This is a genomic window from Kribbella sp. NPDC051770 (genome assembly GCF_040681455.1).
In the GTDB taxonomy this organism is placed as follows: domain Bacteria; phylum Actinomycetota; class Actinomycetes; order Propionibacteriales; family Kribbellaceae; genus Kribbella.
In genome coordinates, this window is the sequence record NZ_JBFAYT010000003.1 from 113,328 (window position 1) to 227,187 (window position 113,860).

The 113,860-nt window shown below is 69.1% G+C and carries 104 protein-coding genes and 1 pseudogene (2 of these 105 only partly in view); 66 read left to right on the top strand and 39 right to left on the bottom strand.

The window, feature by feature from the left end; genetic code table 11:
- The 3 genes from AB0M01_RS11930 to AB0M01_RS11940 form a co-directional block, all read left to right on the top strand.
- Window positions 1-146, top strand: partial view of a hypothetical protein gene (locus tag AB0M01_RS11930; protein ID WP_363668329.1) — the 3' end only. Its footprint begins 256 nt before the window's first position; the window shows 146 of its 402 coding nt (coding positions 257-402); its start codon lies off the left edge, out of view; the stop codon is at window positions 144-146.
- Window positions 147-228: 82 nt separating this feature from the next.
- A complete protein-coding gene (locus AB0M01_RS11935; protein WP_363668331.1) occupies window positions 229-1,347 on the top strand; it encodes a GNAT family N-acetyltransferase in 1,119 nt (372 codons plus the stop codon).
- Window positions 1,235-2,269: a potassium channel family protein gene (locus AB0M01_RS11940; protein WP_363669448.1), complete on the top strand. Its 1,035-nt coding sequence runs from the start codon at window positions 1,235-1,237 to the stop codon at window positions 2,267-2,269. Before AB0M01_RS11935 ends, AB0M01_RS11940 begins: the two co-directional genes overlap by 113 nt.
- Here the strand turns inward: AB0M01_RS11940 and AB0M01_RS11945 are convergent.
- Window positions 2,266-3,624 carry a serine hydrolase gene (locus AB0M01_RS11945; RefSeq protein ID WP_363668333.1) on the bottom strand — a complete coding sequence of 453 codons (1,359 nt, stop codon included), beginning with the start codon at window positions 3,622-3,624 and terminating at the stop codon, window positions 2,266-2,268. The two genes, AB0M01_RS11940 and AB0M01_RS11945, sit on opposite strands and share 4 nt — an antisense overlap.
- Window positions 3,625-4,096: 472 nt before the next feature.
- Between AB0M01_RS11945 and AB0M01_RS11950 the strand changes: the two genes are divergently transcribed.
- The 11 genes from AB0M01_RS11950 to AB0M01_RS12000 all read left to right on the top strand — a co-directional run bounded on the left by AB0M01_RS11950 (window position 4,097) and on the right by AB0M01_RS12000 (window position 18,484).
- Window positions 4,097-5,323, top strand: a complete 1,227-nt coding sequence (locus tag AB0M01_RS11950; RefSeq protein ID WP_363668335.1) for a LacI family DNA-binding transcriptional regulator — start codon at window positions 4,097-4,099, stop codon at window positions 5,321-5,323.
- Window positions 5,320-6,258, top strand: coding sequence for a sugar ABC transporter permease (locus AB0M01_RS11955; protein ID WP_363668337.1), 939 nt, complete (start codon window positions 5,320-5,322; stop codon window positions 6,256-6,258). The genes AB0M01_RS11950 and AB0M01_RS11955 overlap by 4 nt, the downstream gene beginning before the upstream one ends.
- Window positions 6,255-7,088, top strand: a complete 834-nt coding sequence (locus tag AB0M01_RS11960) for a carbohydrate ABC transporter permease (protein WP_363668339.1) — start codon at window positions 6,255-6,257, stop codon at window positions 7,086-7,088. The genes AB0M01_RS11955 and AB0M01_RS11960 overlap by 4 nt, the downstream gene beginning before the upstream one ends.
- A gap of 26 nt (window positions 7,089-7,114) precedes the next feature.
- The gene (locus AB0M01_RS11965; RefSeq protein ID WP_363668341.1) at window positions 7,115-8,395 is read left to right on the top strand and encodes an extracellular solute-binding protein; all 1,281 of its coding nucleotides are present in this window, start codon (window positions 7,115-7,117) and stop codon (window positions 8,393-8,395) included.
- Window positions 8,395-9,543 carry an ADP-ribosylglycohydrolase family protein gene (locus AB0M01_RS11970; protein ID WP_363668343.1) on the top strand — a complete coding sequence of 383 codons (1,149 nt, stop codon included), beginning with the start codon at window positions 8,395-8,397 and terminating at the stop codon, window positions 9,541-9,543. The genes AB0M01_RS11965 and AB0M01_RS11970 overlap by 1 nt, the downstream gene beginning before the upstream one ends.
- 11 nt (window positions 9,544-9,554) lie before the next feature.
- Entirely contained in the window at window positions 9,555-10,871 is a 1,317-nt protein-coding gene (locus tag AB0M01_RS11975) for an ADP-ribosylglycohydrolase family protein (RefSeq protein ID WP_363668345.1), read from the top strand.
- A complete protein-coding gene (locus AB0M01_RS11980; RefSeq protein ID WP_363668347.1) occupies window positions 10,864-11,742 on the top strand; it encodes a ribokinase in 879 nt (292 codons plus the stop codon). The genes AB0M01_RS11975 and AB0M01_RS11980 overlap by 8 nt, the downstream gene beginning before the upstream one ends.
- Complete coding sequence (locus AB0M01_RS11985; RefSeq protein ID WP_363668348.1) at window positions 11,739-13,730, top strand: SUMF1/EgtB/PvdO family nonheme iron enzyme; 1,992 nt, start codon at window positions 11,739-11,741, stop codon at window positions 13,728-13,730. The genes AB0M01_RS11980 and AB0M01_RS11985 overlap by 4 nt, the downstream gene beginning before the upstream one ends.
- 164 nt (window positions 13,731-13,894) lie before the next feature.
- A complete protein-coding gene (locus tag AB0M01_RS11990; protein WP_363668350.1) occupies window positions 13,895-15,058 on the top strand; it encodes a CoA transferase in 1,164 nt (387 codons plus the stop codon).
- 70 nt (window positions 15,059-15,128) lie between these two features.
- Window positions 15,129-15,956 (top strand): CoA ester lyase, encoded by an 828-nt coding sequence (locus AB0M01_RS11995; RefSeq protein ID WP_363668352.1) that lies wholly within the window; start codon window positions 15,129-15,131, stop codon window positions 15,954-15,956.
- Window positions 15,957-16,897: 941 nt separating this feature from the next.
- Window positions 16,898-18,484, top strand: coding sequence for an NAD(P)/FAD-dependent oxidoreductase (locus AB0M01_RS12000; RefSeq protein ID WP_363668354.1), 1,587 nt, complete (start codon window positions 16,898-16,900; stop codon window positions 18,482-18,484).
- A gap of 477 nt (window positions 18,485-18,961) precedes the next feature.
- Here AB0M01_RS12000 and AB0M01_RS12005 read toward each other — a convergent pair whose 3' ends face one another.
- On the bottom strand, window positions 18,962-20,707 hold the full coding sequence (locus AB0M01_RS12005) for an ABC transporter ATP-binding protein (protein ID WP_363668356.1): 1,746 nt from the start codon (window positions 20,705-20,707) through the stop codon (window positions 18,962-18,964).
- A gap of 101 nt (window positions 20,708-20,808) precedes the next feature.
- Here AB0M01_RS12005 and AB0M01_RS12010 point away from each other — a divergent pair, with 101 nt between their 5' ends.
- Both AB0M01_RS12010 and AB0M01_RS12015 read left to right on the top strand, forming a co-directional pair.
- Window positions 20,809-21,408: a helix-turn-helix domain-containing protein gene (locus AB0M01_RS12010; protein ID WP_363668358.1), complete on the top strand. Its 600-nt coding sequence runs from the start codon at window positions 20,809-20,811 to the stop codon at window positions 21,406-21,408.
- Complete coding sequence (locus AB0M01_RS12015; protein ID WP_363668360.1) at window positions 21,405-22,679, top strand: sigma-70 family RNA polymerase sigma factor; 1,275 nt, start codon at window positions 21,405-21,407, stop codon at window positions 22,677-22,679. Before AB0M01_RS12010 ends, AB0M01_RS12015 begins: the two co-directional genes overlap by 4 nt.
- Here the strand turns inward: AB0M01_RS12015 and AB0M01_RS12020 are convergent.
- Together AB0M01_RS12020 and AB0M01_RS12025 are read right to left on the bottom strand one after the other, a co-directional pair.
- Window positions 22,630-24,174, bottom strand: coding sequence for an MFS transporter (locus tag AB0M01_RS12020; protein WP_363668362.1), 1,545 nt, complete (start codon window positions 24,172-24,174; stop codon window positions 22,630-22,632). The genes AB0M01_RS12015 and AB0M01_RS12020 overlap by 50 nt on opposite strands.
- Window positions 24,167-24,604, bottom strand: a complete 438-nt coding sequence (locus tag AB0M01_RS12025; protein WP_363668364.1) for a hypothetical protein — start codon at window positions 24,602-24,604, stop codon at window positions 24,167-24,169. The genes AB0M01_RS12020 and AB0M01_RS12025 overlap by 8 nt, the downstream gene beginning before the upstream one ends.
- Before the next feature lie 121 nt (window positions 24,605-24,725).
- Here AB0M01_RS12025 and AB0M01_RS12030 point away from each other — a divergent pair, with 121 nt between their 5' ends.
- The 3 genes from AB0M01_RS12030 to AB0M01_RS12040 are packed head-to-tail and all read left to right on the top strand — an operon-like array spanning window position 24,726 to window position 28,480.
- On the top strand, window positions 24,726-25,937 hold the full coding sequence (locus AB0M01_RS12030; RefSeq protein ID WP_363668366.1) for an alpha/beta hydrolase fold domain-containing protein: 1,212 nt from the start codon (window positions 24,726-24,728) through the stop codon (window positions 25,935-25,937).
- A gap of 27 nt (window positions 25,938-25,964) precedes the next feature.
- Complete coding sequence (locus tag AB0M01_RS12035) at window positions 25,965-27,269, top strand: acyl-CoA dehydrogenase family protein (RefSeq protein WP_363668368.1); 1,305 nt, start codon at window positions 25,965-25,967, stop codon at window positions 27,267-27,269.
- The gene (locus AB0M01_RS12040) at window positions 27,269-28,480 is read left to right on the top strand and encodes an acyl-CoA dehydrogenase family protein (RefSeq protein WP_363668370.1); all 1,212 of its coding nucleotides are present in this window, start codon (window positions 27,269-27,271) and stop codon (window positions 28,478-28,480) included. The genes AB0M01_RS12035 and AB0M01_RS12040 overlap by 1 nt, the downstream gene beginning before the upstream one ends.
- A gap of 39 nt (window positions 28,481-28,519) precedes the next feature.
- On the opposite strand, the gene AB0M01_RS12045 is transcribed toward AB0M01_RS12040, so the two are convergent.
- Entirely contained in the window at window positions 28,520-29,833 is a 1,314-nt protein-coding gene (locus AB0M01_RS12045) for a site-specific integrase (RefSeq protein WP_363668372.1), read from the bottom strand.
- Window positions 29,834-31,462: 1,629 nt separating this feature from the next.
- On the opposite strand from AB0M01_RS12045, the gene AB0M01_RS12050 reads away from it, so the two are divergent.
- Window positions 31,463-33,097, top strand: a complete 1,635-nt coding sequence (locus AB0M01_RS12050; protein WP_363668374.1) for an SIR2 family protein — start codon at window positions 31,463-31,465, stop codon at window positions 33,095-33,097.
- Between the two features lie 191 nt (window positions 33,098-33,288).
- Here the strand turns inward: AB0M01_RS12050 and AB0M01_RS12055 are convergent.
- The 3 genes and pseudogenes from AB0M01_RS12055 to AB0M01_RS12065 all read right to left on the bottom strand — a co-directional run.
- A pseudogene (locus AB0M01_RS12055) lies at window positions 33,289-33,867 on the bottom strand (DUF5677 domain-containing protein); the annotation flags it as partial.
- Window positions 33,867-34,874 (bottom strand): DUF4238 domain-containing protein, encoded by a 1,008-nt coding sequence (locus AB0M01_RS12060; RefSeq protein ID WP_363668376.1) that lies wholly within the window; start codon window positions 34,872-34,874, stop codon window positions 33,867-33,869. The gene AB0M01_RS12060 and the pseudogene AB0M01_RS12055, both read right to left, overlap by 1 nt.
- Window positions 34,875-34,932: 58 nt before the next feature.
- Entirely contained in the window at window positions 34,933-35,706 is a 774-nt protein-coding gene (locus AB0M01_RS12065) for a PIG-L family deacetylase (protein ID WP_363668378.1), read from the bottom strand.
- 19 nt (window positions 35,707-35,725) lie between these two features.
- Between AB0M01_RS12065 and AB0M01_RS12070 the strand changes: the two genes are divergently transcribed.
- The 5 genes from AB0M01_RS12070 to AB0M01_RS12090 all read left to right on the top strand — a co-directional run bounded on the left by AB0M01_RS12070 (window position 35,726) and on the right by AB0M01_RS12090 (window position 42,541).
- Window positions 35,726-36,763: an iron-siderophore ABC transporter substrate-binding protein gene (locus AB0M01_RS12070; RefSeq protein WP_363668380.1), complete on the top strand. Its 1,038-nt coding sequence runs from the start codon at window positions 35,726-35,728 to the stop codon at window positions 36,761-36,763.
- A 574-nt stretch (window positions 36,764-37,337) separates the two neighbouring features.
- Window positions 37,338-38,366 carry a hypothetical protein gene (locus AB0M01_RS12075; RefSeq protein ID WP_363668382.1) on the top strand — a complete coding sequence of 343 codons (1,029 nt, stop codon included), beginning with the start codon at window positions 37,338-37,340 and terminating at the stop codon, window positions 38,364-38,366.
- Window positions 38,367-38,587: 221 nt separating this feature from the next.
- Window positions 38,588-40,324 (top strand): hypothetical protein, encoded by a 1,737-nt coding sequence (locus tag AB0M01_RS12080; protein ID WP_363668384.1) that lies wholly within the window; start codon window positions 38,588-38,590, stop codon window positions 40,322-40,324.
- A 171-nt stretch (window positions 40,325-40,495) separates the two neighbouring features.
- Complete coding sequence (locus AB0M01_RS12085; RefSeq protein WP_363668386.1) at window positions 40,496-41,638, top strand: DUF4062 domain-containing protein; 1,143 nt, start codon at window positions 40,496-40,498, stop codon at window positions 41,636-41,638.
- A 405-nt stretch (window positions 41,639-42,043) separates the two neighbouring features.
- The gene (locus AB0M01_RS12090) at window positions 42,044-42,541 is read left to right on the top strand and encodes a hypothetical protein (protein WP_363668388.1); all 498 of its coding nucleotides are present in this window, start codon (window positions 42,044-42,046) and stop codon (window positions 42,539-42,541) included.
- 382 nt (window positions 42,542-42,923) lie between these two features.
- Here AB0M01_RS12090 and AB0M01_RS12095 read toward each other — a convergent pair whose 3' ends face one another.
- Genes AB0M01_RS12095 through AB0M01_RS12105 form a run of 3 tightly spaced genes read right to left on the bottom strand, consistent with a single transcriptional unit; the run spans window position 42,924 to window position 45,580 of the window.
- The gene (locus tag AB0M01_RS12095) at window positions 42,924-43,244 is read right to left on the bottom strand and encodes a hypothetical protein (RefSeq protein WP_363668390.1); all 321 of its coding nucleotides are present in this window, start codon (window positions 43,242-43,244) and stop codon (window positions 42,924-42,926) included.
- Window positions 43,244-43,783, bottom strand: a complete 540-nt coding sequence (locus AB0M01_RS12100) for a hypothetical protein (protein WP_363668392.1) — start codon at window positions 43,781-43,783, stop codon at window positions 43,244-43,246. The genes AB0M01_RS12095 and AB0M01_RS12100 overlap by 1 nt, the downstream gene beginning before the upstream one ends.
- 3 nt (window positions 43,784-43,786) lie before the next feature.
- Window positions 43,787-45,580, bottom strand: coding sequence for a hypothetical protein (locus AB0M01_RS12105; protein WP_363668395.1), 1,794 nt, complete (start codon window positions 45,578-45,580; stop codon window positions 43,787-43,789).
- Between the two features lie 712 nt (window positions 45,581-46,292).
- On the opposite strand from AB0M01_RS12105, the gene AB0M01_RS12110 reads away from it, so the two are divergent.
- The 3 genes from AB0M01_RS12110 to AB0M01_RS12120 all read left to right on the top strand — a co-directional run bounded on the left by AB0M01_RS12110 (window position 46,293) and on the right by AB0M01_RS12120 (window position 50,723).
- Window positions 46,293-49,286 carry a DEAD/DEAH box helicase family protein gene (locus AB0M01_RS12110; protein ID WP_363668397.1) on the top strand — a complete coding sequence of 998 codons (2,994 nt, stop codon included), beginning with the start codon at window positions 46,293-46,295 and terminating at the stop codon, window positions 49,284-49,286.
- Between the two features lie 82 nt (window positions 49,287-49,368).
- Window positions 49,369-49,767, top strand: coding sequence for a hypothetical protein (locus tag AB0M01_RS12115; protein ID WP_363668399.1), 399 nt, complete (start codon window positions 49,369-49,371; stop codon window positions 49,765-49,767).
- A gap of 599 nt (window positions 49,768-50,366) precedes the next feature.
- Entirely contained in the window at window positions 50,367-50,723 is a 357-nt protein-coding gene (locus AB0M01_RS12120; RefSeq protein WP_363668401.1) for a hypothetical protein, read from the top strand.
- A 4-nt stretch (window positions 50,724-50,727) separates the two neighbouring features.
- Here the strand turns inward: AB0M01_RS12120 and AB0M01_RS12125 are convergent, their stop codons facing one another.
- From AB0M01_RS12125 to AB0M01_RS12145, 5 genes are all read right to left on the bottom strand, one after another.
- A complete protein-coding gene (locus tag AB0M01_RS12125) occupies window positions 50,728-52,527 on the bottom strand; it encodes a hypothetical protein (RefSeq protein WP_363668403.1) in 1,800 nt (599 codons plus the stop codon).
- 3 nt (window positions 52,528-52,530) lie between these two features.
- The gene (locus tag AB0M01_RS12130; protein ID WP_363668405.1) at window positions 52,531-52,869 is read right to left on the bottom strand and encodes a hypothetical protein; all 339 of its coding nucleotides are present in this window, start codon (window positions 52,867-52,869) and stop codon (window positions 52,531-52,533) included.
- Window positions 52,870-53,700: 831 nt separating this feature from the next.
- A complete protein-coding gene (locus AB0M01_RS12135) occupies window positions 53,701-53,940 on the bottom strand; it encodes a hypothetical protein (RefSeq protein ID WP_363668407.1) in 240 nt (79 codons plus the stop codon).
- 161 nt (window positions 53,941-54,101) lie between these two features.
- Window positions 54,102-55,940, bottom strand: a complete 1,839-nt coding sequence (locus tag AB0M01_RS12140; RefSeq protein ID WP_363668409.1) for a DNA/RNA non-specific endonuclease — start codon at window positions 55,938-55,940, stop codon at window positions 54,102-54,104.
- A 92-nt stretch (window positions 55,941-56,032) separates the two neighbouring features.
- On the bottom strand, window positions 56,033-56,971 hold the full coding sequence (locus tag AB0M01_RS12145; protein WP_363668411.1) for a helix-turn-helix domain-containing protein: 939 nt from the start codon (window positions 56,969-56,971) through the stop codon (window positions 56,033-56,035).
- A 113-nt stretch (window positions 56,972-57,084) separates the two neighbouring features.
- On the opposite strand from AB0M01_RS12145, the gene AB0M01_RS12150 reads away from it, so the two are divergent.
- The 3 genes from AB0M01_RS12150 to AB0M01_RS12160 all read left to right on the top strand — a co-directional run bounded on the left by AB0M01_RS12150 (window position 57,085) and on the right by AB0M01_RS12160 (window position 58,512).
- Complete coding sequence (locus tag AB0M01_RS12150; protein ID WP_363668413.1) at window positions 57,085-57,888, top strand: alpha/beta hydrolase; 804 nt, start codon at window positions 57,085-57,087, stop codon at window positions 57,886-57,888.
- Window positions 57,885-58,142 carry a hypothetical protein gene (locus tag AB0M01_RS12155; protein ID WP_363668415.1) on the top strand — a complete coding sequence of 86 codons (258 nt, stop codon included), beginning with the start codon at window positions 57,885-57,887 and terminating at the stop codon, window positions 58,140-58,142. The genes AB0M01_RS12150 and AB0M01_RS12155 overlap by 4 nt, the downstream gene beginning before the upstream one ends.
- 67 nt (window positions 58,143-58,209) lie before the next feature.
- The gene (locus AB0M01_RS12160; protein WP_363668418.1) at window positions 58,210-58,512 is read left to right on the top strand and encodes a hypothetical protein; all 303 of its coding nucleotides are present in this window, start codon (window positions 58,210-58,212) and stop codon (window positions 58,510-58,512) included.
- On the opposite strand, the gene AB0M01_RS12165 is transcribed toward AB0M01_RS12160, so the two are convergent.
- On the bottom strand, window positions 58,509-59,441 hold the full coding sequence (locus AB0M01_RS12165) for a GNAT family N-acetyltransferase (RefSeq protein ID WP_363668420.1): 933 nt from the start codon (window positions 59,439-59,441) through the stop codon (window positions 58,509-58,511). The genes AB0M01_RS12160 and AB0M01_RS12165 overlap by 4 nt on opposite strands.
- Before the next feature lie 127 nt (window positions 59,442-59,568).
- On the opposite strand from AB0M01_RS12165, the gene AB0M01_RS12170 reads away from it, so the two are divergent.
- The 3 genes from AB0M01_RS12170 to AB0M01_RS12180 are packed head-to-tail and all read left to right on the top strand — an operon-like array spanning window position 59,569 to window position 63,356.
- Window positions 59,569-61,785 carry a penicillin acylase family protein gene (locus AB0M01_RS12170; protein ID WP_363668422.1) on the top strand — a complete coding sequence of 739 codons (2,217 nt, stop codon included), beginning with the start codon at window positions 59,569-59,571 and terminating at the stop codon, window positions 61,783-61,785.
- 40 nt (window positions 61,786-61,825) lie between these two features.
- Window positions 61,826-62,734 (top strand): helix-turn-helix domain-containing protein, encoded by a 909-nt coding sequence (locus AB0M01_RS12175; protein ID WP_363668424.1) that lies wholly within the window; start codon window positions 61,826-61,828, stop codon window positions 62,732-62,734.
- Window positions 62,735-62,786: 52 nt separating this feature from the next.
- Entirely contained in the window at window positions 62,787-63,356 is a 570-nt protein-coding gene (locus AB0M01_RS12180; RefSeq protein ID WP_363668426.1) for a flavoprotein, read from the top strand.
- On the opposite strand, the gene AB0M01_RS12185 is transcribed toward AB0M01_RS12180, so the two are convergent.
- Complete coding sequence (locus AB0M01_RS12185; protein WP_363668428.1) at window positions 63,353-63,805, bottom strand: CGNR zinc finger domain-containing protein; 453 nt, start codon at window positions 63,803-63,805, stop codon at window positions 63,353-63,355. The two genes, AB0M01_RS12180 and AB0M01_RS12185, sit on opposite strands and share 4 nt — an antisense overlap.
- Window positions 63,806-63,888: 83 nt before the next feature.
- On the opposite strand from AB0M01_RS12185, the gene AB0M01_RS12190 reads away from it, so the two are divergent.
- Complete coding sequence (locus AB0M01_RS12190; RefSeq protein WP_363668430.1) at window positions 63,889-64,758, top strand: alpha/beta hydrolase; 870 nt, start codon at window positions 63,889-63,891, stop codon at window positions 64,756-64,758.
- Here AB0M01_RS12190 and AB0M01_RS12195 read toward each other — a convergent pair.
- The 3 genes from AB0M01_RS12195 to AB0M01_RS12205 form a co-directional block, all read right to left on the bottom strand.
- A complete protein-coding gene (locus tag AB0M01_RS12195) occupies window positions 64,724-65,263 on the bottom strand; it encodes a cytochrome b/b6 domain-containing protein (protein WP_363668432.1) in 540 nt (179 codons plus the stop codon). The genes AB0M01_RS12190 and AB0M01_RS12195 overlap by 35 nt on opposite strands.
- Window positions 65,256-65,975, bottom strand: a complete 720-nt coding sequence (locus tag AB0M01_RS12200) for a molybdopterin-dependent oxidoreductase (protein ID WP_363668434.1) — start codon at window positions 65,973-65,975, stop codon at window positions 65,256-65,258. The genes AB0M01_RS12195 and AB0M01_RS12200 overlap by 8 nt, the downstream gene beginning before the upstream one ends.
- A 112-nt stretch (window positions 65,976-66,087) precedes the next feature.
- Entirely contained in the window at window positions 66,088-66,525 is a 438-nt protein-coding gene (locus AB0M01_RS12205) for a cupin (RefSeq protein ID WP_363668436.1), read from the bottom strand.
- A 173-nt stretch (window positions 66,526-66,698) separates the two neighbouring features.
- On the opposite strand from AB0M01_RS12205, the gene AB0M01_RS12210 reads away from it, so the two are divergent.
- Window positions 66,699-67,709 carry an alpha/beta hydrolase gene (locus AB0M01_RS12210; protein ID WP_363668438.1) on the top strand — a complete coding sequence of 337 codons (1,011 nt, stop codon included), beginning with the start codon at window positions 66,699-66,701 and terminating at the stop codon, window positions 67,707-67,709.
- On the opposite strand, the gene AB0M01_RS12215 is transcribed toward AB0M01_RS12210, so the two are convergent.
- The 4 genes from AB0M01_RS12215 to AB0M01_RS12230 all read right to left on the bottom strand — a co-directional run bounded on the left by AB0M01_RS12215 (window position 67,706) and on the right by AB0M01_RS12230 (window position 70,461).
- A complete protein-coding gene (locus AB0M01_RS12215; protein WP_363668440.1) occupies window positions 67,706-68,515 on the bottom strand; it encodes an amidase in 810 nt (269 codons plus the stop codon). The two genes, AB0M01_RS12210 and AB0M01_RS12215, sit on opposite strands and share 4 nt — an antisense overlap.
- Window positions 68,515-68,673 carry a hypothetical protein gene (locus tag AB0M01_RS12220; RefSeq protein WP_363668442.1) on the bottom strand — a complete coding sequence of 53 codons (159 nt, stop codon included), beginning with the start codon at window positions 68,671-68,673 and terminating at the stop codon, window positions 68,515-68,517. Before AB0M01_RS12220 ends, AB0M01_RS12215 begins: the two co-directional genes overlap by 1 nt.
- A 163-nt stretch (window positions 68,674-68,836) precedes the next feature.
- Window positions 68,837-69,496 carry a snapalysin gene (gene snpA / locus AB0M01_RS12225; RefSeq protein WP_363668444.1) on the bottom strand — a complete coding sequence of 220 codons (660 nt, stop codon included), beginning with the start codon at window positions 69,494-69,496 and terminating at the stop codon, window positions 68,837-68,839.
- Between the two features lie 155 nt (window positions 69,497-69,651).
- Entirely contained in the window at window positions 69,652-70,461 is an 810-nt protein-coding gene (locus AB0M01_RS12230; protein WP_363668446.1) for a glycoside hydrolase family 16 protein, read from the bottom strand.
- A gap of 135 nt (window positions 70,462-70,596) precedes the next feature.
- Here AB0M01_RS12230 and AB0M01_RS12235 point away from each other — a divergent pair, with 135 nt between their 5' ends.
- Genes AB0M01_RS12235 through AB0M01_RS12245 form a run of 3 tightly spaced genes read left to right on the top strand, consistent with a single transcriptional unit; the run spans window position 70,597 to window position 74,043 of the window.
- Entirely contained in the window at window positions 70,597-72,033 is a 1,437-nt protein-coding gene (locus tag AB0M01_RS12235; protein WP_363668448.1) for a GuaB1 family IMP dehydrogenase-related protein, read from the top strand.
- Window positions 72,034-72,077: 44 nt separating this feature from the next.
- Complete coding sequence (locus AB0M01_RS12240; RefSeq protein ID WP_363668450.1) at window positions 72,078-73,043, top strand: iron-siderophore ABC transporter substrate-binding protein; 966 nt, start codon at window positions 72,078-72,080, stop codon at window positions 73,041-73,043.
- A gap of 4 nt (window positions 73,044-73,047) precedes the next feature.
- Window positions 73,048-74,043: a methyltransferase gene (locus AB0M01_RS12245; protein ID WP_363668452.1), complete on the top strand. Its 996-nt coding sequence runs from the start codon at window positions 73,048-73,050 to the stop codon at window positions 74,041-74,043.
- On the opposite strand, the gene AB0M01_RS12250 is transcribed toward AB0M01_RS12245, so the two are convergent.
- Window positions 73,995-75,341: a TIGR01777 family oxidoreductase gene (locus tag AB0M01_RS12250; RefSeq protein WP_363668454.1), complete on the bottom strand. Its 1,347-nt coding sequence runs from the start codon at window positions 75,339-75,341 to the stop codon at window positions 73,995-73,997. The two genes, AB0M01_RS12245 and AB0M01_RS12250, sit on opposite strands and share 49 nt — an antisense overlap.
- 140 nt (window positions 75,342-75,481) lie before the next feature.
- Between AB0M01_RS12250 and AB0M01_RS12255 the strand changes: the two genes are divergently transcribed.
- The 4 genes from AB0M01_RS12255 (at window position 75,482) to AB0M01_RS12270 (ending at window position 78,173) form a co-directional block, all read left to right on the top strand.
- A complete protein-coding gene (locus AB0M01_RS12255) occupies window positions 75,482-76,303 on the top strand; it encodes a DUF4397 domain-containing protein (RefSeq protein WP_363668456.1) in 822 nt (273 codons plus the stop codon).
- A gap of 86 nt (window positions 76,304-76,389) precedes the next feature.
- Window positions 76,390-76,905 carry a class F sortase gene (locus AB0M01_RS12260; RefSeq protein WP_363668458.1) on the top strand — a complete coding sequence of 172 codons (516 nt, stop codon included), beginning with the start codon at window positions 76,390-76,392 and terminating at the stop codon, window positions 76,903-76,905.
- 55 nt (window positions 76,906-76,960) lie between these two features.
- Window positions 76,961-77,530: a sigma-70 family RNA polymerase sigma factor gene (locus tag AB0M01_RS12265; protein WP_363668460.1), complete on the top strand. Its 570-nt coding sequence runs from the start codon at window positions 76,961-76,963 to the stop codon at window positions 77,528-77,530.
- On the top strand, window positions 77,514-78,173 hold the full coding sequence (locus AB0M01_RS12270) for an anti-sigma factor (protein ID WP_363668462.1): 660 nt from the start codon (window positions 77,514-77,516) through the stop codon (window positions 78,171-78,173). The genes AB0M01_RS12265 and AB0M01_RS12270 overlap by 17 nt, the downstream gene beginning before the upstream one ends.
- Here the strand turns inward: AB0M01_RS12270 and AB0M01_RS12275 are convergent.
- A complete protein-coding gene (locus AB0M01_RS12275; protein ID WP_363668464.1) occupies window positions 78,170-78,646 on the bottom strand; it encodes a MarR family winged helix-turn-helix transcriptional regulator in 477 nt (158 codons plus the stop codon). The genes AB0M01_RS12270 and AB0M01_RS12275 overlap by 4 nt on opposite strands.
- 73 nt (window positions 78,647-78,719) lie before the next feature.
- On the opposite strand from AB0M01_RS12275, the gene AB0M01_RS12280 reads away from it, so the two are divergent.
- From AB0M01_RS12280 to AB0M01_RS12295, 4 genes are all read left to right on the top strand, one after another.
- Window positions 78,720-80,720 (top strand): MMPL family transporter, encoded by a 2,001-nt coding sequence (locus AB0M01_RS12280; protein ID WP_363668466.1) that lies wholly within the window; start codon window positions 78,720-78,722, stop codon window positions 80,718-80,720.
- A gap of 240 nt (window positions 80,721-80,960) precedes the next feature.
- Window positions 80,961-81,518 (top strand): hypothetical protein, encoded by a 558-nt coding sequence (locus AB0M01_RS12285; RefSeq protein WP_363668468.1) that lies wholly within the window; start codon window positions 80,961-80,963, stop codon window positions 81,516-81,518.
- 60 nt (window positions 81,519-81,578) lie between these two features.
- Window positions 81,579-82,187: a hypothetical protein gene (locus AB0M01_RS12290; RefSeq protein ID WP_363668470.1), complete on the top strand. Its 609-nt coding sequence runs from the start codon at window positions 81,579-81,581 to the stop codon at window positions 82,185-82,187.
- Between the two features lie 317 nt (window positions 82,188-82,504).
- Complete coding sequence (locus AB0M01_RS12295) at window positions 82,505-83,143, top strand: hypothetical protein (protein WP_363668472.1); 639 nt, start codon at window positions 82,505-82,507, stop codon at window positions 83,141-83,143.
- Between the two features lie 7 nt (window positions 83,144-83,150).
- Here the strand turns inward: AB0M01_RS12295 and AB0M01_RS12300 are convergent, their stop codons facing one another.
- Window positions 83,151-83,492 (bottom strand): hypothetical protein, encoded by a 342-nt coding sequence (locus tag AB0M01_RS12300; RefSeq protein ID WP_363668474.1) that lies wholly within the window; start codon window positions 83,490-83,492, stop codon window positions 83,151-83,153.
- A 71-nt stretch (window positions 83,493-83,563) separates the two neighbouring features.
- Complete coding sequence (locus AB0M01_RS12305) at window positions 83,564-84,442, bottom strand: serine/threonine-protein kinase (RefSeq protein WP_363668476.1); 879 nt, start codon at window positions 84,440-84,442, stop codon at window positions 83,564-83,566.
- A gap of 278 nt (window positions 84,443-84,720) precedes the next feature.
- Between AB0M01_RS12305 and ykgO the strand changes: the two genes are divergently transcribed.
- The 7 genes from ykgO (at window position 84,721) to AB0M01_RS12340 (ending at window position 91,604) form a co-directional block, all read left to right on the top strand.
- Window positions 84,721-84,843: a type B 50S ribosomal protein L36 gene (gene ykgO / locus AB0M01_RS12310; RefSeq protein WP_363668478.1), complete on the top strand. Its 123-nt coding sequence runs from the start codon at window positions 84,721-84,723 to the stop codon at window positions 84,841-84,843.
- Between the two features lie 57 nt (window positions 84,844-84,900).
- Window positions 84,901-85,554, top strand: coding sequence for an HAD family hydrolase (locus AB0M01_RS12315; protein WP_363669450.1), 654 nt, complete (start codon window positions 84,901-84,903; stop codon window positions 85,552-85,554).
- 113 nt (window positions 85,555-85,667) lie between these two features.
- Window positions 85,668-87,314, top strand: a complete 1,647-nt coding sequence (locus tag AB0M01_RS12320) for a sugar ABC transporter substrate-binding protein (protein ID WP_363668480.1) — start codon at window positions 85,668-85,670, stop codon at window positions 87,312-87,314.
- A complete protein-coding gene (locus tag AB0M01_RS12325) occupies window positions 87,314-88,249 on the top strand; it encodes an ABC transporter permease subunit (protein WP_363668482.1) in 936 nt (311 codons plus the stop codon). The genes AB0M01_RS12320 and AB0M01_RS12325 overlap by 1 nt, the downstream gene beginning before the upstream one ends.
- Complete coding sequence (locus AB0M01_RS12330; protein WP_363668484.1) at window positions 88,246-89,127, top strand: carbohydrate ABC transporter permease; 882 nt, start codon at window positions 88,246-88,248, stop codon at window positions 89,125-89,127. The genes AB0M01_RS12325 and AB0M01_RS12330 overlap by 4 nt, the downstream gene beginning before the upstream one ends.
- Window positions 89,128-89,142: 15 nt before the next feature.
- Window positions 89,143-90,126: a LacI family DNA-binding transcriptional regulator gene (locus tag AB0M01_RS12335; RefSeq protein WP_363668486.1), complete on the top strand. Its 984-nt coding sequence runs from the start codon at window positions 89,143-89,145 to the stop codon at window positions 90,124-90,126.
- Entirely contained in the window at window positions 90,123-91,604 is a 1,482-nt protein-coding gene (locus AB0M01_RS12340) for an arylsulfatase (RefSeq protein ID WP_363668488.1), read from the top strand. Before AB0M01_RS12335 ends, AB0M01_RS12340 begins: the two co-directional genes overlap by 4 nt.
- On the opposite strand, the gene AB0M01_RS12345 is transcribed toward AB0M01_RS12340, so the two are convergent.
- Both AB0M01_RS12345 and AB0M01_RS12350 read right to left on the bottom strand, forming a co-directional pair.
- Complete coding sequence (locus AB0M01_RS12345) at window positions 91,573-92,259, bottom strand: hypothetical protein (RefSeq protein ID WP_363668490.1); 687 nt, start codon at window positions 92,257-92,259, stop codon at window positions 91,573-91,575. The two genes, AB0M01_RS12340 and AB0M01_RS12345, sit on opposite strands and share 32 nt — an antisense overlap.
- Window positions 92,259-92,762: a SigE family RNA polymerase sigma factor gene (locus AB0M01_RS12350; RefSeq protein ID WP_363668492.1), complete on the bottom strand. Its 504-nt coding sequence runs from the start codon at window positions 92,760-92,762 to the stop codon at window positions 92,259-92,261. Before AB0M01_RS12350 ends, AB0M01_RS12345 begins: the two co-directional genes overlap by 1 nt.
- A gap of 151 nt (window positions 92,763-92,913) precedes the next feature.
- Between AB0M01_RS12350 and AB0M01_RS12355 the strand changes: the two genes are divergently transcribed.
- Entirely contained in the window at window positions 92,914-94,371 is a 1,458-nt protein-coding gene (locus tag AB0M01_RS12355; RefSeq protein ID WP_363668494.1) for a glycosyltransferase 87 family protein, read from the top strand.
- Window positions 94,372-94,378: 7 nt separating this feature from the next.
- On the opposite strand, the gene AB0M01_RS12360 is transcribed toward AB0M01_RS12355, so the two are convergent.
- From AB0M01_RS12360 to AB0M01_RS12375, 4 genes are all read right to left on the bottom strand, one after another.
- Window positions 94,379-95,236 carry a hypothetical protein gene (locus tag AB0M01_RS12360; RefSeq protein ID WP_363668496.1) on the bottom strand — a complete coding sequence of 286 codons (858 nt, stop codon included), beginning with the start codon at window positions 95,234-95,236 and terminating at the stop codon, window positions 94,379-94,381.
- 38 nt (window positions 95,237-95,274) lie between these two features.
- Complete coding sequence (locus AB0M01_RS12365; protein WP_363668498.1) at window positions 95,275-96,549, bottom strand: glycosyltransferase 87 family protein; 1,275 nt, start codon at window positions 96,547-96,549, stop codon at window positions 95,275-95,277.
- Window positions 96,550-96,659: 110 nt separating this feature from the next.
- Window positions 96,660-97,904, bottom strand: coding sequence for a DUF2064 domain-containing protein (locus tag AB0M01_RS12370; protein WP_363668500.1), 1,245 nt, complete (start codon window positions 97,902-97,904; stop codon window positions 96,660-96,662).
- A complete protein-coding gene (locus AB0M01_RS12375) occupies window positions 97,901-98,560 on the bottom strand; it encodes a glycosyltransferase family 2 protein (RefSeq protein ID WP_363668502.1) in 660 nt (219 codons plus the stop codon). Before AB0M01_RS12375 ends, AB0M01_RS12370 begins: the two co-directional genes overlap by 4 nt.
- 102 nt (window positions 98,561-98,662) lie before the next feature.
- Between AB0M01_RS12375 and AB0M01_RS12380 the strand changes: the two genes are divergently transcribed.
- Both AB0M01_RS12380 and AB0M01_RS12385 read left to right on the top strand, forming a co-directional pair.
- On the top strand, window positions 98,663-99,361 hold the full coding sequence (locus tag AB0M01_RS12380; RefSeq protein ID WP_363668504.1) for a response regulator transcription factor: 699 nt from the start codon (window positions 98,663-98,665) through the stop codon (window positions 99,359-99,361).
- Entirely contained in the window at window positions 99,358-100,494 is a 1,137-nt protein-coding gene (locus tag AB0M01_RS12385) for a HAMP domain-containing sensor histidine kinase (RefSeq protein ID WP_363668506.1), read from the top strand. The genes AB0M01_RS12380 and AB0M01_RS12385 overlap by 4 nt, the downstream gene beginning before the upstream one ends.
- Here the strand turns inward: AB0M01_RS12385 and AB0M01_RS12390 are convergent.
- On the bottom strand, window positions 100,475-101,500 hold the full coding sequence (locus AB0M01_RS12390) for an NAD-dependent epimerase/dehydratase family protein (protein ID WP_363668508.1): 1,026 nt from the start codon (window positions 101,498-101,500) through the stop codon (window positions 100,475-100,477). The two genes, AB0M01_RS12385 and AB0M01_RS12390, sit on opposite strands and share 20 nt — an antisense overlap.
- Entirely contained in the window at window positions 101,497-102,270 is a 774-nt protein-coding gene (locus tag AB0M01_RS12395) for an S-methyl-5'-thioadenosine phosphorylase (RefSeq protein ID WP_363668510.1), read from the bottom strand. Before AB0M01_RS12395 ends, AB0M01_RS12390 begins: the two co-directional genes overlap by 4 nt.
- A gap of 77 nt (window positions 102,271-102,347) precedes the next feature.
- Here AB0M01_RS12395 and AB0M01_RS12400 point away from each other — a divergent pair, with 77 nt between their 5' ends.
- Together AB0M01_RS12400 and AB0M01_RS12405 are read left to right on the top strand one after the other, a co-directional pair.
- The gene (locus tag AB0M01_RS12400) at window positions 102,348-102,836 is read left to right on the top strand and encodes a hypothetical protein (protein ID WP_363668512.1); all 489 of its coding nucleotides are present in this window, start codon (window positions 102,348-102,350) and stop codon (window positions 102,834-102,836) included.
- Window positions 102,833-103,792 (top strand): RNA polymerase subunit sigma-70, encoded by a 960-nt coding sequence (locus AB0M01_RS12405; protein WP_363668514.1) that lies wholly within the window; start codon window positions 102,833-102,835, stop codon window positions 103,790-103,792. Before AB0M01_RS12400 ends, AB0M01_RS12405 begins: the two co-directional genes overlap by 4 nt.
- Here the strand turns inward: AB0M01_RS12405 and AB0M01_RS12410 are convergent.
- A complete protein-coding gene (locus AB0M01_RS12410; RefSeq protein WP_363668516.1) occupies window positions 103,774-105,432 on the bottom strand; it encodes a bifunctional 3'-5' exonuclease/DNA polymerase in 1,659 nt (552 codons plus the stop codon). The two genes, AB0M01_RS12405 and AB0M01_RS12410, sit on opposite strands and share 19 nt — an antisense overlap.
- Window positions 105,433-105,519: 87 nt before the next feature.
- On the opposite strand from AB0M01_RS12410, the gene AB0M01_RS12415 reads away from it, so the two are divergent.
- Together AB0M01_RS12415 and pdxS are read left to right on the top strand one after the other, a co-directional pair.
- Window positions 105,520-106,863, top strand: a complete 1,344-nt coding sequence (locus AB0M01_RS12415; protein WP_363668518.1) for a PLP-dependent aminotransferase family protein — start codon at window positions 105,520-105,522, stop codon at window positions 106,861-106,863.
- 78 nt (window positions 106,864-106,941) lie between these two features.
- Window positions 106,942-107,841, top strand: a complete 900-nt coding sequence (gene pdxS / locus AB0M01_RS12420; protein ID WP_363668520.1) for a pyridoxal 5'-phosphate synthase lyase subunit PdxS — start codon at window positions 106,942-106,944, stop codon at window positions 107,839-107,841.
- Window positions 107,842-107,888: 47 nt separating this feature from the next.
- Here pdxS and AB0M01_RS12425 read toward each other — a convergent pair whose 3' ends face one another.
- Window positions 107,889-108,560, bottom strand: a complete 672-nt coding sequence (locus AB0M01_RS12425; protein WP_363668522.1) for an SDR family oxidoreductase — start codon at window positions 108,558-108,560, stop codon at window positions 107,889-107,891.
- A 123-nt stretch (window positions 108,561-108,683) separates the two neighbouring features.
- Here AB0M01_RS12425 and AB0M01_RS12430 point away from each other — a divergent pair, with 123 nt between their 5' ends.
- The 5 genes from AB0M01_RS12430 to AB0M01_RS12450 all read left to right on the top strand — a co-directional run.
- Window positions 108,684-109,622, top strand: coding sequence for an AraC family transcriptional regulator (locus AB0M01_RS12430; RefSeq protein WP_363668524.1), 939 nt, complete (start codon window positions 108,684-108,686; stop codon window positions 109,620-109,622).
- A gap of 9 nt (window positions 109,623-109,631) precedes the next feature.
- Entirely contained in the window at window positions 109,632-112,145 is a 2,514-nt protein-coding gene (gene hrpB / locus AB0M01_RS12435) for an ATP-dependent helicase HrpB (protein ID WP_363668526.1), read from the top strand.
- Window positions 112,146-112,208: 63 nt separating this feature from the next.
- Entirely contained in the window at window positions 112,209-112,760 is a 552-nt protein-coding gene (locus AB0M01_RS12440) for a hypothetical protein (protein ID WP_363668529.1), read from the top strand.
- Window positions 112,736-113,344: a pyridoxal 5'-phosphate synthase glutaminase subunit PdxT gene (gene pdxT, locus AB0M01_RS12445; protein WP_363668531.1), complete on the top strand. Its 609-nt coding sequence runs from the start codon at window positions 112,736-112,738 to the stop codon at window positions 113,342-113,344. The genes AB0M01_RS12440 and pdxT overlap by 25 nt, the downstream gene beginning before the upstream one ends.
- Before the next feature lie 34 nt (window positions 113,345-113,378).
- Window positions 113,379-113,860, top strand: the 5' portion of a protein-coding gene (locus AB0M01_RS12450) for a YebC/PmpR family DNA-binding transcriptional regulator (protein ID WP_363668533.1). 280 nt of this gene lie beyond the right edge of the window; 482 of the gene's 762 nt are visible here — the first part of the coding sequence; it begins with the start codon at window positions 113,379-113,381; its stop codon lies off the right edge, out of view.

The following is a 113,860-nucleotide window of genomic DNA, read 5'->3' on the forward strand; positions in this document are numbered from 1 at the left end:
CGTACCCGCCGGTGCCGCAGGCGACGTACCCGGAGCTGCTCCGGCACGCCGACCTCGACCGGCGCGAGCCGGCCGCCGTACTGGCTGCCCAGCAGCGCCCGAAGCTGACCGACCGCCTCCCCAAGGCCCGCCGCCGCAAGGTTTGACACCCGCGTAACACGCCGGACCCGGCGCGGTCACACCTGCCGCCCAGAGTGGAAGGACGATCCACCGAGGGAGGGCGTCCGCATGCTCTGGAAGATCAGGACCGAACTCGCCGACCGGCCCGGTGCGCTGGCCGAGCTCGCTGCACGGTGTGGTGCGGACGACATCAACATCCTCAGCCTGGAGGTCTTCACCGCGGAGAGTGGCGCCGTCGACGAACTGGTGGTCTCCACCGGCGTCGGCTGGAGCGCCGACGATCTGGTCGCGCTGACGCTGGACGCCGGCTGCGTCCGTACGACGGTGCAGCCGTGCCAGGCCGACGTACTGAGTGACGGGCCGACCAGGTACCTGCGGGCGGCACTGCGGCTGATCGACGACCCGCTGGCGGTCGACGAGGAGCTGGAGGCGCTGCAGGGGTTCGGCGAGTACACCCCCGCCGAGTGGGCGCGGGCCGACGTGCTGGTCGAGATCGCCGGCCGCCTGTCCGCCCGGTACGCCGACGAGGTGCAGGAGGCGCCGCGACCGGGTGGCGGCGGCGTACCGGTCGTGAGGCGCGCCACTGTCGGTGACGCCGACGCAGTGGTCGCCATGCACGACCGCTGCTCGTACGAGAGCCGCACACGGCGCTACCACGTCCCCATGCCGCGGCTGACGGCTCGGACCGCTCGGCACCTGTCGGCTCCGGCCGGTGGAGTCTCTGTGGTGGCGACTGTCGACGGAGCGGTCGTCGGGATGGCTACTGCGGCGCCCTGGGAGGAGCTGGAAGGTACGGCGATGGAGATCGGCGTACTGGTCGAGGACGGGTGGCAGGGGCGCGGGCTGGGGTCGCAGCTGCTCCGGCTGGTGATCGGTGAGGCGCGACTGCTCGGGGCCGACCGGGTGGTCTGTCTGGTGCAGCCGGACAACGCCGCGATGCTGCGGACGGTGGAGGGGCTGCGGATGCGGACGCGCGTCGTACCGGATGGGGACAACCTGATGGTGGCCATCGCGCTGTCCACGCAGAGCCTGTCGCATTCCGTGGATCGGGGGCCGGTGCCCTATCGTCAGACGCGTGCCATCCCTGCCCACCGGTCGCAACCCGCACGGTCTACTGGTCAACCTGCCCGCGAGCACGCGCTCGCCGGTCCTGGAGCTGTTCCGCCGGCTGCTGATCGCGGTGGGGCTGCTGACCGTGATGGTGCTCATCGTGGTGGTCGACCGTGACGGCTACAAGGACACCTACGACGGCCGCGTCGACCTGATCGACAGCATCTACTACGCGACGGTGACGCTGACCACCACCGGGTACGGCGACATCACCCCGGTGACGCCGGCCGCCCGGCTGGTGAACGCGTTCATCGTCACCCCGTTGCGGATCTCGTTCCTGGTGGTCCTGGTCGGCACGACCCTGGAAGTCCTGGCGAACGAAGGTCGTCGCATCATGCGCGACTCGCGGTGGAGGAAGCGCATGAAGGACCACACTGTTGTCGTCGGCTACGGCACCAAGGGCCGTTCGGCCGTGCAGACCCTGCTCAGCAACGGGGTGAAGCGCGAGGACATCGTCGTGATCGACCCGCGGGCCCAGGCGATCGGTGACGCGGGCAACGACCAGATGGCCGCCTTCCACGGCGACGCCACCAACCGGACCGTACTGCGGCGTGCCGAGGTGTCGCTGGCCCGCGAGGTGATCGTCACCACCGACCGCGACGACTCCGCCGTCCTGGTCACGCTGGCGGTCCGGCAGCTCAACCCCGAGGCCCACATCGTGGTCGCGGTCCGCGAGGAGGACAACGTCCCGCTGCTGCGCCAGAGCGGCGCCGATGCGGTCGTCACGTCGTCCGAGGCGGTAGGCCGGCTGCTCGGCCTTTCCGCGGTCAGCCCGAACCTCGGCGAGGTGATGGAGGACCTGCTGACGTACGGCGAAGGCCTCGAGGTCGCCGAACGCCCGGTGCTGGGCCGCGAGGTCGGCAAGGCGCCGTCGTCGGTGCCCGACCGCGTCGTCTCCGTCGTCCGCGACGGCAAGGTGCACCGGTACTACGACTCGAACGTCTCGGTGCTGGCCGCGGGCGACAAGCTGATCGTCGTACGGCCCGCGAAGGAGACCCCGTGGGCCGAGCGCCCGGGGGCGGACGAGCAGGACGACTAGCAGCCCTTCAGGGCTGCGATGAGATTGGCTGCCCTGGCGTCGCCGTGGCCGATCATGCGGTTGCTGACGTAGGCGAAGGCGAGGCCGTGCTCGTCGTCGGCGAAGGCGAACTGCCCGCCGGCGCCGTCGTTGCCGAAGCTGCGCGGACCGAGCATCGGGCGGAACGCGGAGTCGAGCAGGAAGCCCCAGCGGGCGCCGGCATCGAAGCCGAGGTAGCTCGGACCGGAGGACTGCTCGGTCAGCGCATCGGTGATGGTCGCGGGGGAGAGGAGTGGGCCGGAGGTGCTCCGGCCCGGGATCACGCTGGCTGGGCTCACGTCCGCCGCGGCCGGGATCACGCCGGCCGGCCTCACGCCTGCCGCGGCCGGGATCGTGTCGGCCGGGCTTGCACCTGCCGCGCCCGGGATCGTGTCGGCCGGGCTTGCACCCGCCCCGCCCGGGATCGCGCCGGCCGGATTCACGCCTGCCCCGCCCGGGATCGCGCCGGCCGGATTCACGCCTGTCCCGGCTGGGCTCACGCCCGACCTGGCCGGGCTGAGGCCGGTGATCGTCGCGGCGAAGAGGGCGGCGAGGCTGTCGGCTGACGCGACTGCTCCGGCGCCGGGGAGCTCGATCGTCAGCAGGTCGGGGTCGTTCCAGCCGTGCGGCTCGTCGAGGCCCGGGAAGACCAGAGCGCCGTTCATCGTGACGATGCGGGTGAGCAGGTGCTCGGGGCCGGGCATCGGTGGGCGCCCCTCGGCCTCGGTGAGGCGGGCGACGGGCTCGTCGGGCGGTACGCCGATCCAGGCGCGCAGGCCGAGCGGGTCGCCGATCGCCTGCCGGAAGTACCGCCCGGGAGTGAGCCCGGTGATCCGCCGGATCACCTCGCCGAGCAGGAAGCCGAAGACGTGCCCGTGGTACTCGTACGTCGTACCGGGCGCCCAGAGCGGTTCCTGCTCCTCGATCGCCCGCACGACCGGCGTCCAGGCGGCGATCTCGTCGAAGGTCAGTGTGCGATCGAGCACCGGCAGCCCGGCGCGATGCCCGAGAACCATCCGACTGGTGATCGTTTCCTTGCCGAACTCCGGCCAGTACGTCGCAACCGGAGCGTCGAGGTCGAGCCGGCCCTCCTGCGCGAGCAGGTGGATCGAGATGCTGACCAGCGCTTTGGCGCAGGAGAAGACCGGCACGACGGTCTCGCTCGTCCAGGCCCGACCGGTCGTCAGGTCGGCGGTCCCGGCGTACAGGTCGACGACCTTGCGCCCGCCGGAGTAGACCGCGACCGCGGCACCGAGCTCGGGGAAGTCCTCGAAGTTCCGCGCGAACGCGTCGGCGACGGCGCCGAACTTCTCGTCGGCGTGGCCGGTGGGTCGCATGGTCGCTCGTCCTTCGGGTCGTCGGGGCGGCCTCACGGTACGGCGGGGGAGCGGCGGCGGCGAGCGAATTAGCGAGAGCGCGAAGGAGCGCCGAGAGCCCGGAGAGCGCGGGAGCGCGGGCAGCGCGGGAGCGCGGGCAGCGCGGGCGGCGCGGAGCGCGCGGAGTGTGCGGAGTGTGCGGAGACGACAGAGCCGCGCCGAGTGCGCGGAGGAGCGCCGGGAACGCCGGAGAGCGCGGGAGAGCGCGGACAGCGCGGACAGCGCGGAGTGCGCGGAGACGGCGGGGCAGCGCCGAGTGCGCGGGAGAGCGTCGAGAACGCCGGAGAGCGCTCCCTGCGCTCTCCGTTCCTGGTCTGGTCCGGTCGCGGACCGTGCGGACCACGTGACGGAGTGGTCCGTTCTTGACTCGGGGTTTGCGGCGACCTAAGGTCTGATCTGTAAACGATTACAAGAACGATTACAGGAGCGCCGCGTGAGTCGTCCGACGATCGCCGCCGTGGCCCGGGCCGCGGGGGTCTCGGTGGCCTCGGTCTCCCGGGTGCTGAACGGTCTGCCGGCCACCGAGGAGATGGCCGAGCGGGTCCAGCGCGCGGTCGCCGAGCTCGGGTACGTGCCGGACGCGCGGGCGCGCTCGCTGAAGGTCGGGCGCACGTTCCAGCTGACGCTGGCGGTCGCCGACGTCGGTAACCCCGTCTACGTGACGATGATGCGGGCCGTCGAGGAGGTCGTCTCCGCCGCCGGCTACCGGCTGGTGGTCACCACCACCGGCCCGGACGTCGCCGACGAGGTCGCCCTGGTCCGCGGCATGGCCCGCGGGTACGCCGACGGCCTGGTGATCAGCCCGCTGCGCGTCGACGACGACCTGATCAAGTCGATCCAGGAGTGCGACGTACCGGTGGTCGTCGCCGGTAACGTCCCCGCGAAGGCGGGCGTCGACACCGTCCGCGCGAACTCCCCGAAGGGCATCCTGCTGGCCGTCGAGCACCTGCTCACCACCGACCGCCGCAAGGTTGCCTTCGTCAACGGCCCGGTCGACACCGTCCCCGGCACCGCCCGCGCCAAAGGCTTCGCCGACGCGATGAAGGCGAACAACCTGACGCCGGTCGCGCAGGTGGAGGCGGAAGACTTCACGTTCGCCGCCGGACGAGAAGCAGGCCGCCGCCTGCTCGACCAGTTGGGCCTCGGCCCGGCGCCGGTGCTCAGCGCCGATGGCGGAGGTCTCGCGAAGGTGTCGCCGACCGCCGAGCGCGGAGGTCGCGCGGAGGTGTCGCCGACCGACGAGGGCGGAGGTCCCGCAGGGGTGTCGCCGACCGACGAGGGCGGAGGTCCCGCAGGGGTGTCGCCGAGCGCCGAAGGCGCCAAGGCCCCGGGCGGCCCGGCCCCCTCCAACTCCGTTCTCCCCGCGGCCGCAGGCGGCGGGATCGATGCGGTGATCGCCGCGAACGATCTGCTCGCCGTGGGTGTGATGCACGAGCTCGCCGCCCGAAATCTCAAAGTCCCCGACGACGTCGCCGTGATCGGCATGGACGACAGCGAGCTCGCCGAGCAGTCCTTTCCGCCGCTGACCAGCGTGAACCTCGGTTCGGCCGAGCGGGGGCGCCGGGCGGCTGAGTTGCTGCTGGCAAGGATCGAGGACGACAGCCGGGCCCCGCGGCGGATCGTGGTGCAGCCGTCCCTGAGTGTGCGGAGATCTTCATGACCACCCAAGCTGTTCTCGCGCCGGAGAGCGCGGCCGGGAAGCCGCCGGGGCGCAACACCGGGCGCCCGAAGCAGAACCGGGAAGCGATCTTCCTGTTCCTGCCGGCGCTGATCCCGGTGCTGCTGCTCAGCGTCTACCCGCTGGTGCGCGGCATCGCGCTCGGCTTCACCGACGCCCGCGCGGGCCTGAACGTCGACACCAACTTCATCGGCTTCGGCAACTTCGGCAAGCTGCTGCACAACGACCTGTTCTGGGACTCCTTCCGGATCGGCCTGATCTGGACCGTCTCGGTCACCGTGCTGCAGTTCGTCGCCGCCCTCGGCCTGGCTCTGCTGCTGAACACCAACATCAAGTTCCGCGGCATCGCGAGAACTCTCGCGCTGATCCCCTGGGCGATGCCCCCGGTGGTCGTCGCGATCATGTGGCGCCTGCTGCTGCACCCGACCAACGGCCCGGTCAACGACATCCTGCAGACCACCCACCTGACCGACCACCCGATCAACTTCCTCGGCGACTTCAGTACGGCGCTGCCCGCGGTGATCGTGGTCGGCATCTGGGTCGGCATGCCGATGACGACCGTCACGCTGCTGGCCGGCCTGCAGGGCATCGACCGTTCCCTGTACGAGGCCGCGGCCGTCGACGGCGCCGGTGCCTGGCGCCAGTTCTGGTACATCACGCTGCCGCAGCTCAGGACGGTGATCGTCGCGATCACCAGCCTGGACATGATCTGGAACTTCAACTCGTTCGGCCTGGTCTACGTGCTGACCGCCGGCGGCCCGGGCGGCAAGACGATGCTGCCGATGCTGTTCGCCTACAACGAGGCGTTCCGGTACGGCAACTTCGGGATGGCCGCCGCGATGGGTGACGTGATGGTCGTGATCATCATCGTGTTCCTGGCCTTCTACCTGCGCAACCGGTTGAGGAGCGAGGCATGAGAACGCGTCGCACCACCCGCGCCGCCCAGTACGTCGCCGTACTGGCCTATCTGCTCTTCCTCGGCTTCCCGCTGGTCTGGCTGATCTCGGCGTCGCTGAAGTCGCCGCGCGAGTTCGCCAGCATCGACCCGACGTTCTTGCCGCAGGCACCGACCTTCAGGAACTTCAGCGACGCGCTGGAGGAGCAGGGCCTGGTCCGCTCGATGCTGAACTCGCTGCAGATCTCGGTCGCCACCACCGTGCTGGTGCTGATCGTCTCGCTCCCGGTCGCGTACGCCCTGGCCCGGTTGCGGTCGAGGCTGCGGCCGATCACCAACGGCTGGATCCTGGTCAGCCAGGTCTTCCCGGTGATCCTGATCGTGATCCCGCTGTTCGTGATCCTGCGCCAGCTGCACCTGACCAACACGATCCCCGGCGTGGTGATCGTCTACATGGTCTGGTCGATGCCGTTCGCCCTGTGGATGTTGCAGGGGTACGTCGCCGCCGTACCGCGGGAGCTGGAGGAGGCGGCGTCGGTCGACGGCGCGAGCCGGGTCCGGACGATCGTCTCGATCGTGATGCCGCTGCTGCGGCCGGGCCTGATCGCGACCGCGATGTTCACCTTCATCTCGGCGTGGAACGAGTTCTTCTTCGCCCTGGTCCTGCTCCAGGACCCCCAGCTCAAGACGCTGCCGCTGGTGCTCGCCCGTTTCGTCGGGGCCGAGGGCCAGGTCCAGTTCGGCCCGCTCGCGGCCGCGTCCGTCCTGGCCACCGTGCCGAGTCTCGTGTTCTTCGCCTTCCTGCAGCGCCGGCTGACGTCCGGCCTGCTGTCCGGCGCTGTCAAGGGCTGAACAGCCCGTCCCCTGAGGAGAAACCCATGAAGAAAGCATTGACCGCCCTGATGGCGGCAGGTGCCCTGGTGGCGCTCGCGGCCTGTGGCAGCGGGAACGACAGCTCGGGCGACCCCGCGCCGGGCGAGAAGGTGACGCTGAAGTTCCAGAGCCTGGCCTTCCAGAAGACCACGGTCGCGGCGACCAAGAAGATCGTCGCCGACTGGAACGCCGCGCACCCCGACGTCCAGGTCGAGTACGTGCAGGGCAGCTGGGACTCCGTGCACGACCAGCTGGTCACCCAGTTCCAGGGTTCGACCGCGCCGGACATCATCCACGACGAGTCCGCCGACATCACCGGCTTCGCGAACCAGGGCTACCTGGCCGACCTCACGCCGTACCTGAGCCAGGAGACGAAGGACGCCGTACCGGCGGGAGTCTGGGACACCGTCAAGTCCGGCGACGGCAAGATCATCGCCGCGCCGACGCTCCTGCAGTCGTACGTCGTGTTCGGCAACTCCGCGCTGCTCAAGCAGGGCGGCGTCACCGCGACCGGCGACTCGCTCAGCTGGGACCAGCTGCAGGCGGACGCCAAGAAGCTGACCACCGGCGGCAAGTTCGGTCTCGGCTGGGGCCTGAAGAGCCCGACCGCGACCGTGCTGAACCTGGGCATGAACTTCGACGCCGCCTTCTTCGAGGGCAGCGGCCGCGACGCCAAGGCGAAGATCGGCGACGCCGAGCTCGAGGTGCCGAAGCGGATCCACGCGATGGCCTACACCGACAAGTCGATCGACCCGACCTCGCTGACCCAGAGCGGTTCCGACGTGCTGCCGGGCTTCTTCGGCGGTAAGTACGCGATGGTTGTCGCGGGCAACTACACCGCCCAGCAGATGGTCGAGCAGGCGCCGAAGGGCTTCCAGTGGGAGGTGCTGCCGCCGCTGAAGGGCACCTCGGAGAAGCAGGCCGCGAACCCGCAGACGCTGTCGGTGCCGGCTGAGGGCAAGCACATCAAGCAGTCGGCGGAGTTCATCGACTTCTTCATGAAGGCCGAGAACCTGGCCGCGGTCGGCCAGGGTGACTGGCTGATCCCGACCACGCAGCCGGCCCGGGACGCGATCCAGAAGGCGACCGGCGGCAAGAACGGCTGGCAGCAGACGTTGGCCAGCGGCACCGAGATGACCAAGGCGCCGTTCCAGAGCGTCGAGAACTACCCGAAGTGGAAGGACCAGATCGCCACTCCCGCCCTGCAGGAGTTCCTGGCCAACAAGATCGACCTCGCGGCGCTCGGCCAGAAGCTGAACGACGGGTGGGGCCAGGTCAACAGCTGATGCCTGACCAAACGAAGTCACTGCTGGAGGACAAGTCGGTCGGGGCCCTGCTGGGCTCCGCCGCCGGCGACGCGATCGGCGGCGCCGTCGAGGGCTGGACCCCGGAGGCGATCCGGGAGCGGCACGGCGGCTGGGTGACCGGCATCGTCGGGCCCTGGTACGACGACTGGCGCAACGCGCGCCCGATCGCGCCGTACCACAAGGGTGACGGGCACATCACCGACGACACCTTGATGACGCACGCGCTGGTCGAGGTGTACGACGAGACGCGCGCGCACCTCGACGCCTACGCGGTCGCCGAGAAGCTGGTGCCGAAGATGCTCGCGGGCAAGCGCTGGGTGCCGGAGCTGGAGGCGGACGCGCTGCTGCTGCAGCGGGTCTTCCTGGCCGAGAAGTGGCTGGTCGCACGCCTGCACTACGGGCACATCGACCCGCGCGAGGCCGGCGTCGGCAACATCGTGAACTGCGGTGCGGCGATGTACGCCGCCCCGATCGGGATCGCCAACGCCGGTGACCCGGCCGGTGCGTACGCCGAAGCGATCGACCTGGCCGGTGCGCACCAGTCGAGCTACGGGCGGGAGGCGGCCGGCGTGTTCGCGGCCGCCGTCGCCGCGGCGATGGTGCCTGGGGCAACGGCTTCGGGCGCGGTCGAGGCGGCGCTGGACCTGGCCAAGGACGGCACCCGGCTGGCCGTTGCCGCGGTCGCCGAGGTGGCCGAGGGGCTCGACGACTGGGAGCAGGCGATTCCGCTGCTGCGGAAGGCGATCGAGCCGTTCGACACGGTCGGTCCGGACTACCGCGACCAGTCGCTCGACGCGCGGCGGCCGAGCCGGACGAAGGCGATCGAGGAGCTGCCGGTGGCGCTTGGGTTCGTGCTGGTTTCCGGTGGCGACGTACGGCAGGCGGTGCTCGGCGGGACCAACTACGGGCGCGACGCCGACTCGATCGCGTCGATGGCCGGCGCGGTCACCGGCGCGCTGAGCGGGCAGGCCGGCGTACCGGAGGAGTGGACGACGCGGATCGCCGAGGCGAGCAAGACCGATCTGGTCGCGCCCGGCCTGGTGATGGCGTCGGTGGCGCGGGACCTGCGAACGGCGGACGCCGAGCGCTGGGCCCGGCGTACGGCGGCACTGGACGCGCTCGGATGAGACTGACTTGGGTGCAGCCGGAAGATCTGCTGCCGCACCAGCTGGTCCAGTCCGCGGCCGAGGGCGCGGACGTGCAGGACGTCGTCACGCGCTGGCAGTCCGCCGGCGGGACGGTCGAGGCGCCGGTCTCCGGAGCCTCGGCCACCCCGGCCGGGCCGGAGCTTCGCGCGCTGGCCCGGGTGCTGCTCGACGAGCTCGACAAGCGTTCCACCCCGTGGACCGCGCCGGAGATCCCCGAGCTTCCCCGGCTCGCCGCCGGCTTCGGCCCGGGCGGCCGGGTCACCCGGAGCATCGAACGCCGGATTTCGAATGGTTGGGTCGGCCGGGCCGCGGGCAACCTGCTCGGGAAGCCGGTGGAGAAGATTCCCCGGGAGGGGATCCGGGAGATCTTGGCGAGCTCTGGGCAGTGGCCGTTGACGCAGTACGTGACCGCGGTGGGGGTGCCTGACGACGTACAGGCGCGGTGGCCGTGGAACCGGCGGTCGAAGCCGACGAGCCTGCGCGAGGTGATCTCGGGCATGCCCGAGGACGACGACCTGAACTTCGCGATCCTCGCGCTGCAGTTGGTGGAGAAGCACGGTGACGCGCTGACCACCGAGGACGTGGCGCAGGCGTGGCTGAGCGACCTGCCGGCCGGGCGGGTGTTCACCGCCGAGCGAGTCGCCTATCGCAACCTGCTCGACGGCGTCGCACCCGAGCGCGCCGCCCTGGTCCGCAACCCGTTCCGCTGGTGGATCGGCGCCCAGATCCGGACCGACGTGTACGGCTGGGTCCACCCCGGTGACCGTACGGCGGCCGCCCGGCTCGCGCTGACCGACGCACGCCTGAGCCACACCGGCGCCGGTGTCGACGGCGCGATCTGGGTCGCCGCGATGTCCGCGGCCGCGCTGGTGCTCGACGATCCCCGCGAGATCGCGCTCTCCGGGCTCGAGGCGATCGATCCCGGCAGCGCGATCGCGCAGGCGGTCCAGCTCGGGCTGTCGCTCGCGGACAAGCCGCTGGACGACGCGCTCGACGTGCTGCACGCGGAGTACGGGCAGCTGCACTGGGTGCACGCGATCAACAACAGCGCGCTCACGGCGTACGCGCTGACGGCCCCGGACTTCGCGACCGGTGTCGGCCGCGCGGTGATGGGCGGCTGGGACACCGACTCCGTCGGCGCGACCGTCGGCGCTGTGCTTGGCGCCGTCCTGGGTGTTCCGGCAGAGTGGTCGACACCTCTGGAGAACCGGCTGACCACCAGTCTGCCGGGGATGAACCAGGTCTCATTCGACGAACTCGCAGCGAGAACTCTGGCCGTGGTGAAGAAGGAGGAGCGGCGTGGCTGACGTCGTGGTCGTGGGCAGCGCGAACGTGGACCTGGTGCTCCCGGTCCAGCGGATCCCGCGCCCCGGCGAGACCGTACTGGCCTCCGGGCTGACCCGCGGTCCGGGCGGCAAGGGTGCGAACCAGGCGGTCGCCTCGGCCCGGGCGGGCGCGTCGACCGCGTTCGTCGCGGCGCTCGGCGCCGACGACGGGGGAGCGCTGCTGCGCGCTGCCCTGGACGGTGTCGACCTGTCGCTCGTCGAGACCGTGGACGCGCCGACCGGGACGGCGATCATCACGGTCGACGCCGACGGCGAGAACGCGATCACCGTGGCGCCCTCGGCGAACGGTCTGCTGGCGCTGACGCCGCGATCGCTGGCCGCCGTGGGCGAGGCGAAAATAGTGCTTTCCCAACTGGAGATTCCGTTCGGTACGGTGCAGGCGGCAGCCGCGGCGAGCAGGTACTTCATCCTGAACGCCGCCCCGGCCGCCGAGCTGTCCGACGAGTTGCTGGGGCATGTCGACCTGCTGGTCGTGAACGAGACGGAGGCCGAAGCGGTGGCTGGTGCGAAGCTGTCCGCCCTGCTGGACCGGGTGCCGGCCGCGGTGGTGACACTGGGCGCCGAGGGCGCGGTGATCCTGAACCGTTCGGTGGCCGAGGTGCGGGTGCCGGCGGTGCGGGTCGAGGTGGTCGACACCACCGCCGCGGGCGACACCTTCTGCGGAGTCCTGGCCGCCACACTTGCTGCGACGTCAACTACAGCGAGCGACCTGACGAATGCGGTCCGACGCGCTACCGTTGCTGCTTCATTGAGTGTCCAGACCGCGGGGGCGATCCCTTCGGTACCTCACGGGGAAGCTATCGACGCGCGCTGTGCGGAGGTGTACCTGTGAACCCGCTGGAGCCGAGGCCCATCGATCTGCCCGCGAAGGTCGATCTCGGCCTCCGGGCCGACCTGACCTTCCTCGACGACGCCAAGATCCTCGGCGCGCCCGAGGACCCGGCCGACCTGCCGCGCTGGCGCGGCAAGCTCGCCGAGTGGCTGGCCGGCGCCTACGGGCGGACGGCGTACGACGGTGGCTCGCACTACGAGCAGCCCGGTCGCGAGTGGACCCAGACGGCGTACTCGGTGGCGCTGGTCTGGCTCTGGGACGACCAGCTGTACGACGTCGCCACGGGGGCGTTCACCCCCGCGAAGTTCGTGCAGCACGGGGTCGAGGACTTCGGTGGCTACGACGCGGTGGTGCTGTGGCACGCGTACCCGGTGATCGGGATCGACTCGCGCAACCAGTTCGACTTCTACCGTGACGTTCCGGGCCTTCGGCAACTGGTCGACGACCTGCACGGCCTCGGGCTGAAGGTGTTCTTCGACTACAACCCGTGGGACGTCGGCACCCGCCGCGCGGACGGGCCGGACGCCGAGGAGTTCGCGGCGCTGGTCGCCGACTTCGGTGCCGACGGCGCCTTTCTCGACACCCTGAAGGAAGGCGACCCGGCGTTCACCCGGGCGCTGAACAAGGTGAACCCGGCGATCGCCTTCGAGGGCGAGTCGCGGTTGCCGCTGGCAAGGATCTCGGACCACGCGCTGTCCTGGGCGCAGTGGTTCGCCGACACCCGGGCGCCCGGCGTGCTGCGGGCGCACCTGTACGAGCGCCGGCACATGATGCACCACACCCGGCGCTGGAACCGCGACCACAGCGACGAGCTGCAGTCGGCGTGGGTGAACGGCGTCGGCATCCTGGTCTGGGAGAGCGTGTTCGGCGCGTGGGTCGGCTGGAACGCGCGCGACCGCGCGACGCTGCGGCGGATGGTCGCGGCCCAGAGAGCGTTCTCCGAGGTTCTCATCAACGGCGACTGGATCCCGCTGACGCCGGAGATCCCGGACAAGGCCCGCGAGCACGGGGTCTTCGGGTCGCGCTTCGAGCTGGCCGACGTCACGTTCTGGACGCTGATCAACCGCGACGACGAGGACTTCGAGGGCGTCGTCCTGCGCTCGGAGGACCAGGTCGGCGACTGGTACGACGTGACCTCGGGCGTGCCGATCACGGCCGACGACGAGGGCGTGCGGCTCGTCGTACCGGGGCGTGGGGTGGCGGGGATCGTGCGGGTCGGAGCGACGGCTGGTGCTTCGTGCCGGGCGACTGCGCGGCGGCTGGGGACGATGTCGCGGCCGCATGTGAAGGACTCGGCGTTCCCGGTCGCTCCGGGACGGCTCGTTCCGCCGCCGATGCCGGTTGGTGAGGCTTCGTTCGGTCCGGTTGTGGTGGTGCCCGCGGGGGAGCGCTCTCTGGTGGTCCGGCATCGGCGCCGGGAGACCGGGTTGTACGACACCGCGCCGTACGTGGAGGAGTGGAAGCCGTTGCCTCCGCGCCTGCACGACCAGCAGACGGTTTCTCGCGAGGTGTCACTCACTGAGGTGTCTGTTGCGGTGCGCGAGGTGACGAACGCTGAGTTCGCTGCGTTCTTGTCCGCCTCCGGGTATCGCCCGCTGATCGCGAACCGCTTCCTGGCCCACTGGGTCGACGGCGCTCCCGCCGCCGGCACCGAGGACCAGCCGGTCACGTACGTCGACCTCGCCGACGCGCGGGCGTACGCCGAGTGGGCCGGCGGCCGCCTGCCCACCGAGGACGAGTGGCAGGTCGCGGCTGGTCTCGACGGCTTCACGCGTCTGGAGCCGCTGGTCTGGAACTGGACCGAGTCCGAGCACCGCGACGGCCGCAGCCGCTTCAGCATCCTGAAGGGCGGCTCCTGGTACGTTGCCGAGGGCTCCGACTGGTACTCCGACGGTGGGCCGCAGGAGCCGGAGGTCAGCTTCAAGCTGGTGCTGACCGGCGGCGGGCTCGATCGCTCGGAGACCATCGGCTTCCGGTGCGCGCGGTGAGCGGGAACGAGCCCTCAGCAACCACTCCGTCCGACGCCTCCGGGGTCCCCGCTTCCGGCGGGCCTTCCGCGGTGGTCCCGGCGAGTGGACCCGCCTCCGCTGCATCCCCGGCGAGCACCCCCGCCTCGGGCGGGCGTGCGCAGCGGCTTGCGCCGCTTGCCGGGGTGAAGGTGGTCGAGGCAGCAACCCTGTTCGCCGGCCCACTGGCTGCGACCTTCCTCGGGGACTTCGGCGCTGACGTCACCAAGATCGAGCACCCGGCCCGCCCCGACGCGGCGCGCGGGCACGGTGCTTCGAAAGACGGCATCGGGTTGTGGTTCAAGACCCTGGGTCGCAACAAGCGACTCGCGACCCTGGACCTGTCCCGCGGCCGGGAGGTGTTCCTCGACCTGATCCGCGACCAGGACGTCCTGGTCGAGAACTTCCGCCCCGGCACCCTCGAGCGCTGGGGCCTCGGCCCCGACGTCCTGCTCGAGGCCAACCCGCGCCTGGTGATCGCCCGCGTCACCGCCTTCGGCCAGGTCGGCCCGTGGTCGAGCCGCCCCGGCTTCGGCTCGCTGGCCGAGGCGATGAGCGGTTTCGCCGCGGTCACCGGCGAACCGGACGGCCCGCCGACCCTCCCACCGTTCGGCCTGGCCGACGGCATCACCGCCCTCGCGACGGCGTACGCCGTACTGGTCGCTCTTCGCGAACGCGACAGCTCCGGCCAAGGCCAGGTGATCGACATGGCGATCATCGAACCGATCCTGATGATGCTCGGCGGCGGCATCACGGCGTACCAGCAGACCGGGTACGTCCAGCCCCGCCTCGGCAACCGCTCGTCGAACAACGCGCCGCGCAACGTCTACCAGACCGCCGACGGCCGCTGGGTCGCGGTGTCGACGAGCTCCCAGAGCATCGCCGAACGCGTCGTCACCCTCGTCGGCCGCCCCGACCTGGTCGCCGAACCGTGGTTCGCGACCGGCCGCCAACGTGCCGAACACGCCGACGAGCTCGACGAGGCGGTCGGCTCCTGGATCGGCGCCCGGGCTCTGGACGAGGTCATGGAAGCCTTCGAGAAGGCGGAAGCCGCGGTCGGCCCGGTGCACGACATCCGAGGCATCGTCGAGGATCCGCAGTACGCCGCGCTGGGCACCATCACGACGATCGACGACGAGGAACTGGGCGGCCCGGTCGCCATGCAGAACGTGCTCTTCCGCCTGTCGGAGACTCCCGGTGAGATCCGCTGGGCCGGCCGCCCGCACGGTGCCGACACCGACGCGGTCCTGGCCGAGATCGGCGTGACGCCCGAGCAGCTGGCTGCTCTGCGCGAGTCCGGGGTGGTCTGATGCTGCGTACGCCGGCGCGATCCCGGAGCGGACTGATGCCGTACGTCGTACTCAACTCCGGAGCGCTCCCGTGCTGACAGCTCTCTACGTCCCCGCCAACCGCCCGGACCGCTTCGCCAAAGCCGTTGCCGCAGGCCCCGATCTCGTCGTCTTCGACCTCGAGGACGCCGTACCGGTCGACGACAAGTCCGACGCCCGAGGCTGGGCCGTCGCCTGGATCGCCGCCCGCGCCACCGGTTCCTTCGAGATCCGGGTCAACGCCCCCGGTACCCCGTGGATCGAGGACGACCTGGCGGCGCTCGCAGCAGTGCCCGACGTCCGCGTCCGCGTCCCCAAGGTCGAAACCGCCGCCGACGTCCACGCAGTCCTGGCCCAAGTCCCCTCGGCCAAGATCACCGCCCTCATCGAATCCCCCCTGGGCCTCGAACGAGCCTTCGAGATCGCCTCGGCCGACCCGCGGGTAGTAGCCGTCGCCCTGGGCGAAGCCGACCTCTCCAGCGCCCTGGGCGTAGACACCCCCGAAGGCCTCACCTGGGCCCGAGGCCGGCTGGTCTCCGCCTCCCGAGCAGCCGGCCTGGGCGCCCCGATGATGTCCGTCTACCCCCACGTCAACGACGAGGAAGGCCTCCGCCGCACCAGCCTCCAAGGCCGAACCCTCGGCTTCGTCGGCCGAACCGCGATCCATCCCCGCCAACTCCCCACCATCGTCGAAGCCTTCACCCCCACCGCCACCCAACTGGCCGACGCCGCAGACCTCCTTGCCGCAGTGGAAAAAGCCGGCGTCACCGAAGGCGGCGTCATCGTCCTCCCCGACGGCCGCATGGTCGACCCCGCCATGCTCGGCCGAGCCAGAGAACTAACCACCCTCATGCAACAAATCGAGTCCCGCCAGGCCTGACACCCGCCCCGGCTGCACCCACGAGCCACCCACCGCTGCCACCACCGGTTCGTCGCCCACCCGTCAACCTCCGGCCCCCGCGGGCGAGTTGCCGCGGGGACCTCGGACGCTCGCCTGGCGCTCGCCGGCTGCTGGGCAGCGTGCACCAGGTCGTCGCCGACCAACCTCCGACCCCGCGGCTGCACCGCCGAGCCATGCACCGCCGCGACCGGGTCGTCGCCCACCCACCACCCTCCGACCCCCGCCGCTGGACCAACGGACCATTCGCCGCTGCGACCGGTCGTCGTACACCTGCCAACATCCGACCATCGCGGCCGGGTTGCCGCGAAAGTCGGGGATGTGTGCCTGGCGCTCCTCGGCTGCTGGGCAGCGTGCCTTGGGTTGAGCGTGGCATCGGAGGCGAGTTGGCCGCCGCGCGATGCGCGGGGCTCCGCGTCGGGTGGAGTTGGAGCTGGATCTCACCGCCGGCGCGTCTGCCCGCAGAAGTGTCGACTGAGGCAACGGACCTGCATCACTCAGTAAGGCCGAGTATTTCGGGTGTTCGTGGGTGGCTTACGCGTGGTGAATTGGTCGTCAGTCGGCTTAGTGAGTGGTGGAGGTCCGTGGCGAGGTGCATCGATGTGGCCAGTGCGGACATCGGCTGTCCAACGGGCAGTCGTGGTTCGCGGATGCCGTGTGCGGATCGGCGTGCTGAGGCTCGGCAGCGTTGGCAAGTAGTTCGAGCGCGTCCACGGCGGCGCGGTGGGCCGGCGCCAGTTTGTCTCCGGTGAAACGCTTCGCCTGCCAGTCTTCGGGGCCTGGCGTCGGCAGCTCGGTCTCACCGAACACCTCGTGGGGTGCGGGAATCACATCCGCGGCGAATCACCCGTGCGCCGTACGGCGCACGCAGGTTGGTGGCGGCCTGCCGGGTGTGACGTGGGGCATGCTTTAGGGTCGTAGACATGCTTCCTCGTAGGGTCGATGCGGTGGTCATCGGGTCCGGGCCGAACGGGCTCGTGAGTGCGGTCGAGCTGGCGGACGCCGGGTGGGACGTGCTTGTACTGGAGGGGGCGGAGACGTTCGGGGGCGCGGTCCGCTCGACGTCCGAGGGCGGCTGGGTGAGTGATCGGTTCAGCTCGAACTACCCGCTCGGGTTGGCGTCGCCGGTGTTCAAGGCGATGGAGCTGGAGAAGTTTGGGCTGAAATGGGCACACGCTCCGTTGCCCTTGGCGCATTTGCTGGACCCGGAGAGCTCGGTGGCGATTCATCCGGATCCCAACGACACGGCCGCGTCGATCTCGCGGGAGCACCCGCAGGACGGCGACGCCTGGCTGGAGTTGTACTCGAAGTACGTGCGGATCCGCGAGCCGTTGCTGCAGTCGCTGCTGACCTCGTGGCCCCCGGTGCTGCCGGGCGCCCGGTTGGCGCGGCGGCTGGGGTCGGCGGGGGAGTTGGTGCGGTTCGCGCGGTTCATGGCGATGCCGGTGCATCGGATGGCGCACGAGTTGTTCGACGGGCCTGGTGGACGCGCGCTGCTGGCGGGGAACGCGTTGCACGCTGACGCTCCGCTGACCGGTTCGGTCAGCGGAACGATGGGCTGGCTGCTGGCGATGCTTGCCCAGGACATCGGGTTTCCGGTGGCCGAGGGGGGATCGAGCTCGCTGTCCACCGCGCTGCGGCGACGGGCGGAGCGGGCGGGGGCGCTGTTCGTCGCCGGTACGCCGGTCGCCGGGATCGAGCTGGCCGGTGGGCGGGCGGTCGCCGTACAGACTGCTTCGGGGGAGCGGATCGCGGTTGGGCGGGCGGTGATCGGGGATGTGTCCGCCGGCACCTTGTACGACAGGCTGTTGCCTGAGGCAAGCATTCCGGCTGGGCTGCGGGGGGATCTGAAGCAGTTCGAGTGGGATTACCCGACGGTCAAGCTCAACTATCGCCTCAGTGCGCCGATCCCGTGGAACTCGGACGATGCCCGGCGAGCTGGCGTGGTGCATCTCGGCGGGACTGCGGATGACCTGGTCCACATCTCGGCTGACCTGGATACCGGTCGGTTGCCGTCAGCCCCCTTCATGCTGATCGGGCAGACCACCAAGTCGGACCCGACGCGTTCGCCGGAGGGGACCGAGGCGGTCTGGGCCTATGCGCATCTGCCGCGCGGCGTTGTCGACGATGCTTCAGCGGAGAAGCTCGGCGACCGGATGGATCGCCACATCGAGCGCTATGCCCCGGGCTTCGCGAACGTCGTACAGGACCGGGATCTGCAGCGGCCTGGGGACTTCATCAAGTCCAACGCGTCGCTGGGCTTGGGTGCTCTGGGCGGGGGAACCGCCCAGCTGCACCAGCAGCTGATCTTCCGCCCGACGATTGGGTTGGGCAGTGCGCGCACGTTCGTCCAGGGTCTGTACCTCGGCAGCTCCGCGATCCACCCGGGGCCTGGGGTCCACGGTGCGTGCGGGCACTTGGCGGCGCGCACCGCTCTTCGCGATGCGTCGGTGCTGGGTCCGGTGACCAGGGCGTTCCCGACCTTTGCGTTGCGGCATCTCCAGCGGTGAGATGATTCGGGCTGGAGGTCAGCTCAGGGCTTTTCGGTGCGGCTGGGGCAACGGAAACACTCGCTCCGGCAAGCCGCTACCTGCGGCGGCCTGTACGCGGGTGACGGCCGTCGCGCTGAGGTGATGGCGAGAGGGCGCCGCGGTGGTCGGGGCACGCGGTGGAGGCGAGAGGGTGTCGCGCTGGTCGGGGGACGCGGTGGTTTGGCTGAGCTGAGGCGGCAGGCGATGTTGGCGGGTGGTGGTGTCGGCAGGGACCAGTGTGGTGGGTGGTGGTGGTGCTGCTTGACGTAGGGCGTTGGTGGATCGGAGGTGGCGTGTTGGCGGCTGCGGTGATGTGTGCGAGTCGGGTTGGGGACGGCAGTTGCTGAGGTGGACGGGCAATGGGCGTGGGTGAGCGCGTGGACGGGTTCAGGGGCGGTGGTTGTGGGTGTTGCGGAAGGTGCCGTGACGGCCGGCTGGCTCGAGGTGATGCGCGGGTCAGCGCGCGGGGGTGCTGATTCTCAGGGCGGCGATCAGGTCCTGGTAGAGGGTGTCGGTCGCGAGCAGGGTTTCGTGGGTGCCTTGGGCTCGGAGGTGGCCGGCTTCCAGGACGAGGATTTGGTTTGCGTCGATGACGGTGCTGAGGCGGTGGGCGATGGTGAGGACGGCGCCGGTTCGGGCGATTCTGTCGATGACCTCGTGGACTGCGGCTTCGGTGAGGCCGTCCAGTTGGGCGGTGGCTTCGTCGAGGAGGAGGATTTCGGGGTCGCCGACCAGGGCTCGGGCCAGGGCGATGCGTTGGCGTTCGCCGCCGGAGATGACGGCGGTGGAGAGGGCGGTGTCGAGGCCGTCGGGGAGTTCTTTGACTCGGTCGGAGAGGCGGACGGCGGTCAGGGCTTCCCAGATGGCTTGTTCGGTGGCGGATTCGTGGGTGTAGAGGAGGTTCTCGCGGAGGGTGCCGGGGACCAGTGGGGTGTCTTGTTCTACGTAGACGATTCGGCGGCGGAGGTCTTCGAGGGGCCAGTGCTGGAGGGGGAGGCCGTCGAGGACGAGTTGGCCGGAGTCGGGGTTGAGGAAGCGGAGGAGGAGGGAGAAGATCGTGGTTTTGCCGGCGCCGGAGGGGCCGACGATGGCGGTGTGGCCTCGGCGGGGGATTTCGAGGGAGATGTTCTGGATGGCGGGGGCGGCGCCGGGGGCGTAGCGGGCCGTCACGTTGTCGAAGACCAGGGCTGAGGTAGACAGGTCTAGGGGAGTGCGGCGGGCTGGGGTGGGGTCGTCGGGTTCTACGTCGAGGGCGTCGATCTCGCGGATTCTGGCTGCGGCGGCGATGCCGGCCTGGAGGCTGCTGAAGGTCATGGCGAGAGTGCTGACCGGCTCCATCAGCTGGAAGGCGTACAGGAGGAAGGCGACCAGGGCCGAGACGGTGAGTAGGCCCTCGCTGACTCGCCAGGCGCCCAGGCCGAGGATCAGCATGATCGCGAGGCCGACGCCGAAGCCGGCGGCGGTGAAGGCGGCGGCTTCGTAGCGGATGGCGCGGATCGCCTGCCGGGCGGACTCCTCGGCCTCGCCGATCACTCGCCGGCTCTCGCGGCTCTCGGCGCGGCTGGCTTTGACCGTACGGATCGCGCGCAACGCGCCCTCCAGTACGCCGCCGAGGCGGCCGACCGCGCCCTGGGCCTGCTCCTGCGCCTTGGCCATCTTCGGCATCAGCAGGCCGATGACCGCGCCGACCACCGCGAGGGCCGCGAGCGTGGTCAGCAGCAGGGTGCCGTCGAGCATGCCCATCAGGATCAGCGCGCCGAACAGGCCGATCGTGCCGTTCACCAGCGAGACGAGGCTGGAGGCGGCGGCCTCGCGGAGCAGGACGGTGTCGGAGGTGACGCGGGTGACCAGCTCGCCGGGGGAGCGGGTGGCGAGCTCGCCGATCCGGAGCCGGAACAGCCGGCGCACCATCGAGCTGCGCGCGTCGAGCACCACCCGCTCGCCCATCCGGCCGAGCAGGATCCACTGCGCCATCCCGATCAGCGAGCCCGCGACCAGCAGGACGACGAGCAGTGCGACGGCGGGCGCAATCGGCTGCGACGACGAGAGCCCGTCGAGCACGGACTTCGTCACCAGCGGGGTCGCCAGCGAGGCGCCGGTCGCGATCAGGCCGAGCACGATGCCGATCCAGAGCGTTCTTCGGTGCGGCCGGACGAACGACCAGAGCAGTCTCAGGTTCTGCCAGCGCTTGTTCTCACTCATCAGGTCCCCTCCCGGAAGCGGTGAATCATCAAGGTAGCAGAATCGGACATCACTGTCCTATTAATATACACAGCAGCCCCAGACGTATAAGGTCGGAATCTATGACTGACACGGTCGAATCGGGCAGCCGGAGCCGGACCCGACGCGCGATCCTGGACGCCGCCGTACGGGTGTTCGCCCAGCGCCGGGCGGCGTCACTCGCGGACGTCGCGGCGGAGGCGCAGGTCGCCCGGAGTACCTTGCACCGGTACTTCCCGGACCGCGCGGAGCTGGTCCAGGCGCTGGCCGACGACCTGCTGACGGTGTTCGAGCGGGTGATCCGCGAGGCCGAGACCGATCAAGGGCCGGCGCGGGATGCGCTGCAGCGACTGATCGGCGGCTACCTCGAGCTGGGCGAGCGGATCTACTTCCTGTTCAGCGAGCCGAGCTTCAACCAGCCCGACCCGGACTCCGAGGTCGCCCGGTTCTTCGAGAAGCTCGACCTGGTCTGCAAGCCGGTCGAGGTGCTGATCGCGCGCGGGCAGCGCGAGGGCGTGATCGCCAGGAACATGACCGTCGACTGGATCATGCGGATGCTGCTCTGGATGGTCTTCATCGGCTGGGACGCCGTCGAGGACAAGGCATTGTCGCGGCTGCAGGCGCAGGCGGTTGTGCTGCAGACGATCGAGTCCGGCATCCTCGAACCGTCGGACAACCAGTGATCGAGCCGCTGCTGCGGGAGCTGGCTCCGCAGGTTCTCGGCTTCCTAGCGCGCCGCCACGGCCAGTTCGATCTCTGCGAGGACGCCGTCCAGGAAGCGCTGATCGCGGCGGCCCAGCAGTGGCCGAACGACGGCGTACCGGGGAATCCGCGCGGCTGGCTGATCACCGTCGCGACCCGGCGCCTCACCGACCAGTTCCGCAGCGAGAGCGCACGGCGCAAGCGCGAGGACTCGGTCGCCGCGATGAGCGGTCCGGAGGAGCTCGTCTCGCCCGGCGCCGACCACGAGCAGCCGGCCGAGGACGACACGCTGACGCTGCTGTTCCTCTGTTGCCACCCAGCCGTCACACCGGCTTCGCAGGTCGCCCTGACCCTGCGTGCGGTCGGCGGTCTCAGTACGGCGGAGATCGCGCGCGCCTTCATGGTGCCTGAGGCAACGATGGCGCCGCGGATCAGCCGCGCCAAGAAGAGCATCAAGGCGGCCGGCAGCCGGTTCGTCCTCCCGCCGGAGGAGGAGCGCGCCGACCGGCTGCGCGTCGTACTGCAGGTGCTCTACCTGATCTTCAACGAGGGCTACACGGCCAGCTCAGGCGAAGAGTTGCAGCGCGTCGAGCTGACCGCGGAGGCGATCCGCCTGGCCCGGATGCTGCGTGAGTCGCTGCCGGACGAGGGTGAGGTCGCCGGGCTCCTCGCGCTGATGCTGCTCACCGACGCGCGCCGGGCCGCGCGGACGACCGACGCGGGCGAGCTGATCCCGATCGACGAGCAGGACCGCTCGCTGTGGAACCAGGAATCCATCACCGAGGGTGCCGACCTGGTCCTGAAGACGCTGGCCGAGGGTGAGGTCGGCTCGTACCAAGTGCAGGCCGCGATCGCTGCCGTGCACGCCGAGGCGCCGACCGCCGAGGAGACCGACTGGCCGCAGATCCTCGGGCTCTACCTGCTGCTGGAAAAGCTCGCGCCGAACCCGATGGTCACGCTCAACCGCGCGATCGCGCTCGCCCAGGTCGAGGGCCCGCAGGCCGGCCTCGAGCTGCTGGCGACGCTGGACGACGACAAGCACCTGGCCGACAACCACCGCCTGGACGCCGTCCGAGCGCACCTCCTGGAGCGAGCCGGTGACGTGAGCGCCGCCAGGGAGCACTTCCTCGCGGCAGCACGCCGTACGACGAGCCTGCCGGAGCAGCGCTACCTGACGGCCAAAGCAGCCGGTACGGCGAACGTCAGACCAGCTCGGTCTCCCGACCCGAAGGCTCCTCCGCAGGAGTCCTGAGCCGGACGGCCGCCATCACCGCGCAGCCGAGGAAGAGGACGGCTCCGACCGCGGCCACGGCGTGCAGACCGGACGTGAACGCCGCCTTCGCCAGCGCCTCCAGCTCAGTGCCCAGCTGCCCGGGTAGCTGCCCAGCGGTGGCAACAGCCGCTGTGACGCTCTGGAGGGACTGGTCCGCAGCACCGCTCGGCAGACCAGCCGGGAGCTCGCCATCGAGCGAGTGCCGGTAGACCAGAGTCCCCAGGCTGCCGAGCAGCGCGATCCCCAACGCGATCCCGGCCTCGCCGCTGGTCTCGTTGAGCGAGGCTGCGGACCCAGCACGCTGCGGCGGCGTCGCCGCCATCATCAGGTTCATCGTCAACGCCATCGGCAGCCCCATCCCGAACGACGCGATGACCAGCCCGCCCACCAGTACGCCGAGCCCGCCGTCGCTGGCGGTCAGCGTCACGACCAGCAGCCCCGCAGCGCACAGCACCAGCCCGCCGGCGACCACCGTCGACGTCGGCCACCGCTGCCCGAGCCGCGGGGCCAGCGTGAGCCCAGCGATCATGGCAACGTTCTGCGGGATCAGCCACAGGCCGGCGTGCAGCGGGGACAGCCCTTCGACCACCTGCAGGAACAGCGCCGCCTGGAAGGCGATCCCGGCCATGACGACCCCACCGGCGAACTGCACCCCGAGCGCTGGGCTGAAGCGCGGCAACCGGAACAGGCTCAGGTCCAGCAGCGGGTGCTCCAGCGCCTGCTGGCGTCGTACGAACAGCACTCCGACAGCAACGCCTGCAGCGAGGGCCAGCACTGGCCACACCGCCCAGCCGGACCGGGCCAGTTCCTTCAGCCCCCAGATCGCCGGGAGGATCGTGGCCAGCGACAGTACGACGCTCGCCAGGTCGAGGCGCCCGGCGTCCGGGTCCTTGTACTCCGGCAGCAACACCGGGCCGACGACGAGCAGCAGTGCCATCACCGGTACGCCGAGCAGGAACGCGGAGCCCCACCAGAAGTGCTCCAGCAGCACTCCGCCGACCACCGGGCCGAGCAGCATGCCACCCATGAAGCAGCTGAACCAGAGACCGATCGCCTGGCCCATCTGCTGCGGGTCGCGGAACAGGTTGCGGATCAGCGCCATCGTCGACGGCATCAGCGTCGCACCGGCCACGCCGAGCAGAGCGCGGGTCGCGATGAGCATCTCCGGGCTGCTCGACCAGGCCGCCAGCATCGAGGCGACACCGAACGCGCCGGCGCCGATCAGCAGCAGCTTCCGGCGACCGATCCGGTCGCCCAGCGTGCCCATGGTGACCAGGAAGCCGGCCAGCAGGAACGAGTAGATGTCCAGGATCCACAGCTGCTGAGTGCTGTTCGCACCCAGGTCGGCGCTGAGCTTCGGCAGCGCCAGGTAGAGCACGCTGATGTCCAGCGACAGCAGCAGCGTCGGCAACGCCAGTACGGCGAGCCCGATCCACTCCCGCCTGGTCGCGCGCAGTGTCGTGGTCTCACTCATGGTTCGTCCTTTCCAACGTGGTGATCAGGTCGGTGAGCAGCAGCAGTTCCGGCCACCCCTCCTGTACGGCGATCCGGCTGACCTCCACCGCCAGCGCGAGCCCGTCGCCGCGGCCGGAGATCAGTAGGCGTGCCGGGTCGGCCTCCAGCTCGGCAGCGTGGTCAGCTGCCCAGCCGACGATCGTGCGGGCGTCAGCCAGCGCCTGCACGGGCTCCGGTGCGGTAGGGCCGGCCAGGATCACCAGTCCGCCGCGTCGGCAGAGCTCACGGCACTCCTGGTCGGGCTCGGTGCTGTCGGAGCCGGGGAAGAAGACCAGCAGCGGCGGTGTCCGGGCACCGCCGCGTGCCGGCCAGTAGATGCGGGCCCAGATCGGCCCGGTCGTACCGCGCAGCTGGACGGCCGCGCTACGGGTCACGAGTGGTGAGGTCATGGCAGCAACGCTCGCAGCGCGACCTGGTCCAGGGGAAAGGCCGATCGTGCATCGCCGTCGTGCAGCATCGGCATCACCGGCATACGGCGAACGGCCTGCTGCTGTGGTGAGAATGGCAGGTATGAGCAACGAGTCCGCCGACGTGCTGGCGATGTCCAACACCCCGGACGCGATCGAGCTGCGGCACCTGCGCGCGTTCGTCGCGGTCGCCGAGGAGCTGAACTTCGGCCGGGCCGCGACCCGGCTGTACCTGTCGCAGCCTGCGCTGAGCCGGCAGATCCGAGCGCTGGAACGACTGGTCGGCTGCGACCTGCTCCGGCGGTCCACGCACCGGGTGGAGCTGACGCTGGCCGGCGACGCCCTGCTGGACCGGGCGCGCTCGCTGCTGGCCGACCTGGACGCCGCGGTGGCGACCACCAGGTCTGTCGGTGGGGAGCTGGTCGGGCGGGCCAACCGCCTGTGGGCGCCGGTCGCCCTGGGCGGACCGGGTGCCGAGGACCTGGTGGGCATGCGGGCGGCGTACGAGGTGATGCTGGCGCAGGCGCCGCCGCCGGCGGAGATGGTGATCGCCCCGGTGACCTGTGGGGGAGTGCCGGCGCTCAAGGTGGGCGCCCAGGCCCTGCCGACGGTGTTGCACCTGCACGGTGGCGGGTTCGTGCTCGGATCGGCGTACGGGTATCGCGGGCTCGCCGGTGCGCTGTCGGACACGATCGGGGCGGGTGTGCTGATCCCGGACTACCGGCTGGCGCCCGAGCATCCCTTCCCGGCGGCGCTCGACGACGCTCGGAGTGCCTACCTGTGGATGATCGAGCAAGGAGTTCGGCCGGAGCAGGTATTACTTAGTGGAGACTCCGGCGGTGGTGGGCTGGTGGTCTCGCTGCTGATCGCGTTGCGGGACGAGGGGCACCCGCTTCCGGCCGGTGCGTTGCTGCTGTGTCCTGGGGTCGACATGGGAGCGATCGCGGACGGTACGTCGCCGCTGGCGCGGCACGAGGGCTTCTCGACGATGGCTCAGGTGGTGAACTGGTACATCGGCGACCATCCGATCGAGGACCCGCTGATCGACCCGCTCGCCGCTGACCTGACCGGACTGCCGCCGCTGCTGATCCAGATGGCCACCGGTGATCCGGTGGCGCCGGGAGCGCGGCAGCTGGTCGAGCACGCCGAGCGGGATGGGGTGCCGGTGGTCGCGGAGCTGTACGCCGTGGACACGCACATCTTCCAGCTGTTCTGGTCGTTCCTGCCCGAGGCCCAGGAGGCGCTGATCAAGATCGGAGAGTTCGCCGCCGGACTGCGGCGACCGAGCGCCGAGGCCCGGCCAAGCGTGACTTGAGTTGTAACTTCGGTTTACAGTTGCCGCATGGCCGACGACCGCAGGGACGTGATCGGGTACGGCGTTGCGCTGCTCAACAAGGTGGCCGGCGCCCGGGTGATCGACCGGTTCGGGCTCCGCAAGCGCGCTGAGCGGGTGGTGTTCGAGGCGACCAGGACCGGGTTCCGGACTGCCGGCGCGCTGACCAGGGGCTTCACCCAGGCGACGAAGCTCGGGAAGCCCGCGCGGCTGCCCTCGGCGCACAACAGGAGCCGGTTCGACCTGACGCCGACCGACGACCAGGCGATGGTCGTTGGCGTGGTGACCGAGTTCGCCGCCGAGGTCCTGCGGCCCGCGGCGGCCGAGGCGGACACGGCCGCGACCACCGATCCGAAGGTGCTCGCGCAGTCCGCCGAGCTCGGGCTGAGCCTGATCGAGGTGCCCGAGGAGCTCGGCGGAATCGTCACCGAGCGGTCCGCGATGACCGGCGTCCTGGTCGCCGAGGCGATGGCGCACGGCGACATGGGCCAGGCCGTCGCGTGTCTCGCGCCGGCCGCGGTCAGTACGGCGATCTCGCTGTGGGGCGACGAGGCGCAGCAGGCGACGTACCTGCCGCACTTCACCGGCGAGAACGTCCCGGCGGCCGCGCTCGCGATCGTCGAGCCGCGGCCGCTGTTCGACCCGTTCACGCTCAAGACCCGGGCGACCAGGCAGCGCACCGGGTACCTGCTGAACGGCGTGAAGTCGCTCGTCCCGCGCGGCGCCGAGGCCGAGGTGTTCGTGATCGCGGCGCAGCTCGAGGACCAGGGGCCGGCGCTCTTCCTGATCGAGTCCGACCACCCCGGCGTGACCATCGAGGCCGAGCCGTCGATGGGGCTGCGGGCGGCGTCGCTGAGCCGGGTGCTACTGGCCGACGTACCGGCCACGCAGCTCGGGACGCTGGATGACTATGCCGAGTGCGTGCGGTTGTCGCGGCTCGGCTGGTGCGCCCTGAGCCTCGGTACGGCGAAAGCGGTGCTCGACCACGTCACGCCGTACGTCAACGAGCGGACCGCGTTCGGCGAACCGATCAGCCACCGGCAGTCGGTCGCGTTCATGGTCGCGAACATCGCGATCGAGCTGGAGGGGATGCGCCTGGTCACCTACCGGGCCGGATCGCGAGCCGAGCAAGGACTTCCGTACGCGCGGGAGGTCGCGCTCGCGCGCCGGCTCTGCACGGACAAGGGCATGCAGATCGGCACCGACGGCGTCCAGCTGCTCGGCGGGCACGGCTTCGTCAAGGAACACCCGGTCGAGCGGTGGTACCGCGACCTGCGGGCCGTCGGCGTGATGGAAGGCGCGGTGCTGGTCTGATGATCAACCTGGAAACCCCGCGCAAGTTCCGCGCCTTCGTCAACCAGGCGCACCAGGTCGCGGCCGAGATGCTCCGGCCGAACTCGCGGCGCTACGACCTGGCCGAGCACGAGTACCCCAAGGAGCTCGACCTGCTGGCCGCGATGGTCGACGGGCTGGGGGCTAGTGGGACCGGCTCTGGTGCAGGAGCTGGCGGCGTACGGCGTACTGACGGAGACGACGACGGCAAGATCAAGAACGGCTCGAACCTGTCGTCGGTGCTGTCGATCATGGAGATGTGCTGGGGCGACGTCGGCCTGCTGCTGTCGATGCCGCGGCAGGGGCTGGGCAACTCGGCGATCGCGTCGGTCGCCTCCGACGAGCAGCTGCGCCGCTTCGACGGCGTCTGGGCCGCGATGGCGATCACCGAACCCGGCTGCGGCTCGGACTCGGCGAACATCCGGACCACCGCGCGCCGCGACGGCGACCACTACGTGCTCGACGGCGAGAAGATCTTCGTCACCGCCGGCGCCCGCTGCGACGCGGTCGTGGTCTGGGCGACGGTCGACAAGTCGCTCGGGCGGGCGGCGATCAAGTCGTTCGTGGTCGGCAAGGACACGCCGGGACTGACCGTCGAGCGGGTCGAGCACAAGCTCGGCATCCGCTCGTCCGACACCGCGACGATCCGGCTGACCGGCTGTCGCGTCCCCGCGGAGAACCTGCTCGGCTCGCCGGATGTCGATCCCGACAAGGGTTTCGCGGGTGTCATGCAGACCTTCGACAACACCCGCCCGCTGGTCGCGGCGATGGCTGTCGGCTGCGCACGGGCGTCGCTGGAGGTCACGAAGGAGCTGCTGAAGGAGGCCGGGGTGGAGGTCGACTACGACCGGCCGGTCCACCTCCAGCCAGCCGCCGCCGCGACGTTCCTCCAGCTCGAGGCGGACTGGGAGGCGGCGTACCTCCTCACCCTGCAAGCCGCGTGGATGGCCGACAACTCCCGCCCGAACTCACTGCAAGCCTCGATGGCCAAGGCAAAAGCCGGCCGTACGGCGAACGACATCACGCTGCGCTGCGTCGAGCTGGCCGGCTCGATCGGCTACTCCGAGCACGAGCTGCTGGAGAAGTGGGCCAGGGACTCGAAGATCCTCGACATCTTCGAGGGGACGCAGCAGATCCAGCAGCTCATCGTCGCGCGGCGGCTGCTGGGGAAGACGTCAGCGGAGCTGAAATAGCCTTGTAGTACAGGGTTTTCCCGCCGCTGACGATATTCATCAGAGCAGACTCGGACCGTTGTCCGGAGGGTCGTACCCGGGCCCGATTTGGAGCCTGCTCCGTCGCTGCTCCGTGAGCCGCAGATCTAGTCGCGCGAGCCGGCGGTCCACAGCCTGGCGAGCACGTTCGTGCGACGAGGGCAGCATATGGGTGTACATCTGCAGTGTGAACCCCGGATCGTGATGTCCGAGGTACTCCGACAGTTCTCTGATGTTGACGCCGTCCGACAACGTCACGCTCGCGTAGTAGTGACGCAGGGCATGCATGCCGGTCGTGTAGTCGGCCTTGTACCGAAGTCGTCCTCGGGCATCCTTCGCGGGCGGTGGAATGACACCGGCCGTAGCGATGGCCGGCTTCCAGATCAGAAGGTTGTAGAGATCTGCACGCAGAGCTCGGCCGTCCGACCAGGCGAAGAGGAGTTCGTGTTCCTGCAGGTCGCCGTCGAGTTTCTCCCACGGCATCGTGATGACCTTCGTACCGAAGGTGTCGATGTGCTCTCTGGCCAGATCAGCTAGGCGCGGCGGCATCGGCACTGCCCGCTCCTTGTCGTTCTTCGGCAACGCGAAGACCCACTGCCGCCCAAGCCTCTTGACCTGCCGACGGACCCGGATCTCCATCTCGTCGAAATCGAAGTCCTCTATCGAGAGGCCGAAGATCTCTCCCTGCCGAAGTCCCGCGGCCGAACCGATGGTCGGTATGAGCCGGTACCGCTCGGGGTGGGCCGCGATGATGCGCTCGACCGTGTCATCGGCCCAGGCAACGACCTTGGAGAACCGCCGCGCCGGCTTCTTGACGATGCGTGACTGAGCTGGGTTGCGCTTGATGAGCTCATCGGCTGCCGCGAGCTCGAGACACCCGTTCAGGACGAGGAAGGCGCTCCGGGCCGTCGACTGTCCGTAGGTATCGATCAGTTGGGTCAGCCAGACTCCGATTTCGGACGGCAGGAGGCTCTTCACCATCCGCTTCCCGAAGGCCGGCCCCACGTGCAGCCGCCACTTGGACTCGTACTGGATCTCGCTCGCTGGATCGATCTTCCGAGCCTTGATCCACCGTGCCCAGACCTCCTCAAGACGCACCTTGCCCGCGTTCGGATCGAGATAGTCACCCCGATCCCGATCCGTCTCCTTCCCTGAGGCGTAGCGCATCGCATCGGTCTTGGTATCGAAGGCCTTGGACCGCTCCTGCCCGTTCGGATCGGTCCACACCCCCAACCACCGTTTACCTCGTCCCCACCGCTTGTCGTTCCGCTCCCGCTTCATCGACCCATCTGGCTGCGCGACAGCCCTTGTCCATTGATCCTTCGCAAACGCCATCGACCATCTCCCACCTCGTGAACCCGACGAGGTTCAACGTGTGGGCGAGTACTTGGCGACCATACTGAGGTGGGTTCGGCTGCTGACGTTCGTGCTAGCGAGCCGCGCATTCTGCGGCGCAACAAAGCTCAGGTGCATCTGAAGGCCACGGGGATCGGCCCGTTGTCCTGGGTCTCGTCGGGACGCATGCGATACGCCTCCGAGGAACATCAAATCCGGCGGTTGATCGTCTCGGCATCGCAGGTCAGAAACTCCTGGAACTGTCGCGGCAATTCGGCTCAGCAGGGCTGCCGGATCTCTCACGGCGAGTTGCTGATGCGGCGACGGCGCTGGAAGAGGGCGAACCCGTTCGGACGGCAGAAAAGGAAAACTCCGGAGGCCATCGAGATCTTGGTGATCGAAGCGAGCCGTGTTCGACGCCCAGTTGGGCGATTCTGTCTACCGGCGATGTGTACGAATTTCACCGTCGCATTCAATCGGCGCGCCTAGAGGTCGAGTGCTGGGGCGGCTCTTGCTCATCGCGGCAGAATGACAGCTCTACTGACGCAAGACGCATGTCAGAACGACACTGACAGATCGATGCTTGCCTTCATTCGGGGCTCCGCCCACCTAGAGTCTAGGTATCCGGGCACCGTCCGGCCGTGGCTCCAATACAGCAAGTTCCCAGTTCCGAAGGCAAGGAGATGTCCACCCCCAAATAAGGCGGACCCCCCGTTGCAGCGGGGAGTCCACCCAGTTCGATCCCTCCAAGAGCGGCAAGCTGATGAAAGGGAGTCAGGATGACTCTAAACCACATCTCACGTAGCGCGCGTCTCGAGCGCAAGCATGAGGCTGTCCCGAACGGCACCGCTCGGCGGCACCTCAACTCCCAACCAACCCGCATGATCTGGGTAACGTCCCTCTTGGTCGCCACCTTTGCAGGTCCCGCGGCCGGTGTCCCTGCGGCTCTCGCGGTGGCAAACGATGCAGGTGGAGAGGCGCTACCGATTGTCATCGGGATTTTGAGTGGTCTAGCCGCGGCCGTGCTCGCTGCGGTAACTGTCGCGGGTGGCCTCCAGACCCTGGTGTCGAAGCGATGACCAGGGCCCGATCGGCGGCGCCTCGATACGCGCTGGATGACGCCGTTGAGCGTCATATGGCCTCGTGTCTGGAGCTAGCCGTGACTGCGCTTGAGATGGTCACCCAGGAACCACCGTATTCTGGGAGGGTCGTAGCTCTTCACGAGTTGATCAAACGAGTTGAAGTGAGCGCCATCGCACTCTCTGCAGAAGCAGGCAGCTCCTGGGCCGTGATGGCTGCCGACTTCGGTGTTACACGTCAAAGTTTGAACTACCGGTTGAGTGATAAGGCATCGGACTGGCTGGCGGCCGCCTACAACACCACTTCGGATGATGCCCCCGCTCGAAGCCGAAACTGGCGCCGGCACATGACCGAGCTCAGAGACATGGTGCAGGAGCTCCTTGGCGATCCCGAGGAGGGGGCGAACCTGGCAGCAGCTCGGGACCGTCTGAAGAGACGTCTCTTGCGCGCGATCACTGGACGATCACAGCGCCCCCAGAGGTGATGGCGGTGCGACCTGGTGCGAGCGGCGGTGCCGCGATGGTCCGAGCGGCCTGAGACACTTCGGTCATGCTTCTCGGCGGTGTGCAGATCCCAGCTGAAGTCCTCACCGCGTGGGAGGAGCGGAAGCTGGTGATCTTCACTGGCGCCGGGACATCCATCGCCCCGCCCTCTGGCCTCCCGAGCTTCCTGAACCTGGCTGCTCAGGTCGCACACAAGGTGCAGTCGCCGCTGGACCCCGCGGCCGAGGTCTGGAAGGACCAGTTGGACTCGTTCATGGATGTACTGAACGAGGGTGACGACGTCGACGTTCACCGACTTGTCCAAGGCATCGTGACCGAGCCCGGCTCGCGACCCAACGCGAACCACGACGCGTTGGCGCGGATCGCTGCGAAATACTCGACCCGGGTCGTCACCACGAACTATGACCTGCACTTGGAGACGGCGCTCGCCGTGCACCACGAGGGCAGGTTGGATGTGTTCCGGGCTCCTGCGATGCCGCTGGGAGATGACTTCGACGGGCTGGTCTACCTGCACGGTTCCGCGGCGGATGACCCGCGGAGGCTCGTGGTCACCGACCGCGATTTCAGCTCGGCCTACTTCCACAGCGCGTGGGCTGCGCGCTTCCTGGAACGAATGTTTCGTAAGTACGTCGTGCTGTTCGTTGGATACAGCCACTCCGATGTCGTGATGAAGTACCTGGGCCTCGGGCTGGGTCCGGAGTCGAAGCGGTTCGTCATCACCGACGACCCTGGCAATGCGATCTGGCGCCGGTTGCGGGTGACAGCGCTGGAGTACCCGACCGGCCGCCACGAGGTGCTGACCAGCTGTTTGGTCGAATGGGCGAAGTTCGGCGGGCTCGGGCTCCTTGACCACCGCCGGCGCCTTCGTGAGTTGCTGTCGACCGCGTCCGAGCCTGCACCCGACGAGGAGTCGTACCTGGAGGACTCACTCGGGCGAGAGGACCGAGTCCGGTTCTTCTGCGAGTTCGCGACTGACAAGTACTGGCTCGAGTGGGCGGCGAAACGGGAGCCGTTCCGAAAGCTGTTCGACAGAAGGACTGGCCCGGGCCCGGTCACGAACGAACTTGCGGAATGGTTCGCGCACAGCTTCGCTCTGGTAGACGACGCGGAACTCGAGTCGGATGAGCGCCGAAGCTCGAGCGCATGGAGGGTGTTCGCCGAGGCAGGCGGCGTTCTCAGTGCACCGGTCTGGAACGCGCTGGGGATCGGCCTGCTGGGTATGAAGTTTGCACGCCCGGCGGATGCGACTCGATGGCTGTGGATCCTCATGGAGCAGGAGCAGGTGGGGTGCGAGGAGAGTTTCTTGGATTACGCGCTCGAGTGGACCGAGCTGTGCTCGGTGGCGGCCCACACTGCGTCCTCGCCGTTGTGCACCAGCTCGACGACGAACCCGGCGTCGCTCAGCCCACGTCGTACGGTCTCAGCCAGCCGGACCTCGTCCTCCACCATCAGCACCCGCATACCAACAGTCTCGCCCCGCCCCGCTGAGAATCCGCTGAGTGCGGTTGGCTCGGTGGGTCGGCCTGGTCAGCTGTCGGTCTCCGCGTCGGAGGACTTCGAGAGCACTATGGCAGCCCAAGCGAGGCGCGTTCCTGGATTCGGCGGCTCGAGGTTCCATTCGTGTGCGTGCACCAGCGGAACTCGTCCGAGGTGTACGAGGTCCGAGATCAGGCCCTCCTGACTCTCGTCCGACCAGAAGTTGTCGGGAGTGTGGACCGCTGAATCATCCAGGAGGCCGGCGACGCCGCGCAATGTGCCTAGGTGCTGCCGCCACAGTTCGTCGTACGCGAAATCTGCGAGATGTGCACGAAACTCCGGCTTGTCGGTGATGAGGATCCCGCCTGGGGTGCCCCACCCCCTTCGGAGAATCTCCCCGGCCGAGAAGTGCAACGCCCGGCTCGTCGCGGAGTGCAAGTACTCGTACTCCGTATCGAGCTCCACCTGTTCGGCGATCCATTTGGTGGACGGTAGCTGCTGTGACCATCCCCACTTGGCGCGGAGTTCGCGAAGTTCAGTCTTGATGTCGGGTATGAACGCGTTGCAAGCGTCCACGAAACCTGGCGGGTACCAGAGGTCTAGCGTCATGAGTTTGTCCCCGATGAAGTCACGCTGTGCGACAAGGGCTCGGATGGTGTCCCACCGCCCCATGGCTAGCAAAAGCGCGTTAGCGTCGTCGCGCTGCATGGTCGCCAGGAACGCGAGCCAGATCCTCTCCTCGAGAAAGGTGCGGACGAATCCGACCGCCAGATGTCCTTGGCGAGCCGAGCCGAGCGCGATCGCTCCCCGCAGCGAGTCCCTCTGTCGCCGGACGCAGTTGTTGACGGCCAGGGCGCGGACGTCTGGGGTCGATTCGTTCCACGTCAGCGACTTGATCTCGATCGCTTCCTCGAGCCGGTCAGCGAAGACCCTCAGCGCACCCAGCCGATCGTCCGAGGACGTGTCGCTCGTCATCAGTCGATGCTCGCACGGCGCGGTACCCACACGTGGATGACATCCTCCATGCGCTCCACCGAGCCGTCGGGGAGCCGCTGGAAACCAGGGCCGAGGTTGAATCGAAGAGTTGGCTTTCGAGGAGCCAGATGGACATCGGTGAGTGGTTTGGATCGGGTCGGGTGCCCGACAACGAACTTGTGGCAGCTCGCGGCGACATCCGCGTTGGATGCTCTGACACGAGCCGGCTCGACTAGGACGGTATCCGGCCCTGGCGTCCTCGTCAGCACGATCTGATGCCCAGGATCGAGAGGGAAGCGCACCTCGTCACAGTCGTTGAGTCCGTAGCCCTGATACCGATCCTTGGAGCTCGGAGGGCTCCAGAGGATGACGGGGGAGTCCGACGTGATGAAGCGCGGCTTGCGGGCGACCTCGAGGCGCCAGCTCATGCGCAGGAGTAGACCGGCCAGCTTGTGGACGAGCCGAAGTGAGAGGCTGATCGCGTCGGTCTTCGTGGGCACTTCGCCGTTGTCCAACTGCACGCTGGTGAAGGCGAACGCGCCGTCGACCTCTGCCGGCTTCGGCTTGAACCCCAGGTGCTCGGACTCCAAGAACTCCGCCATCAAGTCTGCTGTCAGAGTTCTTCCTGCCAGCCATCGCTCGACGGTGGCGGGGAACATGGCCTCCTCCCGGCGATCGACGGTTCGGGTCAGCTGAATCGCGACGTACGTCGCCAGGAAGTCTCTCGCGCCATCACCAACTGCCGGAAGCTGGTCGGAGACGATGACGGCCTCGATCGCCTTGGCGCCGTTACCGTCGATCTCCTCGGAGAGCCAGTCCTCGACCTCGACCGACTTCGCACCGGACTCGTCGATCGTTTCGTAGAAGCCTGTTTCGAGCGCGACGTTGATCGGATTGGTGACGATCAAACCGGTCGCGGCTCTGCGCCGAACGGCGACCTTTCCGTCCTGCCCAAAGCGTTCGAGGTACGCACGTGGGACGTAGTGATGGCGTTTGGACGTACTCACACAGTCGACGGTACGCGCATCGCTCGCTGGGGCGCATGTCGTTTACCGGGGGTGTTTCCTATCGAAGGGTCGCGAAGACGTCGTCCAAGGGACGGTCCGGTCGCCGGCCGTGTTCGACGAACCATTCTTGGCCTAGGGCTCGGCGGAAGAGCCATGGTGGGAGTTTGAGGAGCAGGGCGAGGGTTCGGGCACCTTGGTCGGCGGTGGCCTGGCTTGCGTGAGCTGCGAAGGCGCGGCGTTTGGCGTCGGCGTACGGGCGGACGTCGATGCGGTGGGTGATGGCTTCGGGTGGTGAGTAGGCGGCTGCGTAGTCGGAGGCGTGGACGTCGGGTAGTACGCCGGGGATTGCTTCGACGACGCGGACGAGGCGTTGGATCGCCTTCCGGTCGATCGTTGCTTCCAGCACCAGCCTGGTTCCGGCGGCGCGGGCGGCTTGGACGCCGGGGGCGTGGATCTGCTGATGGTCGGGATGGCCGTAGCCGCCCGCTGGGTCGTAGATCGTCAGTGCGTCGGCCTGTTCTTCGCGAAGGAGCTCGATGAGCGGTGCGGCGGCATCAGCTACTGCCAGCTGGCTGAAGGTGCCGGACGCCGGGCGTTCGGTCCGGTTCCAGCCGGAGTCAGGGAGGCCGAAGCGAACAACGCGGGCGCAACCGAGCGCCGAGGCGGCGCCGGCCTCTCCGTCGGTGGCCGCGGCCAGGACGACTCGGTGTCCCTCGGCGGCGACGCGGGCGAGGGTTCCGCCCGTCACCAGTGCCTCGTTGTCGGGGTGCGCGTGGAACGCGACCAGTCCTGCTTGACGACCGTGAGATTCACACCGATCTCGACCAACCATGACCACAGGAGATCTCCGCGTGGCCACTCTCGCCCCCACCACCGACCTCGAGTTCTCCGCGCTGGTGGACGAACTGACCCGACGTGGCTTCCTGGCCGGAGGACGGAGCACTGCAGCGCTGTTCGGCTTGGCGGCATGCGGTGATGACGACAAGCCGAGTGCAGATGCGCCGGCAGCCGCCGCTCCGGTCGCCCACAAGTACGGCACGACCACGCCGCCGACCCGGCCTCAGCGAGTGGTCAGCCTCGGATACACCGACCACGAACCGCTGCTGGCGCTCGGCGTACGCCCTGTCGGTGTGGTGGACTTCTTCGGCGAGCGCCCGTACGGCAACTGGCTGTGGGAGACCCCGCTGTGGGACGGCAGCAAGCCCGAGATCGTGGGGGAGCGCGACGAGTACCAGTACGAGAAGATCGCGGCGCTCAGGCCCGACCTGATCGTCGGCCTGTACTCCGGGATGACCCGACAGAACTACGACACCCTCAGCAAGCTCGCGCCGGTGGTCGCCCAGCCGCGCGACTACGCCGACTTCGCCGGCCCGTGGACGGTGATGACGAAACTCGCCGGCCAAGCCGTCGGCCGTACGGCCGAAGCCGACAAGCTGGTCGCAGGCATCACGGTCCAGTTCGCCAAGGCCCGGCAGGCGCACCCGGAATGGGCCGGTAAAACAGTCGCAAAGGTCGAGCCCGCCAAGGCCGACGAGTGGGCCGTCTTCGGCGCCGCCGACCCCAAGCTGCAGTTCTTCGAAGGCCTCGGCTTCACCGTCGCCCCGGCCGTCCTCAAGCTCGAGCCGGGCGGCGACGTGGCGACGCTGAGCCTGGAGCGCCTCGACCTCCTGGAGGTCGACCAGCTCGTCGTGCTGATCGACACCGGCGACCAGACCGAGCAGCAGGTCCGCGCCAACCCGATCTTCGACAAGCTCGCGGTCGCCCGCGAGAACCGCACCCTCTACCTCCCCTTCAGCGCCGCCCCGGCAACCGGCGCCGCCCTGGCCTTCAACTCGGTCCTCAGCATCCCGTTCGGCATCGACCAGGTCGTCACCGCGCTGACCCGCTGAAGGGCCATCCGTACCACGACCATGGTCCGATAGCTGCTGCCCGAGCTAGCGAGCCACGATCGATGCATGAACCTCGACAAGCAGCACGAAGCCACGCAGCAGCCGGTCGCGCGATCACGCAGGTCGTCCGTCCGGTTGCGCGTCGGCCTGGTGATCGCCCCAATAGCCACAGCCGGAGTCGCAGCCGGCGGCCAAGCCGCCTGGTCCGCCGTCAGCACCCCGACGACAAGTCTCCGCATCCCGCCCCCACCGTCCACCCGACGGACGACAACGGCGGGCTGCGGTCACCGTCCAACCACTCAACCATCGAGCCGGGCGATGACAAGGGCGGCACCACCGGTAGCCCACCGAGCCCGGCGACGACCAGGGCGGCCACCGCGGCTCGGACTCGGGAAGGTTCTCCGACGACAGACCCAGGCACCACTAACTTGATCCAAGTGCTGAGCTGAGTCGTCCCTGGTGCCCACAGGCCCAGGGCGCTCTCGACCCGTTGCTGTCACCTAATCGTTGAGTCGCACGATCAGGCGCGGGAACTCGCGAACGGGTCGGCAGCTCGGCTTGAGACACTGATCCGGTGACGAGAGATCCTTACGACCGGTTCGCCGTCCCGCGGCCCGAGCATATCGGCGCTGCGCACGCGGAGGCTATCGACCTGGAGCTGCGACGGCTCGCGCGAGCGATCGAAGCCGGGGATGACGGGCAGGCTATCGGCTACCTCAAGTGCTTGATCGAGGCAGTTGCCAAGGTGGTGCTCGACCTCAACGGAACGCCTTCTGGCGGAGCTGACTTCGACCCGACCGTGAAGCGCGCGCACGACCTGCTCGCCGCCCAACCGGGACATGAGCTTGCGCACACCAGTCCGTTCGGCAACCTCGCGAATCAAGCCCGCAAGATGGCTGTCTCGATGAGCGCCATCCGCAACAACTACGGTGGCGGGCATGGGAGAGCCCGGCAGCCGCAGCTGCGATCCGAGATGCTGGACTTGGCGATGGACGGCTCCCTCCTCTGGGTTCGGTGGGCTGTTCGACGCCTGGGGTACTTCGCCCAGGGCCGCCCCGAAACGCTGATACGAGATCTCGTCGGCGATCCGGCCGGCCGAATCAGCTTCTCTGCCGGCGATCTCGCCTCCCGACTGCAGAGCGCCAACCTGCCCCAGAACGATCCGCGCCACGCACGGTCGATAGGAATCGCTGTTGGCCAGCGAACGGCACAGGAGACCTTCAACGTTCGCATTGAGGGCGTCGACGCCGCCATCGCAGACGACGACCTACAGCACTGGCCTGCCGGCTATCGACTCGGTGTCGCCAGTGGGCTGCTTTTCAGCCCAGACGAGATCCCGACCGTCGCCGCCTGGAACCTTCGATTGGCCCTTCGGATCTGCCTTCCTGTCACAGATGCCCCGGACGAGATCACGATACTTCTGAGGCGCGTGATGGCTACCCGAGCACCTGGCCCCCTGCCGGGTGACCAACCGGCCAACGCGGATCTGCTGTGGTTCGTGGAACAGAACGCTGGCAGTAGACCACGGAGTGAATCGGGCGCGTGGAGCGAGCTAGCACGCTACCTTCGCGGCGAGTCGACTGCAGCCGCAGTCCGACCTTGAGACTGCCAAGTGAGGATGGAGCGATGCGACATGGCGGTCGCAGGTGAGCGTGAGAACACGCCGACGCGGCGATCGGCAACGGCTTGCGCGGACTACCACTCTTGCAGTCAGCGCTGCGGCAGCCGTCGCGATAGCGGATTCCTGTACGGCCCCGACGACGCACCATAGTCGCCTCGTCGTACGGGCTGCCGCGATGATCGCGATTGTGCCAATCTGGCTGAGTGCTTCAAGTCATTTCAGGTATGTACTTCCGCGACGTGCCGCTTTACGAGTACGAACATCGCCGCACCTTGTTCACGAACGCCTACTTCGTGGGACGAAAGCCCATTGACCTGGGTGTGGCCACGCTGTCGCCGTCGTCGGCCTTCACCCCGGTGACGACAGTCTGGGCGTCGCTGACCGAACGTCTCGAAGCGAAGCAACTCAACGGTGAGGACGAGTTCATGCTCTCGACCGGCGGCGACGAGATTTTCGACGACTTGGCAGCGGTCCTGTCGTTCTCGTTCAACGCCACGTTCAGTACGCGCCACGAAACCGTTCGCCGACTCGTCTTCGAGCTCAACAACCGATCCGACCGAGGTGGCTCTACGAACGTCCTGTTGCGAACGTTCGACCGGTCCCTCGCGATCCAGCCAGCTGAAGAGGAGGATGCCCAGGTCTTCATCGGCAAGCTGCTTCGGCTTAATCGACCGGTCTACGAGCAGGCACTGCGAGCGCTAAAGCGCATCGTCGAGGCTGGCCAGCGCGCCGCAGACGACCCAACGTCGTCCTACACGGACTACGTTGCCGCACTGGAGTCGCTCTCGGCAGGATTCGATCCGCCCGGCATGGACTGGACGCGCCTCGACTCCCGCGCAAGAAAGATTCTCGACCCGGCGATCGCAGAGCTCGAAGGCCGCAGCATCGCGCCCGTGCGCGCGGCGATTCTCGAAGCCCAGCGAGCTGGCGCCAAGCACCGGTTCATTGAGTTCGTGCTCGACCATGTCGAGCCAAAACTCTTCCGGGAAGATGTTCTGGGCGCTCTGCGACCGATCACCCGACCTGCGCTCCGACGTGCTCTCTCAAGAGCCTATGACATCCGCTCCGAGAGCGTTCACAGCCTTCGTGAATTGCTCCGTGAGGCGTGGCATTCGCCAGACGGAGCGTTGACTGTCAAGCCGCCACAGGACCGTCTATTGCTCACCCACGAGGGCCTCAACAGGCTCTCCCAGCACGTTCTCCGGAATTTCGTCGCGAGGGGTTCGAATGCGGTCGACCGTACCTATGACTATCGTGAGCATCTTCCGAACGTGATCCAGGTGGAGTTCGCCCCGCAGCTCTTCATCGGCGAACCGGGATCCATGACGGCCGCCTCCGCTGATCGCCGATTCGCGGACTTCGTATCGGTCCTCGTCGAGACGTTGTCAGGGCGTAAGGAGCAACTTCAGGTCGACATGCGCCCCGTCCTCGAGCGTGTCGAACAAGTCCTGCTGGGCCGAGTACCCGCGGACGCCCGTCGGTCGATGCTCGCCATTTACTACCTGTGGCATCGGATCGCTCATTCGGGTCTACACCGGCCAGCTCCAGAGGAAACTATTTTGCAGGCAGTCGAGGTCCTCCAGCCGCCTAGCGTGACGTCGTTCGCCGTCGCGGTTCTTCTAGACCTCGATCCTGGCTGGAGCATCGACGAATGGTGCGAACTCGCTGAGGATCGCTACGCGGACCTTCAGTCGTCCAATCCGAAGCCGATGCCGCCCGAGATCGATGCCGCGCTTTGGATTAGCGTCGCGGCACAATTGGAGCAGGTTGCAGCACACAAGGAGGCGCTCGCGGCCGTCACCCGGGCGATCGACGTTCTTCCGGGTAAGCCGGTCCTTCTGGCCGCCGAGCAGCAGGTCGCCGCTGGCGGCAAGATCGAGGTCGACGTCCGGTCGCTGGTGCTCTTGCAGGCCGACGCGCACCTGACGCCGGCGCCGTAGCCCCGGATTACGGTGGTGAGGTGCGCTCCTGCCGGAGATAGGTCCAGGAAGCGCACGTTCTCGGCCATCCGTGGGGAGCGCGGTCGGCCCGGCTTCCCAGCACGAAGCATTTAGGCCGCGGAATCGACGTGGCGGTGCAGGCCCACGCGGTGGCGCCGGTACGGTGGACGAGTGATCATCGACACCACCGCGGCCGCCCGTCGAGTCGGCCGTGATCAGCTGGCCGAGTGGCTTGCGGAACAACGCGTCTTCATCTCGAGCGCGATGGGCGACACGATGGCAGAGCGCCGCGCAGTCGCTGAGGCAGTCGAGGGCCTCAGCGCACGCCCGGTCTGGTTCGAAGAATTCGGACGAGATGCCGATGCAGAGGAAGCCTATCTAGGAGAGCTGGAGGCGTCGACGATCTACGTGGGCGTGCTCAACGAGCTCTACGGCCGTCCGAACCCGCCTGACGGCGATTCTGCGACGGAGATTGAGTACCGCAGAGCGCGTCAGATCGGGAAGCGCATCAACGTGTACGTCGCCGCCGAAGCCCCGGGACGGGAGGGATCCTTGGCTCGATTCATCGAGCGCGTTCGCTTCTCTGTGACCACCGAAACGTACAGCGACGTCGCCGACCTCGCGCGAAGGGTCGAACGGCGTCTGGGTGAACTTGCGGCGGAGGCCCTGACACCGTGGATCAAGGTCGGAGACTTCGTCTTCCGCGCCGACGAGATCACCGACTCAGGAACCAAGCTCACTATCAAGGCCCGCGTCGGCGAGGAGATCGCACATCGCCTGGAGGAACTCCGTGATCAAGGGTTCGGACGTCAACAGTCTGACGTCGTGCTGAGAAGTCGGGTTGCCGCGGGCAAGCTGATGAACGTGCAGCGAACCTACCGCGCCGGTGGCGGCGAGGACCTGATGATCGAACTGGGCAACGTCCAGCCGGTCCGCGGCGACAGAATGCGTGCTGGAACCGACGGCCACACGCCTGACGACCTCGTCGAGCTGGGCGTGCGCAGCCTCTTCCTGGGCGAGCCAATCCCGGACCGGCTCGGCATGCTCAGTTTCATGACCGAAACAGGGATCAAGGCTGACGACCTGCGGCAGGCGTTCGAGTTGCCCAACGAGTTCGCCGAGGCCGTGGTTCGTCTTGTTGTCGTGGAGGGGCTCGTGGGGAGTTCCAACGCGCAGCGTGTGGTGTCGATATCCGTCGGCCCACGCAACGGGAATGTTCGGCATCTCGAGATCGAGTGGGTGGAGCCCAAGATCTACTCCGATGTCGAACCACAGCATCGACACGTCGAAGGCGATTGGTACCGTCCGGCGTGAAGTCGGCCGACGGTCGATAGCTCTAGATGGACGCGGTGGTCGCGTGCGGAACGGACGTAGGCACATCTGCAACACTGCGGCCCTCGGACACACACGGGCTGATGGCGTCATCAGCCCGTCCTCACGCTCCTCGTGGCTGATCGCCGGCGGGTGCCTCGTAGAGCTAGGCAAGACCGCCCCGCTTCAGGCGGCACTCGACGTGCTCCCGTGGCGTTACCGGACCACGTAGCTGCCGACCGCGCGGTTGCTGCTCAAGCGTTAACCGACGACGAGAGACAATCGACGTGGTCGCCACCTGCCCTGTGGGTCACTGGGCCGCGGCAGCAGTCCCTTGCGGAACCAGAGCAGCAAAGTGCCAGGAAGAGGCGCTGGTGACGGTACGCGGTTAGTGACCGCGAGCATCTCGTGGGTCCGCTGCTCAGCGACCCACCGGGCCAGTTCGCCGGCCTCGATGTCGCGAGCGAAGCCGACGTGGACGACCGCGTCCGGCTCGGCGTCGACGATCACCACGCCTCCGTCTTCCGTACGGCGAAGCCGTTCGCGAACCGGCGACCGGGGTGGACGTGCAGCGGAAAGCCGTTGGCCGGCGTCGAGCAGCTTGACGAGGATCGTCGGGACGGCGCCGTACGCGGCAACATGCGCCGCGCCGAGCCACTACTGCGGGTCGCCTGCGATCGCGTCGGTCTGGAGAGATCCTTCCGTCAGGGCGGAGAGGCCAACCGTGCCGGAATCGGCTGGTCGTCGACCCGCCCCAGTCTTCGGGGTAGTACCGATCATCGGAGCGTCGATTCCACGGAATCGGTGCAGCCCGCCTGGACCGCGGTAGAAGGGAGTGCGTTGGCCGCCAGCAGCGTCAATGACATCGGCGAATCTCCTGAAGGTCCGTTGTGTCCGCCGCCCTGAGCGTGACGGCCGACCAACCGACGGATCAGCAGTTGGACTTGTAGAAGGCGTCCTTCTGTCGCCGCCGAAGTTCTGCGCGGTGACGATCAGTGCGAGGACGCACCGTTCCCGTTTGGCTTGTGATGAGACCGTACGGCCCCACTCATCCGCGACCTCGACGACTGCCCGCGTCCTCGACGTTGTCCATGAACCACTGCCATCGGCTCCTGCGGAACCAACGTGTGCCATGCAGGCGCTGCGATCCCCAGTCGTAATCGCCCGGACTCACCACCCGGCCTCACCCGCCGGCGCAACTCGTCGATCACGCGTTCGCCGTACTCCGTCATCTGCCGGCTCTCCTTTCGACCCCGGCGAACGAGGATGCGAGATCCCGATTTACGTCCTATCTACGGATCCTGTCGGCATCGATGAAGACGAACTGCCGATGGCCCTCGTCTCCGGCGGGTGCGTTCGCGATGATCGCTGCTCCGACTTCTTCGACTGGGCCGCGCCGGAAACCACCGTCGGGATCCGGTTCGAGTTCGATCAGATCGTCGAACGTACGGTCAGGCCCCGCTTCAGCCAGCAACGCCAGGACTGTCTGCGTGTTCAGGTGCCTGCCGCGCGGTAGGTAGCTCGCCGGGATCCGGATCAGTTGAGGCCATCCTGGGCGGCCGCAGCGCTGCAGTTCGTCCCAGAAGTGGCGCCACTTCAGGGGGCGCATCAAACCGGGCAAAGGATTTGCCCACTGCTCTTGTTGTGGAGGGCGTCTGGCCAAGTCGTACCGCACGAGGCGAGGATTTGCACTGCGGTCCGGTGGCCCAAGGGGTCGATCTTGAATCGAAGAACCCGTGCCACGTCGCGTGCCGACATGACGACCATCCACTCGGCAAACCACCAGTCCGGGCCACTCCGCTGGAACGCGAGTGTCGACGCGACGACGCCGCTCTTCGTGGCCGCCTCGGCCAGGATCCCGCCCCAGGTCGGACGAGGAAACGCGTAGAACGGTTGTTTGCTCAGCGGAAGGCACAAGTAGTTCCACAGCTGCAGAAGTTTGATGTGGACGTCGTGCCGCATGGGTCCCGCGACAGTCGTGGTCTTGAGCTCGAGCTGAACGGCTTTTCCAGGTCTCCGCGGCAGCCACCCAAAGTCGATGTCTTGCCCGTACGCCGGCCACCACAGCGATGCTTTCGCCCGGTACCGGTAGTTCAGGTACTGGCTCGACCAGTGCTCGAGAGTCTTCTCGGGGACCGAAACTGTCATGGATTAGATGCGCTTTCTGTCGGTGACCGTGAGTTTGCCGTCGCTCAGCTTCAGGTACCCGCTCCATCTCTGTTGGTCGAAGGCGGCGCCGTTGTAGGAAGTCCAACGGACAGCGATGCGGTTCCCTTGGACCTGGAACGAGTCGACGGCGCTGTGTTCGGCTTGGACGTAGTCGCCGAGGTCCACAGAACCGATCAGCGTCGGACCGGGGCCGTACACAGCGATCGTCTCCGGCCAGGTCACGCCACCGGCGGAGCAGCTGAAAGCGACCACGGTGTCCAGGACGCCATCGGAGTTCAAATCCGTTGTCGCCAACGGCAACGGCGAGACGTACTGAACGCCTTTGAGTCGGATGCTGACGTAGCCCTGCATCAGCGGATCGGCGACCGGCAAAGCGCCGTTGACCAGGGGTCCCGAGGGATGCTCGCACTGCGCGGGTGCCTGGGCTCGCAGCAACGATTTGGCACTGACCCCGCTCAGGCCTTCCATGATTGCCGCGGCGACAATGCGAGCTGACTTCGGGTCGGCCCAGTCGGTGGGGAGCATGCTCGCCAGGCTCGCTCGATGAGCCTGAGTGCAGTTCTCGAGTGGCTCGACGGCGGTTTCGGCGGAGGCGGCGAAGTCTTTGAACTGCCACAGATCCTTGCTCTTGTCCGCGAAGCCGTCCTGGAGCGCGAGGTTTCGGTAAAGGCTCCTGGAATCGGCAGAAGCGGACGTGCACGTCGGCTTCCACTGGCCCAGCGCCTCCGGTACGCCGTAACCGTTGATCGACCACGACAGCGGTCCGACGAGAGCGTTGGCGAACTGGTCGGACACGTAGAAGGCGACCTCGCCCGCGGTGAGTACGCTGAAAACCCTCGTCAGCTCGCGCGCGATCCGGTTGGACTGGATGGCTGCGGTTTCAGAAAGGCCGCCCTTCGCGATCATGGCCCGGGAAAGATTCTCGAACCGAGTGCCGAACTCGCTGTCGGGTCTCGTCAGCTCCGTCGCGCAGTCGCCGATGGCATCAACGACGGTACGGGCCAGCGCGGAGGCGTCACGGAGGTTCGGCTTGCCCAAGAGCCTCTTGCCTCCGCATTCGTAGAGTGCCTGGATGGCCGCCGTCACTGCCGGGCTGTTGGCCGCGATTTCTGACCTGTCGACGACGAAGGCGGCTATGTCGGCCAGAACGGTCCAGTAGTCAACGGACGTGCGTGCTTGGATGTGATGGCTGCCGGCGGCGTTCGGACGGGCGACGCCGACGGCGTGGGTCGCCAGCGGCGGGATCAGGTGCCGCGTGGGCGAGTCGAGGAGATTCTGCGCGATGGAGTACGCGATCCATTTCGCGTCGTACGCGTCCTCGCCGCGCCATGCCCAAGCCCACCGCTGGCCGCCGTGAACCATGGTCATCATCTGACTGAAGGTCCGGTTGTTCGCGACGCGGACAGTGACCCTGCTGTCCTTGTCAGGCTCGAAGCAGACGCGGATGGCCGACGCTGCCAGATCCTGGTCCGGGTCAACGGTGCCGGTCACCCACGACGCCAGCTTCGTCCCGCTGCACTTCGGTTCACCGACTCTGGTGCCGACGATCTCGCCAGTCCCCTGGCCGATGTCGGCGAACCAGTTCAGGATCGAGAAGTCGCGGACCTTTGCCGACAGAACAATGCCCTGCCACGTCGGTCGTTCGGGTGTGAAGGCCCACGCTTGCGTCTTCTCGTTCCAACGCGTCAGAACCACGCTCGCGCGCTGCGCGGCAGTCAAGTTCGGCAGGGTCCACGACAGCGTCAGCGGGGAGCGAAGAGGCTGGTCATGCTCCACCGCGATCGGAGTTCCAGCCAACTACTTGCCATACGGCCCGTTGACCGATCCGATCCTGTCGCCTGCGCGCACCGTGATCGTGCGTTCCGCAGCGACGGCATTGATCGGTACGTCGACTGTGACACCCGGCCAACTGACCCGACCGCCTCCTGAGTCCACCGTCCGGGCCTCGCCAGTCAGCCGAGGCGGTGACTCAGCCGAAGGAGTCGGAGAACTCGTCGGTGCCGCGCTCGGCGACGATCTCGCGGCGTCGTGAGGCTCCGACGTACAGCCCCCGACGGCCAGCATGACAAAACCCATTGCTAGCGCTACGCGTCTCACATGTCCCCCCAGACACCCCCGACCACTGGTTACATCGCGCGGAGGGTGCCAGGGGTTACAACCGGTGCGATCCGACCTCAGCGGGCGGCGCTGTCCACGTGTCGGCCATCGCGATCTGGAGCAGTTGTTCGATGGCCAACGAAGGCGAGGTGCTCGTCGCCGGAGCGGCGCACGCGGGGCGTTCAGAGCCCGCGCCACGATCCGTTGGCCATCGGGATACCGACCGGGTCGGTTGCCGCCTGGCCGTTGGAAATTGACCGGGTTAGGCACCAGGGCTGGAGCATCATTTCAAGGATCTCGAGCGGCGCGTCGATGTGAGATCAATTGCATGATCTGTCAGCATTCTTGTCCGTTGAGGCGCTCTGGCGTGATGCGGTACAGGGGGACCGACGTGACGTGGTTCGAGGACGTTGCACCGGAGGTGCGACTGAAGGTCGCGACCAACTCTGAGCCCGGGCTCCGCCGCGCTCAGCTCGGCGCGGCCTGGGCGCTCGGCGCCGCGTTCATGTCCGGTCGCCCAACCGCAGCCATGGCCGTCCTCCCCACTGGCACAGGCAAGTCCGCTGTGCTTGGCCTCGTGCCACTCCTGGTGCCCACTGATCGACCGGTTCTGTTGGCCGCTCCCAACCGTCTGGTGCGCGACCAACTCGCCACTGCGATGAGGAGTCAGGAGGTGTTGCGACGCGTCGGGGCTGTGCCGGACACTGCTCCGAATCCAAAGGTCCATGTAGTCGAACATCGGCTCGCCACACCGGACGACTGGATCGAAGCTGCGCGAGACGCCGACATCGTCATCGGGACCATGGGGGTTCTGTCGCCGTCCTACAGCGAAGTCGCCGAGCCGCCACGTGGGCTCTTCCGAATGGCGCTGGTGGATGAAGCACATCACGTTCCGGCGACGACCTGGGCAGCTCTTCTCGACGCGTTACCCAGCACACACAGAGCGCTGGTGACGGCGACGCCGGTGAGATCGGATGGCCAGGAGATTCAAGCGGAGCTCGTGTACTCTTATGCGCTTGCCGATGCACTGCGCGACGGTGTCATTGCGCCCGTCCAGTTCAAGCCTGTCATCCCGAAGGCAGGTCAAGGACGAGATGAAGCACTCGCCGAAGCTGCCGTTGGCCGGCTGCACGATCCGGAACATGTCGCAGGCAGGAGCTTGCTCATCGTGCGTGCCGGCAGTATCACGGAGGCGGAAGCGCTCGTCGACGTTTACAAGGCGGCGGGTGCGGAGTTGGCTGTTGTCACTGGCAGAACAACACCGCGACAGCTCAAGGGGATTCTTGCCCAGCTCGACGCCAATCGGCTCGACGGCCTGGCAAGCGTCGGCGTTCTTGGAGAGGGCTTCGATTACCCACGGCTCAAGGTCGCCGTATACCACCGCAAGCACCAGACTCTCGGGTCGACGCTCCAGTTCGCCGGCCGAGTGAGCCGTACCGCCGCTGGGCTCGGACCGGCTGAACTCCTCGCTGTTCCTGGCGAAGACATCGCAGCCGAGACACGTCAGCTGTACGAGTCCGACTCCGACTGGAGCCGGATCCTGGCCGGACTGGCCGATGCCGCTGTGCAGGACGAGCGTGACCGCCGCCAATTCCTTGACTCTCTCGGCGACCTCCGCGTCCGTCCTGTCCTTCCCGAGCCATTGTCACTGGCCGCGTTGCGGCCGGCCAAAGAAGTCCAGGTCATTCGCATCACCGCGTCTGATGCGGCCGGCATTGACCTCGGAGCCGCACGAATCAGCGAACTCCGAGGGGAGGTTGTGATGGACCGGCTCACTGAGGACCACCGGATGCGCGTCATCGTCAGTGCCAGTGAAAGTCGCCCAGCATGGATCTCCAGTGACGCATTGGACGTCCGGGAACACGAGCTCTTCGTCATCGTGAAGGACAGCATCGAACCGCTTCTGTACGTGCACGCGCCCAGCGACTCGGCAGCCAGGCTCTTGGTGGACACCCTGGGGTTCCGAGACTTCGTCACGGAGGAAACCGGCTGGATCGCGAGGTTCCTCAACGGCCTCGACGTGTTGTCGTACTTCTCCGTTGGCATGCGCGCCACTCGTCTGCCCGGCGGTACACTCGCCACCTATCGCACCCTTGCTGGTACCTCGGTCGGAACTGCCGTGTCGGCGACCGACAGCATCGCCTACGCCGCAGGGCACCTGATCCTCCAGGCGAACGACCCCTTCAGGGACGGCACGGTGTCGGCCGCTGTCGGCGTGAGCATGGGCCGTGCCAAGGTGTGGAACTCGGGTCGCACAGATCTCAATGGCTTCTACCGATGGTGCAACGAGGTCGGCCGGCTCGGTCGCACGGCGACCGGCGACCCCCTCGCGGCGCCCCAGCTAGGACTCCGGATCCCGCAGACGCTGCGTGAGTTTCCCCAGAACCCCCTCGCAGTCAACGTCGACAGTCGCATGCTGTACACGGCCGCAGCTGTCGAACTCGGCACACGCCGCATCCCGCTGGTCGAGATTGAGCTCACACCGGAGCGGATCAGCGCAACCAGCGTCGAAGTGACCGGACGTGCCGGCGCCGACCTGGTGCTCCGAGCCGCACTGGACACCGCCGGATCTCTGAACCCGCTGCCTGACGACCCGGGGCTTCTGTGTTACCTGGACGGCGCCCACATCGGGGTACCGCTACACCTCGCGCTCGAAGAGCGTTCCAGCCTCACGGTGTACTACGCCGACGCTTCCAGCAGCTCGGGTAACCGCCTCTACACGCCGCCCACAGCTCACCTCGCGTTTCCACCTGAACTCCTCGTTCAAGCTGACTGGACGAAGGTCGACATTCACCGCGAGAGCAAGCCTGGACGCAACGGAAAGAAGAACGTTCAGGAAGCCATGGCCGCGTGGCACACCGACGCAGGCACCGGCGACCCGCGGGCGCGGGTACTCAACGACGACGGCGCTGGGGAGATCGCCGACCTGGTGGTGATCAGCTTTCCCAGCTCATGGCGGGACCAGAACGGCGCGGTGATCACCCCGTTCGCCGACCTTCCACTCGACACCATTCGCGTGACATTGAGCCATCTTAAGTGGGCGGGCGGCGACAAGCCCCGTCGCGATCTGCGCGACATCGACCAGCTCGTTGGTCAAGCTCACCGGTCAGTGCGGTGGCTGGCCAATCCACGGGCGTTCTGGGAAACGCTCGCGAGCCGTTCGACGGGCAGGGCCAAGACACTCGTCGGTGATGCCGACGAGGTCCGACAAGTCCTGCGTCACTTGGCAGCCAATCCGCCCAGCACGGAGTTCTGCATCCAGATCGTCCAACCAGGACTCGACTCAGCCCGGGTTCCAGGTTGGGACGCGGGGGAGACCCTTCTGTCGTTCCTTGTCGATGCTGCCGGCACCGTGGGAGCACGGGTCTCCGTCGTCGGCGCCTAGCGGCAAACGATCTCGATCGACATCCCTCGGACTCGACGCCACGCATTGACGACGCTGGCCACTGGGCGAGAACCTTCGTGGTATGAGCGACTGGGCTGACTTCGACGTCGAAGCAAAGGTTCTCGAAGCACTGGAAACAGTCCCGGTTGTGAATCAGGACGGACACCACTACGGGAGAGCCTGGATAACGACCTACCAATTGGCCATCAAGGTTCACGAGCTTCACAACGACCTCGCTGACAGTCTCGGTCTGAAGGTCGGCGGCGTCGGCACGGGCGAACAGTCGAGCCTCAGCCAGTACCTTGCCAGGCAACTCTCGAACCAGATCAAACGCCATGGCGAGACGTATCCAGTCGAAGGCGCCTTCCTGTCGGGCGTCGCTCTGAGCGAACTCCGATTCAAGAAGCACGATGGTCAGCCCCTTACCAGCAGCGTCACAGGATCCGGCTACGACCTCTCGATGTTTCGGCGACGTACGTGAGGGGCTGCGCCGCCCGGGCTCGGCGATCGTTGCGCGGTTCAGCGCGATGATTTGAGCGGCTGGGCTCGGCCGATGGCGTGCAGGCCTGCGCACTCGAACGGAGTGAGTTCTGGATGCCGGGTTCGGCCGCGGGTTAGGCCCGGTGAAGGGCTTCGGAGACCGGTGTCCCTGCGCAATAAAACGCAGGCAGTCAGCAGCGACGAGGGCCGATCCGGTGCTTCCGATCTCGCCGGCGCCGCCGATGGCGATGTCGGCGCCGCCGAGCAACGCGCCGACCGCAAGGCTGATCGGCTCCCAGCCGTACCGACTGGTCGCGGTGCCGCTCCACCAACCGTTGAGGACTACAAGTTGAGGCAGGCGGACGGATAGGAGCGCGTCGAGCATGACGCCGGAGCCTAGGACCTCTCCGTGCTAGGGGTGTCGCGAAACCCACTGACGTATAGCAAGGAGGAGTGGGCAAGCTTCCAAGGAGCCCACGGGGCGGTGCCCTGCGGCCACTCATCGAGTACAGCGAACTACACATCGCTGCCGGTGACAGTGCGGTCCAGAAGGCTGGTTGCCGGCGGCGCAGTTGGTCCGCGGTCAGCGTCTTCTCTGCGGTGCAACAGCAGGAGGGTTTCCAGGCTCGGAGCGAGAGCTATCGTGGCTACGTCGTCCAGCGCGGTCGAGTCGCGGCGCATGGCGCCGTAGCGAACCTGCCACAGCCTGGATCGTCGCACGTGGTGAAGCGGCGGGAGCAGCGCGGCCTCGTCCGGCGCAACCCACTCGAAGGCGACGGCCGCATTACCGTCGCGACGTTGACCGAACAGGGGCACGCTTTCATGATCGACGCGGTGCCCGCCCACGTCGAGAAGGTCCGGGAGTACGTCATCGACGCACTCACCTCGGAGCAGCTCGACCAACTGAAGGAGATCAGCCGGCAGGCGGCCAGAATCGAGGCGGACCGCGCTGGCTGAACCGTCACCGGAGAACGAAGCCGTGCTCCGCCATGATCGCTTCGAGCTGTCGGAGGATGAGCTGTTCGCCGGGGCTGTTCTGGCCGACGGGTTCTGCGCCGATCGCGACCGGTGGTGCCCAGAGCAACACATGGATGAGCGACGGAGCCGGTTCTTCGAGCCATAGAGCGGGACGGCCAGGTCCTTGGTAGTACTTGATGTAAGTTCCCGCGCGGTTGTCCGGACCTGTCCAGCTCCCCGGACTCCCGATGCGGTCGACGTCCTTGACCTTCGGGAGCAGCTCCTTCGGGTACTCGACCAGGACGAGTTCGTACCTCCGGTTACCCTCGCCCAGCGTGCATCGATAACGGTGCCGGACCACCTTGTCCTGCTCGATGACGGTTTCTTCGATCCACCGGGCCCGGCAACTGGCGTTCCATGGGCCGCGGTACGGCTGCAGCGGATGGTCTGGTGGGAAGCGGAGCTCGGACGGGGTCCCGGAAACCGAGGGGGGCTGGCTCGGCTCGACGTCGAGTGGCACCTCGACTCCGGCACCTGCTGCCGCGGTCCGCGCCGGCGCCGGTTTCATGGCCGTCACCGCGAGTACGGCGATCATCAGCGACCCCAAGCCGACCGTAAGGAACGCGGCGCGCCACGCGTTTCGCTCTCGGTGAAGACGTTGGTGGGGCGTGGCGCGTATCAGTGCTCGCCTCACGATCGACCAGAGGGCGAAGATCTCGGCGATCTCCCGGCGCCATGCCGACAAGGATCCCTTCCTGGCCGCGTGACGCTTGATCCGCTGCAGGGACAGGTTCGCGCCGGCGGTCCGTGCCGCCGTCCACCAAGGCCAGAGGCGGTGGACGGCAAGTTGGTGTGCCATCGCGGCCCGCACCGGTCCTGCTGAAGGGCTCCATCCTTCGACTGCGGCAAGAAGAGCGGCGGCTGCACGGTCGCTGGTGATCCTGGCCAGCTCGGTCACGACCTCGGCGGCCATGGCCGTGTCCATGGTGGCGACCTGTTCGATGACAGCCACGGCAAGCAGCGCATCGACTCGGGTGAGGTGTAGCGCTTGCTTCTCGAGATCGAGCAGATGCAGAATCCGGGCAGGGCTCTGTGCGGCTTCGATGATGTCAGCGGCGAGGTGTTCCGGCAGTAGATCAAGAATCTGAGCGGCGACGATCGCGTGTTGTCTGGCCAACATATTCATCAATGCCGGCAAATGTGACCATGGCAGCAGTTCGGCGAGCGTCGCTTGGTCGGTAGTTGACAGATGGACTACCGCCGCAGCCAACGCTTCGGGCGGCAGAGCAGCCGAGATCGCCGCCGCCGTAGCTGGCGCGTTGCCGCGAAGCTGTAGAGAAAGCTGCGCGGCGGCGGACTTCGGTGGCATCAGGAGCAGGACCGCTGCGGCGCGTTCTGTGCCGAGCATTGCCATCAGCCGGCGTGCATGCTTCGTGGTGGTATGAGGCAACACGGCGGCGGCGACAGCCTTATCCAGAGCCAGCAAGAGTTCTCGAGTCTCGGCAGGTGCGGCTTCGAGCAGACACTCCGTCAGCTGTGCTGCCTTGCGGACGCGGCCTGATTCGACGAACTTCTGAATCAGGCCGACGCGTCGCAGGTGTGACTCATCAAGGAATGCCGCTCCTACGTGCTCGCGATCGAGCCCCAGGAATACTGCCATCAAGTTGTCGAGCAACTCCGGAGCCACCTGATTGACCGTGAGATCGCCCTGAACCGCATTGCCCACCACCGCGTTGTCCTGGCCGTACAGTCCGCCGTACGGCGGAGGTGGAGTCGGGCCGTCGGGGCCACTCGGATAGGCCATCGGTCACGCCGACGGTTTCTTGCCGGACCCACGACGTTGTCGTCGGCCGCCGGATCCGATGATGAGGTCTCCGTTCGTGTAGTTGCCGACGACCGCGTCGTCGAACCCCGTGACCGGCCCCGAGATTTGATGCTGGACTGGCGGAGGTTTGCGTCGATCCCGACGCTGCTGCCGTGCCACCGACGCCGCCCCGATCGCGACGATCGCGCTGGCCAGCACGCCGGCCAAGGCGGTCACCGGCGGACTGAATTCGTCGGTGATCGCGTATCCCACCCCGACCGTCGCGGCGAAGACCACGACAGCTGTCAGCAACGTGATGATCCATCTCGCTGAGTTCGGCATCTGTTCTCCCCTGACACGGTGCCTCCGACCACGCCCCCAGCTCGGCCGCGTTCACTCAGCGTGCGCGCCTATGGTGGTCGGCGACAAGACCTCGGCATCATTTCGATTGATAGCCGGTTCGAAACCCGAACAACACCCGCGCTTCCTCGTATGGCTGTCACAACGCCTCGAGGATGGAACCGCCCATGATCCTCCGCTCTATCGCTGTTGCCGCACTCGCACTGACCGGAGTCGCCGCACCGGCGCCGCCGCAGATCACGTGCCCGACGGTGACCTGTGCCGTCCTCAGCCACTGAGATCCAGGCGTGTGGATAAGGTGCGTGTCCCCCTCGGACACGCACCTCAACCACTGCGGGGATGGGCTGATAGAAACAATCAGCCAACCGGCTGCGTCCATGTACGACAGTGCAGCTACGGCGGCGCGAACAGATCGTTTCAGATCTCCGCTAGGAGCCCGGTCGGGGATCGCTCGTATTACGCCAGGTTGCGAACCATCGCACGGAGATCGCCGCATTTGGGTCTCGCGCAAGGTTTGTGCGAGGCGTCGAGTTCAGGCCAGGACGCCCTCTTCTGCTCCGTCACAGCTCCGTCGGTCACTGACAAACGTCTACGATGAGTAATCAGCGTCGACCAATGAAACCGCAGGTCAGAGGCCAGTTGGTGGGTTGCTGCCTTTTCGTCGCGTATGTACCAACAAGATCCTCGACATCTTCGAGGGGACGCAGCAGATTCAGCAGCTGATCGTGGCGCGCAGGTTGCTCGGCAAGACATCGGCAGAGCTGAAGTAGGCGCGGCCGCCACCCGAAGACGGGTGACGGCCGGCCGAATGGGTCAGTTCGGGCTGATCTGGATGTACAGGTCGGAGCCGTAGCTCTCCAGCCTGCACTGGTAGTCCCACCACTCGCCGTTGCGGAGACCCTGGTTTCCGCGCTGGATGCACTGGGAGTAGGTGTCACCGCCGTAGAAGGTGGTGTAGTAGCGCAGCGGCGACGCCGACGCGACGGGTGCCGTGACGACGCCTGCACCGACGACCACCGCAGCGGCCGCGGCCGCCATGAACAGCTTCTTCACTTCGTTCCCAATCTGTTGGCCCACAAGGAGCCTCGATTGTGCGGGGGCGGGGGAGACCTCTGGATGAACGCCGCTGCAACACATCCGGCCGTGTTGCGAGGTTGGAATTGTGGCCGTGTTCAGGAACCTGTGACGCGCTGTTCACCGTCGTCCGGAGGCTGCTAGGTCCAAACGATCTCTGACAGGCTGTCCAGCGGAGGGCGCGCACCGACCGCCTCGGGGAGCGCGGGGGCGGTGTCGGCCGAGTGGACCGCCGCGGGGAACTGCACGTCGGTTCGGTTCTCCAGGTCCGCGACCGGCACCTGGAACACCCGGAACTCGTCCAGCTCCAGCGATTCCAGCTGATCGAGGTTCTGCGTCAGCAGGAACGCGCTCGCCTTCAGTACGCCGGCCTCGGCGAACACGATGACCTTCCAGAACTCCCGCGGGATCTTCACACCGCGGAAGACCCGGTCGTCGGCTCCGAAGACGGGGCCGCCGTACACGCTCACCCGGAGGTCGTCGACGTCGACGTCGGCGAAGACCGCGTCCTCCAGCTCGCCCCAGATCCCGTCCCGCGAGCTCTGGTTGAAGTCGTCCATCTGCGGCGTGATGTTGGTGAAGAAGAACGAGTCGCGATTGGCCTGCTCGGCCTCCTCCAGCGAGCCCCAGAGCAGATCGGCCCGGCGGGCCAGATGGCCACGGTCGAGGCGGTTGTCGCGGTAGAGCTCGTCACCGTGCTGGACGCCGGCCGGCAGCCTGGGGTCCTTCACGAACGGGATGCCGGTCCGGCTGATCTTCTTCAGGTCGCCGCCGTCGACGTTCCACGCCACCCAGTGCGCGAACCCGCGGTCGCGGCTCATGGTCAGCGAGAAGTGGGTGTAGTCGATCCGCGCTGAGCCGTCCACCTCGACCGCGTCGGCACTCGCGGCCGGGTCGAGCGTGGGCACCGGCACCGGCGTACTCAGGAAGTCCGGGTCGAAACCGCCCACCGCTCCTTCGGGTTTGACCAGGGTGATCCCGAGCTTCTGGAACAGCGACCTGGGCAGGCACGCCAGGGCGTGCTCGTCCGGGTCGCTCGCTCCTTCACCGGCGAAGTGGATGCCGGCCAGGACCTTGCTCGGCCGGCCGTTCGCCGACTTGAACAGCCAGGCCGCGCCCGAGTCGCCGCCCTTGCTGACCTCGTCGCCGCTGGGCCGTTTACCGGGATCGATCCCGATCTCGAAGCCACCGATCTCGACCACCCCGGCCTGCCCGCCGTAGTCGAGCTTCACGATCGTGTCGACCCGGCGGACGATGCCGTGCGTGACACCGGTGGTGCGGCCGCTCTTGACCACCTTGTCGCCGAGCTCCGGATCGCCGAGCTCCTCCGGCACGATGTCGAGCTCGAAGATCGACGGGTCGACGTCGCGGCCGTCGACCCCGGCGACGGCGCCGTCGCCCGCGATCCCGAGGTACGAGCGCAGCAGCGGGCCGAGGTGGTTGCGGTCGGTCCGGTTGTCGTCGAACGGACCGGGCTGTACGACGGTGTCGCCGAGCTGACCGTCCTCGCCCTGCAGCACGTGCCAGTTGCTCAGCACGCACGGCCGGCCGGTCTCGGCGTCGTACACGACCGCGCCGATGGTGCCGGCGGTGATCGTCTGGTGCCCCGCACTCACCCCCGGACGCACCGGGTCGATGCGGACCTTGCGCTCGTCCTGGTCGGCTTCGCGGACGACCCGGAAGTCGGGGTGGTAGCTGCGTTCGATCACGTCGGTCGGGATCTCGACGCCCGCCACGGTGATCGACTTGGGCAGCTCCACCGTGCCGAGCGCGCCGAGCGCCTCCGGCTCGGCCTTGCTGTTCACGGTGAACTGGATCGACAGTTCCCTGGTCTGCTTCCCGTCGCGGATCTTGTAGCCGATCCCGATCGAGGAGACGTTCGGGTCTTTCAGGTACGCCGACCCGTTGGTCCGGACGAACTCACGCAACGCGGCGGACAGTTCCGCACTGGGCGCGTCGGTATCACGCTTGGCAGCCATGCCAGTTCCCCCTCGGCCGGCGCTCGGACCCCCCTCGCGCCGGTGCTTCGACTGTCCCCCCGGGGTCACCGACTGTCAACGGCCCGCAGGCGTCAGCCGCGGCGGCGGTACTCCTGCGGAGTGATCCCGTACGCGCGCCGGAAGCGCCGAGTGAAGTGGGCGGGGTCCAGGAAGCCCCACTGCGCAGCGATCGACGCAATCGGGCGATGCGGCGTGCTGGTGAGTTGGCGCCGGGCGCCGGCCAGGCGTTCGGTGATCAGCCACTGCTCGAAGCTGAGCTGGTGCTTGGCGAAGAGTTTGTAGAGGTAGCGCAGGGAGATGTTGTGCTCCGCGGCGACGCGGGCCGGGGTGAGGCCGGGGTCGGTCAGGTGGTTGCGGGCGTACCAGGTGATGCGGGCGAAGAGGACGTCGGCCATCGCGGGGGCGGAGTCGCGGTGGTCGGCGGCGGAGGTCAGGAGGGCGCGGACGAGACTGGTGGTCGCTTCGCCGAGCTGCGCGGCTGACTCGGTGCCTTGGAGGGCGTCGGCAACGGTCGGCATCACGGTGAGGTGGTGCAGGACGAGGTCGTAGAGCGGGCTGCTGCGCAGTCGAGGGGCGGCGGCGCGGATCGTTTCGACGCTGAGGCCGAGGTCGGCGTAGTCGATCTGGAACGCCTGCGACGCACCGGCGCCGCGCCAGGCGAAGTCGTACGGCGCGGTCAGGTCGACCAGCATCAGCTCGCCGGTGCGGACCCGCTGCTCGCGGCCCGCCTGGTCGAACCGGCCCGTCCCGATCACCTGTACGGCGAGCGCGAGGCGCTCCGGTGCGCCGATCCGGACGTGTTTCGGCGTCCGGACCAGGCGGATGCCGGTGCCCTCGTTGCGGAAGAGGTCCGGCGTACCGAGCAGCCAGAAGTCCATCCGGGCGTGCACCTCGCCGGACGGCGTCTCGTGCTCGACCCGGGCCGGCACGCTCGCCGACATCATCGCCGCGTAGAAGGCCTCTTCGCGGTCCGCACGCGGCAGCGCGGCGGTGTCCAGCAGAACAGCCACGTCAACCCCCTGCCGCCGTCGCCCCCGCCGACCAGCCGAAGTGTGCACCGAGAGCCAAGCCCTGTGCAGCCACATCCTAGGTCGCACCGCCGACGGCCGACTAGGTTCCGGTCATGGCACCCGACACGATCGTCCTGGTCCACGGCTTCTGGGTCACGCCGCGCAGCTGGGAGCACTGGATCACCCACTACGAGCAGCGCGGCTTCACGGTGCTCGCGCCCGGCTACCCGGGGTTCGAGGTCGAGGTCGAGGCGCTGAACGCCGACCCGACCCCGATCGTGAAGCTGACCGTGCCGCAGATCATCGCGCACTACGAGGCGATCATCGGCGCACTGGCCACACCGCCGATCATCATCGGGCACTCCGCTGGTGGCGCCTTCACCCAGGTGCTGCTCGACCACGGCTTCGGCGCTGCCGCGGTGGCGATGAACTCGGCGCCGACCGAGGGGGTGCGCGTCGTACCACTGTCGCAGGTGAAGTCGACGTTCCCGGTGCTGAAGAGCCCGGCCAACCGGCACAAGGCGGTGCCGCTGACCTACGAGCAGTGGCAGTACGCGTTCACGAACACGTTCACCGACGAGGAGTCCCGGGCGCTGTACGAGCGGTACGCGATCCCGGCCAACGGCGGCATCCTCTGGGGCAGCGTGCTGGCCAACTTCCAGCCCGGCCACCAGGACACCTGGGTCGACTACCACAACGACAATCGCGCGCCGCTGCTGTTCGTCTCCGGCTCCGAGGACCACATCATGCCGCCGGAGATCCAGCGCTCGAACGCCAAGCACTACAAGTCGGACACCGTCACCGAGCTCAAGCTGTACGACGGTTACGCGCACCTGCTCCCCGCGCAGGAGGGCTGGCAGGCGATCGCCGACGAGGTGCTCGACTGGGCGCTGGCCCAGGCCGCGAAACGCTCGTGAGCAGCGTTCGGATCACGCACCTCGGTGGTCCGACCGCGCTGATCGAGGTCGGCGACTTTCGGCTGCTCACCGACCCAACGTTCGACCCGCCCGGACGCCGCTACACGTTCGGGTGGGGGACGTCGTCGGTGAAGGAGGCCGGCCCGGCCGTCGCCGTCGACGAGCTGCCGCCGATCGACGCCGTACTGCTCAGCCACGACCACCACGGCGACAACCTGGACGACGCCGGTCGCGCGTTGCTGCCGCTGTGGTGACGACGGGCGCGGGGGCACGAAGACTTGGCGGCAGGAGCACGGCGTCCTCTGGATCACCGGCGACACCGTGCTGTACGACGGGGTGCGCGCGGTCGCCGACCGGTTCGACGTCGGCACGATGCTGCTGCACCTCGGAGCGGTCCAGTTCGGCATCACCGGGCCGGTGCGGTACACCATGTCGGGCCCGGACGGTGTGGAGCTGTGCAAGCTGACCCGCCCGCGCACCGTCGTACCGGTGCACTACGAGGGCTGGCGCCACTTCACCCAGGGCCGGGACACGATCGAGCGCGCCTTCGCCGCCGCACCCGCCGCCGTTCGCGACAGCCTCACCTGGCTCACCCCGGGGGAGCCGAAGGACCTCGCGGTCTAGAAGTCGACCCGTACGACGGCCCGCCGCTTGCCCGGGCGGCTCACGACCGCGTACCCCGCGGTGGTGAACATGGCGAGCGTGCCGACCGAGCCGCCGTCGACCAGGTCCGGGTAGCCCTCGACTGCGCGGGCGCCGCGGCCCTCGGCGAACCCGATGCTCGCCCGGGCCAGCGCGCGCCCGATTCCCCGGCGGCGGTACCCGGCGCGGGTGACGAAGCAGGTGACGGCCCAGACGGTCGGGTCGGTCTTGTCCTCGCTGCGGTCCTGCCACGGGACGCGGTAGTCGCGGAGGAGGCGTGCGTGCTGGGAGCGTGGCGCGACGGCGCACCAGCCGACGGGCTCGCCGTCGAGGTACGCGACCAGGCCGGTGGTCGTGGTGGCTTTGGGGTTACCGCACGCCGTCTGGTCGCGGAGACGAGCAGCGAGCTCCTCCGGGCCTTCGGAGGCCCAGCTCTCCTTGGGGAGCATCCGGAAGCGCTGGCAGGAGCAGCGGGCCGCGTCACCGGCGCCGAAGACCGCGGCGAGGTCCTCGCTGGATGCCTGGTTCGCGGGGACGATCGTGAGCTGGTCGGGGGCGATCGGCTCACGTGAGCCTGTCACGCGAGGCGCTCGCTTGGCCGGCGGCTGCTTCCGGCGTGCAGGTGCGTCGAACGTGAGCCGAAGCTCCACCACATCGCCGGCGTCCAGCCCGAGCGGCTTCCGCACTGCGTCCTTCAGCGGCAGCCAGTAGCCGCCGTCCTTCGACCACAGCGAGGTCTTCCATTCCGTGCCGTCGAGCTGGACGCGGATCGGCAGCATCCCCCAGCTGTTGTACCCGGCCTCCGTCGCAGCGGCCCGCAGCGTCTCGCTCGCCGCGTCGGGCAGTGGAACGAAGTAGTACGGCGCCGGCCCGCGCCACTCGACGATCTCGCCGCTCAGCTCGTGCTCCATGCCCCGATGCTAGGGCCGATCCCGGACGATCGGCCGCCGTGAATGTTGTATACGCGAAGTGTTGTCATTGTCACGGACGGGATCTAGCGTGGCTGCGGTCCTGGTCCCGAGAGTGACGGAGCATCGCGTGTACAACGATGAAGTCAGCAGGCGCCGGGTCTTGGGAGGCGCCGCAGCCGGAGCGGTCGCCCTCGGCCTGCCGAGCACAGCGGCCTCCGCAGCCACCAGTACGGCGTACGCAGACACCGCTCGCTGGCAGGAGCACGCTCGCCGCGTCCGGATCACCCGCGACGACTGGGGTGTCGGGCACGTGGTCGGCAAGACCGACGCGGACGCGGTGTTCGGGATGATGTACGCCCAGGCCGAGGACGACTTCAACCGGATCGAGAACAACTACCTGATCAGCCTCGGCCGGCTCGCCGAGGCGCAGGGGGAGAGCGCGATCTGGCAGGACCTGCGGCAGCGGCTGTTCGTCGACCACGCGGTGCTGAAGCGCGACTACGCGAGCAGCCCGGCCTGGCTGCGGACGCTGATGCGCGCCTGGGCCGACGGCCTCAACTACTTCCTCGCGACGCATCCCGAGGTGAAGCCGCGGGTGATCACGCGGTTCGAGCCGTGGATGGCGCTGAGCTTCTCCGAGGGCAGTATCGGCGGCGACATCGAGCGGGTGCCGCTCAGCCAACTGGAGGCGTTCTACTCGATGCGCGACCTGCCGATGACCGACGACGAGCGCGGGCTGCTGTTCAAGGAGCCGAGCGGGTCGAACGGGATGGCGATCGCACCGAGCCACACCCGTGACGGCCGCGCGCTGCTGCTGATCAACCCGCACACCAGCTTCTTCTTCCGCGCCGAGCAGCACGTCACCAGCGGCGAGGGCCTGAACGCGTACGGCGCCGCCACCTGGGGGCAGTTCTTCATCTACCAGGGCTTCAACGCGACGGCCGGCTGGATGCACACCTCGAGCGGCGTCGACAACGTCGACGAGTTCGCCGAGACGATCGTGACCGGTGCCGACGGCAACCATTCCTACCGGTACGGCGGCGCGCTGCGCCCGGTGACGACGCAGCGGATCACGCTCTCCTACCGGACCGCCGAGGGTGGGACGGCGCAGCGGAGCTTCTCGACGTACGCGACGCACCACGGGCCGATCGTGCGCGAGGCGGACGGGAAGTGGATCGCGTCCGCGCTGATGAACCGCCCGGTCGCGGCGCTGCAGCAGAGCTTCCTGCGGACCAAGGCGCGCAACTACCGCGAGTTCATCGACGTCGCCGGCTTCAAGGCGAACAGCTCGAACAACACGCTGTTCGCCGACGCGCGAGGGAGTATCGCGTTCCTGATGCCGCAGTTCATGCCGGTCCGCGAGGACCGGTTCGACTACCGCAAGCCGGTCGACGGCAGCGACCCGGCGACCGACTGGAAGGGCGAGCACAGTCTGCGCAGCCTGCCGCAGGTGGTGAACCCGCGGAACGGCTGGACGTACAACTCGAACAACTGGCCGTGGACCGCGGCGGGCGCGGACAGCCCGAAGGCCGCGGACTTCCCGAAGTACTTCGACCAGGCGGGGGAGAACCCGCGGGGGCCGCAGGCGATCCGCGTGCTGAGCCGGGAGCGTCGCTTCACGCCGCAGAAGCTGATCGATGCGGCCTTCGATCCGTATCTGACGGCGTTCGCGCGACTCGTCCCCGGGCTGGTCGCGGCATGGGACAAGCTGCCCGGCGGCGCGGCCCAGAAGACGAAGCTGGCCGGGCCGATCCGGCTGCTCCGCCGGTGGAACCATCGCTGGAGCGCGAGTTCGACCGAGACCTCGCTGGCGGTCTTCTGGGGTGAGGCTCTGTGGGCGCCGCTGGCCCAGGCCGCGCGGGAGGCGGGCATGTCGATGTGGGACTACCTGGCCGAGCGCGCGACCGACGCGCAGCGCTTGACCGCGCTCGAGGAGGCTCAGGCCCGGCTGGTCCAGGACTTCGGCAGCTGGCAGGTGCCGTGGGGTCAGATCAACCGGTTCCAGCGCAACGACGGCGCGATCGTGCAGACCTTCGACGACACCAAGCCGAGCAGCCCGGTGCCGTTCACCTCGGCTCAATGGGGTTCGCTGGCCTCGTTCGGCGCCCGCCGCTACCCGGGCACGAAGCGGTACTACGGGACCAGCGGCAACAGCTTCGTCGCGGTCGTCGAATTCGGTCCGAGGCTCCGCGCCTGGGCCGTGACCGCCGGTGGCGTCAGCGGTGATCCGGACTCGGAGCACTTCGACGACCAAGTGAAACGCTACGCGAGCGGGAACCTACGCCCCGTGTACTTCCACCCCGACGACCTCCGCGGCCACGTCGAGAGCAGCTACCACCCGTAGCGTCTACCAACCGTCTATTTGCCCTGGGCATCATGGAGTCGTGACAGTGGTTGCGCAGGGCATCAGGCGGGCGGAGTGGTCGACCGGCGAGATCGACTCCTGGGCCGAGGTGGTGCGCGACGCTCTGGTCCAGGTGTCGGCGCGGCCCGCTCGGCACGAGGTCTTCGAGGGCCGGATGCGGCAGCTCGCGCTCGGCGAGCTGGAGTTCGCGGTGATCTCGTCGGGCGCCCAGGCGGTGGACCGGACCCGGCGGATGATCGCGCGGGCCGACCAGGACTACCTGCTGGCCAACGTCCAGCTCCAGGGTCAGGCGCGGATCCAGCAGGACGGCCGGTACGCCGTACTGTTGCCAGGAGCAATCGCCTTCGTGGACAGTGCGCGCCCGTACTCGCTCGGCTTCGACGGGCCGTTCTCCCAGCTGATCGTGCGGGTGCCGCGATCGGCGACCAGCATGCCCGCGAGCGCGACCGCCGTGGCCCTGGACCCGAACGGCCCGGGCCGGCTGGTCGCGGACTTCCTGGTCGGGCTGGAGCGGACGCCGACCGCCGCGCTCGTCCCGCATGCCGTCGGCCTGCTCGATTCCGCGCTCGACTGGGCCGCCGGTGCCGCGCCGTCGAACACGGCGCTGACCCGCGAGCGCATCCACCACTTCGTCCGCCGCCACGCGGCCGCCCCCGATCTCGACGCCGCGGCGGTGGCCGCCGGCTGCGGGATCTCCCGGCGCACGCTCTACCGCGCCCTCGCCGACGACGAGCCGCTCAGCGCGCTGATCCGCCGGCTCCGGGTGAACCGCGCCCAGCAACTGTTGCTCTCGGCGACCAATCCCTCGCTGGAAGTCGTTGCCCGAGCGTCCGGTTTCGGAGGCGCCGCGCAACTGAACCGCGCCTTTCGGTCGGTCACAGGCACAACTCCAGGCGCTTATCGAGCGACTGGCACGAATCGTCAGTAGGCGTGGCACGGGACGCCTCGGTCCGCTGTCCGCGCCGCCTAGCGTTGACCGTATGACAGACAACAATGCGTCCCAGTTCGGGGGACGGCTGCTGATCGGCGCGACCGGGTCCGGCGCGGTCGCGATGCTCCCGATGTACCTCTCCGCGCTGCGCGCCCAGTTCACCGGGACGGTCACGGTGCTGATGACGCACACCGCGGCGACCTTCCTGCCCGCGCACACGATGGCGCTGTTCGCCGACAAGGTCGTCACCGCCGACTCCCCGGCGAGCTGGCCGATCGACAACCACGTCAGCCTGGCCGCCGAGCACGACCTGATGGCCGTCCTCCCCGCCACCGCGAACACCCTGGCGGCCGCCGCGTCCGGCGCCGCGCCCAACCTGCTCGGGACGACGCTGCTGCACGCGACGTACCCGGTCGTGTTCTTCCCGGTGATGACCGGCGACATGTGGACCAAGCCCGCGGTCCAGCGCAACGTCACCCAGCTCCGCGAGGACGGCTACGCGGTCGTCGAGCCCGACTGGGGGCCGCGGTACGACGTCGGCCTGAAGGCCTTCGTCGACAGCCCGATGCCGCCGGCGCCGCCGAAGTTCATCCAGCAGCTCCGGTCGATGTTGTCCTAACGGTTCGCCTGGTAGTGCCGGCGGGCCTTCATCCGGTTGCCGCAGCTGGCCATCGAGCACCAGCGCGCGGTGTTCGCCTTGCTGCGGTCGATGAGGAACAGCTGGCACTCAGGGTTCTCGCAGGGGCGGAGCCGACCGGGTTTGACCGCGTTCCAGGCCAGCACCGCGCGTACCGCCGTACGGGTGGCTGCAGGCCCTTCGAGGGTCCAGCCGATGCCGTCCTCGGTCATCGCCGGCACCTGGCGAACGCCGCGGAGAAACGGGGTGAGCGCGCTCGCCGCCTGCTCACCCCGTACGACGTCCTGCAGCGCTGACCGCACTGCCGCCAGCGCCTTGCGGCCGGTCGGGTCGGACGCCCACAGCTCGGTCTCCTCGAGCAGGTCATGCTCGACGCCTGCCACGAGCGGTGTGCTGTTCAGCAGCTCGAGCAGCAGTTCCTCGTCGGTCATTGCCTAACCCCCTTGGTCATGTTGACAGGTTACACGATGGTGAGTTTTCATCTAACCACTCAAACCAATCAAGGGAGTTAGTCATGGTCACCGTGCACCACCGGTACGCCGAGATCGACGGGCAGCGGCTGTTCTACCGCGAGGCCGGACCGGCCGACGGGCCGACGATCGTGCTGCTGCACGGGTTCCCGAGCAGCTCGTACATGTTCCGCGACCTGATCCCGCGGCTGGCCGGGACGTACCGGGTGATCGCGCCGGACCTGCTCGGCTTCGGGCTGTCGGACGCGCCGACGGTGGACGAGTTCGACTACACCTTCGACGCGCTCGCGGACCTCACCGACGGACTGCTCCGGGCGATCGGCGCCGAGAGCTACGCGATCTACGTCCAGGACTACGGCGCGCCGATCGGCTGGCGGCTCGCGCTGAAGGACCCGTCGCCGGTCACCGCGATCGTCACCCAGAACGGCAACGGGTACGAGGCGGGCTTCGTCGAGGACTTCTGGCAGGGCGTCTGGGACTACCAGCGCGAGCCGAACGCGACGACCGAGGCGGGCGTGCGGGCGGCGCTGACGCTGGAGGGCATCAAGTGGCAGTACCTCGCCGGTGTGCCGGACGAGAGTGTGGTCAGCCCCGACACCTGGCACCACGACGTACAGAAAGTGACGCGACCGGGCAACGATCTGGTGCAGCTGAAACTGTTCCGCGACTACGTGACGAACCCAGCGCTCTACCCGAAGCTGCACGAGCACCTGACGGCGACCCAGACCCCGGTGCTCGCGGTGTGGGGCCGGAACGACCCGATCTTCGCGCCGGCCGGTGCGGAGGCGTTCGCGACGTCCGTCCGGGACGCCGAGATCCACCTCCTCGACGGCGGCCACTTCCTGCTGGAGAGCCACCTGGACGAGGCCAGCGAGCTGATCACCGACTTCCTGGACCGCCGGCTCGCGTCGTGAATGCCTTGTAGGCATGGCCGGCGAGCGCGACCAGGATCGCGAAGGCGAGCGTGTCGTGCACCGCGATCACGCCCGCGCGGGGGATGCCGGACAGGCTGAACTTGAACCAGAGCAGCAGTCCGGTGGCCACCATCACCACGATCGCGCCGGCCAGCCAGGCGGCGAACACCTTCTGGCCGGCGTTGAACTTGCCCGGCACGAGGTGGTCGTGCGGTTTGCGGGTGAAGGCGTTCCGGAGCCAGCGCGTGTCGGTGCTGGTGAAGCGGTTGAGGCGGCGTACGTCGAGACGCAGCGCGCGGGACGCGAGTCCGAGGAGGAACGGCGCGGGGAGCAGGATGCCTGACCATTCGTGCACGGTCGCGACGAGGTGGCGCCGGCCGATCGCCGCCGCGAGCGGGCCGAAGTAGATCGCGGCGGCGGTGGCGAGGCAGATCACCATCAGGGCCAGCGTCGTCTGGTGCACGAGCCGCTCGGCGCGGCTGAAGCGGCGTACGGATCTATGCACCGGCCGGCTCCTCTCCGGGCAGCCAGCCGTCGACCGGGTAGCCGTACTCCTCCCAGTAACCCGGGATCACCTCGTCGGTGACGGTGATCCCGGACAGCCACTTCGCCGACTTGTAGAAGTACATCGGGCCGACGAAGAGCCGGACCGGGCCGCCGCTGATGTGGGGGATCGGCTGGTCGAGCATCTGTACGGCGACCAGGACGTCGGGCCGGCGGGCCTGCTCCATCGTCAGGCTCTCGCTGTAGACGCCGTCGAAGCAAGTGAAGCGGACGGCCTTCGCGCTCGGCTGCACGCCTGCGGCGTCGAGGATCGTGGACAAGCGAACGCCGACGAAGGGGACCTGGTCGACGCGCCAGCCATCGGTGCAGACGACGTCGTGCGTCACCCGCTCCTGTGGGAGCTTCTGGAGGCCCGGCAGTGTGTACGACGTGGGCTTCGCGACCAGCCCGTCGATGGTGAGCTTGTACGTCGACGCGTCCTTCTCCGGGACCGAGCCGGCGACGCTGAAGTAGCGGAAGCCGCCGGGGTTGGGGAGCAGGCCGGACAGGCCGGTGGGGTCGCGCTGGGAGGCGGCGCCGAGGAGATCGCTCCACTTCTGCTGCAGCGTCGGCGCCGCGAACAGGCCCGCGATGCCGGCGGCGATCGTGCCGAGGACGATCCGCCGGCCGATCGGGCGGCCGGCGGAGTCGTCGGGTGCTGCGTTGTCGGTCATCGGCATCCTCGTTCTGTCGTCACCGGTTGAACTGGTGTCGATGATGCCGCTTCGATGCGTCACCAGTCAAAGAGGTGACGCATTACCGCTGTCTTACTACTGACAGCGCTTGCTACTGGAAGTCGCACCCCGGGTTGGGTTCGTCGATCGCCAGCGGCTGACCGGCCGGGTTGGTGTAGAGCACGTCGAGCACCATCGGCACACTCCCGAGGTTCTTGCCGATGTGCACGTAGTTGCTGCCCTCGCTGACCGACTGGCCGGCCTTGTAGACGCCGTCGCTCTTGCAGGTGGCGTCGAAGTGGCTCAGCACACCCTTGGTGACGACGCCGTGCAGCGTGCCGGGGTGCTCGTGCCAGCCGGTGCTGCCACCGGGCGCGATGGTGATCTCGCGCAGCACGTACGGGGTGTCGCCGACCGTGTAGTCGAACAGCGTGACGGCGCTCACGCCGCTACCGGGCGTCGCGTCGGCGGTGCCGGGGGCGACGGCGAGCGCCAGGCCGGCGGTCAGCGTGCTGGTCAGGGCGAGGGCGAGGCGGGGAGTTCTGGGCATGGCGGGGCTGTCCTCCGAGTGGGATCCGATCCGAACTGGTTGCCCTGGGCCCAGTTGCTCAGGACAACCAGTTCGGAGGCTACTCCGGCCGGATAGACGTTTGATCGACGCCCCGGCGTAGACAAAACGTCTACACCGGCACGGCAGGGTGGCCGGGTGACCAAGGAGGAAAGATGATCAGCAGGAGACGGTTCACCCAGGCGGTCGCGGCCGGCGTCGCGGGGAGTGCGTTGACCGGGGCAACGGCTGCGGCCGCCGTACCGGAGCTGCGCGGCGGGGCGGGGGAGCACACCTCGCTCGGGCTGATCAAGCGGGTCAAGGCCGGCGTGCTCGACGCGGCGTACGCCGAGTTCGGGCCGCGGCACGGGCAGCCCGTCGTGCTGCTGCACGGCTGGCCGTACGACCCGCACAGCTTCGTCGACGTCGCGCCGCTGCTGGCGGAGGCGGGGTACCGGGTGATCGTGCCGTTCCTGCGCGGGTACGGGCCGACCCGGTTCCGGTCCGCGAAGACGTTCCGGAACGGGCAGCAGTCGGCCGTTGCCCTCGACATCGTTGCCCTGATGGACGCGCTGGAGATCGAGCAGGCGGTGCTCGGCGGGTTCGACTGGGGTGCGCGGACGGTCGGCTGCATCGCGGCGCTGTGGCCCGAGCGGTGCAAGGCGATCGTGTCGGTCAGCGGGTACCTGATCACGAGTCTGGAGAAGAACCTCGAGCCGCTGCCGCCGGCGGCCGAGCTCGGCTGGTGGTACCAGTACTACTTCTCGACCGAGCGCGGCGTTCTCGGATACCGGGAGAACTGGCGCGCGTTCAACGAGCTGATCTGGAAGACCGTCTCGCCACTGTGGCAGTACGACGCGGCGACGTACGGGCGAACGGCCGCGTCGTTCGAAAACCCCGACCACGTGGCGATCGTGATCCACAACTATCGCTGGCGGCTGAGCCTCGCCGAGGGCGAACGGCAGTACGACCGCTACGAGCGCGTGCTGCAGGCCGGGCCGGCGATCGGCGTACCGGCGATCACCATCGGCAGCGACTTCGACGGAGCCGCTGCCGACGGCACGGGGTACCGCGACAAGTTCACCGGCCCGTACGAGCACCGGGTCTTCGCCGGGATCGGGCACAACGTCCCGCAGGAAGCGCCGCAGGCGTTCGCGCAGGCGGTGATCGACGCCGACCGGCTCTAGCAGTTGGGGATGCCGGGGAGCTGCGCGGCCGGGTGGTCGATGTAGATGTTGCTGATGTAGCCGCCCTGGTCGCGCAGCCGCGACCACCAGTTGTTGGTGTGGCCCTCGGCGTTCACGGTGTCGCCCTGCTTCTGGCACTGCACGAACACCTGCGTCGGGCCGCCCAGCGTGGTCACGATCGGCGCGTTCAGCCGGGCGTCCGCGCGGACGTTCACGCCGGCGCCGTACGTGCTGAAGTTGTACGTCGGCGGCGGGGTGCCGCCGAGGATCGCGGCGACCTCGCCGCGCATCGTGTCGAGGTTGACGCCGTACGGGTCGATCTTGCCGGTCGTGCTGGTCTCGCGGTGGCCGCGGGCGTACGACGCGTCGCGGCCGAGCTGGCGGAGTACGGCGGCTGTCGCCTTGAGCGAGGCCTGGTACTGCGCTGGGCTCATCGTCTGGCTGACGCCGTTGTAGTCGATCTCCCAGCCGATCAGCATCGTGTTGCCGTCGCCGGCCGGGATCGGACCGCTGACCCTGGCCGCGCCTGCGTGGTTGCAGCGGCCGGCCGAGATGATGTGGAAGACGCCGTTGTAGTCGACGAGCGCCTGGGCCAGCGGGCCCTGCAGGTCGGGGCGGCCGTTGATGACGATGTTGAGCGCCGGGTGCGGGTTGCTCGGGCTCGTGGTGGACGATGCGGTGTGGTGCCAGAGCACGCCGATCGGGTTGAACGAGCCGCTCACCGCGCGGCCCAGCCAGTTGCCTTCTTCAACGACCTGGACGCCGGCGGCGCGCAGGACGTCGGCCAGCCAAGGGATCGTGGCCATCAGGTGGCCTGCAGCAGATCGGCGACGCACTCGATCACGTGCGGTCGGTGCTCGGTGGCCGACGCGGCCCGGGGGGCGAGGGTCGCGGCGGCCACCACGGCCGGTACGCCGAGCAGCAGGCGCCGGCGGGCGACCAGGTGGGGGCGGGTGTTCCTCATCGAAGTCTCCTTCGGGGCGGCGGGAGGAGTGGTGGTGGGTTTCTTACGACACCAACCTGACGGTTCGTCAGCGACCGGCCAAGCCCTTCGGTCCTGGTGAAAACGCTGGACCGCCCGCGCCGGTCGTCGGGACCGGCGCGGGCGGGCGCTCAGTGCGGGGCGATCAGCGGGCGGTGGTGAAGCCCGCCGCGGTGAACCCGTTGGCCCACAGCTGGTTGACGCGGCTGCGCTCCGCGGCGTTCGGCTGCGCGTTCGTGCACGACGTACCGGGACCGCCGCCCGACATCAGCTCGCTGCACGGACCGGAGTAGTGGTCGGGCAGGCCGAGCACGTGACCGGTTTCGTGGGCGGTGACCCGGGTGGAGTCGTACTGCTGGTTCTGCCGGTAGTCCAGGAAGATGTAGCCCTGGCCGTGACCGTTGGTCGACGCGTACGACCCGCGCGGGTCGTTGCCCTCGCGGTAGTAGAAGTCGTAGTTGCTGCCGGAGACCAGCCGCACGTTGGTGACGGCGTTGTTCCAGATCTGCGCACTGCGCGAGATCTGCGACGCGAACCGCGGGGCACGGCTGGCGTTGTAGACCACCGTGACAGCGGCGGTCTTGTCCGGGTTCTTGGCCTGCTTGGCCCGGGCGGACTTCATCACCGCGTCGTAGAAGGCCTTGGTCTCGGCCTCCTCCTGCGCCGTCCCGACGTACGCCGAGGTGGCGGCCTCGACGGTCGGTGCGGTCTCAGGTGCGGCGGTGGACGTCGTCGCGGCGAAGGCGGGGACAGCCAGCGCGGCGGCGGCAACAGCGGTGACAGCGGAAAGCAAACGGCGGGACATAGGAGCCTCACTCCCTAGTCGTGGCGGACTGCGACCAGCGGACTACTGACCGCAACGCCACGGATCGTGACACCCCCACTACTTTTCCGCACCACCCCGGCGAAAACCCTGGGGTTAACCTTCGCTACTTCCGGGTTGTCCTGCGCGTCTGACAGTCAGAGTGTGTAGATCCTGACCCAGTCGATGTCGTACGACGCCGGCTGCATCGAGTTGCCGTAGAAGTTGTCGAGCTGGATGGTCAGGTGGCCGGACGGCATGCACTGGATGCACTTGCGGACGTTGTTCGCGCCGCCGGAGTGGGAGAACCACTGCTTGCCGTCGATGAAGCCGCGGACGTGGTCGGGGGTCCACTCGACGGCGACGTTGTGCCACTCGGTGAGCGGGGCGCCGCAGTCGGACTCGCGGGTGAAGATCTGCTGGACGGCGGCGTCGGCGTTGTGCGGGTAGTGGATGAAGGACTCGGCGCAGGCCTCGCCAGGCGCGCCGTTCTCGAGGAAGTCGTACTCGCCGTCCTCGGGCCAGCGGTCGGAGTCGGGCCAGACGATCAGCAGCGGGTGGTACTGGCGGCCGTTGTCCGCGCCTTGGGGATTCGAGCGGATGCGGGCTTCCCAGCGGCCGTACTGCTGACCGAGTTTCGAGGCCAGCCAGCCGGAGTCGCCGTTGGCCAGGCCGGTTTGGGTCAGTACGCCGTTCGCGACGGTCGAGCGGGAGGCGCAGCGGCGGCCGTTGCCGGCGTGGCCGGGCCAGCACTCGCCGGCCTGCGACCACTTCGCGCCGTCGGGGGCGCCGGTGTAGTCGAACTCGTCGGACTGGGGGAGCGGGGTGCCCCAGTTGAAGGTCTCCGCCGCGGTTGTGCTGTCAGCCGAGGTGGAGACGTCAGCCGACGTGGAAGCCGTGGCCGGCGAGAGCAGGCCGGCACCGAGCGTGAGGGCCAGCAGCGGGCCGGCCAGCAGAACTTTTCGCATCACGAGCTCCTCGAGGTGGGGGTCCGCCCACTCTCCAAGCGCCTCGCGCCCCGGATCGCCCGCTGACCGGAACAGGTCACGTAGCCTCGGGACCGGAAGCACGTCCGGGCGGGACAACACAGTGAGGTGGTCGGTGTGCGCTTCATCCAGGGACCGGTACCAGGGCAGGACCTGACGTTCAACGACGTCTTCCTGGTGCCGAACCGGTCGGCGGTGGCCTCGCGGCTCGACGTCGACCTGTCGACCAGCGACGGCAGCGGGACGTCGATCCCGATCGTCGCCGCGAACATGACAGCGGTCTCCGGCCGCCGGATGGCCGAGACGATCGCCCGCTGCGGCGGCCTCGCGGTGATCCCGCAGGACATCCCGGTGCCGGTGGTCACCGAGGTGGTCTCCTGGATCAAGGACCGCCACACCATCTACGACACGCCGCTGGTGATGACCCCGGGCGACACCGTCGGCGAGGCGCTCAACCTGCTGCCCAAGCGCGGCCACGGCGCGGTGATCGTGATCGACCAGGGCCGCGCGGTCGGCGTCGTCACCGAGGCCGACTGCCAGGGCGTCGACCGGTTCACCCAGCTCGACTCGGTGATGTCGCGCGAGCTGCTCACGCTCCCGGCCGGGATCGACGCCGAGGCCGCGTTCGACCAGCTGTACGACGGCCGCCACCGGCTCGCCCCGGTCGTCGACGGCGCCGGCCGGATCGTCGGCATCCTGACCCGGCAGCGCGCGGTCCGCGCGACCCTGTACGAGCCGGCGGTCGATGCCGGCGGCAAGCTTCGGGTCGCGGCCGCGATCGGGATCAACGGCGACGCCGAGCAGAAGGCCAAGGCGCTGCTCGACGCCGGGATCGACGTCCTGGTGATCGACACCGCGCACGGTCACCAGGAGCGGATGCTCGACGTACTGCGCACCGTTCGCGCCCTCGATCCCCAGGTCCCGGTGGTCGCCGGGAACGTGGTCACGGCCGACGGGGTCTCTGACCTGGTCGAGGCCGGCGCCGACATCGTCAAGGTGGGCGTCGGGCCGGGCGCGATGTGCACGACCCGGATGCAGACCGCCGTCGGGCGGCCGCAGTTCTCCGCCGTACTGGAGTGCGCGGCGCGGGCCCGCGAGCTCGGGAAGCACGTCTGGGCCGACGGCGGTGTCCGGCACCCGCGCGACGTCGCGCTCGCACTGGCCGCCGGTGCGTCGAGCGTGATGATCGGGTCGTGGTTCGCCGGCACCTACGAGTCGCCGGGCGATCCGCACCACGACAGCAACGGGCGGATCTACAAGGAGAGCTTCGGGATGGCGTCGGCGCGCGCGGTCGCCAACCGGACCGCCGAGGACACGCCGTTCCAGCGGGCCCGGAAGAGCTTCTTCGGCGAGGGCATCTCGACCGCGCGGATGTACCTGGACCCGGAGCGCCCGAGCGTCGAGGACCTGCTCGACTCGATCGTCTCCGGGGTCCGCAGTTCCTGCACGTACGTCGGGGCGGGGACGCTGGAGGAGTTCCACGAGCGGGCGGTGGTGGGGATCCAGACCGCGTCGGGGTATGCCGAGGGGAAGCCGCTCGACAAGAGCTGGTGAGGACCCAATGCTCAAGCAGGTTTAGGGCAGCCTATCCTTAGTTCATGCGCAGACTTGTTGCCTTAGCGGTGGTTGCTGTCCTCGGTGGGTCACTGGCGGCGTGCGGGAGTGATTCCGACGGCGGCGCGAGCGGCGCGGCGCCGTACGCGAAGGTGGCGACGAAGTTCGGTGAGGTGAGCATCCCGGCGGAGCCGAAGCGGGTGGTCGCGCTCGGTTGGGGTGACGCCGAGACCGCGCTCGCGCTCGGCGTGCAGCCGGTCGGCGCGAGCGACTGGCTGGCCTTCGGCGGCGAGGGCGTCGGAGTGTGGGCCAAGGGCAAGTACCAGCAGGCGCCGCAGCTGATCGGCACGCTGGAGCCGGAGTACGAGAAGGTCGCGGCGCTGAAGCCGGACCTGATCCTGGACACCAAGTCCAGCGGTGACCAGGACCGGTACGACACGCTGAAGGCGATCGCGCCGACGGTCGGCGTACCGGCCGGTGGTGAGTCGTACAAGGTGTCCTGGGAGCAGCAGACCGAGATGGTTGCCGCGGCCCTCGGCAAGGTTGCCCAGGGCAAGGAATTGATTGCCGCCACCAAGGAGAAGTTCGCGCAGGCCGTGGCCGCGAACCCCGAGTTCGCCGGCAAGACGATCACCCTCGGCGCGAAGACCGGCGAGGGGTACGGCGCGTACGTGAGCGGGACCGGCCGGGTGAACTTCGTCGAGCGGCTCGGCTTCAAGAACAACCCGACCATCCAGGCCAAGGCGACCGAGAAGTTCTCCGTCCCGGTGTCCCGGGAGAACCTCGACCAGCTGAATGCGGACCTGGTCGTGATGGCGCCGATCGGCGCCAAGGCGCAGGAGATCACCACCGACCAGCTGTTCCAGGCGGTGCCGTCGGTGAAGGCCGGGCACGTGGTGGTCTTCGACGACAAGACGATCAGCTCCGCGTTCGCGACCGACTCGGTGCTGTCGACGGCGTACGCGCTGGAGAAGGTCGTCCCGCTGTTCGCGGAGGCCCTGAAAGACTGACCGGATGAACCCCGCCGAGACCGAGCGCGCCCTGCAGGAACTGCACCGGATCACCGACCTCACCACCCCGTACGCCGTCCGCGCGGCGGTGTCGCTCGGCCTGGCCGAGCAGGTGGCCGGCGGACCCAGGCCGGTCGAGGCGCTGGCCGAGGCCGTCGGCGCTCAGCCGGCCGGGCTGCGGAAGCTGGTCCGGGTGCTCGACGGCTTCTTCACTCTCCACAACGACGAGGTCGGCCTGGGCGAGCGCGGCTGGGTGCTGCTGGAGGACGCGGTGCGGGCTCGCCTCGACCACGCCAACGGGTACGCCCGGGTGGACGACGCGTGGCCCGGGCTCCTGCAGGCGATCCGCTCCGGCGGGTCCGGCTACGAGGCCGCGCGCGGGAAGGCGTTCTACGACGACCTCGGCGAGGACGAGCGGCTCGTGGCGTCGTTCGACGGGCAGCTCGCCGAGTGGTCGGGGCACTGGACGACCAAGCTGGTCGAGCTGCTCGGGTTGACGACCGAGCACGTCGTCGACGTCGGCGGCGGGACCGGCGCGCTGCTGGCGGCGATCCTCGAGGCCCGGCCCGAGACCTCCGCGACGCTGGTGGAGTTGCCGTCGACCGCGGCCCGGGCAGCGAGTCTGTTGACCGAACGAGGTGTCAGGGATCGCGTCACGCTGGCCGCGCAGAGCTTCTTCGAGGAGCTCCCCGCGGGCGGCGATCTCTACCTGATCGTGCAGGTGCTGCACAACTGGGCGGACGCCGAGACCGTTGCTGTCCTCAAGCGGCTGGCCGCCGCCGCGGGCGACCGGCCGATCGTCGTGGTCGAGCGAGTGAACGGCGTCGCGGACAACGCCGCCGACGTGGCCTCGGACCTGCTGATGTACGCCGTCTTCGGCGCCGGCGAGCGCACTGAGGCGGAGTATGCCGCGCTGGCGGCCGAGGCCGGACTCGAGATCGCCGGCATCCGTCAGGTGCTGGGAGCGCTGTCCGCGGTGGAGTTGCGTCCGAGCAGGTGACGCAGCGCGCCGTCGAGCTTGGGGTAGCGGAAGGTGTGCCCGAGGCGGTCGAGCACAGCGGGCACCACCCGCTGCGAGGCCTCGGCCAGCTCCTTCGCGCCTTCCGGGCCGAGCAGGATGCGCGGGCCGATCGACGGAACCCGGAACAGCGCCGGCCGGTGCAGCACATGAGCCAGCACGCGCGTGTAGTCGCGGTTGCGGACCGGATCAGGCCCGACGCCGTTGACCGGCCCGGACAGCTCGTCGTCCAGCAGCGCCCGGTGGTAGACGTCGAGCAGATCGTCGACGCCGATCCACGGCTGCCACTGCTTGCCGCCGGCCAGCGGTCCGCCGAGCCCGGCGGCGAACATCGGGTACTGGAGCCGGAGGATGCCGCCGGCCGGGGTCTGCACGAGCCCGGTGCGGATGTTCACGACGCGCAGCCCGGCGTCGCGGGCCGGGTCGGTCGCGCGCTCCCAGTTCTCGACCAGGTCGGCGAGGAAGCCGGTGCCGCGCTCGCTGTGCTCGGTGAGGAGCTCGTCGCCGCGGTCGGCGCCGTACCAGCCGATCGCTGAGGCGCAGACGAAGACCCGCGGGTCGCTCGTGGCGGCCAGCGTCGCGAGCTCACGCGTCGGGCCGATCCGGGACTCGACGATCGCGTGCCGGTGTGCGTCGGTGAACCGGCCGCCGATCGGCGCACCCGCAAGGTGTACGACGGCGTCGATACCGTCCAGCAGGTCGTCGGCCGGGTGGTCAGGGTTCCATCGGCGCTCGGAAGGGCTCGACGGCTCGCCGCGGACCAGCTTCACGACCGTGTGCCCCGCCGTACCGAGCAGAGCGACGAGTCCGCGGCCCACCGTGCCGTGCGTACCGGTGACCGCGACGGTCAGCGGCTTGAAGCCCGGCACGCGGCGCAGGGCGGCGAGGTCGTCGGCGAGTTGCTGGTGCCGGTAGGCGAGCATCGAGCGGAGCAGGAAGCCGGGCACGTTGCTGTCGATCCGGTCCGTGACCCGGGTCTGGTCGTTGCCCACAGCATCGAACGAGTGGGTGTGCTTCCAGTTCACCGCCCAGCGCAGCGGCGCCGAGGTGAGCTCGTCGACGAAGTGGTCGGGCGCCTCCAGGTCGGAGTGCTGGGCGACCCAGTCGATGCCGAACGGGAAGCCGAGCACGGCCTGCCCCGCGCCCAGGTCGTCGGTCTCCTGCTTGATCCGGACCGGCATCCACGGGGGCGTCAGCCGCTCGATCGCCCCGGGCCGCTGGTGCCAGGCGAAGACCTCGTCGCGCGGCGCGGGGACGATGCTGCTGAGGCTCAGGCCCATGGTGTCTCCTTCGGTCGCCGACTCGTCACCAGGATCCCACCGCGCCAGTTTTGCATAAGTTCGGCGCCGCACCCGGTGCATCCGCCGCGCGGTCCGGGCCGGAACAGACAGGAACCAGAACACCGGACCAGGAGGGTTCCATGTCTGTACGACGTATCACCGCTCTGACCGCGGCCGGGCTGCTCGCCGCGGCGCTGCCCCTCGCGGCCGCGACCGGCGCGCAGGCCCGGCCGACCGCCGACGCGACCGTGTCGGTGCTGCACGGCGTGCCGGGCGCGACCGTCGACGTGTACGCCAACGGCAAGGCGCTGCTCACCGACTTCAAGCCGGGCACGCTGACCGACCCGCTGAAGCTGCCGGAGGGCGAGTACGACCTGAAGGTCACCGCGGCCGGGGCCGGCGCGGGCGGTGCGGCGGTCATCCAGGCCAACGACGTCGCCGTACCGGGTGGGGCGAACGTCACCGTCGTCGCGCACCTGAACGCGGCCGGCAAGCCGGTGCTGACGCCGTTCGTGAACGACACCTCGAAGCTCGCCGCGGGCAAGGCGCGGCTGACCGTGCGGCACACCGCGGCTGCGCCGGCGGTCGACGTACGGGCTGGTGGCAAGCCGGTCTTCGAGGGGCTGACCAATCCGAAGGAGGTCAAGGCCGATCTGCCGGCCGGGACCGTCAAGGCGGATGTCGTGCTCGCCGGTACGTCGACGGTCGCGATCGGGCCGGCCGACGTGAACCTGAAGGAGGGCACGAACACCATCGTGTACGCGTGGGGGAGTGCGAGCGGGAAGAACCTGAAGCTCGCGGTGCAGAGCATCTCCGGGCTGCACGGCAACCCGAGCGGGGTGCCCGGCGGGACCGGTGGTCAGGCCGCGCAGCAGGACGGCGGGATGCCGGTGTGGATCGGGCTGCTGGCCGGGGCGCTGGTGGTCGGTGCCGGTGTGACAGTGGTGCGCGCTCGGTCGTGAGGAACTGGGTGATCGTTGGTCTGCTGCTGCTGGTGAGTGGATGCGGTAGCAGCGCGCCAACAGCAACAGAACCTCCCGCAAATCCGTTGCCATCAGCAACCGTCGTACCGGAGCCGGAGCCGGAGCCGGAGCCGGAGCAGACGCCGGCGCCGAAACCTGTACCGGCGCCCGAGCGGGTGGCGATCGCCTCGATCGGCCTGGACCTTCCGGTCCGGGCGGTCGGGGTGGCCGCGGACGGGCAGATGGAGCTGCCGAAGGACCCCGCCGTCGTCGGCTGGTACAAGTTCGGGCCGGCGCCCGGGGACCGCGAGGGCTCGGTCGTGCTCGGCGGGCACCTGGACAGCCGCGAGTACGGCGTCGGGCCGCTGGTGAAGCTGCGCAAGCTGCGGCAGGGTGCGGTGATCGAGGTGCGCGCCGGCGGTTCGACGACGACGTACCGGGTGGAAGGAGTGCGCGATGTCGACAAGCGGGAGCTGGCTGTCGGTGACCTCTTCGCGCGCACCGGCGCCCGCCGGCTCCACCTCGTCACCTGCGGCGGACCGTACGACGCGAAGGGCGGTGGGTACCGCGACAACCTCGTCGTCAGCGCATCGCCGCAGTGAGTCGCCGCGGCTGCGCACTGACCGAGACCGGGCTCCGGCGGTTAGAGTGCCGCTCGTGAGCGGCGTGGAGTCCGGGCCTGCGCCGGCCGAGATCGCGAAGGGGTTCGCGGACGGCCGGGAGGACAGCCTTGCCGACGCCTACCGGCGCTGGTCGGGGCTGGTCTTCACGCTCTGCCTGCGCGCGCTCGGCGACCGCGCCGACGCCGAGGACGTCACCCAGCAGGTGTTCGTCTCGGCGTGGCGCGGCCGCGGCAGCTTCGATCCGGGCGCCGGTGAGCTCGGCGCCTGGCTCGCCGGGGTCGCGCGGCACCGGATCGCGGACCGGCTCGCCGAGCGGTACCGCGCCCAGCGGAACCAGGTCGCGGCCGAGAGCCTGGTCGAGCGGGAGGCCGAGCCCGGGCACGACCAGGTGCTGGTCGACCGCGTGGTGATCGCCGACGAGCTGGACCGGATCGACGAGCCGCGCCGAACCATCCTCCGGCTCGCCTTCTACGAAGACCGGACGTACGCGCAGATCGCGGACCGGCTCGGCCTACCGTTGGGCACGGTCAAGAGTCATGTCCGCCGCGGGCTGCTGCAGCTGCGGGACCGGTTGAAGGAGGTGAAGGGTGACGACGCATCTTGACGACGAGCAGCTGGCCGCGTGGGCGTTCGAGCGGGTCGCGCCCTCCGGCGAGGCTGCCGACCACCTTCGCGACTGTGCCGAGTGCGCGGGCAGTCTGGAGGAGCTGCGGGAGCTGGCCGGTGGCGAGCTGCCGCGGATCGAGGCGCCGCCGGCTGAGGTGTGGGAGCGGGTGAGTGCCGAGCTCGGGCTCGCCGGGGCCACGCCGGTACGGCGGCGTGGCCGGTGGTCGGTTGTGCTGGCGGCCAGTGTTGCTGCGGTGCTGGGGATCGGTGTCGGGATCGGCGGGACGTTGCTGGTCGGGCAGGACGAGGAGCCGGCGACCGTCGTACAGCTGGCACCCTTGGCCGGGAAGTCCGGGAGCGGTACGGCGGGGTTGGTGCGGTCCGGTGGTGAGCAGCAGCTGCGGGTCTCGGCGTCGGGGCTGGCCGCTGGGAGCGGGTACTTCGAGGTGTGGCTGATCAACGAGGACGGGAAGCGGATGGTGTCGCTCGGGGTGCTCGCGGGTGGGCACGACGGGACGTTCCAGGTGCCGGGGGACCTGCCGGCGCAGGGGTACCGGATCGTGGATGTGTCGCTCGAACCCGATGACGGCAATCCGGCGCACTCGCTGGACAGCATCATCCGGGGGACCTTGCCCGCTTAGGAGTCCAGCTGGGTCCGGTAGGTGCGGAAGGCATCGATCGTTGCGCTCAGGTACCGGCGTACGACAGCCAGCTCTTCGGGAGTGAAGTCACTGGTGACCGAGCGGTGCAGGTCGCCGAGCGGGCCGAAGAACTGCTGCGCCAGCTCCAGGCCCGCGTCGCCGTAGTGCAGGTTGACCCGCCGCCGGTCGCGTTCGTCGCGCTCACGGCGGACATGACCGGCCCGTTCGAGCCGGTCGAGCAGCGTCGTCACCGCGCCGGTGGTGAGGCCGAGCTCGGCGGCCAGTTCGCCGGCGGTCAGCGGGCGGCCGCCGTCGCCGGCGACCAGGACGCGGATCAGCGCCTCGATGTCGGTCCCGTGCACCCCGTGCCGGTGCGCGAAGGCATGGCCGATCCGTTGTCCCTCGGCCACGAAGGTCTGCACCAGCCGGACCAGCTCGTCGCGTCCGCCCTCCGGCGGCTTGCGCGCAGTCACCCGCACCTCCTATTGTCTTGATTATCAAGATACTTGATTCTCAAGATTTCCCGTCGAACTGTCTGGAGTCACTGTGCCAGGTGTCCGTTCTGTCCTCCGCTCCCGCCGGGCTGCCGCGCTGGTGGTGCTCGGCGGACTCGGCGTCGCCGTCCTGGCGCTGCTGTTGCCGACGGCCACTCCGGCCGAGCCGCGGTCGGCGACCGGGCTGTCGACCAGCGCCGAGTCGGCGCAGGTCGAGCAGTTGCGGGAGAAGCTGCCGAAGGCCGACGAGTCGACCGCGTTGATCGTGTTCAGCCGGGGTGGTGACGGCCGGCTGAGTGCGGGGGATCAGAGTGCGATCCGGCAGTTCGCCAAGGCGGGACCGCCGCCGCAGTTCGCCGAGAACGGTCAGGTCGCGCTGGTGATCCGGCCGCTGCCCGCCGCGGACGAGGCGGGGACCGAGCGGCAGGTCGACGAGCTGCGGGCGGAGGTCCGGGAGCAACTGCCCGAAGGTGTCGAGGCGCAGGTGACCGGGCCGCCCGCGTTCACGACCGACCTGACCCGGGTGTTCGACGGCGCGGACGTGCGGCTGCTGATCGTGACCGCGGCAGTTGTCGCCGTACTGCTGCTCCTGACGTATCGCAGTCCTGGGCTCGTGCTCGTTCCGTTGATCGTCGTCGCGCTGACCGAGCAGGTGACGACCGCGCTGTCGGAGCAGGCGCTCGCGGCGCTCGGTCTGCCGGGTGGCGGGCAGGTCACCGGCATCACCAGCGTGCTGGTCTTCGGCGCGACGACGGACTACGCACTGCTGCTGATCGCGCGCTATCGCGAGCAACTGCGTGGCACGGAGGATGCGCTGGAGGCTTTGCGCACCGCCGTACGGCGAGTTGCCGAGCCCGTGCTGGCGAGTGGTGGCACGGTGATCGGCGCGCTCGCGGTGCTGCTGCTCGCGAGCACCGAGACGCTGCGCGGGATCGCGGTCACCTGCATCATCGGGATCGCGCTGGCGATGCTCGCCGGGCTCGTGGTGCTTCCGGCCGCGCTGGCGGTTTGTGGGCGCGGGATCTTCTGGCCGTTTGTGCCGCGGGTCGGCGACGCGGCGCGGGACGGCAAGGTGTGGGGGCGGCTCGGCGGGATGGTCGCGCGGCGGCCGGTACCGGTGCTCGTGGCGGCGGCGCTACTGCTCGCGGGGTTCGCAGCGGGGACGTTCGGCGTACGGACCGGGCTGGCGCAGAACGAGCAGTTCCGGGTTGAGCCCGAGTCGGTGCAGGGGGCGAAGGTGCTCGCGGCCGCGTTCCCGGCGGGGACGACCGAGCCGGTCGTCGTACTGGGGTCGCCCGGTGATGCCGCCGAGATCACGCGGGTCGCGAAGGGGGTCGACGGGGTCGCCTCCGTGCGGGCGGGAGCGCGGACGGCCGAGCTCGCGCAGTACGACGTGGTGCTGACGTCGGAGCCGGGGAGTGCGGAGTCGTTCGCGACCGTCGAGGGGCTGCGGACCGAACTCGATGCCGTTGGCACCGATGTGCTGGTGGGTGGTGGGGCGGCGGAGAGTCTGGATCTTCGTGAGGCGGATCGGCGGGACCAGTTGGTCGTGATTCCGCTGGTGCTGCTGCTCGTGGGTGTGGTTCTGGTCGCCGTACTGCGGTCGGCGCTGGCGCCGCTGCTTCTGCTGCTGACCGTCGTGGTGTCGTTCTTTGCGAGTTTCGGGCTGAGCTGGTTGGTGTTCGACCACGTCTTCGGGTTCCCGGCGCTCGATGGGTCGGTGGTGCTGTTGTCGTTCCTGTTCCTGGTGGCGCTCGGGGTGGACTACAACATCTTCCTCAGTACGCGGGCGCGCGAGGAGGCGGCGACGCGAGGGACTCGGGAGGGGATGCGGGTCGCGTTGGCGGTGACGGGTGGGGTGATCACGAGCGCGGGGTTGTTGCTGGCGGCTGTGTTTGCGGTGCTCGGGGTGCTGCCGTTGATCACGCTGACGCAGGTCGGGGTGATCGTCTGCGTGGGGGTGCTGCTGGACACGTTGCTGGTGCGGACGGTCGTCGTACCGGCGCTGGCTTTCCTGCTCGGGGATCGGTTCTGGTGGCCGGCGCGGGTCTGAGCAGTAGAGCTGGCGGAGTGAAGGGAATCGTTTGCGCAAACGGTTCCGCACATCTCGGTGACGTTGCGGTCACCTTACGTGTGCAAAAAGGCACGGGTGATCGGAAAGCGTTGTCTCCCGCGTGAAGTCGTCGAAAAAGGGTGATGAGGCAACTAATCGGCGCTCAGATGAGCTGTCTGGGACGGCGTGAGAGCGGGCACATGCTGCGTCGAGTGTCCGCCGACGTTGGAGTTGATTCAGATGCGCAAGGCAACCGCCCTGGCCGGAGTCGCCACCTTGGGGATCACCGGACTGCTGTCCGTCCCGTCCGCAGAATCCGCGGCGCCGCCGTCCGGGCAGCACTGCGTGGGGAGCAGGACGACCGGCGCCCAGCAGTGCTTCGGGACGTTCACCGAGGCGATCAGCAAGGCGACGCACCGCGCGGTGACGACGGCGCCGGCCGGAGTACCGAACGCTGCTGAGAAGGCAGCACTGAACTCCAGGATCAGCGCGAGTCGGGATGCTGCTGGTGAGGTCATTCAAGGAACGTTCTTCGACAACCGCGACTTCGGTGGCGCGTCCTTCACCGTCACTGGCGCGGGACTCTGCGACGGCTCCGACGGAGTGATCAACTACGAGTTCACCTTCCCCGGTGACTGGTTCAACCGGATCAGCTCCGTCCAGCCCTGGGCCAGCTGCAAGATCTGGCTCTACCCCGACGCCAACCTGACCGGCGACCGGGACGGGCCCTTCACCGCCAACACCGGCTGGATCGGCGAGTTCATGGACGACCGCACCGACTCGGTCGGCTTCAGCTGAGATTCCCCTTCCCCTGCGACGGTTTCGCCCCAACCACCACAAGTGAGGAAGTAGAGAACCATGTCGAAACGAGTGATCGCCCTGACCGGTGCCGCGTTCCTCGCGGCCGCCACCACCCTGACCGCCGGCTCGGCGTACGCCGCGGACGGCCCGACCGGGCGGGAGCTGCTGGACAAGTGCAACAACGGGACCGACAGCTGCGTGTTCCACCCGTACGGGCCGCCGGAGACGTTCCGCGGTGACGTGCACCAGGTCGGGGACACGGTCTTCAACTGCACGGCCGACCTGCAGCGCTCGACGGTCAAGTGGTCCGAGACGACCGGTGAGTCGAACAGCTTCGGGGTCTCGCTGTCGGCGGAGTACGGGTTCTCGGACGTGTTCAAGGTGTCGATCGAGACGTCGTACCAGCACACCTGGGAGAGCTCGAGCACGGTCGGCCAGGACGACAGCATCGACGTGAAGCCCGGCGAGAAGGGCTGGGTCGAGCGCGCCACCGAGATGAACCGGGTCAAGGGCCAGTACGAGATGCACTTCCCGGACCGGTACTACGACCACTACATCTGGTACCAGGAGTTCGAGGCGGTCGGACCGGTCAAGGACGCCCCTGGATTGATCACGAAGAAGACCGCTGTGATGACCCCCGAAGAGAAGACTCAGCACTGCGGCTGAGCCCTCGACCGTCCTTTAGGTGACCGAACGGGGTCGATTTCTCTCAGGGGCTTGCCGAATCCCTGCTGGAATCGATACCTTCCTTCCGGCTCGACCTGGCCGTTCCCCCCGTGACGGCCAGGCCGAGCCCCTAGGGCTTGTCTCCCGATTCCCGCCTACTGCGCGGCACTCGGCACGGCATCTCGGAGCACTGGAGAAAAGCCCACGATGGAAAAACATCGAGGGCTTCCCTCCAGCACTCCGAGCTACCGCACCGAGCACCTGCTCGCTACGGCGGGAATCGGGAGACAAGCCCTTGCGTCCAGTACCGTCGGCGGATGCGGATCCTGTACGTCGGCAACAGCTTCACCTCGCGCAACAACCTGCCCGGGACGCTCGCCGCGATGGCGGCGACGCGGGGGATCTCCGTGGAACATCGGCTGATCTCCGCGGGTGGTGCGTCGTTGCGGCAGCACCTGAACGCGGGGAAGGCGCTCGCCGAGATCGCGTCCGGCGCGTACGACGTGGTGGTGCTGCAGGAGCAGAGCACGCTGCCGGTGAAGAGCCCGGCGCGGATGCGCGAGAGCGTGCGCGACTTCCACGCGGCGATCGAGGCGGCGGGCGCGCGGACGGCGCTCTACCTGACGTGGGCCCGCCGCAACCAGCCCGAGGCCCAGACCGCGCTGACGACGGCGTACGCCGAAGCAGCAGCCGAGACCGGCGCGACGCTGATCCCGGTTGGGCTGGTGTGGGAACGCTTCTTGGCGACGTACGACGAACCGGTGCTGCACGATCGCGACAACAGCCACCCGGCGCCGGCGGGGAGCTACCTGGCGGCGTGCGTGTTCCTGGTCGCGCTGCTGGGGGAGAGCCCGGAAGGGATCGAGGTGCCGGTGAAGGGACTGGACGCCGAGACGGCGGAGCTGATCAGGCGCGCGACCTGGAGCATCTGCGCGGACTTGGTGGAGGGCAACTAGCCGCGCACTACAGGTCGAGGGGGAGCGGCCACTTGCGGTTCGGGCCGCGGGAGAGCAGCTCGAAGGCGGTCTCGATGCGGGCGGCGAGGACCGGATCGATCGCACCCGTCAGCTCCAGGGTGACGTGGCCCGAGTTGGCGTCGTACGCCGCGCGCACGGTCAGTTCGGGAGTGCCGGCGAGCGGGTACTCGAACCAGCGGTTGTCCTCCAAGTCGGTGCGGGGGAGGCCGTGCTCGAATGCGGTCCAGTCGGTGAGGTCGAAGGCGTAGCCGATCCAGCCGGACAGGTGCTCGATGAATGGACCGACTTGCTCGGGGTCGAGCCAGCCCTCGGTCGTGGGGTGCGTCATGGCCCCATCGTGGCGGAGCCGGCGCCGGATCGCTGGGAGATCGGCCGGCCCGAAGTCCCCGGGCCGACGGGTCAGAGGGTGAATGCCGTTGCCTGGGCTGTGTCGGCCGCGGGGGTAGTGGGGAGGGGGATGCGGCGGGGCTTGCGGTGCGGGTACTTCAGGTACGTGTGCCAGCACCAGGTGGCGACGTCGGCGGCGTTGGGGCGGTCGGTGGGGTTCTTGGCGAGCATGCGGAGCAGGTAGCGGCGGAAGTTGCGGTGGACCTGGTCGGGCTGGGCGGGGCACTCGTGGACGTGGCGGCGGAGGACGCCGGTGGGGGTGTCGGCGACGAAGGGTGGGTCGCCGGTGAGGAGTTGGTAGAGGACGCAGCCGAGGGAGTAGACGTCGGCGGCGGGGCCGGACGGTTGGGCGCTGGCGCGTTCGGGGGCGAGGTAGTAGCTGGTGCCGAGGACGTGGCCGGGTGGGGTGTCGTCGGCGGCGGTGTCGGCGACGAAGCGGGCGATGCCGAAGTCGGCGATCTTCACCGTGCGGTCGGCGGTGATCAGCAGGTTGCCGGGTTTGATGTCGCGGTGCACGACGCCTTCGGAATGGGCCGCGGCGAGGCCCTCGGCGACCTGGGCGGCGATCCAGGCGGCCGACGACGGGTCGAACGAGCCCTTGCGGCGCAGCTCGGCGGCGAGGTTGTTGCCGTCGACGAGCTCCATCACCAGGTAGCAGCTGTCGCCGTACGGGCCGAAGTCGTGGACGCCGATCACGTGCGGGTTGTTCACCACCGCGCCGGCGTGCGCCTCGCGGCGGAAGCGTTCCATCGCCCGGGCGTCGGAGTGCTCCGGGGGCAGCAGCTTGATCGCGACCGGGCGGCCGAGCAGCTCGTCGGTGGCCCGCCAGACCTCACCCATCCCGCCCCGACCGAGCACCGCCTCCAGCTGGTACCGATTCGCGATCCGCATCGTCGCCTCCCGGGTCCCCGTGTGACTCGTCAGGTACCCGCGACGGTGACCACCCATGCGCGGACAGCGACGAGCGTGGAAGAGAACGGCGGATGGGCGATGATGGAAGTCGGTCGCGCGCGCTGGTTCGCACAACGCGCGCGACCTGAGTAATTGAACTACCCGCGGGTCGTTGAATTACCTGACCACTCGGTGCCCACCCGCCGCGATCTCACACCCCCGGGAACACCACGGGCTCCTTCCGTGTTCTGTCAGCAGCAGGACGAAAGGAGCCACGGATGAAGGTCAGGAACTCGCTCAGGGCACTGAAGTCGCGCCCCGGCGCACAGGTGGTTCGGCGGCGTGGTCGCGTCTTCGTGATCAACCGCCGCGACCCGCGCGTCAAGGCCCGCCAGGGCTAGGAACGCCAACCCCGGAAGGCCCGCGCTCAGCGCGGGCCTTCTAGGGTTACCGGCGTGATGAGGCTCAGGGCGTCCCACATCGTCTGGGACTGGAACGGCACGCTGCTCGACGACAACGCCGCGGTGCTTGCCGCGGTCAACGAGGTCTGCACCGGTTTCGGCCGGCCCGTGCTGACCTGGGACGAGTGGCGTGAGGTGTACGCCCGCCCGATGAAGCTGTCGTACGAGAAGATCCTCGGTCGCGAGCTCGACGACGAGGACTGGGCGCGGGTCGACAAGCTCTACCACGACCGGTACGACCTGCTGCTGCACACGTGCGGGCTGGCGATCGGCGTACCGGACGGGCTGCGGACGTGGGGTGCGTCGGGCCGGACGCAGTCGCTGCTGTCGATGTGGTTCCACGCGCAGCTGGTCCCGACGATCGACGGGTTCGGGCTGACCGAGCTCTTCCAGCGCGTCGACGGGCTGCAGGGCGCGGTCGGCGGCGGCTCGAAGGCCGAGCACCTGGCGCTGCACCTCGAGGCGCAGCAACTGGAGCCGGCGGACGTCGTACTGATCGGTGACGTCGTCGACGACGCCAACGCGGCGAAGGCTGTCGGGGCGCAGTGCGTGCTGGTGACGACCGGTGCGATGTCCCGGACGGCGCTGCAGGCAACGGGCTTCCCGGTGACCGACTCGGTCCCGGACGCGCTGTCACTTCTGGCCGACTGATCTCTTGCGCCGACCTCGGTCGGCGGTCTACGGTCTCCGAGTTAACGTTTAACTGATTTTTTCTGAGCGTTTGGCGTCGAAAAGATCAGAAACAGTCACCGAGGAGGCAGGTCATGTCGGGTACGGCGGAACGCAGGTTGGATCGGCGACGGTTCCTCGGGCTGAGCGCGGCCGCGGTGGGCGCGGTGGCGTTCGCCTCCGCCTGCGGCGACGGGGGTGCGCAGGCGGGCGGCGCGAAGGCGTCCGGAGACGTCGCGCTGCCGACGTACAAGCCGTTCGGCGGGCTGACGCCGGAGCTGCCGGGCGCCGAGTCCGGGCTCGAACCGGGCTTCCTGAAGTTCCCGGAGAACGCGATCGCCAGCGTCCAGTCGCCGCCGCTCAAGAGCGCGGTGACCGCGCTCACCGAGACGTTCGCGACGCCGCCGCCCCCGATGGGCAGTAACCCGATGTGGCAGGCGCTGAACCGCGCGCTCGGCGGCGAACTGAAGCTCACCATCGGCACCGACCCGGGCTACCCGGAGAAGTTCGCCACCCTGCTGGCCGGCGACTCGCTGCCGGACCTGATGTGGCTGCCGCCGAACCAGGGCATCCCGAACGTCGGGCCGATGCTGGAGGCGAAGTTCCAGGACCTGACCAAGTACCTGTCCGGTGACGCCGTGCTGGAGTACCCGAACCTGGCCGCGCTGAAGCCGGCCTCGTGGCGGACCGCGGTCGTGAACGGCAAGATCTGGGGCGCCCCGATCCCGTCGACGCCGTTCGGCCAGGTGATGATGGGCAACCCGAAGACCTGGGCGAAGGTCGGCGGTCTGCAGTGCACGAGCGCCGAGGAGTTCTTCGGCAAGTGCAAGGAGCTGACCAGCGGCACCAACTACGCGCTCGAGCCCGCGATCGTGAACATGCTGCACATGTTCGGCGAGTGGTTCGGCGCCCCGAACGGCTGGCGGGTCAACTCCGACCGGTCGCTGACCCACCTGTACGAGACCGACAACTACAAGGCCGCCGTCGAGTACGCCGCCAAGCTGTGGGCCGCGAAGGTCTTCTACCCCGACCTCAACCTGGCCGACGCGACGCCGAAGACCGTGAACGGCCAGATCGCCGCCCAGGTCACCGTCGGCCCGCGCGCGACCTCGGACTTCCGGGCGCTCGACCCGACGCTGTTCGTCGACACGCTGATCCCGTTCGGCCACGACGGCAAGGCCAAGCCGGTCTACGACATGGGCTACGGCACGGTCGGGTTCACGCCGTTCAAGAAGACCGACGAGGGCCGGATCCGCGAGCTGCTGGCGCTGGTCAACTACCTGTCGGCGCCGTTCGGCACCAAGGAGTTCCTGCAGAAGAACTTCGGTACGGCCGGCGAGCAGTACCAGCTCGACGCGCAGAAGAACCCGGTGCTGACCAAGGCCGGGACGCAGCAGGCGCCGGGTCTGGTCAGCGCGCTGCAGATCATGACCGCGCCGGAGAGCGTGATCTTCAACCCGGCGTACCCGGACGACACTCGCAAGATCCATGCCACGGAACAGCAGCTGCTGAAGTTCGCGATGCGCAACCCGACCGCCGGGACCTACTCCGACACCAGCAGCAAGGTCGGGCCGAAGCTGACCGAGGCGTTCCGGGACACGATCGTCGACATCGTCACCGGGCGGCAGAAGATCGGCGCGTACGACGAGGCGCTGAAGCGCTGGAAGTCCGGTGGCGGTGACAAGATGCGCGGCGAGTTCGAGGCCGTGCTGCCGGCCGGCGTACCGGTCACGGGGTCCTGATGCGGCGGTCGGACAACCTGCCGTTCGCCGTCCGCTGGCGCCGCGACTGGCAGATGGTGCTGCTGATGGTTCCGGGCGTGCTGTTCCTGCTGGTGTTCTTCTACCTGCCGGTGATCGGCAACGTGGTCGCCTTCCAGGACTTCCAGCCGTACCTCGGGATCATGCACAGCGAGTGGAACGGCGTACAGAACTTCGTCAACCTGTACGCCAACCCCGACTTCTGGGACGCGCTGCGCAACACCCTGATCCTCGCGCTGGCCCAGCTGGTGCTGTTCTTCCCGGTGCCGCTGGCGCTCGCGCTGATCGTCGACTCGCTGGTCAGCAACCGGATCCGGCGCGCCTTCCAGACCGTTGCCTACCTCCCGCACTTCCTGTCCTGGGTGCTGGTGATCGCGCTGTTCCAGCAGTCGCTCGGTGGCGCCGGGTTCGTCAACAACCTGCTCCGGCAGGCCGGGCTCGACCCGATCCCGTTCATGACGAACCCGGACACCTTCCCGCTGCTCGTCGTCGCGCAGCTGGTCTGGAAGGACGCGGGCTGGGCGATGATCATCTTCCTGGCCGCGCTGACCAGCGTCGACGTCGCCCTGTACGAGGCCGCGGCCGCGGACGGCGCTGGGCGCTGGCGGCGGCTGTGGCACATCACGCTGCCGTCGATGCGGACCGTCATCGTGCTGCTGCTGATCCTGCGGATCGGTGACGTGCTGAGCGTCGGTTTCGAGCAGTTCATCCTGCAGCGCGACTCGGTCGGACCGGGCGCCGCGGAAGTGCTCGACACCTTCACGTACTACGCCGGAGTGGTCGGTGGCGACTGGAGCAGCGGTGCCGCGGCCGGTCTGGCCAAGGGCGTGATCAGCGCATTGCTGCTCTGGGGTGCGAACACGATCGCGCACCGGCTCGGCGAGCCGGGCATCTTCCAGAAACGAGGAGCCGAATGAGCGCGCGCCCGATCTGGAAGGAGCGGCCGTCGCCGCTGTACCAGTCGGTGAAGACGCTGGTCCTGGGCGGGTTCGCGGTCGCGATCATCGTGCCGATCATGGTGGTGATCTCGACCTCGCTGGCCAGCGACCAGGACATCATCGACGCCGGCGGGTACGTGCTCTGGCCGGCGCACCCGACGGTGAAGGCGTACGAGACGCTGTTCAGCGGCGGCCTGATGGCGCGCGCGATCGGGGTCAGCCTGTTCGTCACGATCGTCGGTACGGCGGTCGCGCTGGCGACCACGATCGCGCTCGCCTACGCGACCTCGCGGCCGGTGCTGTTCGGCCGGCCGGTGCTGCTGATGGTGCTGTTCACGCTGCTGTTCGCGCCCGGCATCATCCCGATGTTCCTGGTGGTCAAGCAGCTCGGGCTGATCGACAGCCTGTGGTCGCTGATCCTGCCCGGCGCGCTCGGGGCGTTCAACTTCATCGTGCTGCGGACGTTCTTCATGAACGTGCCCGGCGAGCTGCTGGAGAGCGCCCGGATCGACGGCGCCAGCGACTTCACCATCCTGCGCAAGGTGGTGATGCCGCTGTCGAAGGCGGTGATCGCGGTGGTCGGGCTGTTCTACGCGGTCGGCTTCTGGAACGCCTTCTTCAACGCGCTGCTCTACCTCAACGACACCTCGAAGTGGCCGGTCCAGGTGATCCTGCGGACCTACGTGCTGCAGGGCAAGTCGCTGTCGGCCGACCAGCTCGGCGTCGAACCGCTGCCGCAGCCGCAGTCGCTGCAGATGGCGGTCGTCGTGGTCGCGCTGGTCCCGATCGCGATGGTCTACCCGTTCCTGCAGCGACACTTCACCAAGGGTGTGATCACGGGTGCGGTGAAGGGCTAGGAGACAATGTCCTTCATGTCCGACCGACCGACTTTGCGGACCGTCGCGGCCGAGGCCGGGGTCTCGATCGCGACCGTCTCGTACGTACTGTCCGGGCACGAGCGGGGCCGGACCATCTCGGCGACCACGGCCGACCGGGTCCGCGACGTCGCGACCCGGCTCGGCTACCGGCGCAACGACGCGGCTCGGGCGATCCGGACCGGCAAGTCCGACCTGGTGCTGCTCTCGCTGACCGTGCTCGCCGACCCGTGGTCGCAGGCGGTCGCGGCGACCGTCAACGAGCGCGTCACACCGCTCGGCAAGACCGCGCTGATCGTCGCCGACGGCGACTGGCGGACCCTGCTGGCCAACCGGACCCCGGACGTGATCTTCATCGACAACGTCGACCCCGAGCCCGAGGTGGTCGCCGAGCTGGAACGGTTCGCCGACCGCGGCGTCCAGATCGTCGCGTTCAGCGAGGTGCTCGAGCCGCGCGGCTTCGACGTGATCCGCTCCGGCGCCGAGCCGACCTGCCACCTCGCGATGGAGCACCTGCTCCAGCGGCACACCCGGATCGGCGCGCTCACCTCCGAGAACCACCGGCTGACCCGCTTCCGCGCGTACGTCGAAGGCCTGGCGGCCGCCGGGCTCCCCTACCGAGAGGACGACGTCGTGGTCTTCGAGCGACACCCCGAGAGCGCCTACCGGGCCGCGATGTCCCTGCTCACCAAGGACGACCGGCCGACCGCCCTGTTCTGTACGACGGACTTCGCGGCGATCGCCGCGGTCCGCGCCGCGCACCGGCTGCGGCTCGACGTACCGGGGGACGTCGCGGTGATCGGCGTCGGCAACACCCCCGACGGCGAGCACCTCGACCCGTCGCTGTCCACGGTCGGGCCGGTCGGCTTCAACGAGGCGCTGGCCGACATCCTGGTCGGCCGGCTGACCGACCGGGAAGGGGCCCCGGGCAAGGTGTTCGACTTCCCCTGGCAGCTGATCGTCCGGGAGTCGACCCGATGAGCCGGCCGAACGTCGTCCTGATCTGCGTCGACGAGTGGCGCGGCGACGCGCTGTCCTGCGCCGGCCACCCGTACGTCGAGACGCCGCACCTGGACGAGCTGGCCCGGTCCGGCGTGCGCTTCAGCAACGGGTACTCGGCGACGCCCACGTGTGTGCCTGCGCGGGTCGCGTTGTTCACCGGGCAGTCGCAGGAGGCGCACGGCCGGGTCGGGTACCAGGAGGGCGTGCCGTTCGAGGCCGCGCACTCGGTGACCGTGCAGGGCGAGTTCAAGAAGGCCGGGTACCACACGCAGGCGATCGGGAAGATGCACGTCTGGCCCGAGCGGGCGCGGCTCGGCTTCGACGACGTCGTCCTGCACGACGGGTTCCTGCACTACGCGCGGCGGACGCAGCGACGCGACTTCGGGTTCTTCGACGACTACGTGCCCTGGCTGCGGCGCCAGCCCGGGGTGAGCCCTGACGCGGACTACTTCGACCACGGGGTGAACTGCAACTCGGTCGTCGCCCGGCCGTGGGACAAGGCCGAGGAGCTGCACCCGACGCACTGGATCGGGACCCAGGCCGTCGAGTGGATGTACCGGCGGGACCCGACCAAGCCGTTCTTCCTGTACCTGTCGTTCCACCGGCCGCACCCGCCGTACGACCCGCCGCGCTGGGCGTTCGAGCAGTACGACGCGCTGCCGGCGTACCAGCAGGTGCTCGGGGACTGGGAGAGCGACTGGGACGAGTTCCGGCAGGACGGGGACTACCAGGCCGCGATCGGTGAGCTGCCGAACCGGGTCGTGCACCGGGCCCGCGCCGGGTACTACGGGCTGATGGCGCAGATCGACCTGCAGGTGAACCGGATCCGGGAGTCGCTGGCGGAGTTCGGGCTGCTGGAGGACACGGTGATCGCCTTCACCTCCGACCACGGCGAGATGATGGGCGACCACCGGATGTTCCGGAAATCGGTGCCGTACGAGGGGTCGGCGAAGGTGCCGTTCATCGTTGCTGGTTCTCGGTCGGATGCGTCCGCTGTGCGGGGTGCCGTGGTGGATCAGGTGGTCGAGCTGCGGGACGTGATGCCTACGCTGCTGGATCTCGCGGGGTTGCCGATTCCGGAGTCGGTGGACGGGAAGTCGCTGGCGGGGTTCGTGCGGGGTGAGGCTCCGGAGGTGCGGGAGTGGCTGCACGGGGAGCACGTGTACTGGGATCAGTCGCTGCAGTGGGTGACTGATGGCCGGGTGAAGTACGTGTGGGGGTCGGCGAAGGGGGTTGAGCAGCTGTTCGATCTGGTCGCTGATCCGGGGGAGCTGCACAACCTGGTCGGTGAGGCGCCGGAGCTGCGGGCGTTGTGGCGGGGGCGGTTGATCCAGGATCTGACGGGCCGCGAGGAGGGGTTCGTGGAGGACGGGGAGCTGGTGACCGGGCGGCCGGTGACGACGATCTTGGAGCACACGCGGCGGCTCATTGAGGCTTCGGGAGACGTGGATCGATGATCAAACTGGTCAGCCTGACCAGCTCCACCTTTCTGCCGACCACTTGAACCTCCGCCAGCATTCCGTCGGGGCGGACGGTGCTCGCAAACAACGTGTCGTCCCCGCGCCGCCCGACTCGGATCTCCCTGCCGTCCTTCAGGAGCACCTCGCAGGAGCTGAAGACGACCGGCTCGTCGTACATCGAGCATCGGGTGGGGTCATCGACCGGGCTCCATCCGTAGGCAGGCATTCCGGTCCCGGGAAGAACAACGCGAAGAGCGGCGGTGCCACCCCCTCTCCAGGTGATCACGTTGGTTTGTGAGCCGGTGGCGAACGCCCCCCGCACGTGAGGCTGCCATTCGGCGCCAGGGTCCATGTAGGCCTTCAGCATCCACACGTACCGCGTTGTGACGTCCATGGTCGGAAGGTTCTCGGGGAGTTTGACCTGGATCGTTGAGTCGAGCCCTGCGGCCGGTGCATCAAGCTGTGCGGTCATCACCCGGAATCCCGTGAAGACGATCGCGGCGGCCATCGTCAACGTCACAGCGGCGGTGGCGAGCCAGCGGTGACGGATGCGGCGGCGGCCGGCGGTGATCAGGGTGTCGGGGTCGAAGCCGAGGTGGTTGGTGCGGTCGGCGCTGGCGGCGAGGCGGGTGATCAGGTCTTCGTCGTTCATCAGCATTCCTCCGGCAGCAACGCGGGGGACAGGTGGGCTCGGAGGTTGTTGAGGGCCTTGGCGCTCTGGCTCTTGACCGTGCTGGCGGTGACCTGCAGGTCGGCGGCGACGTCCTCGATGGGGAGGCCCATCCAGTAGCGCAGGACCACGATGCGGCGTTGTTTCGGGGCCAGTCGGGCCAGGGCGGCGACCAGTTCGTCGCGGTCCTCGAGGGCGAAGTCCGGGGGCTCGACGACCTCGGGCAGTTCGGCCGTACTGCGTTCGCGGCGCCAGGCGCGGCGGCTGGAGTCGATGGAGGCGTTCACCAGGATCCGGCGGACGTAGGCGTCCTCGCTGCCGGAGCGCTGGACGCGCGGCCAGGCGACGTACAGCTTGGTGAGCGCGGTCTGGACCAGATCCTCGGCGGCGTGCAGGTCGCCGCAGAGCAGGTAGGCGGCGCCGAGCAGGCGGGACTGTCTGGTCAGCACGAACTCGGTGAACTCGCGGTCGCGGCGTTCGCCCATCGGGGGTCCCGTTCTGGCGGCGGTCGGTGGTCAAGCCTAGATACGGATCGGGTCGCCGTCAGGACGCCTCGGTGTCGGTTGCGCATGGGTGCGGGGTTCCTGGGTAACCTGGCGGGCGCCGCCTGCCCGGCGGCCGATCCGATAGGAGACGATGTCCCCCGTGACCTCACGTGACGCCCAGGACGCGCAGGCCCGGCCGGCTCCGTCGGAGACCGATCCGGCCGTCGCGGGCCTGACGGTCGGTCTGGGTGGCCCGTCCGGGCGGTTCGCCCGGTTGAGCTCGTCGTGGTGGACGCCGCTGCGGATCGCGCTGGCGGTCTGCACGATCACCTTCGCGCTCGGGGTGCTGCAGAAGGCGCCGTGCATGGAGAAGGGCTGGGACCGGCAGGACTGGCGGCCGTTCAAGGCGCTCTGCTACTCCGACATCGGCTACCTGTACCAGGAGCGCGGTTTCGCCGAGGGCAACCGGCCGTTCCTGGACACCGGGAACTACCCGGTCCTGGAGTACCCGGTGCTGACCGGTGGCTTCATGGAGGTCGCGGCGCAGATCACCTGGCTGTTCACCGGCGACCCGAAGCACGACGTCACGGTCGAGCAGAAGCGCGACACCGCCGGGGTGTTCTTCGTGGTGAACATCGCGCTGCTGTTCGTCTGCGCGCTGCTGCTGGTCGGCCTGACCGTCGCGACCGCTCGCGGGGTCGCGTCGCGTCCGGGTGCGGCTCGGGGGCAGCCGCTGGACGCCCTGTACGTCGCGGCGGCGCCGGTGCTCGCGCTGACCTCGACGATCAACTGGGACCTGTTCGCCGTCGTACTGACCGCTGGGGCGATGTGGGCCTGGTCGCGGGGGAAGCCGATCTGGTTCGGCGTCCTGCTCGGTCTCGGGACGGCGGCCAAGTTCTACCCGTTCCTGCTGCTCGGCCCGTTGCTGATCGTCTGTCTGCGCGGCCGCAAGCTCTGGCCGTGGTTCCAGGCGACGGTCGCCGCGGTGGTCGCGTGGGGTCTGGTGAACGCGCCGATCTACCTGCTGGCCAAGAACGAGTGGATGTCGTTCTGGGTCTTCAACGACGAACGCGCGAGCGACTACGGCTCGATCTGGTACGTGCTGAAGCTGGCCAACCACGAGGTCGCCGACGTCAACAAGCTGAACATCGTGATCTTCGCCGGGCTGTGCCTGTCGATCGCGATCCTCGGCCTGATGGCGCCGAAGCCGCCACGGTTCGCGCAGCTGGCGTTCCTGGTGGTGGCGGCGTTCCTGCTGATCAACAAGGTGTACTCACCGCAGTACGTGCTCTGGCTGCTGCCGCTGGTCGCCCTGGCCCGGCCGAAGCTCAGGGACTGGCTGATCTGGCAGGCCTGCGAGTGCTTCTACTGGATGATGGTCTGGCTGCACCTGGCCCAGTTCCTGGCGCCTGGTACGCCGGACGCACCGGACAAGATCTACTGGTTCTCCGTCGTACTGCGGATGGCCGGCACGCTCTACCTGATGCTGGTCGTCTCCCGCGACATCCTGCTCCCGGAGAAGGACCCGGTCCGTCAGGGTGACCTGGTCGACGACCCGGGCGACGGCGTCGAGTCCGACCTGCCGCCGCGCGAGCGCGTCCCGGTCTAGGCGGCCGCTACTGGCTCAGAGCGCTCACAGTGCTCTGAGCCAGCAGTTCGTACGCCGCCGGGTGCTCGGGCAGGAACAGGTAGGGCTCGATCAGTTCGAGCTCCATCAGGAGGAAGCGGCCGTTGGCGACGATGCCGTCGACGCGGGCGTATGGCGTACCGGTCGCGCGGGCGGCGGTCAGGGCGTCGGTCGCGCCGTCGAGCACGACGGCCGGCGGGTCGGTGAGCTCGACGGTGCCGCCGAAGTCGTTCTGGACCCGGTAGTCGCCGGCCTTGGGCCGCTTCACGACCGCGTGCGAGAAGACGCCGCCGAAGAACATCAGCGACCACTCGCCGGCGGTCTGGATCTCCGGCTGGAACGGCTGGACCAGGTAGACCGTGTCGGGCAGGTCGTCCATCGCGCGGCTGAGCTCGTCGGAGCCGGCGACGCCGCGGACGGTGTGCGTCGCGCTCGCGCTCACGGTCGGCTTGATCACCACCTCCTGGCCGGACAGGCCGCCGACGACCTCGCGCAGGCAGGCCCCGGCCGCGACCTGCGACGGGACGATCGCGACACCGCGTTCGCGCAGCTCGAGCAGGTAGGACTTGTCGGCGTTCCAGCGGACCACGTTCGAGTCGTTGAGGACCCGGACGCCGGCCTTGTCGAGCTGGGCCAGCCACTCGGTGAACTCCAGGAACCGGGTGTGGTAGTCCCAGACCGAGCGCAGCAGCACGGCGTCGTACGCCGACCAGTCGACCGACGGGTCGGTCCAGAGCTCGACGCCGGGCTCGAGGCCGGCGGAGCGCAGCGCGGTGACGAGCGGCAGGTCGTGCTCGTGCAGGTCCGGGTGCTCGGCGGAGGTCGCGAGAGCGATACGCACGGTCACGGTGGTGCCTTTCGGGTGCAGCCTTCGAGGCTCCGTGGCTACGGCGCCCGGATCAGTGTCCGAGCGGCACGGCCAGAAATCAACCTGGTTGGTGCTGCCGGATGACTACGGAGTGTAGTTGCAGTGATGACGATCAACAAGGCCGCGAGGTGGATCAGACCTTGGCGGACGTCATGGCCGGCGCTGGCGTAGGCGAGGTAGGCGGCGATCGGTACGGCGACCCATTCCGGGCGGGCTGCGAGCACCGCCAGGGCGATCAGGGGAAGGCCGTACCAGGGGTACGTCGGGGTGGCGAGCAGCAGCGCCGCGCCGTACAGCCAGCAGGCGGTGACGGCGGTCGGGCCGCGGCGAAGGGCCAGCAGCCCGAGTGCGGCGGCGATGACTACGGCGACCAGTTGGCGGGGCTCAGGAGGCAGTACCAGCGCGAGAATCGCGTACCGGGTGCTGCCGTCGGAGAAGCCCTCCTGGCGCAGGTAACCGGGGAGGAAACCGATCACGAGGGTGCCGGCGACCGCGAGGTGCGGGAGGTAGCCGGCCAAGAAGGTGCCTAGGGCAATGAATTTCGGGCGGAGGCGCGGGATCGCGGGGAGCAGCAGGAGCGGGAGGAGCTTGACGGCGCCGGCCGCGCCGAGCAGGACGCCGGCGAGCCAGGCGCGGCGGCGGGTGAGCGCCGCGATGATCAGGAGCGCGGCGAGGACGTCGACGTGGGCCGAGCTGCCGGCTTCGAGGGCGACGATCGGTGACCAACCCCACAGGGCTGCCCAGCGTGGATCGCGGTCGCGGCGCTTCAGCTCTACGGCGAGTAGCCAGGTGAGTGCGACGGCGATCGCCGCCGCGGCGAACTGGAGACCGAAAGTGCCCGCTGACCACGGGGTGAGCAGCGCGACGACGGTGAAGTAGGCCTGGGCGACGGGTGGGTAGATGGTCGGGACCTGTGGGCGGTTGATCCGGGTGCGCGGGTCGTCGTCGAAGGGGGCGTCGGCGCGGGGTGGGCCGGTGATCCCCGTGCGGTCGGCGGGGGTGAGGCCGGGGAAGAGGACCGGGTCGCGGAGCTCGGCGAGGGCGTCGTCGAGCGGGACGTGCGTGTACGGCGAGGAGCCGGAGAGCTGGACGCGGCCGTCCCAGACGTAGCGGTAGGCGTCGGTGCTGGTGATCGGCGCGTGGGTGAGGGCGGGGACCTGGCACAGGGCGGCGCCGGCGACCAGGAGCAAGGTGGACTTGGTGCCGCCTCGCCAGATCAGTACGAGCAGCAGGGCGGTGCTGCCGATCAGGACGGCGTTCGGGTGCCAGTCGTGGACGGCGGTGACGATCACCGCCGTACTGCAGCAGACGGAGAGGAGGAGCTCGACCCGCCACAACCTCTCAAGTACCGGCCACCGGTCGAGGGTCGGTCCTTGGCTCGGTTGACACCTACCGCGTGGCTTCATGAGGCCCGGAAGGTGAGGAAGGCCCGGTGCGGTGTTCTCCAGTCCTCGGTGGGGTGGAGGCCGGCGGTCTGGGCGTGGCGGAGGACGGCGCGGGTGCCCAGGCGGGCCCAGGGGAGCGGGTGGGAGCGGCGGCCGGTGGTGGTGCGGAGGACGATCGGCTGGGTGTCGTCGAGGTCGTCGTCGGGGTCCACCTCGACCAGTACGACGCCGTCGGGGCGGATCAGCTCGGCGCAGCGCCGCAGCAAGGCCTCCGGGCGGCCGCCGATGCCGATGTTGCCGTCCATCAGCAGCACACTGCCCCAGCGCCCCTCACCCGGAAGCGCCGACTCGACCGGCCGGAGCAGCGCTGGTGCGCCGCGCTTCGTCGTCAGCCGGACAGCTTGCTCGGAGATGTCCACGCCCAGCGCCGCAATACCCTGCTCCGCAAGGGCCGTCACGATCCGCCCCGGCCCGCAGCCGATGTCCAGCACCGGCCCCTCGCAGCGGCTGAGCGCCAGCAGGTCGGTCTCGTCGGCCGGTGCGCTCCAGCGGTCCATCTCGCTGAGTGAAGGCACCATCCGCCCGTCAGTGCCGGTGGCAACGACCTCTACTCCGTCCAGCGCCCGCTCGAACAGCAGCGCCGGGTGGGCCGACGTCTGCAGCCTCCGGTGCAGCCGCGACACCCGCAGCTCCGGGTACGCCGCAGCGATCACCGCTGCATCCACCGGAGTGTCCATGTCCCGCAGCGTCGGCAGCACCTTCACGCTGTAGCCCAGCGCCTGCAGCCGCGTCAGCTGGTCGCGCCCGGTGTGATCAGTCGACATCGGTACGCCGACCAGCGCCCAGCGGTCAGGTGTGCGCAGCCCGAGACACCAGTAGCCGCCATCCTCGGTCAGCCCGAGTACGGCGTCGTGGCCATCCCAGTCAGCGCTCAACAGCTCAGGGGTCAGCTGCGGCGTGTCCATCCCGACCAGCAGCATCGGCGTCCCGTCGTACGCGTCCTCGAACGCGCCTGCCAGCCGCTCGTCGAGCCCGTCGCCCCGCTGCGGCACCACCGCGAAGTGATCAGGCAGCCACGACCCGGGCTCGCCGTCGAGCGCTACGACGTACCGGTCGGCCGGTGTCGCGCTCACAGCGGCCAGGGTGTCGGAGAGCGAGGCCCGGGCGAGTGCCGCCGCCTCCTGCGGTGTGAACTCGGACTGCAGCCGCGTCTTAACCTTGCCGGGCTGCGGCTCCTTGGCGATCACGATCAGCGTGGTCACCGGGCCAGCACCTTCGACATGTCCTTGACCGCGCGCGCCGCGCCGAGCGGCGTACCGGTGACCTTGGAGCGTCCCGAGCGGGGCAGGTAGTCCACGTCGACCTCCGCTATCCGCCAGCCGGCGTCGGCTGCCTTCACCACCGTCTCCAGCGGGTAGCCGGACCGCCGGTCGACCAGTCCCAGCTCCAGCAGGGCCTCCCGACGAGCAGCCCGCATCGGCCCGAGGTCGTGCAGCTGTACGCCGGTACGCCGCCGGATGCGTCGCGACAGCTCCGCGTTGGCCAGCCGCAGGTGCCACGGCCAGACCTGTCGCGAGACCGGCCGCCGCCGCCCGACCATCAGGTCGATCCGCCCGGACAGCACGGGTGCGGTGACCCTGACCAGCTGCCGCGGATCCAGTGAGGCGTCGGCGTCGAGGAACGCCACCACGTCGGCCTTGGCAGCCTCCAGCCCGGCGTGGCAGGCCGCGCCGTACCCGCGCTGCGCCGAGTGCACCACGGTGGCGCCCAGCTGCGCGGCCAGCTCGGCCGAGCCGTCGGTGGAGCCGTTGTCCACGACAACGGCCCGGACGCCGTCCGGCAGCCGCCCGAGCACCCAGGGGAGCGCGGCGGCTTCGTTCAGGCAGGGCAGGATCAGGTCGACCTCGGCAACGGACACATCTCGACCGTAGGGAGATTTGTCACTCCTGCGGGGCGCCGAGCGCCTACAGCTCCCTTACGGCTCCACGTCCTCGGCCGCGGACCACCTAGGCTCACTACCGTGGCTACTCGTGTGCTCGTGGTGGACGACGACCCGACCGTCTCGAACGTCGTCTCGGCGTACCTGACCAAGGCCGGGTACGACGCCCGCGTGGTCGCCGACGGCGTGACGGCGGTCGAGGTGTGGCAGCAGTGGAAGCCGTCGGTGGTGGTGCTGGACGTGATGCTGCCCGGGCTGTCCGGTCTCGAGGTGCTGCGCCGCCAGCGTGCCGCCGACGACGGCGCGGCGGTGATCATGCTGTCGGCCCGCGGCGAGGAGGAGGACCGCCTGGTCGGGCTGGAGTTCGGCGCCGACGACTACGTGGTGAAGCCGTTCAGCCCGCGCGAGCTGATCCTGCGCGTGCAGGCGATGCTGCGCCGCGAGGAGCGGCTGGCCGGGCTCGACCTGACGCCGACCAAGCTGCACTCGGGGCCGGTGGTCATCGACACCGCGGCCCGGATCGCGACGCTGGACGGCGCCGAGCTGGCGCTGACGCACCGTGAGTTCGACCTGCTGGCGTTCCTGGTCGCGCACCCGGGCAAGGCCTACACGAAGGTCGAACTGCTGCGCCGGGTCTGGGGCTGGGACTTCGGCGACTCCTCGACGGTGACCGTGCACATCCGGCGGCTGCGCGAGAAGATCGAGGCCGATCCCTCGGACCCGAAGCTGGTGCTGACCGTGCCGCGGACCGGCTACCGCTTCGCCGGTGACGCGCAATGAACCGCGACCAGGCGATGATCCTGGCGCTGACCGCGCTGTGGACACTGGTTGTCGGCGCGATCGGCGCGCTGGTGCTGTGGCAGTTCCGGCGGCGCTCGCTGCGGGTCACGATCATCGTGGTCGCGCTCGCTCCGCTGGCGGCCGCACTGGCCGCGGTCGGGCAGAGCGTGCGGGCGATGTTCATCTCCACGCACGACTCGCTGGTGGTGCTCTGGACGCTCGCGTTCTCCGGGCTGCTCGGCCTGGCGATGGCGGTGGTGCTCGCGCACTGGATCAGCACCGGCTCTCGCGACGTCGGGCGTCGCCTGCGACACCTCGGTACGTCGTACGAGGCAGTGGGCGTTGCTGCGAACGGCAACGTGCCGGCGGAGCTTGCTGAGCTGACCCACGAGCTGGAGTCGACCAGGGCTCGGCTGGCGGCCTCCCGGGAGCGGGAGCGCGCGCTGGAGTCCAGCAGGCGTGAGCTGGTCGCCTTCATGTCCCACGACCTCCGTACGCCGCTGGCCGGGCTGCGGGCGCTGTCGGAAGGGCTGGAGGACGGGGTCATCGAGGACGTGCCCGGAGCGCTGAAGCAGATGCAGACGACGGTGGACCGGATGACCGGGCTGGTGGACGACCTGTTCGAGCTGTCCCGGCTGTCGACTGCACCGCCGCCGCGGCGGCGTACTGCGGTCAGCCTGCGGGAGCTGGCCGAGGACGTGGTGGGAGAGACGTCGGAGCACGCTCGCGTGAACGGAGTGACGGTGGCGGTCAGCGCACCGGACGACGACGACACGCTGGCGGTTCACGGCGACGGGGACGAGCTCACGCGGGCGGTGACGAACCTGGTCGGTAACGCCATTCGCCACACGGCTCCTGGTGGCACGGTGAAGGTGAGCGTCGACCGGGAGGCCGACGGGCGGGTGCGGCTGGCTGTGACCGACGGCTGCGGTGGGATCTCCGACGACGACCTGGAGCGGGTGTTCGACATCGGGTGGCGTGGGGACGAGCAGCGCACGCCGGCGATGGCCGGGAGCAGCAGCGGTGGCGGGCTGGGGCTGGCGATCGCCAAGGGTGTGGTGGAGTCGCACGAAGGGACGATCGGGGTCACCAACGTGCCGGGTGGGTGCGAGTTCAGTATCGATCTGCCGTGAGTTGGCGGATGCCGGTCGCCAGGTCGTAGCTGGGCTTCCAGCCGAGAGCGTCGCGGAGGCGCTGGGAGCTGGCGGTGATGTGGCGGACGTCGCCGAGGCGGTACTGGCCGGTGACGATCGGCGCTGGGCCGTTGAGGGCTGTGGACAGTTCGGTGGCGAGGTCGGCGATGGTGTGGACCGTGCCGCTGCCGACGTTGTACGCCGTGAACGCGGGTGCGTCCTGGGCGCTGGTGGCAGCTGTGGTGACCGCGGTGGCGATGTCGTGGACGTGGACGAAGTCGCGGCGCTGGGCGCCGTCCTCGTAGACGCGCGGGGCCTCGCCGCGGGTGATGGCCGAGCGGAAGAGGGACGCGACGCCGGCGTACGGGGTGTTGTGGGGCATGCCGGGGCCGTAGACGTTGTGGAAGCGCAGCGCGGTGACGCGGCCGCCGGTCTCGCGGGCCCAGGTCGCGGCGAGGTGCTCGCCGTTGAGCTTGGTGGCGGCGTAGGTGTTGCGCGGGTCGGTCGGTGCGGTCTCGTCGACGAGGCCGGGCCGGAGCTGGTCGCCGCAGATCGGGCACGGCGGCTCGAAGCGGCCGGCGTCGAGGTCCTCGGTCCGGCGCGGGCCGGGGGCGACGTGGCCGTGGCGGTCGCACTCGTAGCGGCCCTCGCCGTACACGACCATCGAGCTGGCGTAGACGAGGTTGCGGACGTTCGCCGCAGCCAGCTGCTTGAGCAGGATCGCGGTGCCGAGGCTGTTGCTGGAGACGTAGTCGTCGATGTCGTCCAGGTGGACGCCGAGGCCGACCTTGGCGGCGAGGTGGATGACGGTGTCGACGCCGCGCAGCGCCGCGGCGACGGCGTCCGGGTCGCGGATGTCGCCGATCGTCAGATCGAGGTCCGGCGGTGTGCTGTGGACATCTGGCCGGAGGGAGTCGAAGACGACCGGGTCGTGGCCTTCGCTGAGCAGCTGGGCGCGGACGTGCTGCCCGATGAAGCCGGCGCCGCCGGTGAGCAGGACCTTCACCGGACCAGCTCCGCGGCGATGCCGTCGAGCGAGTGGTGGCAGCTGCAGTCGCCGGTGGGCAGGTCGGCGATGACGGTGGTGATGAGGGCTTTCAGGCGCTCGATGCTGCGGCCGAAGACCTCGAACACCTCGGCCTGGGTGACGCCCTCGCCGGCGACGATGCCGGCGTCGTGGTCGGTGACGACGGCGATCGAGGTGTAGCAGAGCGCGAGCTCGCGGGCGATGGAGGCTTCCGGAGCGCCGGTCATGCCGACCAGAGACCAGCCTTGGGCGGCGTGCCACTGAGATTCCGCCCGGGTGGAGAAGCGGGGACCGTTGATGACGACAAGAGTTCCACCACTGACGATTGAGTTGTCCACAGCAACGATCTGTTGACGGGTGGTGGGGCAGTAAGGGTCGGCGGCTGAGGTGTGGACGGGAGCGTCGTACACCGTGTGCTCGCGGCCCCACGTGCGGTCGACGTACTGATCCGGGACGACGATCGTGCCGGGCGTCAGCTCGGGGCGCAGCGAGCCGACGGCGCAGGGGCCGAGGACGGTGCGGACGCCGAGCTCGCGCAGCGCCCACAGGTTGGCGCGGTAGTTGACCTTGTGCGGTGGGAAGCGGTGGTCGGCGCCGTGGCGGGGGATGAAGGCGACCTCGCGGCCGTTGACCTCGCCGACGACCGGCGGCTCGCTGGGTGGGCCGAAGGGCGTCTCGACCGGCACCGGACGCGCGTCAGCCAGGAACGAGTAGAAGCCGGAACCACCGATCACACCGATCTCTGCCATGCGTTCGAACCTAAGGGCACCGCAGCAGCCATGGGCCGAAGAGCGGGGGATCGTCAGCGGCCCGTAAGAATGGGTCTGTGGAGCTCTCCGGTGTGCTGCTGCCGGTCGGCGCTGCTGTGCTGCTGATAGTGATCCTCTACGGCAGCTGGACAGCCGGCCGGCTCGATCGGTTGCACCACCGAGTCGCGACCGCACGGGCACGGCTGGAGACAGAGCTGGCCCGCAGGTCCGCGCTGGTCGCCGAGCTGGCCGGTAGTGGCGTGCTGGATCCTGCTTCGTCGCTGCTGTTGCTGGACGCTGCGCATCGGGCGCGGACCGCGCCGGAGGCCGAGCGGGAGCAGCGGGAGTCTGCGCTGACCCGTGCGATCGCAGCCACCGGCACTGACGTGCAGCCGTGGGCAGGGGAACTGGCGGCCGCCGTACGGCGGGTGCAGCTGGCTCGGCGGTTCCACAACGACATCGTGGTGTCGACGCGGGACCTGCGGACGCGGCGGCTGGTCACCTGGTTCCGGCTCGCCGGGCACGCGCCGATGCCCGCGACGATCGAGCTGGAGGACGGTAGTTGACCGACTTCGCGGAGCAAGCCGAGCGCTACCGGCACGAGCTGCGGGTGCACTGCTACCGGATGCTCGGCTCGTACGACGACGCCGAGGACCTGGTCCAGGAGACCTACCTGCGGGCCTGGCGGGCCCGCGCGAGCTTCGAGGGCCGCTCCACCTTGCGGGCCTGGCTTTACAAGATCGCGACCAATGCCTGCCTCGACACCGTACGGCGGCCGCGCGTACTGCCGTACCAGCTGCAGCCGCCGGGCGGTGATCAGCAGGATGCCCGCCACGACCTGCCCTGGCTGCAGCCGTTCCCGGATCTGCTGCTCGACCGGGCGGAGGAGCCGGACGCCCAGGTGATCCGGCGCGAGACGATCGAGCTGGCGTTCCTCACCGCGATCCAGCAGCTCCCGCCGAAGCAGCGGGCGGTGCTGATCTTTCGGGACGTGCTGGGCTGGTCGGCCAAGGAGACGGCGGACGTGCTGGACCTGTCGGTCGCCGCTGCGAACTCGGCGCTCCAGCGAGCCCGGCCGGTGTTGCGGGAGCGCCTGCCGGCCAGGCGAGCGGAGTGGTCGGCGGAGGCTTCGGCTGATGAGCAGGCGCTGGTGGCGAAGTACATGGCGGCGTACGAAGCCGGAGACGCTGCAGGGCTGGCCGCGTTGATGCACGAGGACGTGCGGGTGACGATGCCGCCTTACCCGTTCTGGTACAGCGGGCGGGCGACCGCCGAGGAGGTGTTCGCGGCGAACTTCGAACCAGGTGGGCAGGCCAACCGGGGTGCCTGGCGGTTTGTTGCTGTGGGCGTCAATCGGCAGCCGGCGGTAGCCGCGTATCTGCAGGCGGCGGGTGCGGATGCGTTCCAACCATTCGCAGTGATCGTGTTCCGGGTCGAGTACGGGCTGGTGGCCGAGATGACTGCGTTTGAAGGCGTCGACTTCACAACATTGGGTCTGCCGGACTACTTGGCATCCGCGTAGCACTCGACGATCGCCGTCCCGAACGGGAAGCGGGTCGGCGTCGCGCCGAAGCAGAGCGTGCCCGCGAGATCTCCGGCGGCCTGGATCGCGGCGGCGACCTGCTCGGCCTCGTCGGCGGGGCAGTGCACGATCACCTCGTCGTGCTGGAAGAAGACCAGCTCGGCCTTGAGGCTCGCGATTGACTGCCGCAGCGCGGCCATCATCAGCACCGCCCAGTCGGCCGCGCTGCCCTGGACGACGAAGTTGCGGGTGAACCGGCCGCGGGCGCGGGCCTGGCGGCCGTCGACCTGGAGATCCTCGGCGGGCGGGCCCTCCAGCTGCGCGGCGTCGAGCTGGGAGCCGGACGGCGGGCAGGTCCGGCCGAGCCAGGTGCGGACCAGGCGGCCCTCCTCGCCCGCGCGGGCCGCGTCGTCGACGTACTGGACGGCCTTCGGGAACCGCTTGCGCAGGTCGGCGAGGTTCTTCAGTCCGTCGCCGGAGGTCTGGCCGTAGATGGCGCCGAGGACGGCGATCTTGGCCTTGTCGCGGTTACCGGCGAACGCCTTGTCCGAGACGGCTTTGTAGAGGTCGGCGGCGTCGCCCGCGACCTGCATGAACGCCTCGTCGCGGGAGATCGCGGCGAGGATGCGTGGTTCGAGCTGCGAGGCGTCGGCGACGACCAGACGCCAGCCCGGATCGGCGACCACCGCGCGGCGGATCACCTTCGGGATCTGCAGACCACCACCGCCGTTGGTGACCCAGCGGCCCGAGACCGTACCGCCCGGGACGAAGCCGGGGCGGAAGCGTCCGTCGTGGACCCAGTCGTGCAACCAGGTCCAGCCGTTCGCGGTGTAGATCCGGTAGAGCTTCTTGTACTCGATCAGCGGCTCGACGGCCGGGTGGTCGATGGTCTGCAGCTCCCAGCGCCGCGTGGTGCTCAGCTGGTACCCGGCTTGTTTGAACGCCTTCAGTACGTCGGCCGGCAGGTCCGGCCGGACGCGGCGGCCGAACGCCGCTGAGACCTGCTCGGCCAGCTCGGTCAGGCGCCGCGGCTCGCCGCCGCCCGCGTACCGCTCGCCGAGGAGCTCGGTGAGGAGGGCGCGGTGGTCGTCGGCGCTCCAGGGCAGTCCGGCCCGGTCCATCTCGGTGGCGATCAGCCAGCCGGAGGACTCCGAGGCGGTGAGCAGGCGCATGCGGTCCGGGTGCTCGGTGTCGCGGTGGCGGCGGAGCTGGTCGGCGTACACGCGCAGGAGGGCTTCGAAGGGGAGGGACTCGGTCTCCAGGTCGAAGAGCGAGGACTGCTCGCCACCTGGTTCGGTGGCGCGCATCGGGGGGTCGGCGGGGACCGGCTGGTTGGTGAGGCGCGCCCAGGCCGCTGCTGCCGAGCGAGGCTCGCCGAGCCTGCCCGCATGACCGAGCAGGAGGCCTTCTGCGGTCTCGATGTCGTAGCAACGCTCGACTCGTACGCCCGCGGCCAGGAGACGTGGATAGATCTCGGAGGTGGAGCGCCAGACCCAGCGAGTGACCTGCGGACGGGAGGCGACGGCGGTGGCGAGGTCGGGCTCGTGGACGATCTCGCCGGCCGGTTGGCCGTCCGGATGCAGGGCGACGAGCGTCGCGCCGCCGCCTTCTTCCGGGGCAATCGCCCACCGCTCGTCCACGGAGAGATCCTCGCACCCGCCACCGACAGTCCGATGGTCCCGCTGCGATCAGGCCAGTGCTGGCAGACTGGACTCATGTGGCGGGGGATGGATTTGGACCCGGGGGACGGGAACCGGACCGAGCAGGTCGAGGCGCTGGTGCTGCGGCGGATCGAGCGGGGGGACCTGTCGATCGGGTCGCGGCTGCCGTCGGAGCGGGTGCTGGCCGAGCGGCTCGGGGTGAGCCGGGTGACGGTGGTCAGGGCGCTCGACCAGTTGCGGGCGGACGGCGTACTGGAGACTCGGCGGGGGTCGGGGACGCATGTGCGGCCGCTGGACCGGCTGCTCGACCCGATCGCTCCGGTGTCGACGGTGACGCCGGGGGACCAGCCGGTGCTGGACCTGCGGTTCGCGACAACTGCGGCACCGCATGATGTGGCTGAGGTGGCGGCGCAGATCGTGGCGGAGGGGTTGCCGCAGGCGATGGGCGGGGACGGGCCGCCGCCTGGTGGGTCGCTGGAGCTGCGGACCGCGCTGGCTGAGCGGCTGACGCTGGAGGGCGTTCCGACCGAGCCGGGGCAGCTGACGCTGACGGTGGGAGCCGCAGCCGGGCTGAACGCGGCGCTGGCTGGGCTGGACGTCGGGCCGGGGGTGGCGATCACCGAGACTCCGACGTACCCGGCTGCGTTCGACCTGCTGCGCAACCATCGGCTGGACGTCGTCGGCTGGCCCGCTGGGGTCTGGGACACCGATCAGCTCGCGCACCTCTGCCGGCGGCACAAGCCGAAGGTCATCTACCTGCAGGCCGACAACCACAACCCGACGGGGCTCAGCCTGCCTGCGGACCGGCGTACGGCGGTGGTGGAGATCGCCCGGCGGTACGGGGCCGCGCTGATCAGTGACGAGACCATGCGGCCGCTCTGGCTGGCCAGCGGGAAGCAGGCCGATCCGCTGAGCCGGTACCCGCGCACGGTGAGCGTCGGCTCGCTCAGCAAGACGGTGTGGGGAGGGCTGCGGGTTGGCTGGGTCAGGACCGGGCGGCAGTTGCGCCGGAAGATCAACACCTCGGCGCAGCTGAGTGTGACGTCCCCCAGTGCGCTGGACGACCTGCTGGCGCTGGCGATCCTCGGCAGGCTCGACCGGGTCATCTCACGGCGCAAGACCCGGCTCCGGGCCAACCTGGCGGCGCTGGAGACTGGGCTGAAGGGTGTGCCCGGAGTGGCCTGGGCGACGCCGACCGGTGGTATGACGCTGTGGCTGGAGCTGACCGAGGTCCGCTCCCGCAAGGTGCTGGAGGCCGCGCGCGAGCAGGGGTTGTTGCTGGGGGCAGGTGACCTGTTCACCCCGGACGGGACCGACCGGCGGCACCTGCGGATCCCGTTCACCGCGCCGCCCGCGACGCTGCGGCTGGTGGTGGCTCGGCTGACGGCCGCGTTGGCTCAGTCCAGTTGATCCGAGGTGGACTGATCGTTGGGGTGGCCGGCGGCCTAGGCTGATCGGCGTACCCCAGCTCATCAGGAGGACCCGGAAGTGACCGAGAACACCGAACCGCAGACCGGCACCGTCAAGGTCAAGCGGGACATGGCGGAGATGCTCAAGGGCGGCGTGATCATGGACGTCGTCACGGCCGAGCAGGCCAAGATCGCCGAGGACGCCGGTGCGGTCGCGGTGATGGCGCTGGAGCGGGTCCCGGCCGACATCCGGGCCCAGGGTGGCGTCTCCCGGATGAGCGACCCGGACATGATCGACTCGATCATCGGCGCGGTCTCGATCCCGGTGATGGCCAAGGCCCGGATCGGTCACTTCGTCGAGGCCCAGGTGCTGCAGAGCCTCGGCGTCGACTACATCGACGAGTCCGAGGTGCTCACCCCGGCCGACTACGCCAACCACATCGACAAGTGGCAGTTCACGGTGCCGTTCGTCTGCGGCGCGACCAACCTCGGCGAGGCGCTGCGCCGGATCACCGAGGGCGCGGCGATGATCCGCTCCAAGGGCGAGGCCGGTACCGGTGACGTGTCCAACGCGACCACCCACATGCGCCAGATCCGCCAGGAGCTGCGCCGGCTGCAGAACCTGCCCGAGGACGAGCTGTACGTCGCCGCCAAGGAGCTGCAGGCGCCGTACGACCTGGTCAAGGAGGTCGCCACCCTCGGCAAGCTCCCGGTGGTGCTGTTCACCGCCGGCGGCATCGCCACCCCCGCCGACGCCGCGATGATGATGCAGCTCGGCGCCGAGGGCGTCTTCGTCGGCTCCGGCATCTTCAAGTCCGGCAACCCGGCCCAGCGCGCCGAGGCGATCGTCAAGGCCACCACCTTCCACGACGACCCCGACGTGATCGCCAAGGTCTCCCGCGGCCTCGGCGAGGCGATGGTCGGCATCAACGTCGACGAGATCCCCGAGCCGCACCGGCTGGCCGAGCGCGGCTGGTAAAGCATTTCTGGCCCCGTGGAGCTCGGTGCTCCACGGGGCCTTCTTGCTCATCCCGCCAACGAGGCCTTGGCCTGGCGGGTGGGCTCGTCGGCGAGGATCTCGGTCAGGTCCGCCTCGAGGCCGTCGAGGGCGGTGCGGATCACGTCGGCGGGGTCGTTCTTCGGTACGTCGTACCCGGCCATCATGTCGGTGTCGGTCGCGGCCAGCAGGAGGCCGCTGACCAGCGTTCCCTGGGCGGCGAGCTCGTAGCGGATGCTGTTGGTCAGGCTGAGCTGGGCGGCTTTCGCGGCGGCGTACGCGCCGGCCTCGGGCATGCTGACCAGGGACAGCACCGACAGGACGTTGAGTACGGCGCCGCCGCCGTTGGTGCCGAGCACCGGCGCGAAGCCGCGGACCATGCCGAGGGTGCCGAAGAAGTGGGTTTCCAGCTGACGGCGGATCTCGTCGAGGTCGCCGCTGATCAGGTTGTCGGTGCCGCCGATGCCGGCGTTGTTGATCAGGAGATCGACGTCGGGTGCCTGGGCGACGGCTGCGGCTACCGCGGCCGGGGCGGTGATGTCGAGGCGGATCTTCTCGACGCCGGGCAGGTCGATCGCGTCAGGGTTGCGGGCGGCCGCGTAGACCTTCTTGGCGCCGCGGGCCAGCAGTTCCTGGGCGAAATGGCGGCCGAGGCCGCGGTTGGCTCCGGTGACGAAGGCGGTGGTTCCGGACAGCTTCACAGGGGTTTGCTCCAGTGGTGTGTTGATTGACTGAGACCACCGTAGGAAGCAGCCGCCGCTACACCCGATGCTTGATTGGCGCACATCAATAGCCGTTTGTCGCAGTCGGCTAGGTTTGCTGACATGGATCTGTTGGCAGACGCGCTGGCCGTGGGCGGCGTCCGAGGAGCACTGGGCGCCCGCGTCGAGGGGGCCGACCCGTGGGGTGTGTTCTGGGACCCGGTCGACCGGGCGGTCATCTACGTCGTCACCGCGGGCACGGCCTGGCTGGATGTTGCTGGGCATGACCCGCTGCAGCTGATGCCAGGTGACGTCGTACTGCTGCCGACCGGCGCGAGTCACGTGGTCAGCAGTACGCCGGGCATGGCGGCGCCGGCCTGCAGCTACCTGGTGCCTGCCGACGCGAGTGAGAGCGGTGCGGTGCTGCGGCTGGGTGCCGGGGAGGTGCGGACGCATCTGCTCGGGGCGTCGTACGAGTACGACCCCGCGGTGTCGACGCCGGTGCTCGGTGCGCTGCCTGCTGTGGTGCACCTGCCGGGCGACCACAGCGGCACCTGCCTGGACGACACCATCCGGCTGCTGGCGCGGGAGCTGGCTCAGCCGCAGATGGGGACCGCGATCGTGCTGGACCGGCTGATCGACATCCTGCTCATCCAGCTACTGCGGGTCTGGCTGGCCACGCATCCCGAGGAGGCCAAGCAGTCCTGGCTGGGCGTTCTCGACGACCCGCTGCTCAGTGCGGCGCTCACCAGGATCCACAGCGAGCCGGCGAAGCCCTGGACAACGGCACAGCTGGCGGACGAGCTGTCGGTGTCGCGGGCAACGCTGTCGCGCCGCTTCCAGGCGCGCACCGGCCAGAGCCCGGGGGCGTACCTGACGAACTGGCGAATGGACGTCGCCGCCAGCCGGCTGCGCGAGTCCGACGACACGCTGGAGACCATCGCCCGCTCGGTGGGCTACACGTCGGTGTACGCGTTCAGCCGCGCCTTCACCCGGGCGCGCTCGCAGGCGCCTGGGCGCTACCGGAGTGCTGTACGACGTACGGCTGCCGCAGTCGGCTAGCGTCGGGGCGTGCTGCTGCCTGAGTCCTCGGTGCCGGGGGCGGATCTGCCTGTTCGGGCCGTGCTGCCTTCTGCTGTTGATGCGGTGCGGTCGCGGGGGACGGCCGTGCTCGTGGCGCCGCCTGGGTCGGGGAAGACGTCGCTGCTGCCGCTGGCGTTGGCTGATGCGCTCGGGGGCACGGTGATCGTTGCTGAGCCGCGGCGGATGGCTACGCGGGCGGCTGCTGCTCGGCTGGCGTCGTTGGTGGGGGAGCCGCTGGGGCAGCGGGTCGGGTACGCGATGCGTGGGGAGCGCAGCGGGGGTGAGGGGCTGCGGGTCGAGGTGGTGACGACCGGGTTGCTCGTACGGCGGCTGCAGCGGGACCCGGAGTTGCCGGGGGTTTCGGCGATCGTGATCGACGAGTGTCATGAGCGGCACCTGGATGCGGACCTGCTGCTGGCGTTCTGCGTCGACGTACGGGCGAACCTGCGGCCGGACCTGGCGATCGTCGCGACGTCGGCGACGGCGGACACGGTGCGGTTGAGCCGGGCGCTGGGGGATGCGCCTGTGGTGACTGCCTCCGCCGCGCTGTTCGAGGTGGGGGTGGAATGGGCGCCGCCGCCGGTGCCTGTGCCGCTGCTGCCGGGTGGGCGGGTGGATCCGCGGTTGCTGGATCACGTGGCGGGCGTCGTACGGCGTGCTCTGGGGGAGAACGACGGGGATGTGCTCGTGTTCGTGCCGGGGGAGGCGGAGATCAACGGGGTGGCGCGGCGGCTGGCGGGGGAGAACGTGCTGCCGCTGTACGGGCGGCAGTCGCGGGCCGAGCAGGAGCGGGCGCTGACGCCGGGCGCTGAGCGGCGGATCGTGGTGACGACGTCGGTGGCGGAGAGCTCGTTGACGGTGCCTGGGGTTCGGGTGGTGGTTGATTCGGGGCTGGCCCGGGAGCCGCGGACGGATCAGTCGCGCGGGTTGGGGTCGTTGGTGACCTGCCGGGTGTCGAAGTCGTCGGCCGATCAGCGGGCCGGCCGGGCTGGGCGGGAGGGGCCTGGACGGGTCTATCGGTGCTGGTCTGCGGTGGAGCACTCGCATCTCGATGCGCATCCGGCGCCGGAGATCGCGGTTGCTGATCTGGCGGGGTTCGCGCTGGATCTGGCGGCGTGGGGCGCGCCGGGTGGGGCTGGGTTGGCGTTGCTGGATGCGCCGCCGGGGGTGGCGATGTCAGCTGCTGCTGAGTTGCTGGCGCGGCTGGATGCTGTAGATGAGGACGGGCGGATCACCGAGCGCGGGCGGCGGATGGCGGCCGTTGGGGCGCATCCGCGGTTGGCGCGGGCGTTGCTGGACGGGGCGGCGCGGGTCGGGGCTGATCGGGCGCGTGAGGTGGTGGCGATGCTGTCGGATGACTCGGGGCGGGACTTCGGTGATGATCTGCCGGCGCGGTGGAAGGCGTTGCGGCGGGGAGACGACCGGGGAGCCAGCGCGCGGTGGAAAGAGGAAACCAAGAGGCTCGGGCGAGGAGAGTCGTCCGGTGCACGCGGAGGGCGGGACGAATCGGCGGGGCGGGGCTTGCCGGACGATCTTGCGGTCGGGGTAGTCGTGGGGCTGGCGTATCCGGATCGGATCGCTCGGGCGCGGGGCGCCGACTCGGCGACGTACCAGATGTCGGGCGGGACGGGGGCCGCGCTGGATGAGCACTCCTCGTTGCGGACCACGCCCTGGCTGGCGATCGCGGTGGCTGATCGGGCGCCCGGGCGAGCCGACGCGCGGATTCGGTCGGCGGCGCCGATCGACGAGCAGACCGCGCGCGCCGTTGCCGGGGATCTGTTGTCGACCACCGATCAGATCCGGTGGGACGACGGGCGGGTGGTGACGCGGCGCGTCGAGGCGCTGGGGGCGATCGTGCTCACCGACGTTCCGCTGGCGAAGCCTGATCCGGTGCTTGTCCAGGCCGCCGTGCGGGACGGGATTCGGCGCAGTGGCTTGTCCGTACTGCGCTGGTCCGAGGCTGCGGTCGCGCTGCGGGAGCGGCTGGCCTTCTGCCATGCGCACCTCGGGTCGCCTTGGCCTGCAGTGGATGACGACGCGCTGCTGGCTGGTCTCGACGAGTGGCTGGGGTCCGAACTCGCTTCGGTGCGGGCCGCGCGGGATCTCACGCGGATCGACGTCGCGTCGGCGCTGCGGCGGCTGCTGCCGTGGCCTGCGGCGACCAGGTTTGGTGAGCTGGCACCGGAGCGGCTCCAGGTCCCGTCGGGTTCCAGCGTTCGCCTCGCGTACGACGGTGCTGAGCCGCCGGTGCTCGCGGTGAAGTTGCAGGAGGTCTTCGGGTGGACTGCTACGCCGACCGTGGCGGACGGGCGCGTGCCGGTGGTGCTGCACCTGCTGTCGCCGGCGCAGCGGCCGGTGGCGATCACCAGCGATCTGACCTCGTTCTGGAAGCAGGGGTACCCGCAGGTGCGGGCTGACCTGAGGGCTCGCTATCCGCGTCATCCCTGGCCGGAGGACCCGCTCACCGCCGTACCGACGAAGCGGGTCAAGCCGCGTCAGTGATCCAGCATGTGACCTGGCGCTCTCCGAGGGCTTCCAGCTGGTCGCCTCGACTACGCTGGCGGGGTGATTGTGGATCAGCGGACCGACCGTGAGCTGCGTGGGCTGGCACGGGTTCTGGTGCGGTCCGGGTACGCCGACCGGGCCGCGGTGACGGCTGCTCTGACCGAGGCCGTGCAGGAGGACGCGCCGGCCGCGGACGCCGCCGTAGTGGTTCCGGAGCTCATCGCCGAGGCGGTGAGCGAGCTGGAGGCCGACGCAGCGAGCTGGCCCGAGCAGACAGCGCCTGACCGGCTGGACGCCGTACTGGACGAGCTGGAAGCGCTGGGCATCGTGGTGGTCCGCTACACCTCCGACCACCACGCCGCCCGCCAGGCGCTGGAAGCAGCGACGGCGCCGAAGGGACTGGTGTTCTTCACCGACACCGACGTCTGGCACGCGGTCGACTTCGGCATGCTGGAGCTGAAGGTCTGGCACCCGGACACCGCGAACGTCGCGCCGGGGGAGCCGTTGCTGGACGACGTACTGGCGTTGCTGCACGAGCGGGACCTGCCGGCGACCTTCGACGAGGGACGGATCGAGGTGACGGTCGAGTGGCAGCGCAGGGTGCACCTGTGATCGGCGTCTTCGCCCTGCAGGGCAACGTGCGCGAGCACCTGGCCATGCTCGGCCAGGTCGGCGTCGAGGCCGTCCCGGTCCGCCGCCCGTCCGAGCTGGCCGCGGTCGACGGGCTGGTGCTGCCGGGCGGCGAGTCGACGACGATGGAGAAGCTGGCCCGCTCGTTCGAGCTGTTCGAGCCGCTGCAGAAGCGGATCCGGGACGGGATGCCGGTGTTCGGGACCTGCGCCGGGATGATCCTGCTGGCCGACGAGATCAGCGGCGGTGTCGCCGGGCAGGAGACGCTCGGCGGGCTCGACGTGACGGTGCGGCGGAACGCGTTCGGCCGTCAGGTGGACTCGTTCGAGGCCGATCTGGAGTTCGGCGCGTTCAGTACGCCGTACCACGCCGTGTTCATCCGGGCACCGTGGGTCGAGCGGGTCGGTCGCGACGTGGAGGTACTGTCGACGGTGAGGTCTGGCCCCGCCACCGGTAGGATCGTGGCGGTTCGCCACGATCGGCTGCTGGCCACGTCGTTCCACCCTGAGATGACGGGTGACGCCCGGCTGCACGGCTACTTCGCCGATCTGGTGCGCGACCTCTAGATCAGTTGCAGGCGGTAGAAGGGTTGGGTTCGCGATGTCAGGCCACTCCAAATGGGCCACCACCAAGCACAAGAAAGCGGTCATCGACTCGAGGCGCGCCAAGCTCTTCGCGAAGCTGATCAAGAACATCGAGGTGGCCGCCCGGACCGGCGGCGGTGACCTGTCCGGCAACCCGACCCTGTACGACGCGGTGCAGAAGGCCAAGAAGTCGTCGGTCCCGAACGACAACATCGACCGCGCGGTCAAGCGTGGTTCCGGGGCCGAGGCCGGTGGCGCGGAGTACCAGTCGATCACCTACGAGGGCTACGGCCCGAACGGTGTCGCGATGCTGGTCGAGTGCCTGACCGACAACCGCAACCGCGCCGCGGCCGACGTCCGGACCGCGATGACCCGCAACGGCGGCTCGCTGGCCGACCCGGGCAGCGTCGCGTACCTGTTCAACCGCAAGGGCGTCATCGTGGTGAACAAGGAGCAGGACGGCAAGACCTACTCCGAGGACGACGTGATGGAGGCCGT

Excerpts from the sequence above, each read along its gene's own strand:
- AB0M01_RS12000 (WP_363668354.1), top strand. The coding sequence starts at position 16,898 with ATGCTTCCTCGTAGGGTCGATGCGGTGGTCATCGGGTCCGGGCCGAAC.
- AB0M01_RS12050 (WP_363668374.1), top strand. The coding sequence starts at position 31,463 with ATGCTTCTCGGCGGTGTGCAGATCCCAGCTGAAGTCCTCACCGCGTGG.
- AB0M01_RS12005 (WP_363668356.1), bottom strand. The coding sequence starts at position 20,707 with ATGAGTGAGAACAAGCGCTGGCAGAACCTGAGACTGCTCTGGTCGTTC.
- AB0M01_RS12220 (WP_363668442.1), bottom strand. The coding sequence starts at position 68,673 with ATGAGGAACACCCGCCCCCACCTGGTCGCCCGCCGGCGCCTGCTGCTC.
- AB0M01_RS12035 (WP_363668368.1), top strand. The coding sequence starts at position 25,965 with ATGGCCGACGACCGCAGGGACGTGATCGGGTACGGCGTTGCGCTGCTC.
- AB0M01_RS11965 (WP_363668341.1), top strand. The coding sequence starts at position 7,115 with ATGAAGAAAGCATTGACCGCCCTGATGGCGGCAGGTGCCCTGGTGGCG.
- AB0M01_RS12095 (WP_363668390.1), bottom strand. The coding sequence starts at position 43,244 with ATGCGCCCCCTGAAGTGGCGCCACTTCTGGGACGAACTGCAGCGCTGC.
- AB0M01_RS12255 (WP_363668456.1), top strand. The coding sequence starts at position 75,482 with ATGTCTGTACGACGTATCACCGCTCTGACCGCGGCCGGGCTGCTCGCC.
- AB0M01_RS12180 (WP_363668426.1), top strand. The coding sequence starts at position 62,787 with ATGACAGACAACAATGCGTCCCAGTTCGGGGGACGGCTGCTGATCGGC.
- AB0M01_RS12300 (WP_363668474.1), bottom strand. The coding sequence starts at position 83,492 with ATGACGCACCCCACGACCGAGGGCTGGCTCGACCCCGAGCAAGTCGGT.
- AB0M01_RS12010 (WP_363668358.1), top strand. The coding sequence starts at position 20,809 with ATGACTGACACGGTCGAATCGGGCAGCCGGAGCCGGACCCGACGCGCG.
- AB0M01_RS12025 (WP_363668364.1), bottom strand. The coding sequence starts at position 24,604 with ATGACCTCACCACTCGTGACCCGTAGCGCGGCCGTCCAGCTGCGCGGT.
- AB0M01_RS12385 (WP_363668506.1), top strand. The coding sequence starts at position 99,358 with ATGAACCGCGACCAGGCGATGATCCTGGCGCTGACCGCGCTGTGGACA.
- AB0M01_RS12125 (WP_363668403.1), bottom strand. The coding sequence starts at position 52,527 with ATGGCCTATCCGAGTGGCCCCGACGGCCCGACTCCACCTCCGCCGTAC.
- ykgO (WP_363668478.1), top strand. The coding sequence starts at position 84,721 with ATGAAGGTCAGGAACTCGCTCAGGGCACTGAAGTCGCGCCCCGGCGCA.
- AB0M01_RS12240 (WP_363668450.1), top strand. The coding sequence starts at position 72,078 with ATGCGCAGACTTGTTGCCTTAGCGGTGGTTGCTGTCCTCGGTGGGTCA.
- AB0M01_RS12230 (WP_363668446.1), bottom strand. The coding sequence starts at position 70,461 with ATGCGAAAAGTTCTGCTGGCCGGCCCGCTGCTGGCCCTCACGCTCGGT.
- AB0M01_RS11935 (WP_363668331.1), top strand. The coding sequence starts at position 229 with ATGCTCTGGAAGATCAGGACCGAACTCGCCGACCGGCCCGGTGCGCTG.
- AB0M01_RS12190 (WP_363668430.1), top strand. The coding sequence starts at position 63,889 with ATGGTCACCGTGCACCACCGGTACGCCGAGATCGACGGGCAGCGGCTG.
- AB0M01_RS12150 (WP_363668413.1), top strand. The coding sequence starts at position 57,085 with ATGGCACCCGACACGATCGTCCTGGTCCACGGCTTCTGGGTCACGCCG.
- AB0M01_RS12345 (WP_363668490.1), bottom strand. The coding sequence starts at position 92,259 with ATGAACGACGAAGACCTGATCACCCGCCTCGCCGCCAGCGCCGACCGC.
- AB0M01_RS12355 (WP_363668494.1), top strand. The coding sequence starts at position 92,914 with ATGTCCCCCGTGACCTCACGTGACGCCCAGGACGCGCAGGCCCGGCCG.
- snpA (WP_363668444.1), bottom strand. The coding sequence starts at position 69,496 with ATGTCCCGCCGTTTGCTTTCCGCTGTCACCGCTGTTGCCGCCGCCGCG.
- AB0M01_RS12205 (WP_363668436.1), bottom strand. The coding sequence starts at position 66,525 with ATGCCCAGAACTCCCCGCCTCGCCCTCGCCCTGACCAGCACGCTGACC.
- AB0M01_RS12305 (WP_363668476.1), bottom strand. The coding sequence starts at position 84,442 with ATGCGGATCGCGAATCGGTACCAGCTGGAGGCGGTGCTCGGTCGGGGC.
- AB0M01_RS11960 (WP_363668339.1), top strand. The coding sequence starts at position 6,255 with ATGAGAACGCGTCGCACCACCCGCGCCGCCCAGTACGTCGCCGTACTG.
- AB0M01_RS12290 (WP_363668470.1), top strand. The coding sequence starts at position 81,579 with ATGTCGAAACGAGTGATCGCCCTGACCGGTGCCGCGTTCCTCGCGGCC.
- AB0M01_RS12200 (WP_363668434.1), bottom strand. The coding sequence starts at position 65,975 with ATGACCGACAACGCAGCACCCGACGACTCCGCCGGCCGCCCGATCGGC.
- AB0M01_RS12395 (WP_363668510.1), bottom strand. The coding sequence starts at position 102,270 with ATGGCAGAGATCGGTGTGATCGGTGGTTCCGGCTTCTACTCGTTCCTG.
- AB0M01_RS12285 (WP_363668468.1), top strand. The coding sequence starts at position 80,961 with ATGCGCAAGGCAACCGCCCTGGCCGGAGTCGCCACCTTGGGGATCACC.
- AB0M01_RS12020 (WP_363668362.1), bottom strand. The coding sequence starts at position 24,174 with ATGAGTGAGACCACGACACTGCGCGCGACCAGGCGGGAGTGGATCGGG.
- AB0M01_RS12185 (WP_363668428.1), bottom strand. The coding sequence starts at position 63,805 with ATGACCGACGAGGAACTGCTGCTCGAGCTGCTGAACAGCACACCGCTC.
- AB0M01_RS12245 (WP_363668452.1), top strand. The coding sequence starts at position 73,048 with ATGAACCCCGCCGAGACCGAGCGCGCCCTGCAGGAACTGCACCGGATC.
- AB0M01_RS12115 (WP_363668399.1), top strand. The coding sequence starts at position 49,369 with ATGAGCGACTGGGCTGACTTCGACGTCGAAGCAAAGGTTCTCGAAGCA.
- AB0M01_RS12325 (WP_363668482.1), top strand. The coding sequence starts at position 87,314 with ATGCGGCGGTCGGACAACCTGCCGTTCGCCGTCCGCTGGCGCCGCGAC.
- AB0M01_RS12330 (WP_363668484.1), top strand. The coding sequence starts at position 88,246 with ATGAGCGCGCGCCCGATCTGGAAGGAGCGGCCGTCGCCGCTGTACCAG.
- AB0M01_RS12210 (WP_363668438.1), top strand. The coding sequence starts at position 66,699 with ATGATCAGCAGGAGACGGTTCACCCAGGCGGTCGCGGCCGGCGTCGCG.
- AB0M01_RS12340 (WP_363668488.1), top strand. The coding sequence starts at position 90,123 with ATGAGCCGGCCGAACGTCGTCCTGATCTGCGTCGACGAGTGGCGCGGC.
- AB0M01_RS12045 (WP_363668372.1), bottom strand. The coding sequence starts at position 29,833 with ATGGCGTTTGCGAAGGATCAATGGACAAGGGCTGTCGCGCAGCCAGAT.
- AB0M01_RS12430 (WP_363668524.1), top strand. The coding sequence starts at position 108,684 with ATGGATCTGTTGGCAGACGCGCTGGCCGTGGGCGGCGTCCGAGGAGCA.
- AB0M01_RS12320 (WP_363668480.1), top strand. The coding sequence starts at position 85,668 with ATGTCGGGTACGGCGGAACGCAGGTTGGATCGGCGACGGTTCCTCGGG.
- AB0M01_RS12215 (WP_363668440.1), bottom strand. The coding sequence starts at position 68,515 with ATGGCCACGATCCCTTGGCTGGCCGACGTCCTGCGCGCCGCCGGCGTC.
- AB0M01_RS12165 (WP_363668420.1), bottom strand. The coding sequence starts at position 59,441 with ATGGAGCACGAGCTGAGCGGCGAGATCGTCGAGTGGCGCGGGCCGGCG.
- AB0M01_RS12030 (WP_363668366.1), top strand. The coding sequence starts at position 24,726 with ATGAGCAACGAGTCCGCCGACGTGCTGGCGATGTCCAACACCCCGGAC.
- AB0M01_RS12130 (WP_363668405.1), bottom strand. The coding sequence starts at position 52,869 with ATGCCGAACTCAGCGAGATGGATCATCACGTTGCTGACAGCTGTCGTG.
- AB0M01_RS12140 (WP_363668409.1), bottom strand. The coding sequence starts at position 55,940 with ATGGCTGCCAAGCGTGATACCGACGCGCCCAGTGCGGAACTGTCCGCC.
- AB0M01_RS11955 (WP_363668337.1), top strand. The coding sequence starts at position 5,320 with ATGACCACCCAAGCTGTTCTCGCGCCGGAGAGCGCGGCCGGGAAGCCG.
- AB0M01_RS12315 (WP_363669450.1), top strand. The coding sequence starts at position 84,901 with ATGAGGCTCAGGGCGTCCCACATCGTCTGGGACTGGAACGGCACGCTG.
- AB0M01_RS12250 (WP_363668454.1), bottom strand. The coding sequence starts at position 75,341 with ATGGGCCTGAGCCTCAGCAGCATCGTCCCCGCGCCGCGCGACGAGGTC.
- AB0M01_RS12100 (WP_363668392.1), bottom strand. The coding sequence starts at position 43,783 with ATGACAGTTTCGGTCCCCGAGAAGACTCTCGAGCACTGGTCGAGCCAG.
- AB0M01_RS12415 (WP_363668518.1), top strand. The coding sequence starts at position 105,520 with ATGGATTTGGACCCGGGGGACGGGAACCGGACCGAGCAGGTCGAGGCG.
- AB0M01_RS12040 (WP_363668370.1), top strand. The coding sequence starts at position 27,269 with ATGATCAACCTGGAAACCCCGCGCAAGTTCCGCGCCTTCGTCAACCAG.
- AB0M01_RS12065 (WP_363668378.1), bottom strand. The coding sequence starts at position 35,706 with ATGGTTGGTCGAGATCGGTGTGAATCTCACGGTCGTCAAGCAGGACTG.
- AB0M01_RS11945 (WP_363668333.1), bottom strand. The coding sequence starts at position 3,624 with ATGCGACCCACCGGCCACGCCGACGAGAAGTTCGGCGCCGTCGCCGAC.
- AB0M01_RS11970 (WP_363668343.1), top strand. The coding sequence starts at position 8,395 with ATGCCTGACCAAACGAAGTCACTGCTGGAGGACAAGTCGGTCGGGGCC.
- AB0M01_RS12295 (WP_363668472.1), top strand. The coding sequence starts at position 82,505 with ATGCGGATCCTGTACGTCGGCAACAGCTTCACCTCGCGCAACAACCTG.
- AB0M01_RS12335 (WP_363668486.1), top strand. The coding sequence starts at position 89,143 with ATGTCCGACCGACCGACTTTGCGGACCGTCGCGGCCGAGGCCGGGGTC.
- AB0M01_RS12350 (WP_363668492.1), bottom strand. The coding sequence starts at position 92,762 with ATGGGCGAACGCCGCGACCGCGAGTTCACCGAGTTCGTGCTGACCAGA.